Origin of the sequence: Nonomuraea sp. NPDC052129, from assembly GCF_040680095.1 — a bacterium.
In the GTDB taxonomy this organism is placed as follows: domain Bacteria; phylum Actinomycetota; class Actinomycetes; order Streptosporangiales; family Streptosporangiaceae; genus Nonomuraea.
Genome location: NZ_JBFAVX010000001.1, coordinates 681228 through 793619 on the forward strand (window position 1 = coordinate 681228; position 112392 = coordinate 793619).

115 protein-coding genes, 1 pseudogene and 1 riboswitch (2 of these 117 running past the window's edge) are annotated in these 112392 nt (G+C 69.0%); of the genes and pseudogenes, 53 read left to right on the top strand and 63 right to left on the bottom strand.

All coding sequences use genetic code 11. The features are described 5' to 3' along the window. The 3 genes in view from AB0L53_RS03130 to AB0L53_RS03140 are tightly spaced (at most 14 nt apart) and all read right to left on the bottom strand, a layout consistent with a single transcriptional unit that may run on beyond the window. Window positions 1-696, bottom strand: partial view of a Rieske 2Fe-2S domain-containing protein gene (locus tag AB0L53_RS03130; protein ID WP_363989469.1) — the 5' portion only. It extends 417 nt beyond the left edge of the window; the window shows 696 of its 1113 coding nt (coding positions 1-696); it begins with the start codon at window positions 694-696; the stop codon falls past the left edge of the window. After that, the gene (locus AB0L53_RS03135; protein WP_363989472.1) at window positions 693-1505 is read right to left on the bottom strand and encodes a c-type cytochrome; all 813 of its coding nucleotides are present in this window, start codon (window positions 1503-1505) and stop codon (window positions 693-695) included. The genes AB0L53_RS03130 and AB0L53_RS03135 overlap by 4 nt, the downstream gene beginning before the upstream one ends. Before the next feature lie 14 nt (window positions 1506-1519). Then, window positions 1520-2170 carry a heme-copper oxidase subunit III gene (locus AB0L53_RS03140; protein ID WP_225298440.1) on the bottom strand — a complete coding sequence of 217 codons (651 nt, stop codon included), beginning with the start codon at window positions 2168-2170 and terminating at the stop codon, window positions 1520-1522. A 197-nt stretch (window positions 2171-2367) separates the two neighbouring features. Between AB0L53_RS03140 and AB0L53_RS03145 the strand changes: the two genes are divergently transcribed. Both AB0L53_RS03145 and trpD read left to right on the top strand, forming a co-directional pair. Continuing rightward, window positions 2368-2766 (top strand): hypothetical protein, encoded by a 399-nt coding sequence (locus AB0L53_RS03145; protein WP_363990350.1) that lies wholly within the window; start codon window positions 2368-2370, stop codon window positions 2764-2766. 9 nt (window positions 2767-2775) lie between these two features. Continuing rightward, window positions 2776-3822, top strand: a complete 1047-nt coding sequence (gene trpD, locus AB0L53_RS03150; protein ID WP_358538615.1) for an anthranilate phosphoribosyltransferase — start codon at window positions 2776-2778, stop codon at window positions 3820-3822. Between the two features lie 172 nt (window positions 3823-3994). On the opposite strand, the gene AB0L53_RS03155 is transcribed toward trpD, so the two are convergent. From AB0L53_RS03155 to AB0L53_RS03170, 4 genes are all read right to left on the bottom strand, one after another. Then, complete coding sequence (locus tag AB0L53_RS03155) at window positions 3995-5278, bottom strand: Ig-like domain-containing protein (RefSeq protein ID WP_363989476.1); 1284 nt, start codon at window positions 5276-5278, stop codon at window positions 3995-3997. 141 nt (window positions 5279-5419) lie between these two features. Further along, a complete protein-coding gene (locus AB0L53_RS03160) occupies window positions 5420-5833 on the bottom strand; it encodes a cytochrome c oxidase subunit 4 (RefSeq protein WP_225298434.1) in 414 nt (137 codons plus the stop codon). Further along, entirely contained in the window at window positions 5833-7494 is a 1662-nt protein-coding gene (gene ctaD / locus AB0L53_RS03165; RefSeq protein ID WP_358188181.1) for a cytochrome c oxidase subunit I, read from the bottom strand. Before ctaD ends, AB0L53_RS03160 begins: the two co-directional genes overlap by 1 nt. Beyond that, the gene (locus AB0L53_RS03170) at window positions 7491-8285 is read right to left on the bottom strand and encodes a cytochrome c oxidase subunit II (protein WP_363989479.1); all 795 of its coding nucleotides are present in this window, start codon (window positions 8283-8285) and stop codon (window positions 7491-7493) included. Before AB0L53_RS03170 ends, ctaD begins: the two co-directional genes overlap by 4 nt. Before the next feature lie 174 nt (window positions 8286-8459). On the opposite strand from AB0L53_RS03170, the gene AB0L53_RS03175 reads away from it, so the two are divergent. From AB0L53_RS03175 to AB0L53_RS03185, 3 genes are all read left to right on the top strand, one after another. Next, a complete protein-coding gene (locus tag AB0L53_RS03175) occupies window positions 8460-9602 on the top strand; it encodes a cysteine desulfurase family protein (protein ID WP_363989482.1) in 1143 nt (380 codons plus the stop codon). Then, complete coding sequence (locus AB0L53_RS03180) at window positions 9599-9844, top strand: sulfurtransferase TusA family protein (protein WP_225298426.1); 246 nt, start codon at window positions 9599-9601, stop codon at window positions 9842-9844. The genes AB0L53_RS03175 and AB0L53_RS03180 overlap by 4 nt, the downstream gene beginning before the upstream one ends. Window positions 9845-9925: 81 nt before the next feature. Further along, window positions 9926-10357 carry a CBS domain-containing protein gene (locus AB0L53_RS03185; RefSeq protein WP_363989485.1) on the top strand — a complete coding sequence of 144 codons (432 nt, stop codon included), beginning with the start codon at window positions 9926-9928 and terminating at the stop codon, window positions 10355-10357. A 135-nt stretch (window positions 10358-10492) separates the two neighbouring features. Here the strand turns inward: AB0L53_RS03185 and AB0L53_RS03190 are convergent, their stop codons facing one another. Together AB0L53_RS03190 and erpA are read right to left on the bottom strand one after the other, a co-directional pair. Next, window positions 10493-11479 (bottom strand): carbohydrate kinase family protein, encoded by a 987-nt coding sequence (locus AB0L53_RS03190; protein WP_363989488.1) that lies wholly within the window; start codon window positions 11477-11479, stop codon window positions 10493-10495. A 113-nt stretch (window positions 11480-11592) separates the two neighbouring features. Then, window positions 11593-11946: an iron-sulfur cluster insertion protein ErpA gene (gene erpA / locus AB0L53_RS03195; protein WP_214637841.1), complete on the bottom strand. Its 354-nt coding sequence runs from the start codon at window positions 11944-11946 to the stop codon at window positions 11593-11595. 157 nt (window positions 11947-12103) lie between these two features. Here erpA and nadA point away from each other — a divergent pair, with 157 nt between their 5' ends. After that, a complete protein-coding gene (gene nadA, locus AB0L53_RS03200; RefSeq protein WP_363989492.1) occupies window positions 12104-13261 on the top strand; it encodes a quinolinate synthase NadA in 1158 nt (385 codons plus the stop codon). Between the two features lie 23 nt (window positions 13262-13284). On the opposite strand, the gene AB0L53_RS03205 is transcribed toward nadA, so the two are convergent. From AB0L53_RS03205 to AB0L53_RS03235, 7 genes are all read right to left on the bottom strand, one after another. Next, window positions 13285-13902, bottom strand: coding sequence for an SIMPL domain-containing protein (locus AB0L53_RS03205; protein WP_363989499.1), 618 nt, complete (start codon window positions 13900-13902; stop codon window positions 13285-13287). 36 nt (window positions 13903-13938) lie between these two features. Further along, window positions 13939-16110 carry a serine/threonine-protein kinase gene (locus AB0L53_RS03210; RefSeq protein WP_363989502.1) on the bottom strand — a complete coding sequence of 724 codons (2172 nt, stop codon included), beginning with the start codon at window positions 16108-16110 and terminating at the stop codon, window positions 13939-13941. Between the two features lie 164 nt (window positions 16111-16274). Further along, entirely contained in the window at window positions 16275-17657 is a 1383-nt protein-coding gene (locus tag AB0L53_RS03215) for an alpha/beta fold hydrolase (protein WP_363989505.1), read from the bottom strand. 25 nt (window positions 17658-17682) lie between these two features. Continuing rightward, complete coding sequence (locus AB0L53_RS03220) at window positions 17683-18240, bottom strand: hypothetical protein (RefSeq protein ID WP_357640042.1); 558 nt, start codon at window positions 18238-18240, stop codon at window positions 17683-17685. 4 nt (window positions 18241-18244) lie between these two features. Next, window positions 18245-19141: a zinc metalloprotease HtpX gene (gene htpX / locus AB0L53_RS03225; protein WP_363989508.1), complete on the bottom strand. Its 897-nt coding sequence runs from the start codon at window positions 19139-19141 to the stop codon at window positions 18245-18247. A gap of 2 nt (window positions 19142-19143) precedes the next feature. Next, window positions 19144-19422 carry a hypothetical protein gene (locus tag AB0L53_RS03230; RefSeq protein WP_225298409.1) on the bottom strand — a complete coding sequence of 93 codons (279 nt, stop codon included), beginning with the start codon at window positions 19420-19422 and terminating at the stop codon, window positions 19144-19146. Then, on the bottom strand, window positions 19419-20231 hold the full coding sequence (locus tag AB0L53_RS03235; RefSeq protein ID WP_363989511.1) for a PspA/IM30 family protein: 813 nt from the start codon (window positions 20229-20231) through the stop codon (window positions 19419-19421). The genes AB0L53_RS03230 and AB0L53_RS03235 overlap by 4 nt, the downstream gene beginning before the upstream one ends. A 126-nt stretch (window positions 20232-20357) precedes the next feature. On the opposite strand from AB0L53_RS03235, the gene AB0L53_RS03240 reads away from it, so the two are divergent. After that, window positions 20358-20969, top strand: a complete 612-nt coding sequence (locus tag AB0L53_RS03240; RefSeq protein WP_363989514.1) for a DUF3043 domain-containing protein — start codon at window positions 20358-20360, stop codon at window positions 20967-20969. A 28-nt stretch (window positions 20970-20997) separates the two neighbouring features. On the opposite strand, the gene AB0L53_RS03245 is transcribed toward AB0L53_RS03240, so the two are convergent. Beyond that, entirely contained in the window at window positions 20998-22062 is a 1065-nt protein-coding gene (locus AB0L53_RS03245) for an SMI1/KNR4 family protein (protein WP_363989516.1), read from the bottom strand. Between the two features lie 57 nt (window positions 22063-22119). Here AB0L53_RS03245 and AB0L53_RS03250 point away from each other — a divergent pair, with 57 nt between their 5' ends. Then, on the top strand, window positions 22120-23121 hold the full coding sequence (locus AB0L53_RS03250) for an aldo/keto reductase family protein (RefSeq protein WP_357944918.1): 1002 nt from the start codon (window positions 22120-22122) through the stop codon (window positions 23119-23121). 66 nt (window positions 23122-23187) lie between these two features. Here the strand turns inward: AB0L53_RS03250 and AB0L53_RS03255 are convergent, their stop codons facing one another. Both AB0L53_RS03255 and AB0L53_RS03260 read right to left on the bottom strand, forming a co-directional pair. Further along, on the bottom strand, window positions 23188-23394 hold the full coding sequence (locus AB0L53_RS03255; RefSeq protein ID WP_214637851.1) for a hypothetical protein: 207 nt from the start codon (window positions 23392-23394) through the stop codon (window positions 23188-23190). A gap of 56 nt (window positions 23395-23450) precedes the next feature. Continuing rightward, window positions 23451-23720, bottom strand: coding sequence for a hypothetical protein (locus AB0L53_RS03260; protein ID WP_357944915.1), 270 nt, complete (start codon window positions 23718-23720; stop codon window positions 23451-23453). Window positions 23721-23994: 274 nt separating this feature from the next. Between AB0L53_RS03260 and AB0L53_RS03265 the strand changes: the two genes are divergently transcribed. Both AB0L53_RS03265 and AB0L53_RS03270 read left to right on the top strand, forming a co-directional pair. Then, window positions 23995-25077, top strand: a complete 1083-nt coding sequence (locus tag AB0L53_RS03265; RefSeq protein WP_363989521.1) for a bifunctional adenosylcobinamide kinase/adenosylcobinamide-phosphate guanylyltransferase — start codon at window positions 23995-23997, stop codon at window positions 25075-25077. A 152-nt stretch (window positions 25078-25229) separates the two neighbouring features. Then, window positions 25230-25814 (top strand): hypothetical protein, encoded by a 585-nt coding sequence (locus tag AB0L53_RS03270; RefSeq protein WP_363989524.1) that lies wholly within the window; start codon window positions 25230-25232, stop codon window positions 25812-25814. 19 nt (window positions 25815-25833) lie between these two features. On the opposite strand, the pseudogene AB0L53_RS03275 reads toward AB0L53_RS03270, so the two are convergent. Both AB0L53_RS03275 and AB0L53_RS03280 read right to left on the bottom strand, forming a co-directional pair. Next, a pseudogene (locus AB0L53_RS03275) lies at window positions 25834-26732 on the bottom strand (IS5 family transposase); the annotation flags it as partial. 21 nt (window positions 26733-26753) lie between these two features. Beyond that, window positions 26754-27554 (bottom strand): ATP-binding cassette domain-containing protein, encoded by an 801-nt coding sequence (locus AB0L53_RS03280; RefSeq protein WP_363989527.1) that lies wholly within the window; start codon window positions 27552-27554, stop codon window positions 26754-26756. A 262-nt stretch (window positions 27555-27816) separates the two neighbouring features. Between AB0L53_RS03280 and AB0L53_RS03285 the strand changes: the two genes are divergently transcribed. Beyond that, window positions 27817-28647, top strand: coding sequence for an adenosylcobinamide-GDP ribazoletransferase (locus tag AB0L53_RS03285; RefSeq protein ID WP_363989529.1), 831 nt, complete (start codon window positions 27817-27819; stop codon window positions 28645-28647). 87 nt (window positions 28648-28734) lie between these two features. On the opposite strand, the gene AB0L53_RS03290 is transcribed toward AB0L53_RS03285, so the two are convergent. After that, entirely contained in the window at window positions 28735-29712 is a 978-nt protein-coding gene (locus tag AB0L53_RS03290) for a hypothetical protein (protein ID WP_363989532.1), read from the bottom strand. After that, window positions 29709-30056 carry a GntR family transcriptional regulator gene (locus AB0L53_RS03295; RefSeq protein WP_357944901.1) on the bottom strand — a complete coding sequence of 116 codons (348 nt, stop codon included), beginning with the start codon at window positions 30054-30056 and terminating at the stop codon, window positions 29709-29711. The genes AB0L53_RS03290 and AB0L53_RS03295 overlap by 4 nt, the downstream gene beginning before the upstream one ends. A 105-nt stretch (window positions 30057-30161) precedes the next feature. Between AB0L53_RS03295 and AB0L53_RS03300 the strand changes: the two genes are divergently transcribed. From AB0L53_RS03300 to AB0L53_RS03320, 5 genes are all read left to right on the top strand, one after another. Further along, window positions 30162-31643 carry a leucyl aminopeptidase gene (locus AB0L53_RS03300; protein ID WP_363989535.1) on the top strand — a complete coding sequence of 494 codons (1482 nt, stop codon included), beginning with the start codon at window positions 30162-30164 and terminating at the stop codon, window positions 31641-31643. A gap of 51 nt (window positions 31644-31694) precedes the next feature. After that, a complete protein-coding gene (lpdA, locus tag AB0L53_RS03305; RefSeq protein WP_363989538.1) occupies window positions 31695-33059 on the top strand; it encodes a dihydrolipoyl dehydrogenase in 1365 nt (454 codons plus the stop codon). A gap of 38 nt (window positions 33060-33097) precedes the next feature. Next, complete coding sequence (gene sucB, locus AB0L53_RS03310) at window positions 33098-34570, top strand: 2-oxoglutarate dehydrogenase, E2 component, dihydrolipoamide succinyltransferase (RefSeq protein WP_363989540.1); 1473 nt, start codon at window positions 33098-33100, stop codon at window positions 34568-34570. 736 nt (window positions 34571-35306) lie between these two features. Further along, entirely contained in the window at window positions 35307-36575 is a 1269-nt protein-coding gene (locus AB0L53_RS03315; protein WP_363989543.1) for an AAA family ATPase, read from the top strand. 77 nt (window positions 36576-36652) lie between these two features. After that, on the top strand, window positions 36653-38272 hold the full coding sequence (locus AB0L53_RS03320; RefSeq protein ID WP_363989546.1) for a tetratricopeptide repeat protein: 1620 nt from the start codon (window positions 36653-36655) through the stop codon (window positions 38270-38272). 40 nt (window positions 38273-38312) lie between these two features. On the opposite strand, the gene AB0L53_RS03325 is transcribed toward AB0L53_RS03320, so the two are convergent. Beyond that, window positions 38313-38519, bottom strand: a complete 207-nt coding sequence (locus AB0L53_RS03325; RefSeq protein WP_363989550.1) for a hypothetical protein — start codon at window positions 38517-38519, stop codon at window positions 38313-38315. Between the two features lie 305 nt (window positions 38520-38824). Beyond that, window positions 38825-38966, top strand: a riboswitch (cyclic di-AMP (ydaO/yuaA leader). 186 nt (window positions 38967-39152) lie between these two features. On the opposite strand from AB0L53_RS03325, the gene AB0L53_RS03330 reads away from it, so the two are divergent. Then, complete coding sequence (locus AB0L53_RS03330) at window positions 39153-39650, top strand: CHAP domain-containing protein (RefSeq protein ID WP_363989552.1); 498 nt, start codon at window positions 39153-39155, stop codon at window positions 39648-39650. Between the two features lie 187 nt (window positions 39651-39837). On the opposite strand, the gene AB0L53_RS03335 is transcribed toward AB0L53_RS03330, so the two are convergent. Then, entirely contained in the window at window positions 39838-40494 is a 657-nt protein-coding gene (locus tag AB0L53_RS03335; protein WP_363989555.1) for a GntR family transcriptional regulator, read from the bottom strand. 130 nt (window positions 40495-40624) lie between these two features. On the opposite strand from AB0L53_RS03335, the gene AB0L53_RS03340 reads away from it, so the two are divergent. Genes AB0L53_RS03340 through AB0L53_RS03365 form a run of 6 tightly spaced genes read left to right on the top strand, consistent with a single transcriptional unit; the run spans window position 40625 to window position 46243 of the window. Beyond that, window positions 40625-41917: an extracellular solute-binding protein gene (locus AB0L53_RS03340; RefSeq protein ID WP_363989558.1), complete on the top strand. Its 1293-nt coding sequence runs from the start codon at window positions 40625-40627 to the stop codon at window positions 41915-41917. After that, window positions 41904-42749 carry a sugar ABC transporter permease gene (locus AB0L53_RS03345; RefSeq protein ID WP_363989560.1) on the top strand — a complete coding sequence of 282 codons (846 nt, stop codon included), beginning with the start codon at window positions 41904-41906 and terminating at the stop codon, window positions 42747-42749. The genes AB0L53_RS03340 and AB0L53_RS03345 overlap by 14 nt, the downstream gene beginning before the upstream one ends. Next, window positions 42746-43630: a carbohydrate ABC transporter permease gene (locus AB0L53_RS03350; RefSeq protein WP_363989563.1), complete on the top strand. Its 885-nt coding sequence runs from the start codon at window positions 42746-42748 to the stop codon at window positions 43628-43630. The genes AB0L53_RS03345 and AB0L53_RS03350 overlap by 4 nt, the downstream gene beginning before the upstream one ends. Window positions 43631-43648: 18 nt before the next feature. Further along, a complete protein-coding gene (locus tag AB0L53_RS03355) occupies window positions 43649-44734 on the top strand; it encodes an enolase C-terminal domain-like protein (protein WP_363989565.1) in 1086 nt (361 codons plus the stop codon). Window positions 44735-44762: 28 nt separating this feature from the next. Then, window positions 44763-45941: a hypothetical protein gene (locus tag AB0L53_RS03360; protein WP_363989568.1), complete on the top strand. Its 1179-nt coding sequence runs from the start codon at window positions 44763-44765 to the stop codon at window positions 45939-45941. Between the two features lie 35 nt (window positions 45942-45976). Continuing rightward, window positions 45977-46243, top strand: coding sequence for a hypothetical protein (locus AB0L53_RS03365; protein ID WP_363989570.1), 267 nt, complete (start codon window positions 45977-45979; stop codon window positions 46241-46243). Here AB0L53_RS03365 and AB0L53_RS03370 read toward each other — a convergent pair. Both AB0L53_RS03370 and AB0L53_RS03375 read right to left on the bottom strand, forming a co-directional pair. Next, window positions 46240-46857, bottom strand: a complete 618-nt coding sequence (locus AB0L53_RS03370) for a dihydrofolate reductase family protein (RefSeq protein WP_363989573.1) — start codon at window positions 46855-46857, stop codon at window positions 46240-46242. The genes AB0L53_RS03365 and AB0L53_RS03370 overlap by 4 nt on opposite strands. 177 nt (window positions 46858-47034) lie before the next feature. Beyond that, complete coding sequence (locus AB0L53_RS03375; RefSeq protein ID WP_363989576.1) at window positions 47035-47454, bottom strand: MerR family transcriptional regulator; 420 nt, start codon at window positions 47452-47454, stop codon at window positions 47035-47037. 245 nt (window positions 47455-47699) lie between these two features. Between AB0L53_RS03375 and AB0L53_RS03380 the strand changes: the two genes are divergently transcribed. The 8 genes from AB0L53_RS03380 (at window position 47700) to AB0L53_RS03415 (ending at window position 54720) form a co-directional block, all read left to right on the top strand. Then, the gene (locus AB0L53_RS03380) at window positions 47700-48170 is read left to right on the top strand and encodes a hypothetical protein (protein WP_363989580.1); all 471 of its coding nucleotides are present in this window, start codon (window positions 47700-47702) and stop codon (window positions 48168-48170) included. 291 nt (window positions 48171-48461) lie between these two features. Beyond that, complete coding sequence (locus AB0L53_RS03385; protein ID WP_363989583.1) at window positions 48462-49355, top strand: TIGR01777 family oxidoreductase; 894 nt, start codon at window positions 48462-48464, stop codon at window positions 49353-49355. A 50-nt stretch (window positions 49356-49405) separates the two neighbouring features. After that, window positions 49406-50143 (top strand): peptidase E, encoded by a 738-nt coding sequence (locus AB0L53_RS03390; RefSeq protein ID WP_363989586.1) that lies wholly within the window; start codon window positions 49406-49408, stop codon window positions 50141-50143. Between the two features lie 38 nt (window positions 50144-50181). Continuing rightward, a complete protein-coding gene (gene lipB, locus AB0L53_RS03395; protein ID WP_363989588.1) occupies window positions 50182-50874 on the top strand; it encodes a lipoyl(octanoyl) transferase LipB in 693 nt (230 codons plus the stop codon). 59 nt (window positions 50875-50933) lie between these two features. After that, entirely contained in the window at window positions 50934-51968 is a 1035-nt protein-coding gene (locus tag AB0L53_RS03400) for a hypothetical protein (RefSeq protein WP_363989591.1), read from the top strand. A gap of 87 nt (window positions 51969-52055) precedes the next feature. Next, window positions 52056-52985 (top strand): lipoyl synthase, encoded by a 930-nt coding sequence (gene lipA / locus AB0L53_RS03405; RefSeq protein WP_358538733.1) that lies wholly within the window; start codon window positions 52056-52058, stop codon window positions 52983-52985. Window positions 52986-53260: 275 nt separating this feature from the next. Then, window positions 53261-53941: a DUF4191 domain-containing protein gene (locus AB0L53_RS03410; protein ID WP_357944837.1), complete on the top strand. Its 681-nt coding sequence runs from the start codon at window positions 53261-53263 to the stop codon at window positions 53939-53941. Continuing rightward, window positions 53941-54720, top strand: coding sequence for a methyltransferase domain-containing protein (locus tag AB0L53_RS03415; protein ID WP_363989595.1), 780 nt, complete (start codon window positions 53941-53943; stop codon window positions 54718-54720). The genes AB0L53_RS03410 and AB0L53_RS03415 overlap by 1 nt, the downstream gene beginning before the upstream one ends. A gap of 27 nt (window positions 54721-54747) precedes the next feature. On the opposite strand, the gene AB0L53_RS03420 is transcribed toward AB0L53_RS03415, so the two are convergent. The 4 genes from AB0L53_RS03420 to AB0L53_RS03435 all read right to left on the bottom strand — a co-directional run bounded on the left by AB0L53_RS03420 (window position 54748) and on the right by AB0L53_RS03435 (window position 61219). Beyond that, entirely contained in the window at window positions 54748-55686 is a 939-nt protein-coding gene (locus tag AB0L53_RS03420) for a hypothetical protein (RefSeq protein WP_363989598.1), read from the bottom strand. A gap of 11 nt (window positions 55687-55697) precedes the next feature. After that, on the bottom strand, window positions 55698-56318 hold the full coding sequence (locus AB0L53_RS03425; RefSeq protein ID WP_363989601.1) for a TetR family transcriptional regulator: 621 nt from the start codon (window positions 56316-56318) through the stop codon (window positions 55698-55700). Window positions 56319-56377: 59 nt separating this feature from the next. Continuing rightward, window positions 56378-60694, bottom strand: coding sequence for a GH92 family glycosyl hydrolase (locus AB0L53_RS03430; protein WP_363989604.1), 4317 nt, complete (start codon window positions 60692-60694; stop codon window positions 56378-56380). 63 nt (window positions 60695-60757) lie between these two features. After that, entirely contained in the window at window positions 60758-61219 is a 462-nt protein-coding gene (locus AB0L53_RS03435; RefSeq protein ID WP_358188393.1) for an RDD family protein, read from the bottom strand. An 87-nt stretch (window positions 61220-61306) separates the two neighbouring features. On the opposite strand from AB0L53_RS03435, the gene AB0L53_RS03440 reads away from it, so the two are divergent. From AB0L53_RS03440 to AB0L53_RS03470, 7 genes are all read left to right on the top strand, one after another. After that, window positions 61307-62290, top strand: a complete 984-nt coding sequence (locus tag AB0L53_RS03440; protein ID WP_363989608.1) for a hypothetical protein — start codon at window positions 61307-61309, stop codon at window positions 62288-62290. Window positions 62291-62385: 95 nt separating this feature from the next. Then, window positions 62386-63810, top strand: a complete 1425-nt coding sequence (gene glnA, locus AB0L53_RS03445; RefSeq protein ID WP_225298326.1) for a type I glutamate--ammonia ligase — start codon at window positions 62386-62388, stop codon at window positions 63808-63810. Window positions 63811-63955: 145 nt separating this feature from the next. Next, the gene (gene sigJ / locus AB0L53_RS03450; protein ID WP_363989611.1) at window positions 63956-64846 is read left to right on the top strand and encodes an RNA polymerase sigma factor SigJ; all 891 of its coding nucleotides are present in this window, start codon (window positions 63956-63958) and stop codon (window positions 64844-64846) included. A 63-nt stretch (window positions 64847-64909) separates the two neighbouring features. Next, window positions 64910-65656, top strand: a complete 747-nt coding sequence (locus tag AB0L53_RS03455) for an SDR family oxidoreductase (RefSeq protein ID WP_363989614.1) — start codon at window positions 64910-64912, stop codon at window positions 65654-65656. After that, entirely contained in the window at window positions 65653-66072 is a 420-nt protein-coding gene (locus AB0L53_RS03460) for a hypothetical protein (protein WP_363989617.1), read from the top strand. The genes AB0L53_RS03455 and AB0L53_RS03460 overlap by 4 nt, the downstream gene beginning before the upstream one ends. Before the next feature lie 31 nt (window positions 66073-66103). Further along, complete coding sequence (locus AB0L53_RS03465) at window positions 66104-67087, top strand: hypothetical protein (protein ID WP_363989620.1); 984 nt, start codon at window positions 66104-66106, stop codon at window positions 67085-67087. 242 nt (window positions 67088-67329) lie between these two features. After that, the gene (locus AB0L53_RS03470) at window positions 67330-67665 is read left to right on the top strand and encodes a hypothetical protein (RefSeq protein WP_363989623.1); all 336 of its coding nucleotides are present in this window, start codon (window positions 67330-67332) and stop codon (window positions 67663-67665) included. Between the two features lie 1292 nt (window positions 67666-68957). Here the strand turns inward: AB0L53_RS03470 and AB0L53_RS03475 are convergent. Together AB0L53_RS03475 and AB0L53_RS03480 are read right to left on the bottom strand one after the other, a co-directional pair. Beyond that, complete coding sequence (locus AB0L53_RS03475; protein ID WP_363989626.1) at window positions 68958-69263, bottom strand: hypothetical protein; 306 nt, start codon at window positions 69261-69263, stop codon at window positions 68958-68960. Next, window positions 69263-69580 (bottom strand): AbrB/MazE/SpoVT family DNA-binding domain-containing protein, encoded by a 318-nt coding sequence (locus AB0L53_RS03480; RefSeq protein WP_363989629.1) that lies wholly within the window; start codon window positions 69578-69580, stop codon window positions 69263-69265. The genes AB0L53_RS03475 and AB0L53_RS03480 overlap by 1 nt, the downstream gene beginning before the upstream one ends. A 239-nt stretch (window positions 69581-69819) precedes the next feature. Between AB0L53_RS03480 and AB0L53_RS03485 the strand changes: the two genes are divergently transcribed. Together AB0L53_RS03485 and AB0L53_RS03490 are read left to right on the top strand one after the other, a co-directional pair. Beyond that, the gene (locus AB0L53_RS03485) at window positions 69820-70080 is read left to right on the top strand and encodes a type II toxin-antitoxin system prevent-host-death family antitoxin (protein WP_363989631.1); all 261 of its coding nucleotides are present in this window, start codon (window positions 69820-69822) and stop codon (window positions 70078-70080) included. Beyond that, on the top strand, window positions 70077-70478 hold the full coding sequence (locus tag AB0L53_RS03490) for a PIN domain-containing protein (protein ID WP_363989633.1): 402 nt from the start codon (window positions 70077-70079) through the stop codon (window positions 70476-70478). Before AB0L53_RS03485 ends, AB0L53_RS03490 begins: the two co-directional genes overlap by 4 nt. Before the next feature lie 95 nt (window positions 70479-70573). On the opposite strand, the gene AB0L53_RS03495 is transcribed toward AB0L53_RS03490, so the two are convergent. Beyond that, window positions 70574-71935 (bottom strand): MFS transporter, encoded by a 1362-nt coding sequence (locus AB0L53_RS03495; protein WP_363989637.1) that lies wholly within the window; start codon window positions 71933-71935, stop codon window positions 70574-70576. Window positions 71936-72019: 84 nt separating this feature from the next. On the opposite strand from AB0L53_RS03495, the gene AB0L53_RS03500 reads away from it, so the two are divergent. Next, the gene (locus tag AB0L53_RS03500) at window positions 72020-72943 is read left to right on the top strand and encodes a LysR family transcriptional regulator (RefSeq protein WP_363989640.1); all 924 of its coding nucleotides are present in this window, start codon (window positions 72020-72022) and stop codon (window positions 72941-72943) included. A gap of 26 nt (window positions 72944-72969) precedes the next feature. Here AB0L53_RS03500 and AB0L53_RS03505 read toward each other — a convergent pair whose 3' ends face one another. The 3 genes from AB0L53_RS03505 to tnpA all read right to left on the bottom strand — a co-directional run bounded on the left by AB0L53_RS03505 (window position 72970) and on the right by tnpA (window position 75159). Beyond that, window positions 72970-73512, bottom strand: coding sequence for a GNAT family N-acetyltransferase (locus tag AB0L53_RS03505; protein ID WP_363989642.1), 543 nt, complete (start codon window positions 73510-73512; stop codon window positions 72970-72972). Window positions 73513-73533: 21 nt separating this feature from the next. Further along, window positions 73534-74568: a hypothetical protein gene (locus AB0L53_RS03510; protein ID WP_363989644.1), complete on the bottom strand. Its 1035-nt coding sequence runs from the start codon at window positions 74566-74568 to the stop codon at window positions 73534-73536. A gap of 174 nt (window positions 74569-74742) precedes the next feature. Then, window positions 74743-75159 carry an IS200/IS605 family transposase gene (gene tnpA / locus AB0L53_RS03515; RefSeq protein ID WP_363989647.1) on the bottom strand — a complete coding sequence of 139 codons (417 nt, stop codon included), beginning with the start codon at window positions 75157-75159 and terminating at the stop codon, window positions 74743-74745. A 27-nt stretch (window positions 75160-75186) separates the two neighbouring features. Here tnpA and AB0L53_RS03520 point away from each other — a divergent pair, with 27 nt between their 5' ends. Then, window positions 75187-76572 (top strand): transposase, encoded by a 1386-nt coding sequence (locus tag AB0L53_RS03520; protein WP_363989649.1) that lies wholly within the window; start codon window positions 75187-75189, stop codon window positions 76570-76572. A 39-nt stretch (window positions 76573-76611) separates the two neighbouring features. On the opposite strand, the gene AB0L53_RS03525 is transcribed toward AB0L53_RS03520, so the two are convergent. The 12 genes from AB0L53_RS03525 to AB0L53_RS03580 form a co-directional block, all read right to left on the bottom strand. Beyond that, on the bottom strand, window positions 76612-77964 hold the full coding sequence (locus tag AB0L53_RS03525; RefSeq protein WP_363989652.1) for a hypothetical protein: 1353 nt from the start codon (window positions 77962-77964) through the stop codon (window positions 76612-76614). A 74-nt stretch (window positions 77965-78038) separates the two neighbouring features. Further along, window positions 78039-79715 carry a hypothetical protein gene (locus AB0L53_RS03530; RefSeq protein ID WP_363989656.1) on the bottom strand — a complete coding sequence of 559 codons (1677 nt, stop codon included), beginning with the start codon at window positions 79713-79715 and terminating at the stop codon, window positions 78039-78041. A gap of 64 nt (window positions 79716-79779) precedes the next feature. Beyond that, complete coding sequence (locus AB0L53_RS03535; RefSeq protein WP_363989659.1) at window positions 79780-80172, bottom strand: NUDIX domain-containing protein; 393 nt, start codon at window positions 80170-80172, stop codon at window positions 79780-79782. Between the two features lie 42 nt (window positions 80173-80214). Beyond that, entirely contained in the window at window positions 80215-81315 is a 1101-nt protein-coding gene (locus tag AB0L53_RS03540) for a bifunctional lytic transglycosylase/C40 family peptidase (protein WP_363989662.1), read from the bottom strand. Continuing rightward, window positions 81312-81941, bottom strand: coding sequence for a hypothetical protein (locus AB0L53_RS03545; RefSeq protein ID WP_363989665.1), 630 nt, complete (start codon window positions 81939-81941; stop codon window positions 81312-81314). Before AB0L53_RS03545 ends, AB0L53_RS03540 begins: the two co-directional genes overlap by 4 nt. A gap of 2 nt (window positions 81942-81943) precedes the next feature. Continuing rightward, window positions 81944-84241, bottom strand: coding sequence for a type IV secretion system protein (locus AB0L53_RS03550; protein WP_363989668.1), 2298 nt, complete (start codon window positions 84239-84241; stop codon window positions 81944-81946). Then, window positions 84238-86718 carry an ATP-binding protein gene (locus tag AB0L53_RS03555; RefSeq protein ID WP_358446224.1) on the bottom strand — a complete coding sequence of 827 codons (2481 nt, stop codon included), beginning with the start codon at window positions 86716-86718 and terminating at the stop codon, window positions 84238-84240. The genes AB0L53_RS03550 and AB0L53_RS03555 overlap by 4 nt, the downstream gene beginning before the upstream one ends. A gap of 47 nt (window positions 86719-86765) precedes the next feature. Further along, entirely contained in the window at window positions 86766-89441 is a 2676-nt protein-coding gene (locus AB0L53_RS03560; RefSeq protein WP_363989672.1) for a TcpE family conjugal transfer membrane protein, read from the bottom strand. Between the two features lie 56 nt (window positions 89442-89497). Further along, window positions 89498-89743 (bottom strand): hypothetical protein, encoded by a 246-nt coding sequence (locus AB0L53_RS03565; protein ID WP_357652102.1) that lies wholly within the window; start codon window positions 89741-89743, stop codon window positions 89498-89500. 81 nt (window positions 89744-89824) lie between these two features. Then, window positions 89825-90574 (bottom strand): conjugal transfer protein, encoded by a 750-nt coding sequence (locus tag AB0L53_RS03570; protein WP_363989675.1) that lies wholly within the window; start codon window positions 90572-90574, stop codon window positions 89825-89827. 629 nt (window positions 90575-91203) lie between these two features. Continuing rightward, window positions 91204-91503 carry a hypothetical protein gene (locus tag AB0L53_RS03575; protein WP_225296516.1) on the bottom strand — a complete coding sequence of 100 codons (300 nt, stop codon included), beginning with the start codon at window positions 91501-91503 and terminating at the stop codon, window positions 91204-91206. Between the two features lie 166 nt (window positions 91504-91669). Further along, complete coding sequence (locus tag AB0L53_RS03580) at window positions 91670-92992, bottom strand: helix-turn-helix transcriptional regulator (RefSeq protein WP_363989678.1); 1323 nt, start codon at window positions 92990-92992, stop codon at window positions 91670-91672. A 57-nt stretch (window positions 92993-93049) separates the two neighbouring features. Here AB0L53_RS03580 and AB0L53_RS03585 point away from each other — a divergent pair, with 57 nt between their 5' ends. Together AB0L53_RS03585 and AB0L53_RS03590 are read left to right on the top strand one after the other, a co-directional pair. Next, window positions 93050-93379 carry a hypothetical protein gene (locus AB0L53_RS03585; RefSeq protein ID WP_363989681.1) on the top strand — a complete coding sequence of 110 codons (330 nt, stop codon included), beginning with the start codon at window positions 93050-93052 and terminating at the stop codon, window positions 93377-93379. Beyond that, window positions 93376-93726: a hypothetical protein gene (locus AB0L53_RS03590; RefSeq protein ID WP_363989684.1), complete on the top strand. Its 351-nt coding sequence runs from the start codon at window positions 93376-93378 to the stop codon at window positions 93724-93726. The genes AB0L53_RS03585 and AB0L53_RS03590 overlap by 4 nt, the downstream gene beginning before the upstream one ends. On the opposite strand, the gene AB0L53_RS03595 is transcribed toward AB0L53_RS03590, so the two are convergent. The 6 genes from AB0L53_RS03595 to AB0L53_RS03620 form a co-directional block, all read right to left on the bottom strand. Further along, entirely contained in the window at window positions 93707-95212 is a 1506-nt protein-coding gene (locus AB0L53_RS03595; protein ID WP_363989687.1) for an ATP-binding protein, read from the bottom strand. The genes AB0L53_RS03590 and AB0L53_RS03595 overlap by 20 nt on opposite strands. 279 nt (window positions 95213-95491) lie before the next feature. Then, on the bottom strand, window positions 95492-95911 hold the full coding sequence (locus tag AB0L53_RS03600; RefSeq protein ID WP_357944108.1) for a type II toxin-antitoxin system VapC family toxin: 420 nt from the start codon (window positions 95909-95911) through the stop codon (window positions 95492-95494). Further along, window positions 95908-96141 (bottom strand): toxin-antitoxin system, encoded by a 234-nt coding sequence (locus AB0L53_RS03605; RefSeq protein WP_357944107.1) that lies wholly within the window; start codon window positions 96139-96141, stop codon window positions 95908-95910. Before AB0L53_RS03605 ends, AB0L53_RS03600 begins: the two co-directional genes overlap by 4 nt. A 90-nt stretch (window positions 96142-96231) precedes the next feature. Further along, window positions 96232-96453 (bottom strand): hypothetical protein, encoded by a 222-nt coding sequence (locus tag AB0L53_RS03610; RefSeq protein WP_363989691.1) that lies wholly within the window; start codon window positions 96451-96453, stop codon window positions 96232-96234. Window positions 96454-96732: 279 nt separating this feature from the next. Further along, a complete protein-coding gene (ychF, locus tag AB0L53_RS03615) occupies window positions 96733-97809 on the bottom strand; it encodes a redox-regulated ATPase YchF (protein ID WP_363989693.1) in 1077 nt (358 codons plus the stop codon). Window positions 97810-97820: 11 nt separating this feature from the next. Further along, the gene (locus AB0L53_RS03620) at window positions 97821-98594 is read right to left on the bottom strand and encodes a hypothetical protein (protein ID WP_363989696.1); all 774 of its coding nucleotides are present in this window, start codon (window positions 98592-98594) and stop codon (window positions 97821-97823) included. Between the two features lie 95 nt (window positions 98595-98689). On the opposite strand from AB0L53_RS03620, the gene AB0L53_RS03625 reads away from it, so the two are divergent. Both AB0L53_RS03625 and AB0L53_RS03630 read left to right on the top strand, forming a co-directional pair. Next, complete coding sequence (locus AB0L53_RS03625; protein ID WP_363989699.1) at window positions 98690-99961, top strand: DNA recombination protein RmuC; 1272 nt, start codon at window positions 98690-98692, stop codon at window positions 99959-99961. A 14-nt stretch (window positions 99962-99975) separates the two neighbouring features. After that, entirely contained in the window at window positions 99976-100485 is a 510-nt protein-coding gene (locus AB0L53_RS03630; protein ID WP_357944099.1) for a DUF6542 domain-containing protein, read from the top strand. Window positions 100486-100636: 151 nt separating this feature from the next. Here AB0L53_RS03630 and AB0L53_RS03635 read toward each other — a convergent pair whose 3' ends face one another. Beyond that, on the bottom strand, window positions 100637-101602 hold the full coding sequence (locus AB0L53_RS03635) for a 4-hydroxy-3-methylbut-2-enyl diphosphate reductase (RefSeq protein ID WP_358541493.1): 966 nt from the start codon (window positions 101600-101602) through the stop codon (window positions 100637-100639). 98 nt (window positions 101603-101700) lie between these two features. Here AB0L53_RS03635 and AB0L53_RS03640 point away from each other — a divergent pair, with 98 nt between their 5' ends. Together AB0L53_RS03640 and xseA are read left to right on the top strand one after the other, a co-directional pair. Continuing rightward, complete coding sequence (locus AB0L53_RS03640; RefSeq protein ID WP_363989703.1) at window positions 101701-102813, top strand: hypothetical protein; 1113 nt, start codon at window positions 101701-101703, stop codon at window positions 102811-102813. 27 nt (window positions 102814-102840) lie between these two features. After that, window positions 102841-104091 (top strand): exodeoxyribonuclease VII large subunit, encoded by a 1251-nt coding sequence (gene xseA / locus AB0L53_RS03645; RefSeq protein WP_363989706.1) that lies wholly within the window; start codon window positions 102841-102843, stop codon window positions 104089-104091. A gap of 11 nt (window positions 104092-104102) precedes the next feature. On the opposite strand, the gene AB0L53_RS03650 is transcribed toward xseA, so the two are convergent. Then, a complete protein-coding gene (locus tag AB0L53_RS03650) occupies window positions 104103-104693 on the bottom strand; it encodes a helix-turn-helix domain-containing protein (RefSeq protein ID WP_363989708.1) in 591 nt (196 codons plus the stop codon). An 88-nt stretch (window positions 104694-104781) separates the two neighbouring features. Between AB0L53_RS03650 and AB0L53_RS03655 the strand changes: the two genes are divergently transcribed. Next, window positions 104782-105192 carry a nitroreductase family deazaflavin-dependent oxidoreductase gene (locus AB0L53_RS03655; protein ID WP_363989711.1) on the top strand — a complete coding sequence of 137 codons (411 nt, stop codon included), beginning with the start codon at window positions 104782-104784 and terminating at the stop codon, window positions 105190-105192. Window positions 105193-105355: 163 nt separating this feature from the next. On the opposite strand, the gene AB0L53_RS03660 is transcribed toward AB0L53_RS03655, so the two are convergent. From AB0L53_RS03660 to AB0L53_RS03670, 3 genes are all read right to left on the bottom strand, one after another. Beyond that, window positions 105356-105622: an exodeoxyribonuclease VII small subunit gene (locus tag AB0L53_RS03660; RefSeq protein WP_225296495.1), complete on the bottom strand. Its 267-nt coding sequence runs from the start codon at window positions 105620-105622 to the stop codon at window positions 105356-105358. A gap of 157 nt (window positions 105623-105779) precedes the next feature. Beyond that, entirely contained in the window at window positions 105780-106316 is a 537-nt protein-coding gene (locus AB0L53_RS03665) for a DUF4245 domain-containing protein (RefSeq protein WP_363989714.1), read from the bottom strand. A gap of 86 nt (window positions 106317-106402) precedes the next feature. Next, window positions 106403-107002 carry a TetR/AcrR family transcriptional regulator gene (locus tag AB0L53_RS03670; protein WP_363989717.1) on the bottom strand — a complete coding sequence of 200 codons (600 nt, stop codon included), beginning with the start codon at window positions 107000-107002 and terminating at the stop codon, window positions 106403-106405. An 82-nt stretch (window positions 107003-107084) separates the two neighbouring features. Between AB0L53_RS03670 and glpX the strand changes: the two genes are divergently transcribed. After that, a complete protein-coding gene (gene glpX, locus AB0L53_RS03675; protein ID WP_358541520.1) occupies window positions 107085-108119 on the top strand; it encodes a class II fructose-bisphosphatase in 1035 nt (344 codons plus the stop codon). 36 nt (window positions 108120-108155) lie between these two features. On the opposite strand, the gene AB0L53_RS03680 is transcribed toward glpX, so the two are convergent. Then, window positions 108156-108806, bottom strand: a complete 651-nt coding sequence (locus AB0L53_RS03680) for a DUF1707 domain-containing protein (RefSeq protein ID WP_363989721.1) — start codon at window positions 108804-108806, stop codon at window positions 108156-108158. Between the two features lie 75 nt (window positions 108807-108881). After that, a complete protein-coding gene (locus AB0L53_RS03685; protein WP_363989723.1) occupies window positions 108882-109433 on the bottom strand; it encodes a TetR/AcrR family transcriptional regulator in 552 nt (183 codons plus the stop codon). A gap of 73 nt (window positions 109434-109506) precedes the next feature. On the opposite strand from AB0L53_RS03685, the gene AB0L53_RS03690 reads away from it, so the two are divergent. From AB0L53_RS03690 to AB0L53_RS03700, 3 genes are all read left to right on the top strand, one after another. Next, on the top strand, window positions 109507-110214 hold the full coding sequence (locus tag AB0L53_RS03690; RefSeq protein ID WP_363989726.1) for an SDR family oxidoreductase: 708 nt from the start codon (window positions 109507-109509) through the stop codon (window positions 110212-110214). Next, on the top strand, window positions 110211-111041 hold the full coding sequence (locus tag AB0L53_RS03695; RefSeq protein ID WP_363989729.1) for an SDR family NAD(P)-dependent oxidoreductase: 831 nt from the start codon (window positions 110211-110213) through the stop codon (window positions 111039-111041). Before AB0L53_RS03690 ends, AB0L53_RS03695 begins: the two co-directional genes overlap by 4 nt. Window positions 111042-111144: 103 nt before the next feature. Continuing rightward, window positions 111145-112305: an MFS transporter gene (locus tag AB0L53_RS03700; RefSeq protein ID WP_363989731.1), complete on the top strand. Its 1161-nt coding sequence runs from the start codon at window positions 111145-111147 to the stop codon at window positions 112303-112305. A 3-nt stretch (window positions 112306-112308) separates the two neighbouring features. Here the strand turns inward: AB0L53_RS03700 and AB0L53_RS03705 are convergent, their stop codons facing one another. Continuing rightward, window positions 112309-112392, bottom strand: partial view of a TIM barrel protein gene (locus tag AB0L53_RS03705; RefSeq protein WP_363989734.1) — the end only. The gene runs 717 nt beyond the window's last position; 84 of the gene's 801 nt are visible here — the last part of the coding sequence; the start codon falls outside the window, past its right edge; the stop codon is at window positions 112309-112311.

A 112392-nucleotide genomic window follows, 5' to 3' on the forward strand; every position in this document is an offset into this window, starting at 1 on the left:
GCCGCCCGGCGAGTTGAAGTCGGCCGCGCGGATCGGCTGGCCGGTGCCCTCGACGACGAGCCTGCGCGGCTTGCCGTCCTTGGTCTTCTCACCCCAGACCGTGTGCCGCAGCGTCTTGTTGAAGGCGGCGCCGGGCATCTTGGAGTTGTCGAGGTCGCGCAGCAGCACCACCGGGAGCAGGCCCAGCGGCGCGGCCGCGAGCAGCAGCGTGCGGCGCAGCAGCTTGCGCTTGACGAACCCGCTCTCGTTGGCGCCCTGAATGAAGGTCTCGGCGACGACCCCCCGCTCCTCCTCGCCGGAGACCATGGGGTGGCGCTCCTGGACCAGGGAGTATTTCGGCATGATCATGCGGACCCAGATCACGATGCCGGAGGCCAGCCCCAGCAGCGCGATCGTCAGTGTGCCGCCGAGCGCCAGGTTGGACACGCCGGTGCTCTCCGGACTGCCGACCTGGAAGTAGACGTACGAGATGATGAACGCGATGGCCGCGAGGAACGTGATCGTGAAGCAGAGCGCCACGATCTTCTCGGCCTTGCGCGCCTTCTGCTCGTCCTGCAGCGTGACGCCCGGGATCTCTACCTCGACGTCCTCGCGTTCGGGGGCGCCGAGCATCGAGGTGCCCGGTGCGGGGGTGCCGATGACGCGCCGTGGAACGCGCTCGTCCGGCTGCTCGATCTCGTGCTCGTTGTCTGTCATGACTTCTGTCGCTTCTTCGCGGTGATCCAGATGGCGGCGAGGGCGAGGGCGCTGAGGCCCGCTATCCAAGCTACGAGACCTTCGGTGACCGGGCCAATACGCCCGAGGCCAAAACCTCCCGGGTCCTTCTGCTCGCGAACACTGGTGATGTAGGCGATCATGCTGCGCTTCTCTTCAGGCGTGATCGTCGAGTCGTTGAAGACCGGCATCGCCTGCGGGCCGGTGATCATGGCCTCGTAGATCTGCGTGGGAGACGCCTGGTTCAGGTTGGGGGCGTATTTACCCTGCGTCAGCGCGCCGCCCGCGCCGGCCCAGTTGTGGCACTGGATGCAGTTGGCGCGGAACAGCTCACCGCCCTTGCCCGCGTCGCCGAGCTTGGCGTCGACCTGCTCCTTGCCGGGCACCTGCGGACCGCCGCCGAGCGACTGCACGTAGGCACCGAGCTTGCGGATCGAGTCCGGGTTGACCCAGCTGTGCTCCGGCTTGCGCGGCGCCTGGGCGCCGGAGTCGGCCGCGGGCATGCGGCCCGTGCTCACCTGGAAGTCGACGGCCGCGGCCCCGACGCCGATGAGCGTGGGAGCCTTCCCGCTGATGCCCTGCGCGTTGAGCCCGTGGCAGCTGGAGCAGTGCAGCTCGAACAGGGCCTTGCCCTCGGCCACGTCGTCGACCCTGCCTGACGCGAGGGCCGCGTCAGCAGGCTTACCCACCTGAACAAAGGCGGTGTATGCCATCCCGACCAGCGCCAACGCGAAAATCAGGACGGCGTATCTCGCGAGGGGATGCCGCCGCCAAGCGGTGATCCTAGTCACAGAGATCCCGTTCCTTAACGAATAATGTAGATGGTCGCGAAAAGACCGATCCAGACGACGTCGACGAAGTGCCAGTAGTAGGACACGACGATGGCGCTGGTGGCCTGCTCATGCGTGAAGCGCTTCGCGGCGTACGTCCGTCCCAGCATGAAGAGGAACGCGATCAGGCCACCCGTGACGTGCAGACCGTGGAAGCCCGTCGTCAGGTAGAACACCGAGGTGAAGGCGTTCGCGGAAAGGGTCGCGCCCTCCTTCGCCAGCTCGCCGTACTCGTACAGCTGACCGGCGACGAAGACCGCGCCCATCAGGAAGCTCACGAGGTACCAGAAGCGGAGCTTGCCGACCTGCCCCTTCTCCGCGGCCCATACGCCCAGCTGGCACGTCACACTCGACAGGACCAGGATGATCGTGTTGACCGTCGCGAACGGGATGTTCAGGTGAGCGCCTTCGGCTTCCACGCCCTTCTGCAGGAGCGCGGGGCCCCACTCGAGGCCGTTGCCCTCGCTCACCGACCGGATGGTGAAGTACATCGCGAACAGCGCCGCGAAGAACATGAGCTCAGAGGACAGCCAGACGATCGTACCGACGCTGACCAGATTGGGTCTGCGGTACGGCTGTGCTGTCGTCGTCGAAGTTATTGCGGATGCTGTCGCCACGGGCAGCATTATTGCGGCTTCTGTGGGCGGTCCCGCGCACGACCCCCCCGTAAGCAGGAACAAACATGCCCGTAACCTCAAAAAATGAGGACAAAACGCCCGCCAGAGACGGCGGCCTGGGATTGCGGGCCGGGGCACCGGTACGATCCCAGGTGACCATACAGCTACGACCGATAGTGAGCGCGACCGTGAGCACCGACGACACGATGAGGGTCCTCGTCTACAGCGACGACGCCGCCACCCGTGAAGAGGTTCGGCTGGCGATCGGCCGGCGACCCGCCGCCGATGTCCCCCTCGTGGAGATCGTGGAGTGCGCCACCGAGCCCAAGGTTCACCAGTGGCTGGGCTCCGGCGAGATCGACGTGGCCATCCTCGACGGCGAGACCCAGCCCGCCGGCGGCATGGGCGTCTCGCGCCAGGCCAAGGACGAGGTCTACGACTGCCCGCCCGTCTGCCTGATCATCGCCCGGCGCGACGACCGCTGGCTGGCCGAGTGGTCCAAGGCCGACGCCGTGGTCCCGCAGCCGCTGGAGCCCATGGTCCTGGCCGACACCGTCGCCGACCTGATGCGCCGCCGCGCCTCGACCCGACTCAACGCGAAGTAGGTGCCTGCCGTGGATGCCCGGACGACCTGGCCCGCCCTGCTCTCGGCTCTCCTGTCGGGTGAGCATCTGACCGCCGATGAGACCTCCTGGGCGATGCGGGAGATCATGTCCGGCTCCGCGACGTCGGCCCAGATCGCCGGGTTCGCGGTCGCGCTGCGGGCCAAGGGCGAGACGGTGGCGGAGGTCGTGGGCCTGGCCCGCACCATGCTGGAGCTGGCCACCCCGCTCGACGTCGAGGGCCCGGTCGTCGACGTCGTCGGCACCGGCGGCGACCGCGCCCACACGGTCAACGTCTCGACGATGGCCGCCATCGTGGCCGCCGGCGCGGGCGCCCGCGTGGTCAAGCACGGCAACCGCGCCGCCTCCTCCTCGTGCGGCGCCGCCGACGTGCTGGAGCACCTGGGCATCCGCCTCGACCTGACGCCCGAGCAGACGGCCCTCGTCGCCCGCGAGGCGGGCATCGCCTTCTGCTTCGCCCCGGTCTACCACCCCGCGCTGCGCTTCGCCGGGCCGCCGCGCAAGGAGATCGGCGTCCCGACGGTCTTCAACTTCCTCGGCCCGCTCACCAACCCGGCCCGCCCCGCGGCCCAGGCCATCGGCGTCTTCGACAAGAACATGCTGCCGGTCCTCGCGGGCGTCTTCGCCGAGCGCGGCGTCTCCGCCCTGGTCTTCCGCGGCGACGACGGACTCGACGAGCTCACGATCGCCACGACCTCCACGGTCTGGATCGTCAAGGAGGGCGTCGCCACCCAGACCGTCTTCGACCCCTCCGTCCTCGGCATCCCCCGGGCCGACGCGGGCGCCCTCAAGGGCGGCGACGTCGACTTCAACGCCCAGGCGGTCCACGACCTCCTGCGCGGCAAGACGGGCCCGGTGCGCGACGCCGTGCTGCTCAACGCGGCGGCGGCCCTGGTGGCGCTGGACGGACCCGGCGACGACCTCGACGCGGCGATGATCGACGGCTACGCGCGCGCCGTCCAGGCCGTCGACTCCGGCCGCGCCGCCGCCACGCTGGACCGCTGGATAGAGACCAGCCGCTCCCTCCGCCCGGCGTAACCCCATCGGGACCCAACCGACCGCCGAACCCTCAAGAGGGCCGCAACGAGGGCTACAGGGACGTACAGAGGGCCTCAGCGGTAGAGCCCTTCCACGGGCCTTCAGGCGATAAGAGCTCTCAGCGGTTCAGGAGCGTTCAGCGGTTAAGGAGCGTTCAGCGGTTAAGGAGCGTTCAGCGGTTAAGGAGCATGGTGGGGGCGGCCTTGAGCGAGCTCCACTTGAGCCACTCCCGCCAGCTCTCCTGCCAGTGCCCCCACCCGTTGGTCGGCTCCAGCACCCGGGGCGAGCCCGTGATGATGATCGGGTCCCCGATCAGCGTGTTCTTGATGAACCAGGCCGCGTTCTCTGGGCTGACGTTCACGCACCCGTGGCTCACGTTCGCGTAGCCCTGCGAGCCGACCGACCACGGCGCGCTGTGCACGTACTCGCCGCTGTTGGAGATGCGCACGGTGTTGTAGACGGTCAGCTGGTAGTAGCCCGCCGAGCCGGGCCCGATGCCGGGTGAGGTCATGACGGTCACCGGCTCCCTGGACATGGCCAGGTGGATGCCGGAGGTCGTGTAGTACTTCCAGTCCCCGCCCTGGCCGGCGCTCATCGGCATGGTGCGGATCGTCTTGCCGTCGCGGCGGACCGTGAGCACGTGGACGTCGGTGCTGCCTTTGGTGATCTGCGAACGGCCGATCTTGAAGTCGAAGGCGAAGTCGCGCTTGCCGTACACGCCTTCGGCCCCCCGTACACCGGCCAGGTGGGCCTCCATGCGGACGTTGGTGTGAGCCGGCCAGTAGTGCAGCGGCCGGAAGTCCACGTGCCGGTCGTCGAACCAGTGCCAGGCGCCCTCGACCGGCTTCGAGCTGTGGATGACGAGATTGCGCTCGACCGCCACCCGGTCGGTGATCGGCTGGTCGAAGGTGATCATGACCGGCATGCCGATGCCGACCGTCAGGCCGGTGTCGTAGCGGTTCGGCGTCACCGTCTCGATGTCGAAGGTCTTGGTCGCCTTGACCGTCGAGAACGTGCTGGTGCTCTCGATCGGCTTGCCGTCGGCGCCGGCGGCGAGCGTGGTGATCGTGTACGTGGTGCCCGGCCTGGCGGTACGGGTGCTGCGCCAGGCGGTGCCATCGGCGCTGAGCACGCCCGGCAGTTCGCCCGCCTTGCCGCCGCCCTGGATCCGGACGCTCTTGAGGGTGCCGGACTGCGCGGTGACGACCACGGTCTGGTCCGTCGGGATATTTCCGGCTTTGTTGAGTGGATTCACCACCACGGTGGCCGCCACAGGCGGCTTCGCGACCCCCTCACCGACCGCGGCGGTCTGACCGGCCGCAGCCCCGGCGGCCGGACCACCGGTGGCGGCACCGGTCGCCCCGGCGCTTCCGGAAGGGTCGGTCTGGGTCCCAGAACACGATGTCAGCAGGGCCAGGGCCAGCAGCCCGGCGGATCCATGAGCCAAGCGCCCCACGTGCACTCCCCCGTCCGAGATCGATCCATTCCCCTCACTTGTTACCCTGAGTGCTTGATTCGTCACATCCGTGTACCGGTAAAGAACAACAAAAAGCGGGCGTCCTCTCCCAGAAGAGGACACCCGCCGAAAGTCTCGCGGTCAGTGCGAGAAGTTACCCCGGTAGTACTGGAACACGAACCCGATCATGGCCATGATGATCAGGAACACGCCGATCAGGAACATCCAGAACCCGATCACGAACCCGGCGAACGCGAACGCCGCCGCCAGGCAGAGGAACAGCGGCCACCAGCTGCTCGGGCTGAAGAACCCGATCTCACCGGCGCCGTCGCTGATCTCGGCCTGCTTGTTGTCCTCGGGCTGGTCGCCGATGCGCCGCGCCGTGAACATCAGGTAGTAGCCGATCATGAACGCGAAGCCGACCGAGATGGCCATGGCCGTGGTGCCGACCGGCTCCCCGTGCCCGGTGTCCGCCTTGGTCCAGAACCAGTAAGCGACGTCCACGCCGGCGAAGAACAGGCCGCACAGCAGGAACAGCCAACCCTGTACCTTCATCAGGCCTCGACCTCCTGGGGCGTCTTGGCGGACACGTGCGGGTAGTGCAGGTCGAACGCGGGACGCTCGGACCGGATCCGCGGCAGCATGGTGAAGTTGTGCCGCGGCGGCGGGCAGGAGGTCGCCCATTCGAGCGAGTTGCCGTAGCCCCACGGGTCGTCGACCGTGACCTTCGGCGCGCTGCGCGCGGTCTTCCAGACGTTGTAGAAGAACGGCAGCACCGACAGGCCGAGCACGAAGGCGCCGACCGACGAGATGAGGTTCAGGTCGGTGAAGCCGTCGGCGGGGCTGTAGTCGGCGTAGCGGCGCGGGAAGCCGACGACGCCGAGCCAGTGCTGGATCAGGAACGTCGCGTGGAAGCCGATGAACAGCAGCCAGAACTGCAGCTTGCCGAGCTTGTCGTCGAGCATCTTGCCGGTGAACTTGGGCCACCAGAAGTAGAAGCCGGCGAACATCGCGAACACCACCGTGCCGAACACCACGTAGTGGAAGTGGGCCACGACGAAGTAGGTGTCACTGATCTGGAAGTCGAGCGGCGGCGAGGCCAGGATGACGCCGGTCAGGCCGCCCAGCAGGAAGGTGATCAGGAAGCCGATCGAGAACAGCATCGGCGACTCGAACGTGAGATGACCACGCCACATCGTGCCGATCCAGTTGAAGAACTTCACGCCCGTCGGCACCGCGATGAGGAACGTCATGAACGAGAAGAACGGCAGCAACACCTGCCCGGTCGGGAACATGTGGTGCGCCCAGACCGTGATCGACAGGCCGGCGATCGAGATCGTCGCGGCCACGAGGCTGATGTAGCCGAAGATCGGCTTGCGGCTGAACACCGGGAAGATCTCACTCACGATGCCGAAGAACGGCAGCGCGATGATGTAGACCTCCGGATGGCCGAAGAACCAGAACAGGTGCTGCCACAACAGCGCCCCGCCGTTCTCCGGGGTGAAGATGTGGGTACCGAGCTTGCGGTCGGCCTCCAGGGCCAGCAGCGCGGCGGCCAGCACCGGGAAGGCCATCAGCACGAGCATGCTGGTCAGCAGGATGTTCCAGGTGAAGATCGGCATGCGGAACATCGTCATGCCCGGCGCGCGCATGCAGATGATCGTGGTGATGAAGTTGACCGAGCCGAGGATCGTACCCAGGCCCGACAGCGCCAGACCCATGATCCACAGGTCACCGCCCATGCCCGGCGAGCTGATCGCGGTCGACAGCGGCGTGTAGGCGAACCACCCGAAGGAGGCGGCGCCGTTGGGCGTGAAGAAGCCCGACACCGCGATGATGCTACCGAACAGGTAGAGCCAGTAGCTCACCATGTTCAGCCGGGGGAAGGCCACGTCCGGCGCGCCGATCTGCAGCGGCATCAGCTCGTTGGCGAACCCGGCGAACAGCGGCGTCGCGAACATCAGCAGCATGATCGTGCCGTGCATGGTGAACAGCTGGTTGAACTGCTCGTTGCTGACGAACTGCAGCGCCGGCTGCGCCAGCTCGGCCCGCATGATCAGCGCCATGACGCCGCCGATCAGGAAGAAGGCGAACGACGTGATCAGATAAAGGTGACCGATGATCTTGTGGTCGGTGCTGGACAGCCACTTCACGACCACCGCGCCCTTGCTGGCACGCCTCGGGGTCGTCGAGATTGGCTCTTGGATGGCGGTCACTGAGCGCTCCCAGCCTGAGTCGCGATGTACTGGTCGTACTCAGCCTGCTTGACGAGCTTCACCGAGAAGAGCATGCGACTGTGGTCGACGCCGCACAGCTCGGCGCAACGACCCGCGTAGACGCCGGGCTTGTCCAGCGTCTTGATCTCGAAGAAGCGGCCCTTGTTCTCCTTGGGCAGCCCCGGGATGACGTCACGCTTGAACAGGAACGCCGGCACCCAGAAGGAGTGGATGACGTCGGGCGACTCCAGCTCGAACTCCACCGTCTTGCCCACGGGCAGCACGAGCTGCGGGCCCGACTTGTAGTCGCTCACGGGCTGGCCCACGACCGGCTTCAACGTCTTGCCGTTGATCGTCGAGGTGAACCGCCAGCTCCACTGGAACGCCTCCACCTTGACCTTGACGTCAGGGTGGCCGGAGAGCACCTGCAGATCCCGGCTGTCGCGCGCGGTGAAGAAGAAGAACACCGACACCATCACCAGCGGGATCAAGGTGTAGAGCATCTCGATCGGCAGGTTGTAACGGACCTGCGGCGGGAGCTCGGCCTTGGCCTTGCGCTTCACATGGAACACACACGCCCAGATGATCAGGACGATGACCACGGCGCCCGTGGCGAGTGCGGCGACCCAGGCCCCGTTCCAAAGATTCTGGACGATGTCGCCCTGGCTGGTGATGTGCTCAGGAAGCAGCCCCTTGGACCAATCGGCCTCGGGAACGTCATTAGCACATGCCGTAGCGGAGGCCAGCAGCAACGCCAAAGCGGCGGCTCGCGGCACTCTGCGCCGGGCCAACGAACGCCGTGTCGAACGGCGAGTCGGACTCACGGATCGCCTACCCCACAGATGAAGCCCAGGAGTCCTCCTGGGCGCTCGTATGTCTAAAAGCACAGCTGATTGCAGACACATTAGCGTGCAAGAGCCCCGCCCTCCCGCGCGCCCCCTCGAAGGCGTACGGCAAGTGGGACGATGGGTCTCGTGGCGTACTTTGACGCGGCCTCGACCGAGCCGCTCCACCCCCAGGCCCGCGAGGCGCTCCTGGCGGCGATCGATGTCGGCTGGGCCGACCCCGCGAGGTTGTACGGCCAGGCCCGCCGTGCGCACCTGCTGCTGGAGCAGGCCCGTACGGAAGTGGCCGAGGCGCTCGGCGCACGCCCGGACGAGGTGTCGTTCACCTCTTCGGGCACGCAGGCCGTGCATCTCGGCGTGCTCGGCACCCTACACGGCAGGCGGAGGGCGGGGCGGCATCTGGTGACGAGCGCGGTCGAGCACTCCAGCGTGCTGCACGCCGCCAGCCTGCACGAACGCGGCGGCGGTACGGTGGAGATCGTGGGGGTGGATCTGCGCGGACGCGTCGACCCGGCCGCCTTCAAGGCCGCCGTCGCCAGGCCCGACACGGGCCTGGCCTGCCTGCAGACGGCCAACCACGAGGTCGGCACGCTTCAGCCGGTGGCGGAGGTGGCCGCGGCCTGCCGGGAGCACGGCGTCCCGCTGCTGGTCGACGCCGCGCAGACGGCCGGGCGGCTGCCGATTCCGGAGGGCTGGTCGGTGCTGACGGCCAGCGCCCACAAGTGGGGCGGTCCCGCCGGGGTGGGCGTGCTGGTGGTGCGCAAGGGCACGCGGTTCAGGTCGTTCCTGCCCGAGGATGAGCGCGAGCGCCGCCGCGTCCCTGGGTTCGAGAACGTACCGGGCATCGTCGCCGCCGCGGCCGCGCTGCGCGCGATGACCGCCGAGGCGGCGCGCGAACGTTCCCGGCTCTCCGCGCTCGTCGACAAGATCAGGCGGACCGTGCCGGAGATCGTGCCCGACGTGGAGGTGATCGGCGATCCGGTCGAGCGGGCGCCCCACATCGTGACCTTCTCCTGCCTCTACGTCGACGGGGAGGTCCTGCTCACCGAGCTGGACAAGGCCGGATTCGCAGTATCGTCCGGGAGTTCGTGCACCGCTAGTACGCTTCGTCCATCGCACGTTCTGGAAGCCATGGGCGTGCTCACGCATGGCAATGTCCGGGTGTCGCTGCCCAGGGGCGCTTCCGCGGCCGAGGTCGACAGGTTCCTCGCCGTGCTGCCCGATGTGGTGCACCGAATCCGGCAGGACGCAGGAGTCGCATGACCGAGGTTATTCAGCCGGCGTTGACGATCGACGCACTCGGGAAGAAGTGCCCGATCCCGATCATCATGCTCGCCGAGCAGATCAACTACGTCCCGCTCAACGCCGTGATAGCCGTCCTGGCCGACGATCCGGCCGCGTTCACGGACGTCCCCGCGTGGTGCCGCCTGAAGTCCCACCGCCACGTGGGCTCCTACGAGCTGCCGCAGGGCGGCTGGTCCATCCACGTACGCCGCAATTACTGATATTTCGTACGTACGGCGCAGAACATCCCAAAGTGGGTAGGAAGCCCCTCGGGTCAGACCATCGACTTCCGGGGGGAAGACATGACGGATGGACATTCACATCGGACCGCGCGCGACCTGATGAGCCAGGGCGCGGAGTGCATCCCCGCCCACGAGACGCTCGACCGGGCCGCGCAGATGATGCGTGACAGCCACGTCGGGGCACTGCCGGTCTGCGTGGACGACCGCGTGACCGGGATCATCACCGACCGCGACATCGTGATCAAGTGCGTGGCCGAGGGCCGCGCCCCGTCGGCCATGCGGGCGGGCGACCTGGTGGTCGGGCTGGTCTCGGTACCGGTCGACGCCACGGTCGAGGAGGCCCTCCAGCTCATGGAGGAGCACCAGATCAAACGGCTGCCGGTGATGGCGGACATGCGGATCGTCGGCATGATCACCGAGGCCGACCTGGCCAGGCACCTGCCCGACGACCAGCTGGTCGAGTTCGTCCACCGGGTGTACATGGACGCCTGACCACCTGCCGCATCGCGGGCCACGCACGCCCTGCGATGTCGCGGGCCGCGTACAGGCCGCATCGTCACGGAAAACACACCACCCCGCCGCACTGACCGTGCGGCGGGGCGCTCCGCGTGGGGAGGCGGTGGCGGGTCAGGCGTGGTGGCAGCGGACGAGGTCCGCGATCTCCTCGGCGGCCCCGGCTCCGTAGGCGGCGCCGAAGCGCTCCAGGAAGGCCTTCTGCCCGAGCTCGTACTCCTGGCCGCCGACCCGCTCCAGCACGTGCGTGGCGGTCAGGTTGCCGAGCTGGCCGCAGCGCTCCAGCGGCAGGCCCCAGGCCAAGCCCGACAGGAAGCCCGCGCGGAAGGCGTCGCCGACGCCGGTCGGGTCGGCCTTGCCCTGCTCCGGCGCGGGAGCGACCTGGATGGACGGCTCACCCGCGCGGTCGATGACGGCACCCTTGGGGCCGAGCGTGGTGACGCGGACGCCCACCCGGTCCAGGATCTCGGCGTCGGACCAGCCGGTCTTCTGCTCGATGAGCCCCTTCTCGTAGTCGTTGGAGAACAGGTAGGCGGCGCCGTCGACGAGGTCACGGATCTGCTCGTCGGCCATGCGCGCGAGCTGCTGCGAGGGGTCGGCGGCGAACGGGATGCCACGCTGGCGGCACTCGTCGGTGTGGCGCAGCATGGCGTCGGGGTCGTTCGGGCTGATGAGCACCAGGTCGAGACCGCCCACGCGATCGGAGACGGGCCGCAGCTCGATGAGCCGCGCCTCGGCCATCGCGCCGGTGTAGAACGAGGCGATCTGGTTGTGATGCTCGTCCGTGGTGCACAGGAAGCGGGCCGTGTGATGGTTCTCGGAGACGTGCACGGAATCGCAGTCCACGCCGTGGCGCTCCAGCCAGGAGCGGTAGTCGGCGAAGTCCGAGCCGACCGCGCCCACGAGAATCGGGGTGAGCCCCAGGCAGCCCATGCCGAAGGCGATGTTCGCCGCGCACCCGCCGCGACGTATCTGCAGGTCGTCCACCAAGAAGGAGAGCGACACCCGATCGAGCTGCTCGGCGATGAGCTGCTCGCCGAAGCTTCCTGGGAAGGTCATCAGGTGGTCGGTCGCGATGGAGCCGGTGACGGCGATGCGCACGGGATTCTTCTTCCTCGTTGTCGGCAAGCCAATGAACCAAACGAGGATACGCGAGTAAGGATACGCGAAGGTCCCGCGTCGCACGGATGCGAGCGGGACCTTGGCGGCATCGACTAGTTGAACGAGTCGCCACAGGCACAGGAGCCGGTGGCGTTGGGGTTGTCGATGGTGAAGCCCTGCTTCTCGATCGTGTCGACGAAGTCGATGGAGGCGCCCAGCAGGTAAGGGGCGCTCATCCTGTCGGTGACCACGCTCACGCCGCCGAAGTCGGTAACGACATCGCCGTCCATCGAGCGGTCGTCGAAGAAGAGCTGGTAGCGCAGACCCGAGCAGCCACCCGGCTGCACGGCCACGCGCAGCTGCAGGCCCTCTTCGCCCTGCTGCTCAAGCAGGGCCTTGACCTTGGCGGCGGCCGCGTCAGTCAGGATCAGGCCCTGCGTCGTGGTCTCGCTGCTCTCAACCGTCATCTGCTGACTCCCTAACCCGGCTGTCTGTTTACGACGTCCTACTTAGACGCTACCAACACATCCCCTGTGCTACACATTCCCAGCCCTCCGGACCCCCGGAATAAGCGCTACGGGCGATATGTCATGATGAGTATCGTCAGTTCGACGATAAGGGGGTATGGCCATGGCCACCCAGACTGGGCTACCGCTCTTCGTACTCGGCCGGGACGCCGATCCGCACAGTGAGAAGGGGGTCGACTGTCCTGGTGAGCTGCCACCCGCCTCCGATCCGGACCTGGTGGAGCGGGCGCGCAAGGCCAAGGAGGCGCTCGGTGACCGTTTGTTCGTGCTGGGCCACCACTATCAGCGTGACGAGGTCATCCAGTTCGCCGACGTCACCGGCGACTCCTTCAAACTCGCGCAGCAGGCCGCGGCCAGGCCGGAGGCGGAGTTCATCGTCTTCTGCGGCGTGCACTTCATGGCCGAGTCCGCCGACATCCTGACCGGCCAGGAGCAGAAGGTGATCCTGCCCGACCTGGCGGCGGGCTGCTCGATGGCGGACATGGCCACCTTCGACCAGGTCGAGGAGTGCTGGGAGTCGCTGGAGGACGCCGGTCTCGCCGACCAGGTGATTCCCGTCACGTACATGAACTCCAGCGCCGACATCAAGGCCTTCTGCGGCCGCAACGGCGGCGCGGTCTGCACCTCCTCCAACGCCAAGCGGGCCCTTGACTGGGCCTTTGAGCAGGGAGAGAAGGTGTTGTTCCTGCCCGACCAGCATCTGGGCCGTAACACCGCGGTGCTGGAGATGGGCATGTCGCTGGACGACTGCGTCGTCTGGAACCCCCACCGCCCGAACGGCGGCCTCACCCGCGAACAGCTCGACCGCGCCAAGATGATCCTGTGGAAGGGCCACTGCTCGGTGCACGGCCGTTTCACGGCCGAGTCAGTCGATGACGTACGGCGGCGCATCCCGGGCGTCAACGTGCTCGTGCACCCGGAGTGCAAGCACGAGGTCGTGCTCAAGGCCGACCACGTCGGCTCGACCGAGCACATCATCAAGACGCTGGAGGCGGCTCCGGCGGGTTCGAGCTGGGCTATCGGCACCGAGCTGAACCTGGTCAAGCGGCTCGCCACGCAGTTCCCCGACAAGAACGTCTCGTTCCTGGACAAGACGGTCTGCTATTGCTCGACGATGAACCGGATCGACCTGCCGCACCTCGTGTGGGCGCTGGAGTCACTGGCGCTCGGGGAGGTCGTCAACCAGATCACGGTCGACCCCGACACCACCCACTGGGCCAAGGTCGCCCTGGACCGCATGCTGGCCCTCCCCTAACACCTCACGACCGCACCATCGCGCTAATCGCCGAAGGCGTAGACGACCCGGACGCCGATCGACAAGGTCTGGCGTCCGGGGCTGATCGACGCCTTCTCCTCCGCCGCCAGCGCGGCGAACGCCATCGGCTGCGGCCCGCCCACCGGCTCCTCGGTCACCGAGACGACCCCGCCCAGCGGGCGCCCGGCGAGTTCGGCGTACTGGGCGGCCTTGGCGGCGGCGTCACGGAACGCCCGTGTCCTCGCCTCCGCCAGGGCCCCGCTGGGGTCGGACAGCTCGAACGACACCCCGTTCAGCCGCGCCTCCTCCCCCACCGCCGCCACGGTGTCGATCACCCGGTCGGCCCGCGGCAGGTCGCGGACCAGCGCCTCGACGCCCTGCGCGGCTCTGTAGGCGGCCACCTTGGGATAGACCTCGTACTCGGGGCCGAGGGACAACTCGCTGGTACGCAGGTCCTCCGGGGCGATGCCGGCCCCCGTCAGCGCCTCCGTGAGCCGGACGGCGGCGGCCCTGACGGCGGCGAAGGCTTCGGCGGCCGAGGTCCTGCGCACCTCAACGCCCGCGTTCAGGCGCATGACATCCGGCGCGGCCGAGACCGCACCTTCACCGGCGACGGCGATCTGCTCGTGCTCCGTTTCCACGCGCACCCCCTTGGGTCTATAGGATCGACGGGTTCGTCAGGGCGTACCGCGGCTGAAGCGCATGCCCATCTTGTCGAACTCGGCCCGCTTGGCCGCGGTGGCCAGCACTCTGATGACCTGCCCCTTCAGATCGATCACAACCGCCTCGTATCCGGCGCCCTTGACCCGCCACACGGCCAGGTGCTGGTCATCCCACCAGCCGATGAGCCGGTTGGTGGCGAACGGGATGGTCACGGGCGTGCTCCCGCCGCCCGTCGTGGACCTGGCGCAGACCGCGCCACCCGCCGCGGTGCAGTGCGACAGGAACAGCCCGCCCGACGGGGAGACGTCGTCGCCTTCCACCCAGACGGGCGAGCCCGCGCTGGACAACGTACGCAGCGCGTTGCCGTCCAGGTCGTAGAACTTCATCCGGCCGCCCACCCACGTACCGACGGCCTGCCCGCCGGCGTCCCAGAAGAAGCGCCACTCGCCCGCGCCCTTCTCCTTGACCTGGTAGACCTTGCCCGTGCCCCGCGCGACGTCGATGACGCCGTAGCCGTACTCGACGCTTTTCCCGCCTGTGTCCTTGAAGAGCGTGACCAGGCCGAGCTTGCCGTCCGGCGACCAGCGCGGCGTCGTCGGGAACACCGGCCTGGTGCTGAGTTTCACCGTGCGCTTGGCGCCGGTCCGGTGGTCGATGATCGACACGAGGGAGTAGCCGTCGCCGCTGTAGTCGACGTCGGTGGCGAGCGCGCGGGCGCCGTCGGCGTCCAGGGCGTACTCGAAGTAGTGGTTGTCGAGGGTGAAGTCGTCGGAGGCGGCCCGCCGGATGTAGACGCCCTTGCCGCCGTTCAGGCTGTAGGAGGCCAGCTTGATCGGGTCGGAGCCGTTCTCCCGGATCTCGACGGAGGTGCCGGGGAGCGCGATCGTCCGGGTGCTCTGGTCCGGGCTCGGCGTGGGGGTGGGGGTCGGAGTCAGGGTCGGGGTGTACGAGGCGTCCGTGCTGTTCGTGTCCTCCGGTGTCGGCGAGGAGGTGCCGATCGGGCCGGGCAGGGACGCGAGCCGTACCGCGACGATGCCGCCGACCGTGGCCAGCGCCAGCGTGCACGCGACCGCCGTGGCGACGATCCACCCGATGCCCCGCCTGCCGCCCGTCCGGGCGGGCGGCTGGGTCAGCGGGAGCTGCTGTTGGTACAACGGCCGCGCGTACGGGGGCGGCGGAGGCTGCTGGTACGGCATGTGCGTCGACGGCACCGGCCCCGAGCCGCCCGGCGCCCGAGGCGTGGAGCCCATCGCCGGGATGGGACTCGAGGTCACCGGCGGGACCGGGCCCGAGGCGGCCACGGCGGTCCCCTGGTGCAGGAGGCTGGGTGGGGCGCCGCCGGACTGGTGTTGGAGGCCGGGTGCGGCACCGCCGGGCCCGTGGCCGAGCAGCCGCATCAGCGCCTCACCCGCCGTCGGCCGCCGCCCGGGATCCTTGGCCAAGCAGTCCGTCACCAGCGAGCGCAGCGCCGGATCCTGAATCGGCGTGACGTCGGCGTCGGTATGGATGATCCGGTTCACCACCGCCGGCAGGCTGTCCTGCCCGAACGGCGGCTGCCCGGAAGCGGCGAACAGCAGCGTGCACGCCCACGCGAACATGTCCGCCTGAGGCCCGGGAGCCGCCTCCGTGAGCTGCTCGGGCGCCATGAACGACGGCGTGCCGATGGCGCTGGCCGTCAGCGACGAGGTCAGGTCGAGCGCCCTGGCGATGCCGAAGTCGATCACCCGGGGGCCGTCGGAGGCCAGCACGACGTTCGACGGCTTGAAGTCGCGGTGCACGATGCCCGCCTGGTGGATGGCGACGAGGGCGGTCACCGTACCGATCGCCAGGCGGTGCAGGGACGTCCCCGAGCGCGGACCGTCCGTACGCACCACGTCATCGAGCGTCGGCCCGTCGATGTACTCGCTGACGATGTACGGCAGGCCGCCGAACAACCCCGTCTCGATGACCTGAGCGGTGCAGAAGGGGGCGACCCGCCGGGCCATCGCCACCTCACGGACGAACCGTTCCGACGCCTCATGGTCCCCGGCCAGGTCCGCGCGGAGCAGCTTCACCGCGACCTGCGCGCCGTTGGCGGCGGTCGCGAGATAGACGGTCCCCTGCCCGCCCTCGCCCAGCCGCCCCGACAGGGTGTACGCCCCCACCGACGCGGGATCCCCTGGCCTGAGGGCCACGAGGTCCGGCATTACAACCCCCATAATGGCGTCTTTTCCGCCATTCTGGTGGGTTCAGCGCCTCCGCGTCAGCCCATCGGCCCACACACCAGCCAGAACACGCCGGTCGCGTCGGTCCGCGGTCCGCCGCCGAGGCCGGGCGCGCCGTCGCGTCACAGGCCGCGGACGGCGTCGCGTCACAGGCCGCGGACGGCGTCGATGATCGCGCCAGAGGCGGCGAGGTGGACGCGGCGGGTCGAGGAGGTCAGGCGGACGTGGTCAGCGTTCAGGTCCCCCGCCAGCCGCTCCTGACGTCGCGCCCTCCCGCCGGCGCTGATCACGGTCACCGGGCTGATCACCGTCACCGGTACGTCGGGAAAGGCGTGCCGCGCCCGGACGAGGCGCAGGTCGGCCGCCATGTCCCGCCGGGCCAGAAACTCCCCAACGGCCGCGGCGAGCACCCGGCCGGTACGGCACCCGCGCCCCCGGTCCGGCAATCCACTGACCAGCCGATGGACGACCGGCCCGGCCAGGAAGGCGAGCGCGGCGGCACCCCAGGCACCGCCCAGCGCGGGCAGCCATCGGCCGACGGACCGGCCGAGCGACGAGGCGCGCCGGTCACGGTCGGCCCGGCTCGGGTCGACGAGCACCAGCCGGGACACGCACATCGGATGCAGCCTGACGAACGCCTCCGCGTGCCAGGCGGCCACCGAGTGGGCCACCACGGTGACCTGTTCGGGATGGGCGGGGGCCAGGGCGGCCAGGCGGGCCGCTTCCCCGTACAGAGTGGGTGGAGCCGGCGAGGCGGGACTGCGGCCGAGACCGGGCCGGTCGAAGCGGATCACCTGGTGGCTCCGGGCCAGTTCGGCGGCCACCCCGTCCCAGTGGGACGACGCACCGCCCAGCCCCGCGCTGATGAGCACGACGGGCCCCGCGCCCTGAACGACCACATGCGGCCCCTCACCAAGCGACAGCGGAGGGTCGTCGGCCTCCAGCAGCCGCAGCGCGACGTACACCAGCCAAATCGCCACAAGCGTCGCCTGCCCGCGCTGCGCCAGCCCGGCCGGATACCCGCCCGCGATGGCCGCCAGAGTCAGTGCGGTGACGCCCAGGGCCGCCCCGGTGATCAGCCAGGCGAGGCAGGTGTCCCAGTAGTGGCTCAGCAGGGCCATCGCGGCCAGCACGGCGGCCGTGGCCAGCACGCCGGTCACGGCGTGGACGTGGTGCGAGAGCGACAGCGGGCCGAGCTCGCAGACGGGATCGCCCAGCGCGGCGCAATCGAGCGGGAACAGCCCACCGGCGAGTACGAGAACGCCGAAGGCCGCCAGCCCGAGCCAGGCGAACCGCTCCCGCCGCACCCGGGGCGTCAGCGCCACCCCGAGCACGATCGCCAGGCCCGCCAGCACGTCGGCGGTCCTGAACAGGCGCGTCGCGGGCTGGTCGCGCGCCGCCAGCTCGCCGACCAGGCCGTCGCTCCGGTCGACCAGCGGGCTGGTGAACTGGCCGGGCATCCAGGCGCTGTACAGCACGGCCGCCACGACGAAGGCCGTGGCCGCGAGCACCAGCAGTCGTCGCTCCACGTGATCATTAGATCACCCGGTGCGATCAGAGGCCGGGGGCGCCCCAGACCGGGAACCAGCGGCCGAGGTCCTGTTCCAGCGGTAGCTCGCCCTCCAGCGCGCCTCTGGCCTGGAGTTCGAGCGCGTTGTCGCGGTGCTGACCGGACAGCGGCGCGAAGGGGTAGAACGTGCCGCGCTTGTACAGGTAGACGACCGCGAGCCGCCGGCCGTTGGGATCGGTGAACGACACCAGCGAGCAGAGCAGCGAGGGACCGAATCCGGCGCCCTCCAGCGAGGCGTTGACCGCGTGCAGCTCGGTGACCAGGTCGCTGACGTCGTCGGGTGATCGGCGCACCAGGAGCCAGGTGTAGCCGTAACCGTCGGAGGACTTGTCCACGCGGTCGCCGAGCAGCGCCTGCACGTCGCTTTCGAGAGTGGCGAACGCGCCGCCCTCCGCCGCGCGGAAGGACACCGAGCCGAGACCGGTGGGAACGAGACCGGTGGCGGCCTGCAGTGTCACCGCCGCGGACGGCAGCGCGAACAGTGCGTCGAGGTTGGGTGGTGCGGGCTTCGACCGGCCTAGCAGGGTGTCGAGCCAGCCCATACGGTCAGCCCCTTCCGAGTTGGGCGGAGATCCTGGCCAGCTGCTCCAGGCGGCGCTCCAGCGGTGGGTGGGTGGAGAACAGGGTGGCGATGGAGGCGCCCTTGGCCAGCGCGGGGGCGAAGTAGAAGGCGTTGAACGGCGCCGCCTCACGCAGGTCTTGGCTCGGGATCCTGGCCATGTCGCCGGTGACCTTGGTCAGCGCACTGGCCAGGGCCGACGGCCGCTGGGTGAGCAGCGCGCCCGCCCGGTCCGCGGCCAGTTCGCGGTAGCGCGACAGAGCTCGGGTGAGCAGGAAGCTGATCGCGTACACGACGATCGAGACCAGCATGATGATCAGCCCGATCGGCACGCCGCCGTTGTTGTCGCGGCTGCGCCCCAGCCCGGTGTACAGGGCGAACCTGGTCATCAGACCGGCCACGATGCCGAGGAACGAGGCGATCGTCATGACCGCGACATCACGGTGGGCGACGTGCGACAGCTCGTGTGCCAGCACGCCCTCCAACTCCTGGGGCTCCAGGCGGCGCAGGATGCCGGTCGTCACGCAGAGGACGGAATTGTTCTGGTTGCGGCCGGTGGCGAAGGCGTTGGGGACGTCGGAATCCGCTATCGCCACCCGCGGCTTGGGCATGTCGGCCATCGCGCACAAGCGGTCGACCATGCCGTGGAGCTCGGGAGCCTCTTGCGGCGAGACCTCCCGGCCGTGCATCGCGAACAACGCGATGCGATCGGACAGGAAGTACTGCACGAGCAGCAGGCCCCCGGCGAGCACCAGCACGACCAGTCCTTGAACGCCCACGGCGATCAGGACACCCATGAAGGCCACGTAGAGCAGCCCCAGCAGGAACATCGTCACGACCATGCGGGTGGTCAGACCGCGGTCGGGCGCGAACCGCGTGTTCATGGCTAGCCCGGGATCAGACCCTGGTCGCCCAGCATCTCCCGGACCTCCTCGATCGAGGCGTCCGCGGGGGGAAGGATCAGCTCTGACGGCTCAAGGCTGTCGTCGGGAAGCGACTTGCCCACGTGGCGAACCTTGTCGAGCAGGGCGTGCAACTTGACCCGGAAGCTCGCCTCGTCGTCGGACTCGATGGCCGACTCGAGCTCGCTGTCGAGCTGGTTGAGCACGGAGATGTCGTCGGCCGAGATCTCGACCTGCCCTTCGCCCATGATTCTGACGATCATGCGCTCTCCCCAGGCTGGCGCAGCTGCTGCGTGTTCTGAGGCTGAGCCTGCTGAGGCGCGGCCTGCTGGCCGCCCTGGCCCGGCTCGATGGCGCTCTTGGGCGCCGGACCCTGGCCGAGCTCGGCCTTCATCCTGGCCAGCTCCAGCTCCACGTCCATGCCGCCGCCCATGCGGTCGAGCTCGGCCTGGATGTCGTCGCCGCGGGTGCCGCTGTAGTCATCGAGCGCGCCGCTGGCGAGCAGCTCGTCGATGGCGCCGGCGCGGGCCTGCATCTGCGCGGTCTTGTCCTCGGCGCGCTGGATCGCGAGACCGACGTCGCCCATCTCCTCGGAGATGCCGGAGAAGGCCTCGTTGATGCGCGTCTGCGCCTCGGCCGCGGTGTAGGTGGCCTTGATCGTCTCCTTCTTCGTACGGAAGGAGTCGACCTTCGCCTGCAGCCGCTGGGAAGCCGTGGTCAGCTTCTCCTCCTCGGCCTGCAGGTTCTCATGCTGGATCTTCAGGTCGGCCATCTGCCCCTGCAGATTGGACCGCCGCTGGAGGGCCTCACGGGCCAGGTCCTCGCGCCCGACGGACAGCGCCTTGCGGCCCTGCTCCTCATAGCGCCTGGCCTGCTGTTCGAGGCCGTTGACCTGCAATTCCACCCGCTTGCGCGAGGTGGCGACGTCCGCCACGCCCCGGCGTACCTTCTGCAGCAACTCCAGTTGCCGCTGGTAGGAATAGTCGAGGGTCTCGCGCGGATCCTCCATTTTGTCCAGGGCCTTGTTGGCCTTGGACTTGAAGATCATCGAAAGTCTCTTCATCACGCTCATGCGCGTCGGCCGTCCCCTTCTTAGGTCGTGCTGGTGTTCACCCAGTGCAGCGCAGCCGCCTTGGGATTACCCTACGCATAACGCACGGGGGCGTCACTAAGTTGCCATCCAGGTAGGGTTGACGTCGTGTTGCGACGCCGTTCCCAAACCTCCGTGGACGACACCCCCGTCCCCATTGACGATCCTAAGCCCCAGGGCAAGGGTCGTCCCACACCCAAGCGCCGGGACGCGGAAGGCAGACGGCGCCAGCCGGTCACCGCGCCCAAGGACCGCAAAGAGGCCTATCGACAGGCCCGCGCCAAGCAGACTGTCGAGCGCGAGCGGGCCCGCAAGGGCATGCTCGCGGGCGACGAACGCTATTTCCCGGCCCGCGACAAGGGCCCGGCGCGCAAGTTCGCGCGCGACTGGGTCGACTCGCGGCGGCTGCCGAGCCAATACTTCCTGCCGTTCTCGCTGGTGATCCTGCTGGCGACGTGGATCCCGTGGCCGGCCGACATCCGTCCGCTGGTGCTCGGCTACGTGATCACGATCGGCTGGCCGATCATGATGATCGGTGTGCTCTTCACCTCGATCTTCGTGGCCTGGCGGATCAAGAAGCTGGTGGCGGAGAAGTATCCCAAGGAGAACCTGCGCGGCGTCGGCTTCTACGCCGCGATGCGGGCTCTGCAGATCCGCAAGCTGCGCTTCCCGCCGCCCGCGGTCCTGCCGGGCGGCAAGCCGGTGCCACCCAAGAAGTAACGCGGTTCACCGCGGCTTCTCGCCGTTTTCACTCCGGCTTCTCCCAGCGCAGCACCCCTCGCGTGACCGTGGGCCGCCAGCCGTCGAACTCCGTACGGTTCTCCAGGCTGTCGGCGACGGTCCGCATCAGCGCGTAGTAGGAGGGCAGGCGCGGGCTCATGCCGGAGATCGTGTCGTCCCAGCCGACCTTGCCGCCGATGGAGTCGACCACGGCGTACTCGAGATCCGCTCCCTCACGCTGACCGAAGGAGAGGACGGGGATCGCCCGGCCGCGCCACCACCCGATCGCCGGGTCGGTGCCGTTGTTGGCGCAGAGAGCTCGCCAGGTGTCCCTGATGTCGCGGATGCCGAGGTTGACGGTGCCGTCGAACCAGGCGCCGAAGCCGAAGGCGCCGGCTCCCCTGGAGCCGTTGTGGCGCAGCAGCGAGGCGCGCAGGCTGTCGGGGAAATCCACGCCCATCTGCGACTCGGCCACAGCGATTGTCTTGGCGCGGCCCGGACGACCCAGCGTCGCGTACGTCTTGGGCGCGTTGGCCTTCAGCCACCGCTCGACACGCCGCCACTGGCGGTCGACCGCGCGCTTCACCTTGGGGTCCAGCGGCCGGACGGTGACCGGACGCGGCTTGGGGCGGCAGAACGGATCGGGTACGGCGGGCGAAGGCGTCGAGGACGCTTGGTCGGGAGTGGGCCCGGCGGGAACGGACTCGGCGGAAATGGGCTCGTCGGTGGCGGGCTGGGCGGGAGCGGGGTCAGCGGTGGCGGCCATGGCCGAGCGCCTCGCGGCGGCGCGGAACATCTCGCCGACAGGGTCTTCCTCCCGGTCGTGGATCGGCATGCCCATGAGGACGAACACCCCGAAGACCACCGCGGTCAGCGCGGCCACGCCGAGCAGCGCCATCACCGGCCGGGCCTTGCCGCGCACCCGGTAACGCGCCAGATCAGCCCTGCTGGGGCGGCCCAGGATCGGCTCGGGGCCGGTCGGCTCCGTCCCTTGCTCAGGCCCTTGCTTCAGGCTGCGGGCCCGGCGGCGCAGCCGTACCGCTATCGCGGTCAGGATGGCCGCGGTCAGCGCCAACCGTACGAGCTTCAGCACGTCGCGCACCCTATCCCGATTTAGATCACCTCATGAGACGGGCCTAAGGTCGGATCTATGGAATTCCGTACCCTCGGTCGCAGCGGTCTCAAGGTCAGCGAGATCAGCTACGGCAACTGGCTCACCCATGGCTCCCAGGTCGAGGAGGACGCCGCCAAGCAGTGCGTGCAGGCGGCGCTCGACGAGGGCATCACGACGTTCGACACCGCCGATGTCTATGCCGGCACCAAGGCCGAGTCGGTGCTCGGCCGGGCCCTGAAGGGCGTACGCAGGGAATCGCTGGAGATCTTCACCAAGGTCTACTGGCCGACGGGCCCCGGGCCGAACGACCGCGGCCTGTCCCGCAAGCACATCACCGAATCCATCCACGGGTCGCTGCGGCGTCTGCAGACCGACTACGTCGATCTGTACCAGGCGCACCGCTTCGACTTCGAGACGCCGCTGGAGGAGACGCTCAAGACCTTCGACGATCTCGTACGGCAGGGCAAGGTCCTCTACATCGGCGTCAGCGAGTGGACGGCCGACCAGATCGCCCAGGCGCTGAAGATCGCCGACGACATGGGCTTCGACCGGATCGTGTCCAGCCAGCCTCAGTACTCGATGCTCTGGCGCGTCATCGAGCCGGAGGTCGTGCCGCTCAGCGAGCGTGAGGGCATCGGCCAGATCGTCTGGTCGCCCATCGCGCAGGGCGTACTGACCGGCAAGTACCTGCCCGGCCAGGCCCCGCCGGCCGGCTCCAGGGCGACCGACACGGCCGGCGGCGCCGACATGATCGCCCGCTTCATGAACGACGACGTCCTCACCCGCGTACAGGAGCTCCAGCCGATCGCCGCCGACCTGGGCCTCACCATGGCGCAGCTCGCGGTCGCCTGGGTCCTGCAGAACCCGAACGTCTCCAGCGCCATCGTCGGCGCCTCCCGCCCCGAGCAGGTGCGCGACAACGTCAAGGCGGTCGGGGTCAAGCTCGACTCCGACGTACTGGAGCGGATCGACTCCGTGCTCGGCCCGGTGGTCGAGCGCGATCCCGCCAAGACGGCCAGCCCGCCGAAGCGCCCATAACATCCCCGGCAGCAAAAACCCCTTGAGCAACAATGACGCTCAAGGGGTTTTTCATTTCTCCTTGCTTCACTCCGGACGCAATGACAATCCCGTGTATTCGACCCGGTCCTCGTCGAGCAGCGCCACCTGCTCGACCCCGGATTCCAGCAGTTCACCCCAGTTCTCGCCAAGCCAGGACTCCGCGTCCGCCTGGCTCGGAAAAACTTCTCGCGGCAAAGGGCGATCCGTTACCTCACCACCATTTGCATTTTCATAACGCCACCGCCATGTCATGCCATACGCTCCTTTTCCGCGGGTTCGCCGACGCACCCACCGACGGCACTGGAACCTTACTCCCGAGCTTGGCGGTCAATCGATGCCGCGCGCGTATCGTGTGCCGGCGGGAGTCGCCTTCGGAGCGGCTCGTGTGGCGGCCTGCCGTCGTTCCAGACGGTGTGCGGCAAGGACCCCGCGGCCTCCGACAGGAAGGCGTCGGACTCGGGGTCGCCGAAGTCCACCCTGACCACGACCCGCTTGCTGGCCGGGTAGGCGTTGATCGTCACCACGTCCCCCTGAGCGTTGACACGGGCCTTGGCAGCCGAGACCAGTAGTTGGGCCATAGAGGCGGTCTCCGCGCCCGTCACGCACTTCGTCAGCCCCTCCGCGGGCGGTTGCTCGTCGGAGGGCCAGCACCGGCACCGACCTCGGCACCCCCGCCTTACCCGCCCCCGCCTCACCCGCCGACGCCTCGCTGGACGACGCCTCGTCGGAGGGGCCGCCACTCACCACCAGCAGTTCCACCGCAGGCCACCCCCAACCCCAAGACCCTCAGCCCGCCAAAAGCGGCATCTCCGCCGCAGGCCGGGATGCCGGGCTCTATGTACGCTCGGCCTGGTGAAACTCCTTCTCGCCGGCACCGCAGGCCCCACGGGCTGGCCGGAACCGGGTTGCCCGTGCGCCTCATGTGCTGGGCACCCCTCCTGCTACCGACGACCCTTCGAGCTCGTCGTCGACGGTGTGGCGCGCTTCCCGTTCGACGACGTGCCGCCCGGTTACCGGACCTTGGCCGACGGTCACGCCCTGGAGGGCCCCGATGGCACCCGCCTGCTGTACGCGCTCCCGGCCGCGACAGTAACCCCGAACGCAGCAACGCTCTCGGCCGCGACGGCGACCCCGGACGCCACGACGGTCCCGGAGGCGACAGCGACCCCGGAGGCGGCGGCCCCGGCTACCCCGTACGACATCGTGCTGGTCGATCCGCTCGACCGGCCCGAGCGGATCGGGCTCCTGCGCCGGGCGGGCCTGGTGGCCGACGGAACCCAGGTGGTGGCCGTCGGGATGGACCACCGGGTCAGGTCCGAGGAGGAGTTGTCGCGGCGGCTCGCTCTGTGGGGCGTACGAGCTGTGCCGGATGGGACGACGCTCGACACCGCGCTCGCCGCCCCACCGGCTCCAGCACAGCCGAGGAGAACTCTGCTGCTGGGCGGTTCCCGTTCGGGCAAGTCGGCGGAGGCTGAGCTACGACTGGCCGCCGACCCGTACGTCACCTATGTCGCCACCGGCTCGCGCGGCGAAGGCGACGGTGAGTGGGCCGCGCGGGTACGGGCCCACCGCGAGCGCAGGCCCGCGCACTGGGCGACGGTGGAGACCACCGACCTGGCGGGGACGATCCGCGCGGCGACGACGCCGCTGCTGGTCGACGGGCTGGGTACGTGGCTGGCGGCGGTGTTCGACGAGTACGGTGCCTGGGACGGCGATCGGGCGCCGGTCGCCGCGCGCTGCGATGAGCTGGTGGCGGCGTGGCGGGGTACGACCCAGCGGATCGTGGCCGTGTCGGACGAGGTGGGCATGGGAGTGGTGCCCGCCACGGCCAGCGGGCGGGCGTTCAGGGACGAGCTGGGGCGACTCAATGAGCACCTCGCCGACGAGTCCGAATATGTCGCCCTGGTGATCGCCGGCCGCCCAATGCGCCTGTGACACCGGGGATAACACGACGCCCGCGTGCGGTCCGGACCGGCCCGGCCCGGCGACGGACCGCTCCGGCGTACCGCCGGTCTAGGCCGTGTATCGAAAGTGGATCAGTAGGGTTGGGGCGCGATAGGTGTAGCGCCCGTGCTGGGGAGGTCGCCATGTTGGTGGGGTCGCGTGCCGGGTTCGGTTTGGAGTTCCACGTCGAGCAGGATCCGCAGCTCTTGTGTGTCGACGTCTTCGTCGGCGGGCTCCATGTGAACACGTGGGACAACGCGTTTTACCCGCCCCTACTGGTCAAGGAGCTCAAGGATGAGCTCGGTCGCTTTCGCACGCCAACCGCGCCGCCGGTGGGGTTCACCTCGTCGTCTGAGTTCTTTTGCCTTGCCGAGAGCTGGATGTACGACGACGCCGTTACCGGGATCGCGCCTGAGGCCGAGGCGGCACTCGCACGGTGCGAGTTCCTGGAGTGGGGGGAGTGCACCAATGAGGTGACAGCGCTCGCGTTCCCCGACGGGGACCGTGTGCACCTCACCTGTCGGGTGCACGAGCGAGGCGGTGCTGCCCGCGGCACCGAGGGCCGGCGTGGGCCGACGGTGGTGTCGGTGAGCCGGACGGTGCTCGTCGAGACGCTGGAACGTGGCCTCGTCGTCGCCGAACGCGAGTGGTCTGCCCGGCTCGCCGCCGTCAAGGGCCGCAGTGACACATGTGACGGCGGGGACGTGTCCAGCGTGTGTTCTCCTTAGGCGTGAATCGAATGGCTGGTCACAACCACTCGTTGATGGCTGCGACGAGGACGGTCGCCTCGTAGCGAACCGCGAGCTTGTCGTACCGGGTGGCCACGGCTCGGTGCCTTTTGAGGCGATTGATGCCGCATTCGACCGCGTGCCGAGCCTTGTAGTCCTGCGGGTCGAACTTCGGCGGCCGGCCACCGCGCGAACCGCGTTTCTTGCGGTTGTGGACTTGGTTGGCCTTGTCCGGGATGGTGCAGAGGATCCCGCGCTGGCGCAGGTAAGCGCGGTTCTTCCAGGAGGCATACGCCTTGTCGGCGCGTACGCGATCCGGCCGGGTGCGCGGTCTGCCCGGGCCCAGGCGTGGCACCCTGATGAGGCCCAGGGCGACCTCGAACTGCGGGGAGTCCCCGCACTGTCCTGCGGTGATCACGAGGGACATGGACTTCTGCCCCTGCTCGACGGCCAAGTGCAGCTTGGCGCTCAGTCCGCCGCGCGAGCGTCCGAGGCCGTGATCGGCCGGCTCGGTGGCCACGCCGCCGGGCGGTTCCTTCTGCAAGTCCCCCTTTTCCGCGCTCCGGCGGCGTGTTGGTGGGCCCGGCAGACGGTGGAATCGACGTTGATCTCCCAGGTGATCAGGTCTTTCGCATCTGCTTGGGCTTGGAGTTGGGTGAAGATGCGCTGCCAGGTGCCATTGCGCTGCCAGCGGCGGAACAGGTCGTACACCCGGCCCCACGGCCCGTACTTCTCGGGTATGTCCCGCTAAGGGATGCCGGTGCGGACTCGGAACCGTATGCCGTCGATCAGCTGTCGCCGAATCCAGATTGGTGGCCGACCGGGCTTTTGCCGGTTCGGCAGCAGCGACTCCAGCACTGCCCATTGTTCGTCCGTGAGATCTCCACGCGCCACGAACCAAGATCATCCCACGACCAAGATCTACTTTCGATACACGCCCTAGTGGCGGATCGCTCTGGCGTACCAGCGCCCCTCCATGCGGTCGACGTGCAGAGAACGGCCGAAACAGTCGGACAGGTTCGCGGGCGTGAGGACGTCCGCGACCGGCCCCGATGCCAGGACGCGCGCGTCGCGCATGAGCATGGCGTGCGTCGTCGTGGCAGGTACCTCCTCCAGGCGGTGGGTCACCGTCACCGTGGTGAGCACCGGCCTGGTCGTCGCCAGGTCCTCCACCGCCTCGATGAGGTCCTCGCGGGCCGGCAGGTCGAGGCCGGCGAACGGCTCGTCGAGCAGCAGCACCGCCGGGTCCGCCATGAGCGATCTGGCCACCCTGATCCTGGCCCGCTCACCCTGGGAGCACACCCGGAACAGGCGTTCGGACAGGTCCTTGCAGCCCACGTCCCCCAGCAGGCGCAGTGCGCGGTCCCGCTCAGCGTCGCCGTACCTGTCCCAGAGCGGGGCGCTCGTGCCCGTGTGCCCGGTGAGCACCACGGTGAGGGCGGTGGCGCCTTCCTCCTCCAGGAGTTCCTCGTCGATCAGCCGCTGGCTGGAGGCCACCAGGCCGATGTGGCGCCGCAGCGAGCGTACGTCGGCCCGGCCGAGCCGGTGGCCGAGGACACTGACCGTGCCCTCCGTCGGGTGCCGTACGGCCGCGGCCAGCGAGAGCAGCGTCGTCTTGCCGGCACCGTTGGGCCCGAGCACGGCCCAGTGCTCGCCGTACTCCACTCGCCAGTCGACCGCACTCAGCAGCGACTTGCCGGCGACCCGGACTCCTACGCCTTCGAGTTCAACAACGTGCATCCGGCCACCCTAGTGGCCGCCCACGGACTCCCTCAGCGTCCGATGGGTGGGTGTTATTGCTATTTTTACGGTCGGCCCGGTGAGCCCCACCCGCCATCTGCGGCTGAGGTCTGTCCAGGGGCACGCTCCTCCGGTTCACCGGGCTGGGCGCCGTGACGTGCGTCTACTTGACCCCGGTCCGTGGACGCGCCGACACCATAGGGAGGGTGTGCGTCTTCTTGGCCCGGTCCGTGAGCGCGTCGGCGACCGTAGGGAGAGCGTGATGGACGGGGTGCGGTTCGCGATCGGGACGTTGAGCGTGTTCCCGGTCCGGGTGACACGCGTCGATCGCCAGGTGGCGGGACGGGCGATGGTGCTGGCCCCGGCCGTCGGCCTGGTGCTGGGCGCCGTGGCCTGTCTGCCGTTGCTGCTCCCGGGGCCGCCGTTGCTGGGTGCGGCGCTCGCGGTCGGGCTGCTGGCCGTACTGACGCGGGGGCTGCATCTGGACGGCCTGGCCGATCTCGCGGACGGGCTGGGTAGCGGGAAGCCCGCCCCTCAAGCGCTCGACATCATGAAAAAGTCGGATATTGGGCCGTTCGGTGTGATCACCCTGGTGCTGACGCTGCTCATCCAGGTGACCGCCCTTTCCGGGCTCACGCCGACAACTCAGGCGACCGCGCTGTCCGGGCTCGGGCCAGCATCTCTGGCGGCCACGCTTTCCGGGCTCGAACCGCCCGCTCTGACCGGGCTCAGGCCGTCCGTCCTGGTGATCGCCTGCGTCACCGGCCGGTTGGCGCTCACCTGGGCCTGCCGGTCGACCGTTCCCGCCGCCCGCCCCGACGGGCTCGGCGCGCTGGTCGCGGGCACGGTACGGCCGGGCGCCGCCTGGGCGGCCACCGCCCTGGCCCTGGCGGCGGCAGCGGGCCTCGGCCTGGTGGCGGGACAAAGGATGGTGTACGTCCTTCCCCTCGGCGTGGCCGCCGGGCTCGCGGCGGCCTTGTTCCTGCTCCGCCATGCCAGGCGGCGCCTGGGCGGGGTCACGGGCGACGTGTTGGGGGCCCTCGTCGAGACGGCCACGGCCACCACGCTCACGGTCTGCGCCGTGCTCGGCTGACCGACGCCGCCCTTCACGGCCACCGCGCTCACGATCTGCGCCGTTCTCGGCTGACCGACGCCGCCCTTCGTACCTCTTGAGAGGGCGTCATGCCTGTACGGCGGGCCGCTCCGCGATGAAGGCGTTGATCAGGGCCGCGCCGCGCTCGGCGTCGTCGATGCTCACGGCCAGCTGCCCGCCGGAGCGGTAGCGGATGATCAGGCATTCGCCGCCCCGCAGCATGATGGTGGCGCTGCCCGGCAGCCCGCGCAGGCCCCAGCCCCCGACCTGGCTCGGATACCGCGACTCGGACCACGCCTTGTCGATCTGCGACAGCCGGATCCGCCGCACCGGCCAGCCCAGCGGCCCGAACCCGATCGCCAGCCCGTCCCGGGTGACCCGGGCGGTGAGCGACGAGGTGAGCAGTCCGGCGAACAGGACGATGCCCAGCCCGGGCACCGTACCCCCGATGTTCAGGCCCGCCAGGACTCCGGTGATCGCCAGCACGCCGGCCACGGCCAGGGCTACGGCCGCGGCCATGCTCATGGCGGTCAGCCAGGAGTTGGTGATGCGGCTGACCCATACCGAGCGCTGTCCCGGCTGGAGCCGCAACCGGGGCGGCTCCTCACCCGCGGGCGGGCGCTGGTCGAGGCCGCCCCTGCCGAGGTAGCCGGCCAGGAGCGCGGCGGCGAGCGCGACGCCGATGACGGCCAGCATGGTGCGGCCTTCCAGGTCCGCCTCCCGCCAGGTGGGCGCGTCGAGGTTGGCGAGCAGCGTCGCGCAGCTCATGCCGAGCGCGAACACCCCCATCCCGGCCAGAGATCCCCACCAGTACATCCGGCTGAGCCTGCGCTCCATCGCCTTCCCGTTCACCGCGACTCCGAACAGCACCGCCCAGGCCACGCCCCATGTCGCGACGCTCACGACCAGGAAGGCAGTGAACGAGTGCTCGCCATCGGGCACGAGACCCGATCTCCAGTGCACGGCCAGCGGGTCGGGCAGCCGGCCGCGCAGGGCGAGTGGGGCCGCGACCAGCGCGGCGGCGACGATCAGCCCCCAAGCGGCAACGGCGAATCGCGAGTTCATGGCAGCTCCTCCAGCATCGTGATGAGGTCTTCGCGGCGGTAGCCGAGTCTCGTGGCCTCTTCCAGCAGTTCGCGGGCCCGCTGCAGGAGCAGCGCCCGCCCGTCGGCGCGGCCCGCGACGCTGACGCCGCGCCCCCGCCTGAACTCCAGCAGCCCCTCGTCACGCAGGTCACGCAGGGCGCGCAGCACCGTGTTGGGGTTGATGCCGAGCGCCTCGGCCAGGTCGCGGGCGGGTGGCAGCCGGTCGCCCGGCGCGTACGAGCCCTCGCCGATGGCACGGCGGATCGCGCCGGCCACCTGCTCATGCAGGGGACGCGCGTCGTTGAGGTCCAGAGTCAGCAACATGGTGCTAATGACACTAGCACCAAGTCGTCATGTGTGCGGGGCGACGAATGGTAGGATGAACCCCTGTTTGTGAGTACCTCTAAACCCTGGATAGCATCGGTTTACGTGACCACTGTGCGGCTGAACTCAGCAGATCCAGTCTCTTTCGACACCGACGCGCTGATCGTCGGGTTCCGGTCCGGCCCCGAAGGCGCTCGCCCCGCCACGGGCGCCGAGTCCCTCGACGCGGCCTTCGGCGGCAGACTCGCCGCCACGCTCACCGCCGTCGGCTTCTCCGGCAAGCCCGGAGAGCTCGCCAAGGTGCCCGTGTTCGGCGCCATCACCGCTCCGCTGCTGGTCGCGGTCGGTCTCGGCGACTCCGCCGACGCCGAGACGCTACGCCGCGCCGCGGGGGCCGCCGTACGATCCCTCGCCGGCACCGCCCGCGCCGCGCTCCTCCTGCCCGCCGAATCGGCCGACCAGGCCGAGGCCGTGGCGCTGGGCGCGCTGCTGGGCGCCTACGGGTTCTCCCGCTACCGCACCAACGGCGAGGTGAAGGCGCCCGTGGGCGACCTCACCGTACTGTCGGCGAACGAAGCGGGTGGATCCGACGGGATCGCCGGCCGCGCCTCCGTGCTCGCCGAGTCGGTCACGCTCGTCCGCGACCTGGTCAACACCCCGCCCTCCGACCTGTGGCCGGCCAAGTTCGCCGAGATCGCCGAGCAGCGCGGCGGGGAGGCCGGGCTGAGCGTCGAGGTGCTCGACGAGAAGCAGCTCAAGGACGGCGGCTACGGCGGCCTCATCGGCGTCGGCCAGGGCTCGGCCAACCCGCCGCGCCTGGTCCGCCTCTCCTACACCCACCCCGAGGCCACCAAGACGCTGGCGTACGTGGGCAAGGGCATCACGTTCGACTCCGGCGGCCTGTCGCTCAAGCCGTCCGCCTCCATGGACTGGATGAAATCCGACATGGGCGGCGCGGGCGCGGTCCTGGGCGCCCTGATCGGCGTCGCCCGCCTCGCCCCGAAGGTCAACGTCGTCGGCTACCTCTGCCTGGCCGAGAACCTGCCCAGCGGCACCGCGCAGCGCCCCTCCGACGTCATCCACAGCTACAGCGGCAAGACCGTCGAGGTGCTCGACACCGACGCCGAAGGCCGCCTGGTCCTCATGGACGGCATCGCCCGCGCCGCCGAGGACTCCCCCGACCTGATCGTCGACGTGGCCACCCTCACCGGCGCGCAGATCGTCGCGCTCGGCTGGCGCACGGCCGGCGTCATGGCCAACGACGACGCCGTGCGCGAGCTGGTCGTCGAGGTGGCCGGTGCCGCGGGCGAGGGCGCCTGGGGCATGCCGCTGCCTGAGGAGCTGCGCAAGGGCCTCGACTCCCCGATCGCCGACATCGCCAACCTCCAGCCCGAACGCTGGGGCAGCATGCTGGCCGCGGGCATCTTCCTGAAGGAGTTCGTGCCCGACGGGGTGCGCTGGGCGCACATCGACATGGCCGGACCCGCGTTCAACAAGGGCGAGCCGCACGGCTACACGCCGAAGGGCGGCACCGGGGCCATCACCCGCACGCTCATCGGACTGGCCGAGCGGCACGCGAGCATCTGAAACAAATGAAAAGATGACGGCATCACGAACACCCCGACAAGGAGCCTGACTGTGGCCTACGACATCGTCGTCCTGGGAGGCGGCAGCGGCGGATACGCCTGCGCGCTACGGGCGGCTGAGCTGGGCAAGACGGTCGCCCTGATCGAGAAGGACAAGATCGGCGGCACCTGCCTGCACAGGGGATGCATCCCCACCAAGGCCCTGCTGCACTCGGCCGAGGTCGCCGACGAGACCCGCGAGAGCGAGACGTTCGGCGTCAAGGCCCGGTTCGACGGCATCGACGTGCCGGCCGTCCACGCGTTCAAGGACAAGATCGTCACCCGCGCCTGGAAGGGCGTGCAAGGCCTGCTCAAGGGCGCCGGCGTGACGATCGTCGAAGGCGAGGGCCGCCTGGTCGGATCGCACCGGATCCAGGTGGGCTCCGAGGTCTATGAGGGCCGCGACATCGTCCTGGCCACCGGCTCCGCGCCCAAGTCGCTGCCCGGCCTGGACATCGACGGCGAGCGCGTCATCACCAGCGAGCACACGCTGAGGATGGACCGCGTGCCCTCCTCGGTGATCGTGCTGGGCGGCGGCGTCATCGGCGTCGAGCTGGCCAGCGTCTACCGCTCCTTCGGCGCCGAGGTCACGATCGTCGAGGCGCTGCCCCACCTGCTGCCGACCGAGGAGGAGTCGAGCTCCAAGCTGCTGGAGCGCGCCTTCCGCCGCCGCGGCATCAAGTACGAGCTGGGCGTCTTCTTCGAGGGCGTCAAGACCACCGACACCGGTGTGGTCGTCACCCTCGCCAACGGCAAGACCCTCGACGCCGAGCTGCTGCTGGTCGCGGTCGGCCGCGGCGCCGTCTCGGCCGGGATGGGCTTCGAGGAGCAGGGCATCAGGGTCGAGCGCGGCGCGGTCGTGGTCGACGAGCATTGCCAGACCTCGGTCCCCGGCGTCTACGCCATCGGCGACCTGATCCCGACCCTCCAGCTGGCCCACGCCGGGTTCGCCGAGGGCATCATGGTGGCCGAGCACATCGCCGGGCTCAACCCGCCCGCCATCGACTACGCGGGCGTGCCGCGGATCACCTACTCCGACCCCGAGGTCGCCTCGGTGGGCATCACGTCCGCGCAGGCCGCCGAGCGCGGCATCGAGATCGTCGAACAGGTCTACGACCTCGCGGGCAACCCCAAGAGCCAGATCCTCGGCACCGCGGGTGCCGTCAAGGTCATCGCCCAGAAGGACGGCCCCGTCGTGGGCGTCCACATGGTGGGCCGCCGCATCGGCGAGCTCGTGACCGAGGGTCAGCTGATCTACAACTGGGAGGCGCTGCCCGCGGAGGTCGCCCAGCTCATCCACGCCCACCCGACCCAGTCCGAGGCCGTCGGTGAGGCGATGCTGGCCCTGGCCGGCAAGCCGTTGCACGTACACAACTAATTCAAGCCCTCGAAATAAGAACGCGAGAGAAGATAACGATGCCGGTCTCTGTACAGATGCCCCAGCTCGGCGAGAGCGTCACCGAGGGCACGGTGACCCGTTGGCTGAAGAAGGAGGGCGAGCGCGTCGAGGCCGACGAGCCGCTCCTCGAAGTGTCGACCGACAAGGTCGACACCGAGATCCCGTCGCCGTCCGCCGGCGTCCTCACCAAGATCGTCGTCGCTGAGGACGAGACCGTCGAGGTCGGCGCCGAGCTCGCCGTCATCGACGAGAACGGCCAGGCCGGCGGCGCCGCCACGCAGGAGGCCGCGCCGGCGCCCGCCGCGCAGCCCGAGCCGCAGCCGGAGCCCGAGCCGGCCCCGGCTCCCGCGCCGGTCTCCTCGATCCCGCAGCCCGCTCCTGCCCAGGCTCAGGCCCCGGCGCCCGCGCCCGCCCCGGCGCCCGCTCCGGTGCAGCAGGCTCCGGCCGCTCAGGCGCCCGCCCCGCAGGCTCCGGCCGCCGCCGAGCCGACCCCGCTGCCGTCCTCGGGTGACAGCCCCTACGTCACGCCGCTGGTGCGCAAGCTCGCCAACGAGCACGGTGTCGACCTCGAGTCGATCACCGGCACCGGCGTGGGCGGTCGCATCCGCAAGCAGGACGTTCTGGAGGCCGCCAAGTCGCAGCGCGAGCAGGCCGCCGCGCCGGCTCCCGCCGCCGCCCAGGCCGCTCCGGCTCCCGCCGCCGCGCCCGCTCAGGCCGCGCCGGCTCCGGTCGCCGCCGCTCCCGAGCCCGTCGAGGTCGACACCACGCTGCGCGGCCGTACGGAGAAGATGTCGCGACTGCGGCAGACCATGTCCAAGCGCCTGGTCGAGTCGCTGCAGACCGCGGCCCAGCTCACCACGGTCGTCGAGGTCGACGTCACCAAGATCGCCCGGCTGCGCGACCAGGCGAAGGCCGACTTTTTGCGCCGCGAAGGCGTCAAGCTGTCGTTCATGCCGTTCTTCGAGATGGCGGCCATCGAGGCACTCAAGCAGCACCCGAAGCTCAACGCCACGATCAACAACGAGACCATGGAGGTCACCTACTTCGACGTCGAGCACCTGGGCCTCGCGGTCGACACCGAGCGCGGCCTGATCGCGGCGGTCATCAAGAACGCCGGCGACCTCAACCTGGCCGGCCTCGCCCGCAAGACCGCCGACCTGGCCGAGCGCACCCGCGCCAACAAGGTGACGCCCGACGAGATCACCGGCGGCACGTTCACGCTGACCAACACGGGCAGCCGCGGCGCCCTGTTCGACACGCCGATCCTGAACCAGCCGCAGGTCGGCATGCTCGGCACCGGCGCCGTCGTGAAGCGTCCCGTCGTGATCGACACCGCTGAGGGCGAGGTCATCGCCGTTCGGTCGATGGTGTACCTGGCGCTGACGTACGACCACCGCCTCGTGGACGGCGCCGACGCGGCCCGCTTCCTGACCACCGTGAAGCGGCGCCTCGAAGAGGGCCGTTTCGAGGCCCAGCTGGGACTCGCGTAGTTCACGCGCGCCAGGGCCGGGGATCGTCTTTCCCCGGCCCTGGCCGCTGTCTGATGCCCGCCCCGCTGCAAAGGGCTTCGATCATTGCCCAGACCGATTGCCGTGATGGGATGACCGGAGGCGCCACTTTCACGCTGACTTCACGGCGGTCGCTCGGCAGGGGCGTGCGGCGCACGTAATCCGCCTGTTCCGGCCTGCCGATAGGTCAGGGGGTGGGTCCAGAGGTGAGTCCGGCGCGGTCGCCGCGCATCCTGTGCGACCACTCGTCCAGAGCGGCGTAGTCGGCGTCGCCGAGGCCCTGACCGGGATCGACACGATGGAGCAGGGCATGTCCTCGGTGGTGCGCGGATAGCCAGGTTCGATCGATGTCAGCCGGCCCGTCGTAGTTCACGGCCCGATGGATAAGTCGGATGCCGCTCCGGAGCCGCGCCGAAGGGAATGAGTGGTCCGTCGACATCGAGGAAGAGCAGCGGGCGCTGTGTGGGACCGGTCACGGCCGCACGATAGCGGCTCATCCTGACAGCCCGGCTCGATGAGGAAGCCCGTCAAACAGCGGGAGTGGCTTCAGGCCTGGCGAAAGCTCTGCCACTGTCAGCCCTCGCACTCCACGCTGCTTCGTCCGGCGTCGCGGCGGGAGTCAGGGGGCGTCCGACGATCAAGGTAAGGTGCTGTGCCCGGGCCCCCGCCAACCCGGCCGACTTTCGATTCACGACTGTGCACAGGACGGTTCTTCTCTATGGACGCTCACGACCGGTTGGTGACCAGCCTTCGCGCCGCCCTGGACGCACGGCCTGAGGACGTCACCCTCAGGCTGCATCTCGCGCAGATTCTCCTCGACTCTGGTGATCTTCCCGGCGCGATGAGTGAGGCCGCCGAGGCACTGCGGTACGACCCGTCCTGTGACCAGGCCAGGGACTTCATGGTCACCGCTCTCGAGAGACGGCCTTCCGGCGCTGAGACCGGCAACGCGGAGGCGGAGGCCGTGGCCGAACCGCGGCTACCCCGAACCGATGCCCCGCTGGAGGTGCCGCCGAAAGAGCGATTCGACTGGACGGCGGCGGAGAGCGACGTGGCCGGCCTGGTCGGGCCGCGCTTCGCCGACGAGCCCGCCGGCGCGAACCCGGATACCTACGAGACCGAGACTCCAGGACTGCGGCTGGCCGACATCGGGGGTATGGAGGACGTCAAGGATCGACTGGAGGTCGCGTTCCTGGCCCCGATGCGCAATCCTGAGCTGCGCGCACTGTATGGCACAAGCCTGCGCGGTGGCCTGCTGCTGTATGGGCCGCCCGGATGCGGCAAGACGTTCCTCGCCCGTGCGGTCGCTGGGGAGCTCGGGGCCTCGTTCATCGTGGTCGGCATCTCCGATGTCCTCGACCTGTATTTCGGCCAGTCCGAGCGGAACCTGCGCGAGCTGTTCGCCCAGGCCCGAAGGAAGGCGCCCTGCGTACTGTTCCTGGACGAGGTGGACGCCCTCGGCCAGAAGCGCAGCCAGTCTCGTGGCAGTGGGATGCGTACCGTCGTGAACCAGTTGCTGGAGGAGATGGACGGTGTGGCGGCCGACAACGAGGGTCTGTTCATCCTTGGGGCGACCAACCAGCCGTGGGACGTCGACACGGCTCTTCGCCGGCCGGGCAGGTTCGACCGTACGGTCCTCGTACTCCCGCCTGACCCGACCGCGCGGCGCTCGATCCTGGAGTTCCACCTGAGAAACCGGCCGGTGGAGAACATCGATCTGACTTCCCTCGTTGCTCGTACGGACGGATTCTCCGGCGCGGATCTCGGGCATCTGTGCGACACCGCAGCCGAACAGGCGCTCATCGCGTCATCGCGCAGCGGGACGGTCCGAATGATCGGCATGGCCGACTTTGAAACGGCCCTGAGGCAGGTGCGGCCCTCGACCGGCCCCTGGTTCGACGCGGCGAAAGGCGTCGCCATGTTCGCGAACGAGGGTGGTGCCTACGATGACCTGCTCAGCTACCTCAAGCAGCAGCGGATGATGTGACTTCGGGCTCGGCGGTGAGGCCGTCCGTCAAGACCGGATGCTGGTCGCCCTACGTATCACGAATGGCGGTATCTGACATGAACCACAGTGAGAAGGCTCTGGCAGCCGCCCGGAATCTCGTCGACCTGAGGCGCTGGCAGGACGCGCTCGATGCACTCGGCCCGGCGCTCGTCTCTGACGACACGGCGGCCGAGGCGCATCGCATGACCGCTCGATGCCTGTTAAGTCTGGGAAGGACGAAGGATGCCCACAACGCGGTCGTCTCCGCTCTCCGCATTGATCCGGGCAGCGAGTACGCGCATTACCTGCTCGCATCCGTTCTCCTCGGCCTCGGCCGGCGAGGGGCCGCCCTGCGGGCGGCGACAGAGGCTGCGAGGCTGGCGCCGGACTGGGTGCCGTCCCTGTACATCTTGGCGAAGTGCCGGCTGGAGGTGTTCGAACGCGACGAAGCTCAGCGAACCGCCGCGATGGCCGTCAGGGCCGATCCGCATGATCCGCTCGCCCATCTCGCGGTCGCCGAGGTAGCGGTCGGTCTGCTTCCGCTCGGCGAGGTGGAAGCGGACCGTGAGCGATGGGATGAGGCAGAACGCGCCTTCCGGACCGGCCTCGGGCTTGATCCGCATGATGAAGACCTCGCTCTCGGCCTCGCGCATCTCCTGTGCCTTCGCCACCGCTTCCTCGAAGCCGCGGAGATCTACCTGACGATTCTCCGGAGCAATCCGAGCAACGACTTGGCCCTGCGTGCGATCGGGCTTATCGGGGTGTCGTTCGGCCAACTTCGAAATGACTGGAACAATGCGGCTCCTGTGGGTGCGCGTTTCCAGATGGGTCTGGCAAATCTCGACTCACCGTCGATCGAGGCGCTCCTGGCCGACTTCATTTCGCTCGTGTCCGAGTCGCAGGAGACGGTGCGCGAATCATTGAGCCGGGCCACGAACCTGCTGTCGACTGTGAGCCGGTCTTTCGGTGGTGGTTCGCATCAAGCCGCGGAGCCGATGCCCGCTACGGACTTCGGCGTTCCCCTCTCCTCGGGATGGTCGGCCGTTGGGCTGCCCACGTTCACTTTTCCCTGGCACGCGCTGGATCTGACAGATGACCCCCTGCCGGCGAACCAGGTCGAGGTTGCGTCGCTTGCCGGACAGCTGCAAGATGCGGTGAAGCGGGTCGCGGAGTACGACGCCCGGATCAGGGCTCTGCTCTACACGAGCCGAGGCGTGTATGCGAAAGATGACGACGGCGCGAGGCTCCATGAGATTTTCGTGGAGATGAGTGCCCGGACCGGCAGGATCGCCGACATCTATCGTGACTGCGGAGACATTCTTCTCGAATTCTCACATGAAGCGTCGCTGGCCAGAGCCCAGGTAGTCAACGCGAGGCACTGGGCCGACCACGCGAACAAGGAACATGAGACGGCCGTCCAGATGTTCCTCTCTCTCCTGGCCGAGCCCCGGCCGCAGGGCGGCGGCGACTGGCGTGGGCTCGACGAATCTGCGGTGGAATCGTTTGCCGGGCGTCTTTCGGACTCATCCAGCATGGCCGCCGCTCGGCGCTTCGGCCGTGAAGCGCGTGAGTGGGAAGAGGAACGTCAAGGAGCCATATCCTCTGCCAGGAACGCGATGGAGGTGTACCGCGAGGCCGAAGCTGGATGCGTGCAGGCCCTTCGCCTCTTGATCGGCAAGTACCGGCCGGCTGCGTGACCCGGAGGTCATGGCGGCCGGGCGGGTCCGGTGTCTTCTGTCAGTGGCAGCGCAAGTCGAACCCGGTACGCCTCCTGAACGCACTCCTCGGCCAGGTCCAGATCTGCGCGACGCGCACGGTCGCGGCGAGCACGAAAGCCCACTCCCGCCGATGCGCGTCGGCCACCGCCTGACCCGCCTCCGCCCGTCCCACCTCCGTTTGGCCCGCGTCCGTTTGGCCCGCGTCCGCCGCGGCCGTCATCGCCATGAGGGTCTCCTTGGCTGTCTGTCCGGTCGGTACGCCTCTACATCGGACAGGCGAGGCGAATTCGACAGACCGTACGCGAACCTTTTCCAGATGCGCCCTGGCGCGACTTCACCAAGGTACCCCCGCTACTTGACGGATCGACGAGCCGGCCGTGCTGGGCGTGGCGATTTCATTGCCTGGAATTACCCAGGTCAGGGGTGCGTTAGACCCCTCTGTGCGCCTGGCCTAGACAGCGAGTATGCCTCTGGCCGCGCCGCCAATGTCCGAGTACGGACGTCATACCCATCACATGCATCACAGGCAATCACCTGTGACCGCTGAACCCGCCTGTGCGCGGGACCGGGGACCCATGTCTCGATCGGGGCTAATCGGCACGTCAACGTGCTGTAGGGCAGCTTCCACGCCCGAGCCCGTCAGCTAACCCGGTAAGCGGAATGGAAGCAAGGAGTAATCACCATTATCCGCACCCCCAAGATCAACTATGCCAAGATCGCGCTCGGCGCGACCATCGCCGCCGCCGCCCTCGGCGCCCACACCGCTGCGAACGCCGCCACGGCCCCCGCATGGCACACCCCCATCGCGGCTCAGGCCGCCCCCGCCTCCGCGCAGGGCGGCAGGAACGGCGAGGCCCAGGTGAACGTCACCGCCCAGCAGGTCCTGAACCTGGCCAAGGCCCAGGTCGGCACGTCCGAGGACGCCAACGGCGGCGGCACCAAGTTCCAGAAGTGGTACGTGAACTCACCCCGCGCCGCCGAAACCGTCCAGCGTGACGGCGGCAGCAGGCAGGACTACCTGAACGCCGCCTGGTGCTCGATGTTCGTCTCCTGGGTCGGCGAGGAGAGCGGCGCCCGCCCCCAGATCGGCTGGGACGCCTACACCGTCGCCCACGCCAAGTGGTTCGCCGCCAACCACCGCTGGGGCACCGTGGCCAAGCCCGGCGCCGTGGTCTTCTACTCCTGGAGCGGCAGCAAGGACTTGAGCTCCATCAGCCATGTCGGATTCGTGGTCAAGGACAACGGCGACGGCACGATCTCCACGATCGAGGGCAACACCGGCAACGGCAAGGTCGAGCAGCGTGTCCGTCCCACCTCTCAGGTCGTCGGTTACGGCTACCCGCACTACGCCGCCTGACCCGCACAGAACGCGTTCGCGGCCGCGAGCCTCAGCACCCGGCCGCGAGCCTCAGCACCCGGCCGCGAGCCTCAGCACCCGGCCGCGAGCCTCAGTACCCGGGCTCAGTACCCGGTCGCGAATCTCACGGCAGTGAGCCCGGCCGCGAACCTCAGGCGTCCGGCCGTGAGTTTCACGGCTGTGAGCCTCACGGCAGTGATGCGAGCATTCGCTGCCCCGCCGACCGCAGGTGGGCGGTCATCGCGTCCGCCGCGGCCGGGCCGTCGCCCGCCACGACCGCCCGCACGATGGCCTCGTGCTCGTCGCGCGTGAGCTCGGCGGCGCCTTCCCTGGCGTAGAAGATCCGGAAAGCGCGCGAACGGACGAACAACCGCTCCAGCGTCTCGGCCACGACCAGGTTTCCCGACATCTGGGCGAGTTTGCCGTGCAGGAGTTCGTCGGCCTTGGCCAGCACGGCGAGGTCGCCGCCCGGCACGTCGACCTGCCGGCGCAGGAACGCCCGGTCCTCCGTACGAAACTCCTCGGCGGCGCGGCGCGCGGTGGGAGGTTCGAGCAGCAGCCTGCACTCGTAGAGGTCGGAGATCGTCTTGCGGTCGGGCAGGTCGGCGGCGACGAAGCCGCGGTAGGGATGCTTGCTGACCAGCCCGTCCGCCTCCAGCCGCCCCAGAGCCTGGCGGATCGGCGTGTTGGAGATCTTGAGCTGCGTGGCCAGAGCATCGATCTTGACCCGGCTGCCGAGCGGAATGTGCCCGCTGAGCAGCATTTCTCGCAACACGTCGTAGACGTCGTCGGCGAGCACCTGCCGCCGTGGGAGCGCCAGTTCTGGCGATGGGGAGTCAGTCATCCAAGCCTCGGGGAGTCGGTCATCCAAGCCTCCTGGCGTTCCACCCTAGCGGCACATGGGGTTGACGTCGGCGTAACGTGCATGCAACATCTGACTTCAAACATCGTACACGATTATGTCGAGGCCAGCTGTGATCAGAGTTCGCATCCCCATAACGGCGTGCCTCGCAGGCGCCCTGCTCACCGCCTGTTCGTCCAGCACGCCCGCAGCCGTCGGCGGGGCCATCACCGAGGACCGCGACGCGACGCTACTGGTGTGGAGTGACCCCACCCGGCTGGCCGGATTCGAGCAGTTCAAGAAGACCCACCCGAACTTGAAGATGAAGGTCGAGACCTACGACGGGCAGAGCCTGCTGACGAAGATCCAGCTGTTCAACCGCACCGGCAAGGGCTGGCCGGACGTCGTCTTCGCGGGGCAGCCCAACGTGGTCTCCCAGTTCGCCGGGAAGCTGAACTACGCCCAGCCCCTCGACTCGCTGCTGCCCGGGCAGATCCGCAAGGACTTCGGCACGGCCAACGCGCCCTGCGAGGTCGGCGGCAAGCTGTACTGCCTGCGCAACGACCTGGCCCAAACCGTGCTGTGGTACAACAAGCCGCTCATGGAGCGCTTCGGCTACCAGCTCCCCAAGACGTGGACCGACTACCGGGCGCTGGGCGAGCGGGTGGCCAAGGAGCACCCCGGCTATGTCATCGGCAGCGCGGGCAGCTTCTTCACCTACTACGACTACTTCTGGTCCAGCGGCTGCCCGATCCAGCAGGTGACCGGGCCGGACAAGGTGCACATCAACCTGAAGGACGCCAAGTGCACCCGGGTCGCGGACGTGCTCGACCCCCTGATCAAGAACGGATCGGTCACCAAGGCGGGGCTCTTCGACCCGGAGATGGCCAAGCTGGGCAAGGAGGGCAAGGTCCTCATGCTGCCCGGCGCCTCCTGGCTCGGCGACTACCTGTTCAAGCCCAAGGACCTGTTCGCCACTCCCAACGGCCAGATCGCCGCGGCACCATACCCGTCCTGGGACGGCGAGACGACCAACTGGTCCGGCAGCGCGGGCGGCGGCGTCTACCTGGTCTCCCGCCACTCCAAGAACATGAAGGGCGCCGCCGAGATCATCCAGTGGATGACCACCGACGCCGGCTACCAGAAGAGCGCGCCGACCTACCCCGCCTACGGCCCCTCGGCCGACGCGTGGGCCAAGCGGCTGGCCGCTGACCCGTTCTACGCCGCCGACCCGTTCCCGGTCATGCGTGAGCAGGCGGCCAAGGTCAACCCGGTGCAGCAGCCCACCCGCTATGACGTGGAGGGGGCCTTCACCCAGACGGTTGTCCCCGCGATCCGCTCCGGCGGCACCGTCGGGGCCGGCTTGGACGCGCTGCAGACCGAGCTGGTGAACCTGGCGAAGGCCCAGGGCTATGACGTCGGGTAAGTTGTTCGGCTGGCTGTGCGTGGCCCCGTACCTGATCCTGCTGGTGGTTTTCGGGATCGGCCCCATCCTGTACGCGCTCTACGAGTCCCTGAGCGACCCACGGGCCTATGTCAACGCGACCGCCGACTTCCGGTTCCTGCCCGCGGTGGGCAACGTGTCGCTGTTCATGGCGCTGTACCTGCCGGTCATGGTGATCGGCGTGCTGCTGCTGGCCCTGTTCGTCCAGGACCAGCGTCCCCTGTACGGCACGACGTTGCGGCTGGTCTACATGTTGCCGGGCGCGGTCACCGGCTCGGCCAGTGTGCTGCTCTGGTACGTCATGCTCCAGCCCGCGCTCAGCCCCTTCGCGCCCCTGCTGAGCGGCATGGGCCTGCGGACCGGCAACGACGTGCTGAAACCGGCGCACCTGGTGGTGATCTTCGCGTTGATGGCCTTCGCCACCGGGTTCGGTCAGTGGGTGGTCATCATGTACGGCGCCCTGCAGGGAGTGCCGCAGGAGGTGCTGGAGGCCTCCAGGATGGACGGCTGCACCTGGTGGCAGACGGCCCTGCGGATCAAGCTGCCGCTCATCTCCAAGTACGTGGTCTACATGGTCATTCTGGCCTTCACCGCCGGGCTGCAGATCTTCATCGAGCCGCAACTGCTGTACGGCGTGGCCTTCACCGGCTCCAAGTCCTGGTCGCTGAACCAGCTGGGCCTGCTGTTCGCCTTCGACAACGGCGACTTCGCCGCGGCCGCCGCGCTGTGCCTGATGCTGCTGGCCCTCTGCACTGTGGCCGCCTGCTTCCTGGTGTTCAAGGCCAAGTTCTTCGAGACGGAGGTCGACCGATGACCGATCGGCTCGGCGGGGCGTGGGTGTGGCGGATGTCCTTGTCCGTCGTGCTCGGCCTGGTGGCCCTGGCCTGCGCGCTGCCGCTGGTGTGGCTGGTGCTGGCGCCGACCAAGTCCGACGCCCAGATCACCGGCGGGCATCCGCTGTCCTTCGGCTCGTTCGGCGGCTACCTGACCGCCTGGCGGAACCTGACCACCTTCAACGACGGCGTCATCTACCAGTGGATCGGCAACTCGGTGCTCTACACCGGCGGCGCGGTGCTGCTGTCGGTGACCACGTCCCTGCTGGCCGGGTACGCGCTGGCGGCGACGAAGATCGCCGGGCGGCGGGTCATCCTCCTCTCCACGCTGCTGGCGATGATCGTGCCACCCGCCGCGCTCGTGCTGCCGCTCTTCCTGGAGGTGAACGCGGTCCAGCTCACCGGCACCGCCTGGTCGGTGATCCTGCCCGCCGGTCTCTACCCGTTCGGGGTCTACCTCGCCTTCATCTACTTCTCCACCCTGCTGCCGCGCGAGGTGCTGGAGGCGGCCAGGATCGACGGCTGCTCGGAGGCCGCCCTGTTCGCCAGGGTCGCCCTGCCCCTGGGCAAGCCGCTGATCGCGCTGCTGACCTTCTTCGCCTTCATCGGCAACTGGAACAACTACTTCCTGCCGTTCGTGATGCTCGGCGACGACGAGACCTTCAACCTCCCGGTCGGGCTCGGCGTGCTCATCTCCGGCTCACCGGCGCTCAACCCCGCGCTGGGCGGTAGCGATCTGCCCATCCACCGGCCAGAAGCGGCGATCACGGGTGTGCTCACCGTGGTGCCCGTGGCGCTCGTCTTCCTGTTCGCCCAGCGCCACCTGGTGCGCGGGCTGCTCGACGGCGCCGTCAAGAACTGAAACCGCAACGGAGTGAATGTGAAGATCACCGCTGTCGACGTCGTTCTGTGCGCGCGGCCCGCCGTCACGCCGGCCTTCCGCTGGCGCGACGGTCTGCCGGGGTCCGAGCCCGCGCACACAGGTGGCTGGCTCGTGCTGTCCACCGACGACGGTTACGTCGGCTACGCCTACAGCCAGCGCGGCGTCATCCTGGCCGACATCGTCGACCGGCGGCTCCGCGCCGAACTGCTGGGCGCCGACGCCCTGCAGCGCGAGTGGCTGTGGCACCGCGTCTGGGAACTGGACCGCATCGAGGAGATGCCGCTCTACATCCACGGCCTGGTGGACGTGGCGCTGTGGGACATCGCGGGCAAGGCGGCCGGGCTGCCGGTGCACCGGCTGCTCGGCGGGTACCGCTCCGCCATCCCCGCGTACGCCTCCACCGCGACCTTCGCCACCATCAGCGAGTACCTGGACACCGCCGACCAATGCCTGGAGCTGGGCTATCCGGCCATCAAACTGCACGCCTGGGGCAACGTCGACCGCGACATCGCCCTGTGCGCCGCCCTGCGGGAGCACGTCGGCGACTCGGTGCCGCTGATGTACGACGGATCCGCCGGGTTCGACCTGCTCGACTCGATCAAGCTGGGCAGGGTCCTGTCCGAGGCCGGCTACCTCTGGTACGAGGAGCCGATGCGCGAGTTCAGCGCGACCGCCTACCAGCGCCTGGCCGAGAAGGTGGACGTACCGCTGATCGTCGCCGAGACCAGTGACGGCGCCCACATGAACACCGCCGACTTCATCGCCAACGGCTCCGCCACCGCGGTGCGCACCAGCGCGGGCCTGCGCGGCGGCATCACCGGGGCCATGCGCATCGCGCACCTGGCCGACGCCTACCGGATGCGCGCCGAGGTCCACGGCGGCGGCATCGTGCACACCCACCTGTGCATGGCCATCCCCAACACCACCTACTACGAGTCGTTCGTCCCCGCCAACCCCGTGACCAGGGAGGAAGCGGTCGACGCCAACGGGCTCGTCCACGCGGGAACCGCGCCCGGCATCGGCTACGAGGCCGAATGGGAGCGCACGTCCATACCAGCCGGGCTGGAGCCCTACACCTCCTGAAATCCCCCCAACAAAGGAGATCACCGACATGAGCGACAAGCGGATTACCAGCCCGAGCCGGCGTGCCGTCCTGACGAGCGCCGCGGCGTTGCCGCTGATCGCGGCGGTGGCGACGCCCGCCACCGCCGCGACCAGGGCCAAGGGCTGGTCGTGGAAGCTGTTCAAAGACGGCACCGACGTGTGGCAGCGCAACTACTGGAACGGCGGGGAGCAGTTCGACTTCCGGCTCGGCGGTGGCGGCTGCGTCCCGCAGATGCGGCACTGCCCCACCGGCTACCGGGCGCTGCTCTCGCCCACCTACGAGGGCGAGGAGACCGACCGGGTCATGCAGGCCGTCCTGTGGGGCCTGAACGTCGAAGCCGCGACCAACGTCCTCGACCGGCGCTGGAACGTCAACCAGGCGGGCACCCGCCCCGGCGCCTACCAGCGCACCGTACGCGTCGAGCGGACCAACTCCACCACCACCGACGTGTGGACCATCGCCGACCGGCAGTGGTACGCCGAACTCGTCGCCGACTTCGCGGGATCGGACGCCGTCCCGCAGCTCACCCGCTACACCAGGCTGTCCAGCGGAGCGCTGGAGATCCGCCGCGTCATCCGGCTGCCCAAGGTCGTCAACGCCGGTACGACGGTCGCCAACGTCGAGTTCTACCTGGAGAACTGGCTGCCGTTCCTGCGCTCCGCCGACACCTTCACCGCGCTGGCCCTGCGACTCGACGCCAACGGCGACCCGAGCGAGTGGTATCGGGCGGGCGAGAACATCCCCTACTACCCCTGGACGCCGACCGGCGGCACCAGCGGGTACGCCATGGTCTTCAAGGAAGGCGCGCACAGGACCACGCCCAACGTGGCCGTGGTCTTCTCCAAGAACCCGGGCACGAAGTACGCCACCTCGGCCGTGTTCGAGAACGTACGCAACTCGATGGACTGGGACACCGGCATCGGCGTCCTGCCCGGCGCCCACATCACCGGCGGGGAGGCCAACAGCATCCTGGACTACACGATCCGCATCGCGCCCAACGGCGGCACCACCGCCGGCCTGGTCACCGACCTCAACGCCCAGGTCGCCGCGATCCGGCCACCCGCCCTGTACGGTCCGACGTACGCGCTGTCCGGCGAACTGGGCGCCATCGCACGGCGGCTGCGCGGCTATCTGACCTCCGCCGAGGGAACGCGGACCAACCACCTCGCCCCGCTCCTCGCCTGACCCTGGCCCTGGCCCTGAATCTGAACCTGGCCATCGTGGCCGATGCCGTGCTGGTCGCCCGCCCGCGCGACCAGCACGGCGCCACGATCGGCCGGATGGAAGATCAACTCATCGGCGGGCTCGCGCTTCTGTACCTGCTCGCGGGCGCTCCCGGCGCGGGAAAGACGACCTTGCCGCCGTACCTGCTGCGGGCCGCGGGTGGGTTGGTCGTGATGGACATGGGCGCACTCCGGGACGACGACGGGCGGCGCGTGACCACCAGGCCGGCCCAGTTCGCCGCGAAAGGCGTCGTAGCTCGCTAGCGGCGGACTCGATAGCGCAGGTGCAACACCCGGTCGCCCTGGATCACCGTGTGCGGGTCCTCAAGCAGATGCTGGGCCTCGACCGACCCGAAGTAGCGCTTGCCTGAGCCGAAGACCACAGGCACGACGTCCATCGCCACCTCGTCCACCAGGCCGAGGGCGAGTGCCTGCCCGCCGACCTCGCCCGCCGCCACGGCGACGGTGCGCTCCCCCGCGAGTTCCCTGGCCTTCTCGATCGCCTGCGCCACGTCGTCGACGAAGTGGTACGACGCCTCGGGGTGCCACCCGTCGGGCTTGGGCCGGTGCGACACCACGACCACGTGGTCGCCCGCCGGCGGCGACCCCTCCCATCCGTTGGTGATGTCGAACAGGTGACGCCCGATCACCGTCGACCCGATGCTCGCCCACATCGGCTGGACGTACTCGGCCGAGACCTGGGAGATCTTCCCCGTGTCACCTTTTCCGAGTACGACGTCGCCGTTGGAGTACCAGTCGAACAGAGGGCCTACCTGATCCTGTGCGTCGGCGATGAAGCCGTCCACCGACACGACGTTGTGCATCACCACGGTGCTCATCACATCTCCCAGGTGTTTCGAGGGCTTGACCTTGCTCATGTCGTGCTCTTACCAACGCATCGAGCGAAGGGAGAGCGAATCGACATCCCGCGCGAAGAACTTTCGAGCGGTCCGGAAGTGCCTCGCACGGCGCCGGCCTCGGCAGGTCCTCGGCGGATCTACAGCCCGACGAACCCGGCGGCGTCCTGGGGATTCTCCAGCCTGACCAGCCTGCGTCTACGCAGAGGGTGTCGGCGACCAGAGTCCGGCCGCCGTTCCCTCCTCGACGTGCTTGCGGTAGGTGACGACCTTGCCGTGAATGATCTCCAGGCTGGCCGTCAGATCGGCGATTCTGCCCCGGACGGTTCGTTCATGCTCCTCCAGGAGCGCGAGCCGCTCCGCTTCGTTACCTGGACCGGATCGGACAAGCCAAGCGAACCTCTTCAATGTGGCGATGGGCATGCCGGACTCTCGCAGCCGGTTGCACAGCCGGAGCCACTCCACGTCCGCCGGTTCGTAGACGCGCTGCCCTCCGGCCGTCCGGGGAATCGGCCGGATGAAGAGCTCCTCACGTTCGAAGAACCGCAAGGCGTGCACGCCCAGGCCGGTCGCCTTCGCGACGTCGCCGATGGAAAGGCCACCCGCGTTACTCCTCATGCCGCACCACCGTAGCTTGACCTAGATTGCACTCTAGATTCTACGGTCGAGTGCATGGCAATCACGCAACACAAGATCGGCTCAGGATTCAACGCGCACAGCACGGCGGACGAAGTCCTGACCGGCATCGAGCTGTCCGGCAAGAACGTCCTGATCACCGGCGGCTACTCAGGTCTTGGTCTTGCGGCCACGAGCGCTCTGGCCCACTCCGGGCGCATGTCATTGTGCCCGCCCGCCGCCCTGCCGTGGCAACGCGGGCACTGCATGGCATCCCGCGGACGGAGGTCCGGGAACTCGATCTGGCGGACCCCGACAGCATCCGGACGTTCAGTGACCGATTCCTGGAGACCGGCCGGGCCCTCGACATCGTCATCAACAACGCGGGGGTCATGGCCTACCCGAACACGCTGATCGGTGCAGGTTGGGAAGCACACTTCGCCATCAACCACCTCGGGCACCACGCCACCTCGGAGGGCCGCCAGGCCGACGGCTTCAAAACCCCGGCACAGGGTGCGGCGACGGCCGTATGGGCGGCCACGTCACCCCTGCTCGACGAGTACGGCGGCGCCTACTGCCAGGACTGCGACATCGCCGAACCCGCGACCACCGACGACATGCTCGTCGGCGGCGTCAAGCCATGGGCGATCGATCCCGACTCCGCTTCCCGGCTCTGGGCCCTGTCCGGCGAACTCACCGGGCTGGATTGTTTCTCCTGACTCAGGGGGAAGATCACGCGCCGCGCCTCGCTCCGTGACCGGAGAGCATCTGCGGGTGAGCCCTCAACCGCGTGATCCGACCCCAGAACAGGACCTGGGACGACCGCCGCCGCGTCGATCAGCTTCTCTCCCGCAGGCGCGGCGGACCGCACCGCGGTAGAACTGGGCGCAACCCCCGAAAGCGCGAAGCGCCGATCCGCGAAGCCGTTGTGGCGGGGCGGGCATCAGACGGCCAACACTCCAGACGGGTAACGGGTGGTGGCGGGAGGCCCCCGGCGTAGTGTGGAGGGTATGACGATCATCGTTACGGGGGCGTCCGGGCTGCTCGGGGGGCCGTTGGTGGACGCGCTTCAAGGCCAGGGGCAGCGGGTGGTCAGGATGGTGCGGCGGCCTCCGGAGAGCGATGACGAGGCGTACTGGGAGCCTCGGGAGGATGTGATCGACCTTTCGGTGCTCGAAGGGGCCGAGGGAGTCGTACATCTGGCCGGAGCACCCATCGCCGACAAGCGCTGGAGTGAGGCGTACAAGCGCGAGCTGGTTCGGAGCCGGGTCGACGGGACCCGGGTGCTCGTCGACGCGTTGCGGCAGCTGTCCCGGCCGCCTGAGGTGCTCGTGTCGGCCTCTGGGGTGGACTTCTACGGTGATACCGGGGACCGGGTCATCGATGAGTCCCAGGGGAAGGGCACCGGGTTTCTGGCTGATCTGTGCGAGCTCTGGGAAGGTGCCGCCAGGGCCGCTGAGGAGGTCGGTGTCCGGACCGCGCAATTGCGTACCGGGCTTGTATTGAGTGGGCGGGGTGGGGCGCTTGGGCGGATGCTGCCTATCTTCAAGATGGGGCTCGGCGCGCCGCTCGGGAGTGGGAAGCAGTACTGGTCCTGGATATCCGAGGACGACTGGGTTCAGGCAGTACTACATATCCTGAAAAATCGGGAATTGGTGGGGGCGGTTAATCTGACTTCGCCCAATCCGGTCAGCAATGCGGAGTTCACCATCACGCTCGGGAAAGCCCTGCGTAAGGGCACCGTACCGATGCCTGTCCCGGCCTTCGCGCTGAGCATCGGCCTGGGAGAGTTCGCTCGGGAAGGGCTGTTGCCCAGCCACCGGATTCTGCCCGGGAAACTGTCCGGCAGCGGCTACGGATTCACCCATAGCCACCTCGACGAGGCCTTGAGCGACATAATCTAGCGCCGTAATCTAGGGTGCTGTTCATCCTTTACCACGCGGGAGATACCAACATGACCAGGTCGGGCCAGTCGCACATTCTTGCCATCGGCGGTGGATCGTTCCGTCCGACGGCGCGTTACGGTTTTCTGGAGGCGAGCCCGCTGCTGCGCTACGGCCTCGACCTGACCGGCCAGGACCGGCCGAAGCTGGGGCTGCTCGCCACCGCGATGGGCGACGACGCCGACTGGCTGCTGAAGATGTACAGCGCCTTCGCCGGATGGGACGTCGAGCTGAGCCATCTGACGGTGTTTCCGATGCCCAACGTCAAAGATCCCCGGGCGTGGATGCTCGAGCAGGACATGATCTATGTCAGCGGTGGCAGCGTGGCCAACCTGGCGGCCCTGTGGCGGCTGCACGGCTACGACGAGGCGTTCGAGGAGGCATGGCGGTCGGGCGTGGTGCTGTCCGGGCAGAGCGCGGGCGCGCTGTGCTGGCACGTCGGCGGCAACACCGACTCCTTCGGCCCCGAGCTCAACGTGTGGGCCGACGGCCTGGCCTTCCTGCCATACTCGTGCGGAGTCCACTACAACTCCGACCCGCAGCGCCGGCAGCTGCTGCACCAGTCGGTGGCCAGCGGCGAGCTGCCCGAGGGCTACGCCGCCGACGAGGGGGTGGCGCTGCACTACGTGGGCACCGATTTCATTCAGGCCGTAACCACCGATCCAACCGGATACGCCTACAAAGTCGAGCATGACGGGGCCGAGGGGGCAAAGGAGTTCCGGATCGAGCCTCGACTGCTGGCTTCCTGAATTACCCTGGATGGGTGAGGGAACGGCACAATGGACCCATGCGCCCCAAGCACGGGGTCGACCCCCACGCATTGGCCATCGTCCGTCTCGGTGTCGACGTCCCCTACGAGCAGGCTTGGCAGCTGCAACGCTGGGTGCACGGCAAACGGGTGGCCCGGGAGCTGACCGACACGGTCCTGCTCCTGGAGCACGCGCCCGTCTACACGGCGGGCAAGCGCACCGCCCCGCACGAACGCCCTTCCGACGGCACCCCCGTGATCGACGTCGACCGCGGGGGCCGCATCACTTGGCACGGTCCCGGCCAGCTCGTCGCCTACCCGATCGTCGAGATCGACGACGTGACGCGCTACATCTGCCGGCTCGAAGACACGATGATCCAGATCTGTGCGGACTTCGGCGTCACGGCCAGGCGGATACCGGGCTGGGCCGGAGTCTGGGCCGCGGGCGACACCAGCCTCGGCCTCCCCGACCGCCAACTCGGCGCCGTGGCCATCCGCGTCTCACGCGGCGTCACGATGCACGGCTTCGCGCTCAACTGCGCCAATGATCCGCGGTGGTTCAGCCGGATCGTCCCGTGCGGCATCCCGGACGTGGGCGTCTCCTCACTGTCCGCCGAGACGGGCAGGCGGATCGTGGTCGAGGAGGTCATGCCGATCGCCGAGAAACGGCTGGCCGAAGCGCTGGGCCTGGAGCCGTACGACCTGCACGAGGAAGACCTGATGCGCCGCTGACCCACGGCCGGTCGCCGAATCACGGTGAAATCTGGCATTCGCCTGTTTACGATCAGCCTGTGAAGCGGTCTGTACAGCAGTCTGCGACGTGGCTCGCGGCCCTGGTTCTCGCTCTCGTCGTGCACACCCTGACGCTGGCCTTCGTCGTGCTGGGCGGGTGGACGATCGTGGTCAACGCCCAGTTCGCCGCGGCGTGGGCGCTCGGTGCCCTGCTGATCGCCATCGGGTGGATGCTGCGGCCGCGCCTCGGCAGCCTGCCCGCCGACGCCGAGGTACTCGACCCCTCCTCGGCCCCGCAGGTGTACGGCATGGCGGAGCGGGTGGCCGACCGGATCGGCGTCAAGCGTCCCCAGAAGGTGGCGGTCAGGGATCTGGTCCTGGGCACCACGTACGCGCGCACCGGCCCCCTGCGGGTGCCCGTGCTGGTCATCGGGCTGCCCTCGTGGCTGGCCCTTTCGCCGCGGCAGCGGGTCGCGCTGCTGGCCAGGGCGTACGCGGAGCTGCCGACCGGCGGCGAGCTCATCGTGGACGGCGCGCTGGCGACGCTGGGCGCATGGCGGGAGGCGCTCATCGGAGCGGCACCGCTGCGTGCGCGCGAGGCGGCCCACACGCAGATGGCCACCTCGCTAGGCGTACTGAACTCCAACAGCACCGGCTACGAGGCGGTCAGTTTTCTGGGCCGGATCGTCGGGCGGGTGCTCGGCGGCCCGGTGCTGCTCACCGAGTACTGCCTGAAACGGCTGGCCCGCTCCGACGACGCCCGCAGGCATGAACGGCGGCAGGCGAGGGCCCTGCGCGTCCTGACGGCCGAGGAACTGGCCGAGATCGACGGACTGCTGGCCAGCGGCAGGTACGTCGCCCCCATGCAGGCGGCGGCCCTGCGCGGCGAGAGCGTGGCGTCGATCAGGCGGACCGCGCTGCTGGTCCCCAACAGCGCCCACGACGGCGTCCGCACCACCGCGCCTGGCTCAGCGCCGTCCGGTTCCGTGCTGTCCAGCTCAGAGCTGCTCGGCTCGGCCGAGTCGGACCGGATCGACGACGAACTGCTTCGCCATTACACCCGCGCCATCCGCAGCTTCGGCCTGGTCATCTGAGCCGGCCAAGCCATCTGAATCATCCGATGACCCTGTGAATGACGCCCCTGGGAGTGGGACAGGTTGGGCGAGACGTAAGCTGGGTCGGTGACCGTTGCTCCTGAAGGCCGAAAGCTCCTCCGCCTGGAGGTGCGCAACGCCGAAACCCCTATCGAGCGCAAGCCCCCGTGGATCAAGACCAAGCTGAAGACGGGCCCCGAATACACCGAGCTGAAATCGCTCGTGCGCCGGGAGGGCCTGCACACGGTCTGTGAAGAGGCGGGCTGCCCCAATATCTACGAGTGCTGGGAAGACCGCGAGGCGACGTTCCTCATCGGCGGCGACCAGTGCACACGCCGCTGCGACTTCTGCCAGATCGACACCGGCAAGCCCAAGGAGTACGACCGGGACGAGCCGCGCCGCGTGGCCGAGTCGGTCGAGCAGATGGGCCTGCGCTACGCCACGGTGACCGGCGTGGCCCGCGACGACCTGCCCGACGGCGGCGCCTGGCTCTACGCCGAGACCGCGCGGCAGATCCACGCGCTGCTGCCCGGCTGCGGGGTCGAGCTGCTGGTGCCCGACTTCAACGGCGACCGTGAGCAGCTGGAAGAGGTGTTCTCGGCCAAGCCCGAGGTGTTCGCGCACAATGTCGAGACCGTGCCGCGGATCTTCAAGCGCATCCGGCCCGCGTTCCGCTACGAGCGCTCGCTGGGCGTGATCACGACGGCCCGTGAGGCCGGGCTGGTCACCAAGTCCAACCTGATCCTGGGCATGGGCGAGACGCGCGAGGAGGTCGTGGAGGCGATGCGCGACCTGCACGCCGCCGGCACCGACCTGCTGACGATCACCCAATACCTGCGCCCGACGCCCCGCCACCACCCGGTCGAGCGCTGGGTCAAGCCGGAGGAGTTCGTCGAGCTCCAGGCGGAGGCCGAGGCGATCGGCTTCGCGGGCGTCCTGTCGGGCCCGCTCGTCCGCTCCTCCTACCGCGCGGGCAAGCTCTACAAGCAGGCCATCGAGGCCCGCCAGAGCGCCTGAAGTCCCCTGGGCCGCCTCCGCCATGGAGGCGGCCTGGCTGCGTGACATCGGCTCCGCTGAATGGACGTGCAATACCGGTTTGGTAACGCACGTAGGCCGGGGTCTCACCGTCACGTCAGGGCGCCCGGCCCCGCATCACCGGAGGAGCGTGCCCCTGGACAGGGCCCGGCCCCGTACGGCGGGTGGGGCCCACCGTGCTCTGCCGTAAAAGAAAAACCCCAGAACGACCAGAGGCGTTTTCGTATCCCGCTCGGTTGGTTTGTATTCTTCGGAGCATGGCAAAGTCCGAGGACCCAGAGAAGCCGGGACGCATCAAGCAGTTCCGCATGATCGCGCAGATCATCAAGCAGGCCAACCCCAAGGGGTTGCCGATCGTCTTCCTTTCGGCGGTCGGCACGCTGGCTGTGATCGTCGTGATCGGGCTGGTCACGGACTATCTGTGGTATTCGGTGTTCCTCGGCGTGCTCGCCGCGCTCACCGTCGGCCTCGTGGTGTTCGGGCAGCTGGCGCAGCGCGCCCAATATTCGATCCTGCACGGCCAGACCGGCGCCGCCGCCGCGGTGCTGCAGGGCATGCGGGGCAACTGGCAGGTCACCCCGGCCATCGCGGTCAACCGTGACCAGGACCTGATCCACCTCGTGATCGGGTTCCCGGGGGTCGTGCTGGTGTCCGAGGGGCCCGGCAACCGGGTGGCGAAGATGCTCGCGGCCGAGAAGAAGCGGGTCGCGCGGGTGGTGCTGGGCGTCGAGATCTACGACATCCAGTGCGGCGACGGCGAGGGGCAGGTGCCGCTGGGCAAGCTTCAGCGCCACATCATGAAGCTGCCGCGCAACCTCAAGAAGCCCTCGGTCAACGAGGTCAAGGACCGCCTGCGCTCGCTCCCCAAGAACATGCCGATGCCCAAGGGCCCGATGCCCAAGGGCGCCCGGGTTCCGCGCGGCCCCAAGATGCGCTAGTGCCTCCAGGGAACGCGCTGTCGGACTCCTCACGGGCCAACCGCGGCTGGTGGGACGGCAACGCCGACGACTACCAGGTCGAACACGGCGAGTTCCTGCGCGACACCGGCTTCGTCTGGTGCCCGGAGGGCGTCGACGAGGCCGAGGCGCACCTGCTGGGCGACGTACGCGGCCGGCGGGTGCTGGAGATGGGCTGTGGCGCGGCTCAGTGCGCGCGGTGGCTGGTCGGGCAGGGGGCCGAGGTCGCCGCGTTCGACCTGTCGCACCGGCAGTTGCGCCACTCGCAGCGGATCGACCTCGACACCGGCCTGCACGTCCCTGTGGTGCAGGCCGACGCCGAGGTGCTCCCGTTCGCCGGCGGGTCGTTCGATCTGGCGTGCTCGGCGTTCGGGGCGCTGCCGTTCGTGGCCGATCCGCTGGCGGTGTTCCGTGAGGTGGGCCGGGTGCTGAGGCCGGGCGGGCGGTTCGTGTTCTCGGTCAGCCATCCGATCCGGTGGGCGTTCCCCGACGATCCGGGGCCGCGCGGGCTGACCTCCGACCGGTCCTACTTCGACCGTTCGCCCTATGTCGAGACGGACGAGTACGGCACAACCACCTACGTCGAGCACCATCGGACGATGGGCGACTGGGTCGGCCTGATCGTCGCCTCAGGACTGACCGTGACGGGCCTGCTGGAGCCCGAATGGCCGGCGGGCCACGACCGGGTGTGGGGCGGCTGGAGCCCGCTGCGCGGCAACCACATACCGGGCACCGCCATCTTCACCTGCGCCCGCCACTGACCCACCGCGCCTCCGGCCGCGCGGGGTTCAGGCGCGCCCGTACCGGGCCGCCATCGCGTGGAAGGCCGCCTTGGGCTCCCAGCGGGTCTCATCCAGCATCCGGACCACGCCGTACGCGCCCAGGTCGTCGTCGCCGAGCCGGTTGTAGGAGGCGAAGGTGAACCACAGGGCCGTGTCGACCCCCTCCTGCTCGAAGACGTCGAGCAGCTCGTTCAGGTAGCGGACCTGCTCGCCCTCGTCGCGTTCCGACCCGTCGGGCACGTCCCAGGCCATACCCCCGCGCTCCCCCGCCCCCGTATAGGCGCAGGTGCCGAACTCGGTCACCACGACGGGCTTGCCGTGCTTGAAGTGCCCGCGCAGCTCCTCCACGAAGCTGCCGGCGTTGTACGCGGCCCGGTAGGCGTCCACCCCGACCAGGTCGAACGGCGTCCAGTCGACGAACTCCCACGGCCCGGAGGCGTACGTGATCCGGCCTCCGAACAGCGGCCGCACCGTCTCGGCGACCTCCCCCAGGAAGCCGTTGAAGCGCCCCATGATCGCGCCCAGCGACTGCCACCACTCCATGTCGGCCGACATCATCGCCCGCATGCGCTCCATGTAGTCGGTACCGGGCATGAACCCGTCGCAGAAGGCGCTGGTCTCGCAGCCGGTGACCAGCACCACCTCGGCACCGCCACGCCGGACGGCCTCGGCTCGTTCGGCGCAGTCGGCGTAGAGGGGGATCACCTGTTCCGGCGTCAGGTCGACGGGGAACGGCGCGAACCAGACCTCCAGCCCGGCCGCGGCGGCCTGCTCGGCCGCCACGCTCAGGCGCTCCGGGTCGCCGCCGGACACGCGTACGGCCGCGCAGTGCAGCTCGTCGGCGATCACCCGCATCTCGCGCCCGACCGTCTCGGCGTCGAACGCCGTCCGGGACAGGCTCTCGCCCGGCAGAAACCCGGTGTCATAGTTGATGCCTTTTTTCACGAAATATCCCCTTACCTTCCGGTGAAGCCGTGCTCTAGGAGGTCGAAGGCGAGCTCGACGTCGTCCGCCAGCCGGCCGCCCGCCTCGGCGATGGGCGTCCCCTCGACGAGCCGCTGGAAGAACCCCTCCTGCACCGTCGTGAGCACGGCCGTGATCTGCGCGGCCATGAGCTGGTCCCGCAGCTCGCACGCCCCGTCCGGCACTCCCCGCGCACTGGCCAGAGCGGCGGCCAGCTCGTACCGCTGCCCCGCCCGGGTCTGGTGCAGCCCCGCCATCAGCGCCGGGCTGGCCGAGATCACCCAGGCCCGGGTGAGCAGGCCCTCGACGTCGACCCCCTCCGTGCCCTCGGCGGCGAACGCCCGGTAGTGCTCACGCAGCGCCTCGAGCGGCGCCTGTCCCGGCCGCCGCTCGTTGACGATCTTCGCTGAGTCCTCCTTGACCACGTCGAGGACGAGGCTCTCCTTGGTCGGGAAGTAGGTGAACAACGTGACCTTCGCGACCCCGGCCGCCTCGGCGATCTCGTTGACCGTCACAGCCTCGTAGCCGCGCTTGGCGAACATCCGCAGCGCCACCTCGGCGATGCGCCGCCGGGTCTGCTCCTTCTTCTTCTCCCTGAGTCCAGCCATCATCATGGGGACAGCGTAAACCTTACCGGGTTCAATATCGAACCCGGTAAGGTTTTTTTATCGCGCTAGAGACCCTTGCACTGGCCGGCCGACGGTCCCAAGACCGTGTTGGACATACCGTTCGCGGTCGGTGCCGGGGAGTTGCCCGCGCAGGTCAGCGGCCCCTTGACCGTGCTGGCGGCGATCAGTGGCCCGCTGTCGCCGACCAGCGTCACCGGTCCGCCCACCACCGATTTCTCCACGGACAGCTCCTTCACCGAGGTCGCCGTGAGCGGGCCGCCCACGGAGGTGTCCACCAGGACCAGCCGATCGGCGCCCACTGCGGTGACCGGTCCGCCGACCGTGGCGGCCCGCGCGATCAGCGAGGCGCCCTGCCGGAGGACGACGGGGCCGGTCACGTTCGCGCCCGCCACCAGGCAGGTCACGCCGGAGCCGACCGTGAGGGGGCCGCTGTGGGTGCCGGTGACGGTTCGCGTGCAGGCCGGATCCGGTACTGCCAGCAGCTCCAGCTCGGCCAGCGTGCCGGAGACGGTGAGGCGGTACTGGGCGTACCGTCCGGGGCGGGCGATCTTGAACGGCCGGGTCTGCCTCGCCTGGTCGAACCTCTGGCCGTCCCGCTGGTCGATGACCGTCCAGGCCGTACCATCGTAAGAGCCCTCGAGCTTCCACGACGTGGGACCGGTGGCCGCCGAGGTGAGGGTATAGAAGCTCACCAGGTCCCGCGCTCCCGCCTGAAGAGTGATATTTCCGGAAATGGTGGCTGTTGTTGCCGAGGTGTCGTCCGACAGCGCCGCTGGGCCACCGGTGACCGGGATATCGCGCATCGGGCGCGGCATCTCGCCGTCGGGCGTGATCGACTCCGGCGGCTCGCCCCACGTGGACGGCTTGGACCCCATCGCGAAGTCCAGTGCGACCCCACCGGCCAGCACGTCGTGCGGCAGCGCGGTGGACGTCCACGCCTTGCCGTTCACCTTGAGGCCCTGGATGTAGACGTTCTCGGCGTTGTTGGCCGGGGCATTGATCACCAGGTCCTTGCCGCTGGGCAAGTGCACGGTGGCCTTGGTGAACAGCGGCGAGCCGATCGCGTAGTCCTGGCTGCCGGCCTGGAGCGGGTAGAAGCCGAGGGCGCTGAAGACGTACCAGGCGGACATCTCGCCGTTGTCCTCGTCGCCCGGATAGCCCTGGCCGATCTCGCTGCCCAGGTAGAGCCGCGACAGCGCCTCCCTGACCTTGGCCTGCGCCTTCCACGGCTGCCCCGCGTGGTCGTACATGTAAATGATGTGGTGCGAGGGCTGGTTGCTGTGGCCGTACTGGCCCATGCGGACGTCCCTGGCCTCGCGCATCTCGTGGATCACGCCGTTGTACGAACCGGGGAACGTGGCCGTCTCCTGGTCGGCGAAGAAGGCGTCGAGCTTCTTGGCCAGGCCCGCGCGCCCGCCGTACAGGGCGGCGAGTCCGGTGCCGTCCTGGGGCGCGTGGAAGGCCATGTTCCAGCCGTCGGTCTCGGTGTAGTCGTAGCCCCAGACGCGGGGGTCGTAGTCGGCCTTGGTACGGCGCCACTTGCCCGTGGAGTCGCGCCCCTGGAAGAAGCCCACCTCCGGGTCGAACATGTTGACGTAGTTCAGGGCCCTGTTACGGAAATATTCGGACTCCTCCAGGTAGCGGGCCTTCTCCGCGCCGGTGGCGTCCTTGGCCAGGGCAGCGGCCATGGTCGAGATGCCGAAGTCGTTGATATATCCGTCCATGGCCCAGGACAGGCCCTCGCCTACCTCGTTCAGGGCGGTGTACCCGCGGAAGATCGAGGTCTGCAGCCCCTTGCGCCCGACGGCCGGGTTCGTCGGCACCACGGTGGCGTTCTTCACCGCCGCCGCGTACGCCGACTTGGCGTCGAAGCCGCGCACGCCCTTGCTGTAGGCGTCGGCGAAGGCCACGTCCGAACTGGTGCCCACCATGAGGTCGGCGTAGCCGGGCGAGGACCACCGGGCGATCCAGCCGGCGTCGCGATACTGCTGGACGAACCCGTCGATCAGCTCGCCCGCCTCGGGGGCCAGCAGCGAGTAAGCGGGCCAGGTCGTCCGGTAGGTGTCCCAGAAGCCGTTGTTGACGTAGATCTTGCCGTCCACGATCTTGGCCCCGGTCTGGGTGGGGGTGTCAGGCCCGCTCCTGGCCGATACCGGGCTGGCGTACTTGTAGGCGGGCGCGGCGGCCGTACCGGTGTTCTCGAAGCCCGAGTTCGGATAGAGGAACAGCCGGTACAGGTTCGAGTACAGCGTCGTGAGCTGGTCGGACGTGGCGCCCTCGACCTCGACCGTGCCCAGCTTGTCCTCCCAGGCGCGCTGGGCGCGTGCCTTGACCTCCTCGAACGTGCCGTTCTCCAGCTCCAGGTTGCGCTTGGCCTGCGCCACGCCGAGGAAGGAGGTGGCGATGTGCATCGTGACCTGCTTGGCGGAGAAGGCGACATAGCCTGTCACGTTGTCGCGGCCGGCGCCGGTCAGCTTGCCGCCGCCGGTGGGCTGCTGGTCGAAGACCGCGTAGACGTACATCCGGGTGGCGCCCGCCGACAGGCCGCTGCGCGTGTCGGTGAAGCCGGTGACGACGCCCTGGTCGATGGTCAGCCCGCCGTCGTTGTTGTAGTTGTCGAAGATCAGGCTGCCGCCGTCGCCGGGGAAGGTGAAGCGGAACACGGCCGCATGGTCGGCGGGCGCGATCTCCGTACGGATGCCGTTGAGCAGGTCGACCCCGTAGTAGTACGGCCTGGCGGTCTCGCCCGAGTGCAGGAACGGTGTGGCCCTGGCGACCCGGTCGGGGTTCGGCTTGGCCAGCAGCGACGGCATGACCTGGAAGGACTGCCGGTCCCCCATCCAGGGGCTCGGCTCGTGGCTGGCGGCGAACGCCTGGAGGGTCGGGACGTTGTCGGCGTTGCCGTTGCGGTGATACTCGTACAGCCAGGAGTTCGACCCGGAGCCCGTCATCGGCGTCCAGAAGTTGAACCCGTGCGGCACAGCCGTGGCCGGGAAGTCGTTGCCCCGCGAGAAGCCGCCGGTCGACTGGGTGCCGCGCGTCGTCACCACGTGGTCGGCCAGGCTCTTGACCTGCTCCGGCTTGGCGTTGACGAGCGTGATGTCGTCCACCCAGCCCTTGAACGGCAGCGGCCCGGCCGGCGCGTCGAAGGCGATCAGGATGCGCTTGATCCGCTTGCCCTTGGCGACGTCGCCGATGCGGGAGCGCTGGAAGTTCCACTGGTCGGCGTAGAGGGTCTTGGACTCGCCCTGCGCCCGCGGCGTCAGCCTGATCCCGTGCTGATCCTCGGCCTTGAGGTCGCTCAGGTAGGTGCCGTCGGCGAAGGCCAGGTCCACACTCGCGTACGTGCTGGGGTAACTCAGCGCGGCACCGGTGAACTCGGGGAACAGCACGTACGACAGCTCGGTGTCGGCCGTGACCTCGATGTCGGTCTCGAACACCTTGTTGGCCGAGTGGCCGCCGCCGCTGGTGGTCGTGCTGCCGGAGTAGCGCAGCGCCTTGAGGCCCGTGTAGCCGGCGCGGGGCTTGGCGGTGTAGCCGCTGCCGGGGCCGGGGCCGATCAGGCTGCGCATGTCGGAGGGCGGCTTCGGGGCGGTGTCGCCGTCCGAGAGCTGCAGCTCGGCGAGCTGGACGATCGTGCCCGAGCCGATCCGCGTGACGTTGAGCCGGTAGTAAAGGTAGGAGGCCGGGTGCGCGACGTCGAACTCGCGGGTCTTCAGCCGGGCGTCGAACACCTCTCCCGCCCGCGTGTCCACGGCCGTCCAGCTCTGCCCGTCCGCCGACCCCTCAAGGGCCCAGTCGCGCGGGTCGCGCTGGGCGGCGTCGTTGGCGGAGGCCATGGCGTACCGGGTGACCGCGATGGGCTTGGACAGCTTCACCGACACCCAGCCCGTGCCGGTGAACGCCAGCCACTTGGTGTTGACGTCCCCGTCGAACAGGTTCTCCTTCACCTCGCCCGAGGGGGTGTTCTCGCCGCTGGCCGCGATGTCGACGACCTCGTCGGTGATGTTGCCCGGGATGCCGCCGGTGGTGGCGCCGGTGATCCCCTCGGCCTTCCTGCCCTCGTCGACCGTGTTGAGCCAGGTCGGCTGCGGATCGCCGGTCTCAAGGGAGGAGTAGAAGAGCGCCCCTGGCGGGGCGGTCCGTACGGCGGCTTCCCGCTTGGCGCCCGGAGTCGGCGTCACCTCCTCGATGGGCGCCGGCTGCGTGGGCGCCGCCGAAGGCGCGTCCGACGGCAGCGGTGACGGAGCTGGATCGGTCACTGTTGGTGACGTCGGCGGATCGGCCGTCGCCACCCCGGATAACCCGGCGAATCCCAGTACAGCCGCGGTCGCCACGACCGCAAGACGTGCTCTCCGCATGTCGCCCTCCTGACAACGTTGTCAACAGCAGACTCCGCGAAGACAACGTTGTCAATGGACGTTTCACATACGCACGACGACCGTGTTGGAGGCGCGGTCGTGCAGCCCCCGGTGGTCGCGATCCCAGATGAGCGCGGGCACGGCCAGGCAGAGCAGCACCGTGCGTGCCAGCACGGGCACCAGACGGGGGCTGCCACCGTCCATCGCGGCCACCCTGATCCCCGCGAGCCGGTGCCCGAACGTCTGTCCCATGAACCCGACGAGCAGGATGTACTGGATCGCGAACACCACCACGGGCGCCCACGGCGACTCGGCCGGGTTCATCCGCAGCACGAGTTGGACGACGACCCAGGTGCAGATCATCCAGTCGATGACCAGTCCGGCGATGCGCCGCCCCCACCCGGCGACGGCGCCGCTCCCCTGCTCCGGCAGCCCCAGGCGCTCACCCGGATAGCCGAGATCGACACCCGCCGCCCTCACCCCGCCCAGCCAGGTCTGCGTCCACCGAGGCTCGTTCCCGCTCATACCTCAACGGTATCCGGCCGGGGGCTCGGTCGGGATCGTGACCCAACCGCGCCACAAAGATCACCTTTGTCCCTCATCATGTACGCCATGCCGAACGGGGATGACTTAGACGCGCGCTTCAACGAGCTCGTCGCGCAGATCGATGAGGACGAGCGGCGCAGGATGCGCGCGGCGGCCAGCAGGGGAGCCAGGGCGCCGCGCTCGGACAAGGCCACCCGGCCACGGCGAGCGGGGCGGGGCCTGCTCGCGGCCGGTCTGGTGGCCGCGGTGATCGGCGGCGCGACCGTGATCGTCGCCGCCCGTCCCGACCTGCTGACGCCACAGGTGGGGAGCCCGAGACCGGTCCCGGAGGAGACCCAACCGGTCATGGCGGCCCCGGAGGTGGCGGCCCTGGGAGAGGAGACCACGGCGGACCCGTTCAAGGGCTCCGCCGCCGAGAAGTACGCCACTGGCGTGGCCGGTCTGGTCATGCCGCCGGCCAAGGCGCTCGGCGGCATGAAGAAAGAGGACGTGGCCAAGGGCCTGGAGCGGACCCGTGACATGCTCGCCGCGAGCTTCTTCGACCGAAAGGCGCTCATGGGCGGCGAGCCGACAGCCCTCATGAAGCTGGTCGACCCTGAGCAGCGTGACGACCGCTGGAGGGCGTTCTGGTCACAGCGCTTCGCTCCGGGGACGGCTGAGCTCGTCACCGATGTGATCAAAGTCCACGGCGAGGCCACGCTGTCCGAGTCCAGGTTCTTTGGACGCCCCGGGGTCGCCGTCGCCTTCAATTACCTGGTCGTCTACGCCATTCGGCGGCCTGGTGAGCCCGCCACGACTATCAGGCTCGTCAGCCATTCCGATGGACGCATGCTGATCTATCGGGAGAAGGGACGCCTGGTCACGTGGGTGGACCGGTGGGACAGCGCCTACACTCCGGCGCGCTGTGACGCCAACGACGCCTTCATCCATCCCTACTACGACGATTCCGATCCTGGCAAGGTGAAGAGCACCGGCGCGCCGCTGGATCCTTACGATCTCAGCTGGAAGTCAAGCGGCGACGGCGGCTGCTTCAATACGGAGGGGACCTGAGCCCGCTTAACATGTGCGAAACAATCGAGACACCGATCGGAAACGGCCGCGACCTAACCTCGGCCTGATAGTCATGTCCTCAGGGAGGTTCGAGAGTGTTCAACTCCGCCGACGACGTCCTGAAGTTCATCAGTGACGAAGGGGTGCAGTTCGTCGATGTCAGGTTCACCGACCTGCCGGGGACGACGCACCACTTCACCTTCCCGGTAGAGAACTTCGGCGCCAGTGTCTTCACCGATGGGCTCATGTTCGACGGCTCGTCGATTCGCGGCTTCCAGGCCATCCACGAGTCGGACATGCTGCTGCTGCCCGACCCGTCCAGCGCCGTGCTCGACCCGTTCCGTCAGCACAAGACGCTCAACATAAACTTCTTCGTGCACGACCCGCTGACCGGCGAGGCCTACAGCCGCGACCCGCGCAACGTCGCCCGCAAGGCGGAGGAATACCTCAAGGGCACCGGCATCGCCGACACCGTCTACTTCGGGCCCGAGGCGGAGTTCTACATCTTCGACGACGTCCGCTTCGAGACGCGGCAGAACGCCGGCTATTACTACATCGACTCCATCGAGGGCGCCTGGAACACCGGCAAGGCCACCGAAGGCGGCAACCTCGGCTACAAGCCCCGTTACAAGGGCGGATACTTCCCGGTCCCGCCGATGGACCACTTCACGGACCTGCGCTCGGAGATGGTGCGCAACCTCATCGAGGCCGGCATCGACGTCGAGATGCAGCACCACGAGGTCGGCACGGCCGGCCAGGCGGAGATCGACTTCAGGTTCGGCACGCTGCTCAAGACGGCCGACAACCTGATGCTCTACAAGTACGTCATCAAGAGCACGGCCCTTGAATACGGCCACACGGTCACGTTCATGCCCAAGCCGATCTTCGGCGACAACGGCTCCGGCATGCACTGCCACCAGTCGCTGTGGAAGGACGGCTCGCCGCTCTTCTACGACGAGGTCGGCTACGCGGGCCTGTCCGACACGGCCCGCTACTACATCGGCGGCCTGCTCAGGCACGCGCCGTCGCTGCTGGCGTTCACCAACCCGACGGTCAACTCCTACCACCGTCTGGTGCCCGGCTACGAGGCCCCGGTCAACCTGGTCTACTCCCAGCGCAACCGCTCGGCCTGCGTCCGCATCCCGATCACGGGGTCCAACCCGAAGGCCAAGCGCATCGAGTTCCGCGTGCCGGACCCGTCGTGCAACCCGTACTTCGCCTTCTCGGCCATGCTGATGGCCGGCCTCGACGGCATCCGCAACAAGATCGAGCCGCCGGAGCCCGTCGACAAGGACCTCTACGAGCTGCCTCCGGAGGAGGCCCGCCAGGTGCCGCAGGTGCCCGGCTCGCTCCCCGAGGTACTCGCCGCGCTGGAGGCCGACCACGACTACCTGTTGGAGGGCGGCGTCTTCACGCCTGACCTGATCGAGACGTGGGTGGCGTACAAGCGCGAGAACGAGGTCGACCCGATCCGGCTGCGCCCGCACCCGCACGAGTTCGAGCTCTACTACGACATCTAGCAGTCCGACCGGAACAGCCCGGAACCGACCACCGGTTCCGGGCTGTTCCGCGTCCACGCCCACTCAGCCGGGTGATCGTCTGGGCGCGAGCGGCGTACGGAGGTCGAATATCGGCCCGGCTCGGTGGCCTGGAAGGCTGGCGGGCGTGACGGGTGACGCGGTTGAGGAGTTCGAGCGGCACCGCTCGAGGCTGTTCGGGCTGGCCTATCGGATGCTGGGTTCGGCCGAGGAGGCCGAGGACGTGGTCCAGGACACCTTCCTTCGCTGGCACCACCGCTCGGCTGTCGAATCGCCCTGGGCGTGGCTGGCCAAGGTGGCGACCAACCTGTGCGTGAACCGGTTGACGTCGGCGCGCGCCCGCCGGGTGAGCTATGTCGGTCCGTGGCTGCCTGAGCCGGTGCTGACCGCGGACGGCGCTCTGGGACCGCTGGACAGTGCCGAACAGCGAGACTTCGTCTCACTGGCCTTCCTGACCTTGCTGGAACGGCTCAACCCCGTGGAGCGCGCGGTGTTCGTGCTCCGTGAGGCCTTCGACTACAGCCATCGCGAAGTGGCCGAGGTCATCGATTCCTCCGAGGCGAACTCCCGGCAGCTGTATCGGCGTGCTCGCCTGCGACTCACCGACGCTCCTGGGAGTGCCGAGCGCCCGATGGATCGGGCCCACCACCGTGACCTGGTGAAAGGTTTCCTGGCGGCCGCGGAGGAGGGCGATCTTCCAGGGCTGGAGAAGCTGCTGGCCCACGACGTGACCGTGTGGGTGGACAGCGGCGGCAGGATCAGCGCCGCCAGACGACCTGTCTCGGGCGCCAACCGGGTGGCGCGCTATCTGGTCGGCGCATCGCGGACCACAGGTCAGCGGATCCGGCTGTCGATCGCGGAGCTGAACGGCGCTCCCGGCCTGCTGGCCCTGGCCGGTGAGGAGCTGATCGGCGTGCTGGTGCCGGAGACGGCGGGCGGCCTGATCAGCGAGATTCGCATCATCGCCAATCCCGCCAAACTTCGGTTGTCACGTTGGGAAGGTCTGACCGGTTCTTAATGGGTGCACCTGACAGCCGCGCGCGGCCATCAGCCTCGCGCTCTTCCACGAGAGTTGCCACTCATGACAGATCCGATCCTGGTGACGGGCGGTACCGGCCGGCTCGGCCGTAGGTTGGTTCCACGGCTTCTGGCCGCCGGCCACGCCGTACGCGTGCTGAGCCGCAAGCCGCCGCGCGACGAGATGACGCACCGCGGCGACCTGATCACGGGTGAGGGGCTCGAGGATGCGGTCGCCGAGACCGGCACGATCATTCACTGCGCGACCGGTAACGGCCACGCGGACCAAGACGTCACTCGCAGTCTCGTCCGGGCGGCCATGCGAACCGGTCGCCCGCACCTGATCTACGTGTCCATCGTCGGCATCGATCGAGTTGATATCTCCTACTATCGGGCGAAGCTGGCGTGTGAGCGGCTCCTGGAAGAGTCCGGGCTGCCGTTGACGATCCAGCGCACCACCCAGTTCCACGAGCTCATCGTCTGGATGTGCGCGATCCAGCGGCGGCTGCCGGTGATCTTGATGCCCGCCGGGGTCAGCTTTCAGCCCGTCGACACCGGCGAGGTGGCCGCCCGCTTGACCGACCTGGCCGAGGCGCCACCGGCGGGCCGGGCACCGGACATGGGCGGGCCTGAGGTGCGTACCGCGGCCGATCTGGCCCGCGCCTATGCTCGGGCGCGGTCCAGCCGCCGGCCGGTGGTGTCGATGCCGCTGCCGGGAATCGGGGGAATGCGCGGCTTTCGGGAGGGGAGCCACCTGGCTCCCGACCATGCCGTCGGGCAGATCACCTTCGAGCGGTTCCTCACCGCATGAGCGCGCGCATCTGGCTCCGCGCGGGCCTGGCGTTCCTGGCCGCGACACAGTTCGCCGTGGGCTGCTGGGCGCTGTTCTTCCCCCGCTCGTTCTTCGACATCCCGTTCGTGGGGATGCGCATGCCGTACAACGCGCATCTGATGATGGATTACGGCGCGATGAGCCTGGCGACGGCAGTGCCGCTGGGAGTGAGCTTCTTCGTCGTACGGCGCGGCATGGTCCGCACGGCGCTCGCCGTGTACGTGGTGTTCGCGGTGCCGCACCTGGCGATCCACGTGCGACTGCTGCACCATCTGACGCCTGGAGAGCGCGTGCCGTTGCTGCTCGCGCTCTCGGCGGCGGCAGTGATCCCGCTGATCTTGTGGCCGCTCACCAATAGGCTCCAACCGGTGCGCGAAGCGCCGCGCTCGACTTGAACCGATCACCGTATGCGATCATCGAACACTTATGGGCAAACTGACATGGTTTCCACTGCCATTCGGGCTCGTCGTGATCGTCGTCAACTTCTTCGCCGTCCGCGATGTGAAGGGGCGCCTTCCCGCCGGCCCCGTCGAGGCGAACGAGCACATAGTGCCCCAAGCGATCGACGCCTTCATCCCCTTCGCTCAGGGGCGGATCGCCCTGCTCGGGGCCTTCTTCATCGCCGCCACCCTGCTGTTCGGCCTCGTCGAGTTCGGATTGAACCGCCGGCCCGCGGGCCTCATGCTCGGGACAGGCTTCCTAAGCGCTGCCTACATGGCCGCGATGCCAGTCCTCTACGTCCTCAACCCGGTCACCGGCTACGACGAGGAGTTTCTCGACCCGCCGGGCGGATACGCCACGATGCCCTTCGACATGGGCGCGCTGTCGCCGCCGTGGTACCTACCGCTGCTCGGCTTGATCCTCGCCGCCGCCGCGATCGCCCAACTCCTCGCGGTTCGCGGCGTCGTGCGCCGCGACACGGTCCTTCCACCTTCTTCCCCCTGGAATGTGTGGCTCCTCCTGCTCCCGTTGGCGTTCCTCCTGGCCTTCGCCGCGGCCAACCTCGTGTCCGACCAGATCGCCCGCAGCGCGGCCCATCCCGGGTCCTTCTGGGAGGCCGACTACGCGCTACGCCTCATGTTGCAGATGTGGGCCTTCGCCGTCGTGCCCGCCGTCGGTCTGGCCCTTCACGGGATCCTCCTGCGTAGGCACGGCGTTCGCCCGCGCTCCCTGCTGCTCGTCGGCGTCTTCACGGTCGTCTACCTGTTGACGCTGCCACTCGTGGCTTGGGGCAACCTGCTGATGTACGCGGACGAGCAGTCAGGCTTCTCCGAGCACCTCCCCGCCTGGCGGGAGGAGGTCACCAACGGCATCCTCGCCGCCGCCGCCCTCGTCCAACTCGCCACCGTCCCGCTGCTGGCCCGGCGCGGGAAAACCCAGATGACCGGCGCAGCCGCCGCCAGTAAGTGATCGCCGTGTTGCGACGACCCCTTTCTCCCCCATATCAGGGCCTGGTCTGGCATCCGGCGTACGGTGAGCGCGCGGCGAGCCGATCATGACGCGCGAAGAGCCGGCTGCGAGCGTCGACGCCTTGATTTGAGACCGTGCCCGGCAACCCCGAGATCTAGGGGGATGTGGATGACCGGGAAGCTGCCGACGATGGGAGTCAGCCGAACGAGTCGAACCCGACTCGTCGAGAGAAGGAGTCCCCCATGTCCCAAGAGACCGTCAGCGCCATCCCGACCATCGAAGCCGACGCCCACGCACCCGCCGACCAGACGGGTACCGCCGCCGACGAGGTTCACGGCCGCAACGAACACTTCAGCGCCGCAGGAGAGGTCATCCTCCGCGCGGCGCTGGCCGGTGTCACACCGTTCACCCCGGTCACCGTCTCTATCACCGAGGTCGACGCCAACGGTCACCCCTTCATCGGCGGCGCCCGCATGACCGTGCACAACGTCCGCGCCTTCGAGGACGGCGTCGACACTCGGGTCAGCATCGAGTTCGACCGGCCTCTGCAGGTCAGACTCAGCTACCTCTGGTCCTGACCGCACCCGCGGGGCACTCACAACTCTGGGAAAGGCCATCGGCTGCCCCCAACAGCCGATGGCCATGCGTTCGATCCCGGCCGGTACCCGCCTTCCGAGCAGGGCCTTCAGCCGGTCGAGTTCCTGTCCGTACCGCGTGATGATCGCCCGATGAGCGTCAGCGCGCACATCACGGTTCCGGTGACCGCGCCGACGATCAGCAGGATCACCAGCGGGTTGACGTATCCGGGTACCAGATCGGTCGTGGTTCCATCCCGCCAATGGCACAGATGCCTGAGCGGGAGCCACGTCCATGAGGTAGCCGGAAAGCCTAAAGGCTTGCTGACACAGTATTCGCTGTTGGGAGCCAGCTCGAGAAATCGCCCAGCCCAGAATCCGTGCGCGTAGACGATCAGCGCGCCGACAGTGGAGAGGAAGGCGACAGCGAACCAACGGGAAGCTCTCACAAATGCCCAACTTTATCCAACGCATCTCGCAGAACTACTGGAAACGGGATTTATGGTCCCAGCCGACCGACTTTCCCGGCGCCACTTCCCGCGCACCCCGTACTGTCAAGACATGGGCACGATAGACGACGATGACGAGCAGAAAGAACACAGGCGCCGCGGCGCCTGTTTCGGCGAGGGTGGTAACTGGGAAGACCCGAACGGGAAAAGCGACAAAGAGCACAAGTGGACCAAATGCCGCACTTGCGTGAGGAGTGGTTGGCAATGACCCACCCCCTCACCTGCCCCGAATGCCAAGGAACCGGCGCAGATCGGAGCATTCCTGGGTATGTGCTCAAATGCATATGCTGCTACGGGAGAGGCGTCGTAGGCGGTCCTGACGATCCAAAAGAGAACCCTCGACGCGCGCGGACGGCACCAATCCCCGCGTGGCTGCATCCGGCACTGGAAGGAACAGGGTTGTGCGGCTACTGTGTCGGCTCCGGCCTGGTCGCCCACGTCAACGAGGAGACCAGCCGTCTCACGGAAACACCCTGCCCAGTATGCGCGCCAGCCCCGCCGCCCATCACCTTCTGAGCCGGACCTCTCCGGCTCGGTGAGGGGGCCGTGGATCTCTTCACTGGCTCTGACGAGAGCGGCCCGGTTGTGACGATCGATCTGCGGTCGGACCGCTGCCTCCACATGAGGGGATACACCACGCCGGCGCACCGATTCGATCACGCCGGAGCGGAACGAGACCGAAAGAGAGACTGCGGGATCCGCCTCGGGCATCCCGATTCCCACCAGTGTTTTGCCAGAGACAGCGGCCATGACGAAGCAAGGGGCCGCCGAGAGTGGGTTCCGGCTCTACGGTCCGGGCGGCGGAGTGAAGATGTCGCGAGTGCCCATCCTGCGCCAGACGATGTGGACTTCACCGGGGATTCGCTCGTCACCGTAACCGAAGGTGGCTCGACCGTCCGGGGCCCACGTCATCTCGAACACGCCCGGATATGCGGTCACTCCCTTCACGCGAAGCCCTCCACGGAAAGGTCCGTCAGCGATGATGTCGGGGATGAACGCCTCGGTGATCACCTTACGGAATCGAGCCTGTTGCTCGGCGGTCAGCTTTCGCCAGTCCCGCTCGAAACGGCCGGCCGTTTCGAAGGTGGGCATCAGGTGTCGTCGCGCGGTTCGTCGTCGCCCGAGTCAAGGTGGGCGAACATGTCCTCGGCAGAGCGATGGAAGGTGGTACGGCCAGCAGTGATGTCAGCGGTCGCCTGCCCTTCGCCGGCTTGCCATTCAGGCGTCCAGAACCATGCCTGATCGGCGGGGATCGACACGAAGCCGCGAATTGTCACGGTGCCGTCGTCATGCACGGCGAACTCGACCTCGTCCCCCTCGCCGATGTGCAGCGCTCGGCGGATCTCCTCGGGGAGGGTGAGCTGCGCCTTAGGGCGCACCTTGGCACGGGCCACTGACGTGACAGACACGACGGCTCCTCCAACTGTCGGATTTTCCAACGCTCCTACTCTATGCGACAGGCGCCGACTCGCCAGAGGTCGCAGGTGCCCGGCTCCTCCCCGAGGTCCTCGCCGCCCTGGAGGCCGACCACGACTACCTGTTTGAGGGCGGCGTCTTCACGCCTGACCCGATCGAGACGTGGGTGGCGTACAAGCGCGAGCCACAACGCCCTGGGCGGTCATACATATGTGCATGTTATTGTATGTACATGATGGCCGACCGCCTGGAGCCCGAGGAGACCTCGGTCACCGTGTCCGAACTGGCCCGCAATGTCGCAGCCCTGATTCGGCGAGCCGAAGCGGGAGAAGAGATCATCATCACCCGTGACGGCTCGCCTGTAGCTGTGATCGCTCCTCATTTCAAGCCCAATGGAGCCGCTCTCATAGCATTGTTCGAAGAATATGGGCCGGACCCCCAATGGGCCGAGTTGATCGAGGAGAGCCGGGAGCTCATGTGGGGTGGCCGATGAAGGCCGCAAAGGTCCTTTTGGACACGAATATCCTCATATCCCTGGAAAAGGGATTGTCTCTGGCGAAGGTGATCGATCCGGACGACGACGTCGCCGTTTCGGTCGTGACCATCGGAGAACTCCAGCTTGGCGTGGAACGATCTGATGACGCACACCGACGACAGCGCAGTGCCTTCGTTCAGCCAATGATGCAACATCTGCCGTCGATCGACTACACCCTGCAGGTCGCCCTGGTTCACGCGAAGATCGCGGCCACGATGTCCGGGAAGGGACTTACCAGGTCACGCCCGGACCTCATGATCGCAGCAACAGCAATCGCCACCGGAAGAACCCTCGTGACAGCCGACGAAGGATTCTCCGCAATCAGCGGCCTCAAAGCACGTCACCCAATGCGCTGACCCGATAAACAGATGATCTCTGTGTAGAATATCCATCTCGGTGGCTTCATCCATGCACCGTCTCAAACAGAGGTTTGCCAGAGGCGGTGCCACGATTACTTCCCGGCTGGAAGTCCAGCCGTCCCTGGTGAGCCAACGGTGGGCATCGTCCGTCGGGCGCGGGCCATGACGCCATAGCAGGCGCAGGTCAGTGCGGTCAGGATGGCGGCCACCGGCAGAGGGTGGGACAGGCCGCCGAGTACGGCCACGCCGAGCGTCGCGCCGACCTGGCGGGAGGCGTTGAGGACGCCGCCTGCCGTGCCCGCCGTGCCGGTCGGCGCGCTGGTGAGGATGCCGGCCATCAGCGCGGGCAGTACGAACGACAGCCCGAAGCCCATCACGACCAGCCATGGCGCCAGGTAGTCGGTGAGCGAGACGCCGGCCAGGCCGGTCGCCAGCAGGGCGAGGCCGCCGAGGATCGGGGGGCGGGGGCCGTAGCGGGCCACCAGGCGGCCGGTGAGCAGCGGGTTCACCGTCATCGGGAGGGTGAGGGGCAAGAAGGCCAGGCCCGTGGCCAGCGGGGTCAGGTGGCGGGTGTCCTGCAGGAAGAGGGTCAGGACGAACAGGGCGCCGGAGAAGGCGAAGTTCGCCACCATGCCCGCGAGCAGTTCCGGCCAGGTCACGGCGAGCAAGCCGCCGGGCAGGACGGGGGGCAGGACGGGGGCGTGACTGCGGCGCCCTGCGAACAGCCCGCGCCGCCCCACGAAGGGTGGGCGGCGATCCGCGAGCGCCTTTCGTCGCTCCACGAACACCAGCACGACGAGGGTGACCAGGGCCGACACCCCGGCGACCGGTGACGAGTCGATCAGGGCTTCGGCGAGCAGGCCGAGCAGTACGCAGGCCAGCGCCTGCACCCACCAGTCGATGAGCCGGTGCCCCCGGGGCGAGCGCACCCTTCGCATGGCCAGCAGGCTGATCAGGGCGATGGGCGGGTTGAGCAGGAAGACGGCTCGCCAGCCGTACTGGTCGACCAGGAGGCCGCCCAGCAGCGGGCCCGCGGCCAGGGCGGTGCCGGTGATGGCGGCCCACAGGCCGGTGGCGCGGGCGCGGGCGGCCGGGTCGGGGAAGAGTTCGGGCAGGAGGGCGAGTGAGCCGCCCGTGCAGAGCGCTCCCGCCACGCCGAGCAGGGCGCGCGCCGCGACCAGCGCGCCGAGATGGGGCGCCGCGGCGCTCAGCAGTGAGATCACGCCGAAGGCCGCCACACCGATCTTGAAGATCCAGGCGGCGCCGTACCGGTCGGCGACCGCTCCCCCGGTGAGCAGTGACGCGGCGAAGGCGACGGTGTAGGCGTTCACCGCCCATTGCTGTCCGGCCAGCGAGCCGCCGAGGGAGGCACGGAGGTCGGGCAGGGCGATCGTGAGCACGGTCGTGTCGAGGATCACCAAGAAGTAGGCCAGGGAGAAACCGAACATCTTCATGCCCCGAAGCCTGCTAAAGCAGCATATTTACCCTCAACAGGCTCGGCCGCAGGGGGCGTTCGGGAAAACCGTATGCTTGGCCGAATGGATCTGCGTCAGTTGCGGGGGTTCGTGGCGGTAGCGGGGGCGGGCACCGTCACCGGCGCCGCGAACAACCTCGGTCTCGCCCCTGCCTCGGTGTCCGAACAGGTACGCAGGCTGGAGGACAGCCTCGGCGTCGCGCTCTTCGAGCGCACGCCCCAGGGCATGCGCCTGACCGGCCCGGGTGCCACTCTGCTCACGCGTGCGCAAGGCCTGCTCGACCACGCGGACGAGGTACGGCGGGCGGTGACCGGCGGGCGCCGCCAGGTCCGGATCGGGGCGCTGGAGATGCTGGCCGCGGCCAAGTTGGCCGCCGTGGTCCGCCGCCTGGCGGAGCGCCGTCCTGACCTGGAGGTGGAAGTACGCTCGCTCACCCGCCAGGCGCTGCTGTCAGAGGTGGCCCGCGGCGAGTTGGACGCGGCGCTGCTGCTCGACTCCGGTACGCGGATCGGCGGCCTGGGATTCACCCCGCCGCCCGACATGGACTTCCTGGACGTGGGCGAGGTCAGGCTGTACCTGGTCGCCGCGCCCGACGGTGACCGGGAGCCGCTGCTGGTCAGCGCGCCGGGCTGCTCGATCCGGCTGGCGGCCGACCAGTTGTTCGGCGCCGGGGTGCCGCGCAGGGAGATGACCAGCATCGCCACGGCCCGCGAATGGACCAGGCAGGGCTTCGGGCGGGCGCTCCTCCCCGACTTCGTGCTGGAAGCCGACCTGGCCTCCGGTGCGCTGGTCCCACTCGACTTCGCGACACAGACGGACCCCGCCTCCGGCACACTGACCCCGCTCGACTTCGCGCCGGAGACGGACCCCGCCTCCGGCGCGCTCATCCCGTTCGGCTCCGACGCGCCGACGCTGGCTCTGCGGCTGGTCTGGCTGCGCAGCCGCGAGGCAGCCCTGCGCGACGTGCTCTACGCGATGAGCGCCTGACCTGACCACCTTCAAGCCGGTACGTACTACGCCATGAGCACCTGACCGCGCCTGAGCCGGTACAGGACGTGCGGCCGTTGCGGGTTGTCCGCCGGGACCCGCGGATGATAGAAGTCGTCAGCTATGTCACGGGTCATGCCCAGGCGTTCCATGACCTTGCGCGAGCGGGTGTTCCCCACGGTCGTCATGGAGACGATCTCGTCCAGCCCCGCCACGTCGAACCCATACCGTACGGCCTCCCGGGCCGCCTCGATCGCGTACCCGTGCCCCCACGCCGCCTTGGCCAGCCGCCAGCCCACCTCGACCGCCGGGGTGAACGGCGCCTCGAACGTCTGCAGGACCAGCCCGGTGAACCCGATGAACTCGCCGCTCTTACGCACCTCCAGCGCCCAGAGCCCGTACCCGTGGGCCTCGAAGCCCGCCTCGATCCTGTCGACGAAGCCGTCGCTCTCCGACCTGGTCAGCAGGGCCGGGAAATGCTCCATGACCTCGGCGTCGGCGTTCATCGCCGCGAACGGTTCCCTGTCGTCGTCGCGCCATCTGCGCATGATGAGCCGTTCTGTCTCCATCGGCGCAACATTAGCCCAGATCTAACGACGGCCGCGGATGCCGGTGAGGCGGCGGAGCAGGTCCCACCAGAACGACGCGCCGAACAGCAGCGCCACGAACGTCAGCACATAGCCGGGCCAGTGGCTGAGTGTGGTGAGACGGTCCCACCAGGCGGCGCCGTTCCAGTGGATGCTCGGCTCGCCCTCGGCCGGGATCGCGATGTTGACGATCGCGTGGTCGAACACCATGACCAGCGCGGGCTGGCTCAGCGTCTCAGTGATGCACGGCATCGGGTTGGACTGCGCGCACCGCTCCTTGAGCTCGCTGTAGGCGTCGGGCCCCGCCTCGGCCACGGCCGTCACCGAGGCACGGAAGGCGTTGTCGCGCAGCAGGGACTTGGCGTACTCGAACCCGTCCATCGTGAACAGCAGCACCACCACCACACCGAGCAGGGCGACCACCCACTTGACGTAGCGCTTGTAGAGCATCGACAGCCGCTGCATCTCGCCGTCGAACCACGTCTCCACGCCCTGCCGGAAGCGGTCCATGTCGCGCTGCGCGGTCTCCCACACGCCCTTGAGATGGCCGTAGAGCGGGCTGCCCATCGTCTTGAGCTTGGCCAGCAGCCCCTCGACGCCGTCCTTCTCGCCGGCGGCCATCTCCATCAGGGCCACCGCGAAGCGTTCCGGCGGGATGTTGGCGATGCTGGTGCGGCCTCTCTTCGGGTGGTCGATCTCCTGGACCCGCTGGTAGAGCAGTTGCGTCACGGCGTCGTCGGCCTTGGTCTCCTGCTCGGGCGCCTGGGCCGCCTCCACCGGGGCCGGCTGGTCGCTGTGGGCGGGCCGTGGATCGCGGACGAACGGCAGCCGCGCGAACACGTCGGCCACCTTGGCCGGCAACCACGACTTCCCCTGCGCGTCGCTGCCGTCCATGGTGTCGCGGAGATAGGCCCACAGGAACTTGCTGCGGATGCCCAGCAGCCGTACGAAAGCCTCGTTCAGCCCGCTGACCAGCAGCGACAGCAGGAGGAACGCCAGCACCAGACCTAACGCGAGGTCGACGTAAATGGAAAGCAAAATGGATCACCCCGCGCCTTGATACACCCGCCGGGGCCGGCCCGCACGGCCCGCAACCAACCTGTTACCGAAGGTCCGCAGAAAGCCTCGGCCTTCGGGCCGGGGATGAATGCGGTCCCCCTGCGGGGCATGGCCCGCCGTAGGCGGGGCATCCCGGAGCGCGGATGTGGAACCTCAGGTGGGGCGGCGCTGCTGTTCGATATACGCCTTGATGATCGATAGTGGCGCTCCGCCACAGGAGGCGGCGAAGTAGCTGGGTGACCAGAAGGGGCCGTGCATGATGGCGCGGTTGACGCTGCCGGTGAACTCCTTGCGCGGGTAGTGCGAGGAGACGCCCTTCAACGAGTTGACGAGTTTGCTGATCGCGACCTTGGGCGGGTAGTGGATGAGCAGGTGGACGTGGTCGTGTTCGCCGTTGAACTCGCGCAGTTCGGCCTCGAAACTGTCGCACACCTCGATCATGATGTCTTCGCAGCGGCGCAGCATCGCGTCGTCGTAGGCGTTTCTGCGATATGTGGTGACAAAGACCAGATGGGCGTGCATCGCGGAAACCGCGTGTCTGCCTCGTCGATATTCGACTTCCTGGCTCATAGACCAGATGATAATGTGTTCGAGTCGATGGGACGTGAGCATCGCGTGGGAGAGGGGGTGTTGCGCATGCTGGCGGGCCGGAAGTACCGCCTGGAGTTCGACTCCGGGCAGGCCGCGTTCGCCGAAAGGCTGGGCGGAATCTGCCGGGCCGTGTGGAACACCGGTCTCGAACAGCGGCGGGATTACCGGCGGCGCGGAGGGTGGATCGACTATGCCGAGCAGTGCGGGCAGCTCGCCGAGGCGAAGAAGGACCCGTACTGCGAGTGGCTCGCCGATGCCCCCGCCCAGGTGATCCAGCAGACCCTCAAAGACCTGGACCAGGCGTGCCGCAAGCATGGCACGTGGAGAGTGCGCTGGAAGTCGAAGGCGAAGTGGCGGCCCTCGTTTCGGTTCCCCACCGCCAAACACCTGCCCGTCGAGCGGATCGCCCGCAGGCGGGGGCGGGTGTTGCTGCCCAAGTTCGGGTGGGCGCGGTTTCGGATGTCGCGCCCGCTCGGGGGAAGCGTCAAGTCCGCGACCGTGTCCCGGGACGGCGAACACTGGTTCATCAGCTTCCTGGTCGAGGATGGGATCGCCGAGCGTGAGGAACATGCCTGCCCTGGATGGGTGGGCGTGGACCGGGGGGTGGTCACGGCCGCCGTGACGTCGGACGGGGAGTTCTTCGACCGCCGCCACGCCGGAACCGGCGGGGTCTCCTCCCGGCAGCCGCCGCAGGAGACGAAACGGGAGACGAAACAGGACCGAAAAGACGACCTCGGGTATGTCACGCCCGGCGAAGCGGAACGGTATATGCGGCTGCAACGCCGACTCGCCCGCACGCAGAAGGGATCGAAGCGCCGCAAGACGGTCAGGGCCGCGATGAGTGAGGCCATGCGGCGAGTGCGGTGGCGGCGCGCTGACTTCAACGCCCAAGCCGCGCACCGGCTCACCCGCGCCTACGGGCACGTGGTCATCGAAGATTTGAACACCAAGGGCATGAGCACGGCCGTCAAGCCCAAGCCCGACCCCGACCAACCGGGCAGGTTCCTACGCAACGGCGCGGCAGCCAAATCCGGGCTCAACAAGGCGATTCTCGACAAGAGCTGGTACGGCCTGGAAGTCGCCCTCCGCTCCAAGGCCCGCTACACCGGCAGCGTCATCCATAAGATCAACCCCGCGTACACGTCCCAGACATGCCCGGAACCTGCGTGCGGGAAGGTAGACGAGAAGAGCCGCAAGAGCCAAGCGATCTTCTCCTGCACTTCCTGCGAGCACACCGAGCACGCCGACATCGTCGGGGCGAGGAACATCAAGAGCAAAGGACAGGCGGCCGGGCCGGCCGTCTCAGGGCGTGGAGACCCACCCGGGTCCGCGAAACGTCAAGCACCCCGTTCCACAGCACGGGCCGCGCAAGCGGCACGAGCTGCCGCATAGCGGCACGGGAATCCCCATCCCTTCAGGGCGGGGAGCAGGTCAAGAGCGACGTCCCCAGCGGCGCTTGGGCTTCTGCGGAGGCAGCGGCTGGATGGCGGTCACATCGGCGGGCGCCCCATCGGCGGCCAGCCCTTCGAGTGTGGGCCCTTCGAGGGTAGGCCCTCCGGCACCAGGCCCTTCGGTGCCAGGCCCTTCGGTGCCAGGTCGAGGCTGGCCAATGCTCTGCCACGGCTCGGCGTCGCCGGTCTCGGCGGCCGAGGCGGCGCCCAGCGGGCGCTCAGGCGAGTCTTCGTACGGACCGGCACCACCGGGTGGGATGTCCGCGGGCGGCTGCTCAGCCGGGACCAGAGCCTCGAACGGAGCCCGGTACGACTCCCCCTGGGGCTCGGGCCGGCTGAAGGCATCGAAGTCGGACTTGGCCGGCTCCTGGCTGAACGTGTCGAACTCGTCCGGATGCAGCACCACCGGCTCGCCCGCCGGGGGTGGCTGCGCGGGGCCGTAGCCGGGCTGGCCGTACATGTTCGGGTCCTGATAGACCGCGCCGTACTGGACTTGTCCCCCTGGATAGGTCTGTACGGGGACGAAGCTGATGATCGGCGCGTACGCCGTACCGCCCGGATAACCGGGCGCCGCGAAACCGGCAGTGGCATAGCCAGGGCCCGCCGGATAACCAGCCCCTCCGGGGGCTCCGGGGAAGCCGGGCTGACCCGGGCCGCCCTGCGGGCCCGCCTTGCGTACAGCCGCCGCGTGGGCCATCCGGCGCAGCCGCCCCTCGAAGATGAGCACCGCGAACAGCACCAGCAGCACCAGCACGAGCGCCGGGATGCTGAGCTGCTGCGTCAGCGTCCGCTGGTCGTACTCGGGGGCCGCGTTACGCAGTTCAAGCGGGACCGACTCCTCCGTCGAGCTCTCCGTCAAACTCGGCGACGGCGTCGTCGAAGGGGTCTCGACGGGCGCCACGGTGGGCAGGACGACGTCCGTGTCCGTGGGCTCGGGCGTGGACGAGGTGGTGGTCGTAGACGGCACCTCCACGCTCTGCGACGGCAACGGCTGCAGCTGCGAGGGCGTGGTCTTGGGCGTGCTGGGGGTCGAGCTCGGCGTCTTCGATTGCTTCGGGGTGCTCGTCTTCGTCGTCGTCTTCGTGGGCGCGGTGACGGTCTTGGTGATCGTCGTTTCCGGGTCCGGAGTGGGGGTGTTCATCGTCGTGGTGACCGTGACGGTGGTCTCCGGCGTGATGTCGCACACCTCGCCCGCTTCACAGGGCTCGACGGCGGGGTCGTAGGCGACCGCGGAGGCGCTCGCGCTCTGGAGGACGAAGGGAACCGCACCGGCACCCGTCAGGCCTAAGGCCAGGATCAGTGCGGACACGGCCGTCACTCGCGTACGTGCCACCTGTGCCCTCCGCGCAGTCCCGAAACCATGGTCAAGGGAATCCTAGCCGGGTAAAAGTAACAGTAAAGACGGAATTACAACACCTTTCGTCGCAATCGCGCCCGTTGTGCCCTGGCGACCAGCCACAGCGCACCGAGCAGCATCGCGATCCCGCCCGCGACCCATGGCAGTCCGCGTACGCCTGCCAGGGGATTCACCCGCTCGGCCGGTTGAAAGCGGTTACCGGTAATGGCGAATGGCAAGGGCGGCCCAACTTCTTCGGCCGATGTCATGGCCCCCCAACCGGTTCCCGCACCGGCACCGAAACCCGGAGCGCCAAGTCCGGGAGTGCCGCCTTGTGGGGCTTGTGGGGTGCCGCCTTGTGGGCTGCTCACTTCTGGAGCCCCGACTCTCGGTGTGCCACCGACGCCCGGAGTGCCACCGACGCCCGGAGTGCCGAGCCCCGATGTCGGCGGCGGGAGGACCTGGGGCAGGGTCAGCGCGGGCTCGCGCCGCAGCTCAGGCGCCGGGACCTGGACGGCCGTGCCGTTCGGTACGGGGCTGGACGCGTGCGCATGACCGGCTGAGACCATCCGCAGATGCGACTTCGCGGTATGCCCGTTTCTTGGGCGCACCCTTCCGGCGACCGATGTCCCGTCCGGACGAGCGTCCTCGGCGCCGCGTTGGACGCGCACCGCTCGGCCGCTCAGGGTGACGTCACCCCGTGGGATCTCGACGAACGTCCCCGTGCTGTCATCGGCGGACTCCCCGCGCACCGCCCCCTCTCCACGTGTCCCCTGCGAAAGCGTCTGAGCGGGTGTCTTCGTCCCCTTCGGCAGGGTCGCGACAGGTGTCGTCGGCCTGCCGCTCGTCCTGACAGGCGCGCTCACTGGGGCCTTGACAGAGGTCGTGGTCGAGCCGACGACGGTCGCGACACCGCCGCCCGCCGTGTCACGCGCTCGAGCCGCCGCCGTGAGTACGACCTCCTTCGGCCCGCGCGGCACGGTGAGCAGCACATCCACGAACCGATCCCCCGCCACATCACCCAACGCACACACCCGCGCCACGGGGACCACGCCCGGAGCCACCCCGCCCGCCGCGACTCCGCCCCCTGGGCGCGTCCCGCCGGGCGCGGTCACACCCGACGCGGCCAGCACCGACGATGGCCCGGACGCCAGGACGCCTCGCGACGTCGCCACCCCGGCGACCGGTCGCCCATCCACTGACGCCTGTCCGTCAGTCGCCTCACCAGCGGCGAGGGCGTTCAGCGCGGCGGTCCGAGCCGCCAGAGCACCGCCCGGGGTAGCCTGCCCGCCCGCAGCCCGGCCATCGCTTGCCAGTCCACCCGAAACCGCCTGTCCGCCCGGAATCGCCAGCCCACCCGGGGCTGCCTGCCCGCCCGGAGTCGCTCGCCCCTCAACCGCCTGATCCCCCGGCCCACCCACGATTCCCGGACCCGTGTCCAGCAACCCACCAGCAGGCAAGCTGGGGCACGTCATCGACGTCAGCGCGTTCGCCGGGCTGGTCGCCACCGCGAGCCGGGCGTCGCTGCCCATCCCCTCCAGGCTCACCCGAAACCGCAGCGCATCCCCCGTACGCACCCATCGCCCGATCTCGCCGGCATCGCCCAGCCGCTCGAAGACCAGCGCGATACCAGCCCCGCCAGCGGCCCTGAAGACCTCGGCCGCCACGGGCTCGCACTGGATGCCCGCCAAAACCGACGCCCCCGCGAAGGCCAGTGCCCCCGCCACGATCCAGCCATGTCTGACCACGTCGCCTCCCCTCAGGCCGCGTGACATTACGCTCAGTAATCGTTATGTCACCCAGAGGAGATGGTTAACCCTGTCGGAGCAGATCTTCCACGGCTTCCATGACCGGCAGATCGGCCCCGAGCCAGGCCACGTCGTAATACTCGCCAGGTCCGAGCCACCGCAGCGCCAGATGCTCCTTGGCCTCCAGCACGCCCGAGGCCAGGGAGGCCAGCCAGGCCCGCATGACGTACCCCTCGGACAGCGGCCAGTCGCCGCCCACCCGCGCGCCCACCGACACGGTCACGCCGAGCTCCTCGCGGCACTCCCGGATCAGTGCCTCGATCTCGCTCTCGCCGGGATCCACCTTGCCGCCCGGGAACTCCCACCCGCCGGCGAGAGCGGGCGGCTCGGCCCGCTGCGCGGCGAGTATGTGCCCGTCCGAGGAGACGATCACCGCCGCCACCACGATCACCGTCATACCGCCACCACGACCATCATCACGCCGTCACCACGATCACTGTCATAGTGCGGCATTCTGCAGCTTCTTAAGCTGTTCGAGCACGTCGGGGTTCTGTAACGGACGGGTGAAACCCATAATATTGCCGCGCGCTTGATACGTCGTCACCTTGATCGGCCCGCACAGCGTGCAGCGGGCCTCCACCATCTTGCCCTTCGACACGATCATTCCGACGTGCCCGGGGTTGTCCGGCCCCGTACCCGGCCCGGCATTGAAGAACACCAGGTCGCCCGCCTGCTCGTCACCCTGCGGGATCTTCACGCCGAACGGCCACTGCCCGAACGTGGTCCGCGGGATCGACAGCCCGGCCGCCCGGTAGGCGGCGTAGATGATGCCCGAGCAGTCGAAGGCGTCGGGCCCGGTCCCGCCCCACAGGTACGGCTTGCCGCGCTGGGCCAGCGCGAACTCCAGGATCTTGGCCACTACGTCACTCGGCGCGGCCTCGACCAGCGGATCGTCACAGGCCTCGTCGGCCTGCGGCGGCACCTCGACGTCACCGGACTTGGCGTAGCCCTTGGCGATCTGCTCGACCTGGTCGACGTACCACCAGGCGCGGTTGTAGATGAACAGCGCCTGCCGTACCTTCTCCGGAGCGCCGTTGCGCTTGAGCATCTTCGCGGCGCCCAGGATCGCGTCGGCGGGGTTGTAGATGTCAGCCACGCCGTCACCGTCGCCGTCGGAGGCGTACCCGTTGAACTTCGACGACATCGCGATCCGCGCCTTGCCGCCCCACGTGCCGATCAGGAACTGCATCGGCCCGGCCGCGCCCGCGTAGTTGGTGCCACTCTTGACGCCCGCCATGTTCGAGCGGCCGTGGTCGGTCTCGCGCTTGCCGACGGCGGCCAGGATGTTCCACTGGACACCGATCTTCGTGCCGAACTTCTTGTAGAGCTCCAGATAGTCGGCCGGGATGTCGGAGGCGCCGGTGTCGGACACCTCCTGTACGGGCGTGTCGCCGTTGACGCAGTCGGTACGGGCGGTGCTCCCGCTGCCGAGGAACGACGGGATCGAGGTCATGAGCATCGGCGACATGATGACGACGGCGAGAAGCAGCACCCCAGCGGCTCCGACCGCCAGGGCGACGCGAGCGCGGGAGGTGTTCACCCTTGGGTGTCTCCGTCCTGGCCCGCGTCGGCGGGTTGCAGGTCGAAGACCCGCCAGTCGGCGCCCATCTGACTCACGGTGACCGCGTAGTCGTCCACGACCTGCTTGTTGCCGCTCTTGGCGGTGATCTGCTGCGTGCCGGTCACCACGAAGATGACGGACGACTTCTCGACCTGCCTGATCTCCTTCATCTTGGCCGTCCCCGCCGCCACGAGTTCGTCGGCGCGGTCGCGCTCGACGGTGCCGGGCGAGGTGCGTGTCCTGGCGAGCACGTTGCCGAACTCGGCCGTGGTGAACACCTTGACCCGATCCACATAGGCCGAGGGCTCCTCGTCGTAGCGGAACGTTCCGTACGCGGCGGTGAACCGCTCGGCCAGGTCGGACGCCGCGGCGAGTTGCTCCTTGGTCATCGGCAGGTAGGAGTAGATGTCGAACGGCTTGCCGCTGGCGGTCGCCAGCGGCTTGCTCGGCGCGGCCGGTGAGACGGTCGTGGTGTGGCCGGCGGGCGCCTGCCCCGCGTCCGGTTCGCCGGAGTCCGGCCACATCGTCAGGTAGATGCCGACGGCGGCGATGACCACCACGATGGCGGCGAAGGCGACGCCCCGCCTGTCACCCGGCTGCGCCATGATCAGTCCCTGTCCGGATTGCTGGGCTTGAGCCAGAACGGCACGGACGGCTCGCCCTCACCGGAGCCGCCGCCACGGCGGCTGCTCGGCAGCCAGAGCGGCGGCGCCTCGGAGGAACGGCCCTTCGGCTCGTCGGCCGGGCGCCGACCACCTGAACCGCCACCCCCGAACATCCCGCCGCCCGACGACCCACGACTCGCCGACCGGGACCCGCCAGAACCGCCGGAACCCCCCGAACCGCCCGAGCCACCCGAACGACCGGAGCCACTCAGCCAGGATCCACCCGAGCCTGACCCGCCCGACCTGGAGCCGCCAGAACCGCCAGAACCGCCGAACCGCGTGCCACCCGACCTGGAGCCACCGGAGCCGCCCGCACCACGCCGTGACGCCCAGCCACCCCCGGAACCTCCACCGAACCAGCCGCCTCCACCGGCCCCGCCACTCCCCGCACCGGCGCTCCCGGCACCGGCACTCCCAGAACCGGCGGCGGACCCGCCAGACGGCCGCGCTCCACCAGGCGACGGAGTGCCACGAGTGCGGGTCGGCGTGCCGCTCAGATTGAGTGGCGGCGCGGCCCCGGCCCGCGGTGCGGGAACCTGCCGGCCCGCGGCCTTCCCGTCCTGCTTGTCGGTGTTCAGCGGCGCCGCCGTGGCGGGGACCCGGGTGCCGGACGCGGCCACGCCCTCCGCGCTCTCCTGCCCACGGGCCCGCCCCTGGGCCACCGTGGACGCCGCCGCCGCGGTGCCCGCCGACGCGCCCATCGCCGCCGCCTGGATGAGCGGCTCGGCCTTGCGCGCACCCCATCGGCCGATCCTGGCCGCCGCCACTGGCGGCAGCGCCGAGGACGACCGCTCGAGTACGGAGGAGGACGCGGCGTCGCCGAGCATGCGCGTGGTCAGGGTGTGCCCGTTCATCGAGGCGAACAGGTGCTGGAACGGCCGCCGGTAGAAGAACACCGCGATCGTCAGCAGCGCCATGAACAGGATCTGCAGCCCCCACGGCATGGCGGTCGAGATGATCAGCGCATAGCCGTACACCAGCACGCCGAGCACGAGCGCGAGCACGGCCTGCCGGAGCAGCGTGCCGATCAGCATCTCCACCCAGCGCATGGCGATGATCCGCCCGCTGCCCGGATGTACGCCGATCAGCAGGAACACCGGCCCGAGTATGAGCAGCAGCAGGAAGCCGACCTTCAGCACCAGCAGCGAGACCGCGACCAGGAAGATGAGCACCCCGGCGACCAGGGCGGCGATCAGCGCGCCGATGGCCACGCCGAGCCTGCTGGTCCAGTCACGGCCGGAGAAGATCATGTAGCGGGAGTCGTTCTTGAGCTTCTCGGCGATCTCGGCGTACTTGGCCTGATGCGCGCCGACGTCCGGCGCCGGTTGGTTGGCCGTCGCGGCGGGGATCGACTGGGTCTCCAGCATCGTACGGCCGAAGTCGCGCACGATCGGCTGGTTGGGGTCGGCGGTGCCGAACAGGCCCATCAGCCACGGCTTGCAGACCAGCGTGGACCACAGCGCCTCGGCGTTCTGGTCGACCCCTGGCGTGCCGGTCTGGCCGTAGCCGCCCGCCTTGACCTGCGGGTTGGTCTGGCCAGGGCCGGGCAGGCAGGAGGCGCCGCCCGCGCCGGGCAGGCCGGAGAAGGCGGAGTTGACGACCTCGCCGGTCTTGTCCGTGACGATCGTGCCGAGGCCGGTGAAGTCGCCGGGCCGGCTGAAGAACCAGGTCGCGACCGTGACCGCGAGCACCATCCAGATCACGCCTTCGGCGGTGGTGGTGGCCCGCTTGCGGATCAGCCCGTACCAGGCCAGCCAGATCGCGCCGAGGATGACGAGCGGCCGGAGCAGCGGCCAGTACATCGCGTTGGACAGGTTCGTCACGATGTCATCGACCACGTCCTTGATGGACTGCAGCGGCCCTTCCGTGGCCGCCGCCTGGTAGGTGGTGATGGTCACCCGGTCGATCGCCTTGGCCCACAGGAAGATCGTGTTGGCCCAGGTGTTGCCGAGCACCGCGGCGAAGTCGGAGCAGCCCAGGTCGTAGGTGTGCCAGAACTGGCCGCTCATGCCGAACTGGGCGTAGTTGGTGGTCGGCGCCGCCGCGGCGCCGCCCTCGGGCGCGGGCGGCTGCATCATGCCGTCGGAGCCGCTGCCGATCACCTCGGGAGCCAGCGCGCCGGACAGGTCGCAGGGGGCCGCGGCGGCGGGCGATAGCGAGCCCACCACGATCGGCACCACGAGGATGCCCACGAGCAGGGCCAGAGCTAGCGCGAGCCGCCTGGGTAGCCGGATCTTCATGACCGCACCTCCTGCGCTCTGCCGCCCACTCCCCCTTGAAGATCATGATGCCCGTTGTCGCTGGGTTTGTCGTGTGTCGGATTGGTGTCGAGCCAGCGGAGCAGGTCTTCGGAGATCAGGTCTACTCCGATGCGGCCCGCCCTGCCATCCAGATCACGGAAAATGCATTCGCCGTTGCCGAGCGATCTCAGCACCGCCTTGTGCTCTTCCGATGCCTCCACGCCCAGCAGGGACATCACGTGCTCGACCTCCACCCGCTCGGTGGACCTGAACGCGAAGACCGAGGACAGACAGTTGGTGACCTGCTCGTTCAGCAGGTCACCGGCATTCTGTGAGACGAGCACCAGCGCGGTGTTGCGAGAACGACCCATGCGGCTGACCTCCGGCACCAGCTTCGCACCCTCGGGCGTGGACGTGATCGCCCATGCCTCGTCCAAGAAGATCGCCTTGGGCGCGCGGCGGTCCAGGCTGTTCATCAGCCGCCGGGCGAACTGGGAGACCAGGTAGAGCAGCGCGACCGACAGCCGCTGCTCATAGGAGTAGTCGTCGCGGCCCGTCGCCACGTCGGGCAGCGTCAGGCCGCCGAGCGTGAACACGGTCGTCCAGCCCTCGGTGTCGACCTGGTCGCCTCCTGAGGGGTCGAAGCAGAGTTTGGCCAGCCGCATCTCCGACATGGAGCGGAGTACGGCGCCGAGGTTCTTGGAGGCGGCGTCCGTGGACTGCTCCAGGAACTCCACCACCTTGCCGAGCGACGGGTCCACGCCGTTGGACACGGCCGCGACGGCCTGGATCATGGCCGACTCGCGTTCCTCCGACATCCGGGGCAGGAGCAGGCGCAGCGTCTCGGTGGCCATGGTCTTCTTGGCCGCGATGTCGTCGCCGAACGAGAACGGGTCGAGCAGGCCGGGCGCCGCCGAGCCGAGCGGGATGACGCGGGCCTTGCGCTCGCGCTTCTGCAGCAGCTGCACCAGCGACTCGGCGTCGCCCTTGGGGTCGATCACGGCGACGGTGACGCCGCGCAGCGCCATCTGGTAGATCATCAGCAGCGCGAGCGTGGTCTTGCCGCCACCGGGCTCGCCGGTGATCGCGATGGCCGTCGGCCGGTTGCGGGTGGCCGCGACGAGCGGGTCGAAGTGCACGATGCTGCGGGCCCTGCCGACGGTCTCCCCGATGTACGGCCCGAGCCAGCCTTCGCTGCCGTCGCCCAGCCGGTCGCCCAGGTCCACGGTCGCCGTGGCCATGCCGCCGGCGATCGTCCGCAGCGGCTGCCGCTGGGCGTAGGCGTTGACCCTGACCTTCTCGCCCGGCAGAGCCTCGCAGAACAGCGAGAACTGGTCGCCGGTCGAGCTGACCACGTCGATGCCCATGTCACGGTAGTGCTCGACGACCGCTTCGACCCGCTGTACGCACAGGTCCTCGGTCGGGGCCGACACGATCAGCCGGTGCCAGCCGTACACGAAGGGCAGCCGCTCCTTCGTGATGCCGTGCTCCAGCATGCGGGCCGCGTCGATCTGCTCGGCGAGCGCGAGCGGTGCCTCCGCGCCGGCCTCGCGGATGTGGATGTCCATGTCGCGCGCGTGCGCGAGCTTGCGCGCGACGTCCTTCGACGCCTTGACCGGCGGGATCAGCCGCATCCTCGACGAGATCTCGACGGGGAAGGGCAACTGGTCGGCGAAGTGCAGCCACGGCTCGCCGTCCGGGAACGGCATGATGTCCGGGAAGCGGGCGAACGACAGCTGCGCGACATAGGAGTCGCCCTGCGGCTGCACGATGCGCAGCAGCGACCTGCCGTTGTGGATCTCTCCCTCGACCAGCGACTCGATCTCGCCCTTGCCCCAGCGCCGCTTCGGGCTCGCCGACGGCGGCGGATCGCCGAGCGCGCCCGCGGCCGAGTGCTGGAACAGCCACGCCACCTCCACGGAGGTGGCATGCCTGGCGTAGAGGGCGCTGGAGGCGAGCGCCCGGCCCAGCCGTTCGGCCTGCTCGGTCCATCTGCCGATCTCGCCGTCCGGCACATGGTCGTCCTCGAGCCCGAGTGCCTTCTCCGTACGCTGGTAGAAGCCGAACAGCTGCCCCAGCACGCCCGCGCCCACCTGCTTGCCCCGGGGACCGAGGCGGACACCGATGTAGACCTCCTTGGACCAGAAGTCCTTGGCCCAGACGTGCCGGTACATCTCCTCCAGATAATCGCGCCAGCCCGACCCCTCATCGGAGGTGGCGTTGAGCGCCATCGCCCATTCGGCCGCGGGATAGGTGCGGTGCGCGACCCTCAGGTGTACCTCTGCGTCGGGCATCCGGATCGTGGCCAGCGCGATCGTGATGTTGGTGGCCAGCGCCTCACGCTCTTCCGGCGTGACGAACTCGTAGCTGATCGTCGGAAGTCGGAAATACGCCCATGCGCAGGTGTTGGTGAGCAGGATGCGGTCGTCGAAATAACGGACCGCCAGGCGCTGATGCGCTCGGGACCCCCTGCTCATGCCGCCCCCTCGGCGCATGAACAAGTCAGACCTGCTCGCATGTTCACTTATCGCTCACCGATTCTCGTGCCCGGGGGGTCACTCGCCAACTCCTCTTCGCTCGGACGGACCGTCTGTGCCGCAAAGCCCGCGACCACGACCCCGGCGAGGGCGAGGTAGGCCCGCCGCCCGGCCGCGCGCAACTGCCCAGGATCGACCGCCCCGTCGCCGCCCGGCGCCAGGTCGTCCTCCCAGGGGACCCTGACGATGGCCCGGCACCTGCCGCTGGCCACCGACTCCGCCTGCTCGACATCGGCCATCGAACGCCTGCTCACGCCGTTGACCACCATGACCGCCCGCCTGCGCAGGTCCGCGCAGCCGTGCCCGTCGAGCCACTCGTACGTCATCGCCACCGCCTCGGGCGCCTCCTCACTCGCGGGGACCACCAGGACCAGCTGGTCGGCGTACGGGAGCACGCGAGCCGCGAGCGCGGCGGCCGGGTCCATGACGGCCAGCTTGTAGTGCCGGTCGAGCAGGTGCATGGCCTGGCCCAGCCGGTGGTCGGAGAACAGCGTCCGGTCGGACAGCCGCTGCTCGGCGTCCGCGTCGGTGTCGGCGCCGATCACCTCGAGCCCCGACCCGGTGCGGGTGGTGTAGCCCCGCATGGTCAGGTAGCCGCTGACCCGCTCGAGCCCCGCCAGCAGTGAGGCCAGCGTCTCGGGCGTCTCCGGGTCGATCCTGCTGGTCAGGGTGTTGCCACCGATGTTGGCGTCGATGGCCACGACCCGGTCGTCGCGATACTGGGCGAAGGTGTGCCCCAGCATCAGTGCGGTCGTGCTCTGCCCCGCGCCGCCCGTACAGCCGAGCACCACGACCCGGCGACTGCCGCTGAACACCGCCCGCGTCCGGGCCTCGTCGATCTCCGATCCGTCGGTCCGCACGCTGCCGCCGCCGACGACCACCTGCGCGATCCGCCGCCAGCCACCGGAGTCGCGGCCGACCACGGACTCGACCCGCCGCACCCGCTCGCCCGGCGTGGGCCCCTGGGTGATCTGCCTGGCCGCGGGCGGCCGCACGACCTGCTCGCTCTGCCCGCTCTGCCCGCTCTGCTCGCTTTCGAACGGCCCGATGCCCGCTGCCTCGTCCGCGTACGCCCTACTGACCGCTGCCTCGTCCGCATACGTCCCGCTGTCGCGGTCGCTTGGCGACGCGGCTCGCTCGCCCTTCGCGGAGCCGATCCCTTGAGGGCCTCGCTCGCTCTTCGCCGGGCCGTTCTCCTGACGGACCCGCTCGCTCTTGGCGGGGCCGATCTCGTGGACGGACGCGGTGGTCTCGGGCCCTTGGAGGGACGCGGTGGTCGCGGACTCGTCGCGTCCCACGGGAGCCGTCCCGGCCTTCTGGGCCTCATCGTCGCGCGTCATCGGCCGGATGAACCGCACCGGCTTGCTGTCGGGGCTGAGCGGCGGCCAGAGCCGTTGCACATCCGGGAACACCAGCGGCGGGCTCTGCCTGGGCGGCTTCCCTTTCCTGTGCTGGTCACGCGCCACCTCGTCCGCTCCGGCCGCACGCACCTCCTCGGGACCGGCGTCGTCGGAGGGGATCACGTCAGAGGGAGTCGCGTCGGCGCTCGCCGTCTCGGCGCTCGCCGTCTCAGAAGGGGCCGTCTCAGAAGGGGCCGTCTCAGAAGGGGCCGTCTCAACCCGCGCTGCCTCACGAGGGGCCGCCTCAGCGCGGGTCGCCTCGCTGGACGCCGTCGTGTCGGCGCTCGCCGCCAACCTGCGCAGCCGCCGCAGCGCCTCCGTGTCGATCGGCTTCCCGGCCGCCCGGACGACGCCGTCGCCGCCACCGTCGACCGGCTTCCCGGCCGCCTGAGCGGCGTCGTCGCCGCCAGCGTCGACCGGCCTCCCGACCGCCCGGACGACGTCTTCGCCGCCAGCGTCACCCTGCACGGCGATCAGCGGCGGCTCCGTAGGCCGTGAACCGCTCTCAGCGGTCCTGCCCACCCTCGGCCCCACACCCGATGTCTTGTCCGCCGACGAGCCCGCCTTGGCCGACCGTGAGCCCATCGCCAGTGCCTTGTCCGGGAGTACGGAGGACTCAGGCTGGAGTACCGGCGGCTGGACCGCGAGCTCGGTGCCCAGGGCGGGCGCGGTGCCGCGGCGCGTGACCGAACCCCAGCCGGGTCGGGCGGGCCTGGGCTCGGCGACCGGGGCCTGGGCGGCCGCCGCGGCGGCCGCCGCGACCGCGGGGCGGACCTGGCGCGGACCGGTAACCGGCTCGGCGCCGACAGCTCGCCTGGTCTCGGTGGCGAGCTCCAGCTCGGCGCGGCGCTTGCGCTGGGGCTGGCGCGCCTTGCGCGGCGCTTTGACCCTTTTGGGAGTGACCCGCCAGACGCGTCCCGCGAAGGTGACCGTCTCGGGCTCGGAAGTCGGCGCCATCCGGCACCAGGCCCGCGGCTCGCCCACGTAGCGCAGCTGCGACTGCAGGAGCTCGGTCAAACGCTTGCTCTCGATCACCGGGCGGGTGGACAGCCAGGTGACGACACCCGGAGGCACCAGGTAAAGCACGTGCCATGGTGCGGCGAAAGGGATGTGCAGGAGCATGAGGAGCAGGGACCATGGAGCCAGCACGCCGACGAACACGCCGATCCACACGATCGGGAGGGGCATCGGCAGCCGTAGGTCGTACAGCTTGTAGAGCCGCTTCTCAATTCGCCAAATATTGGTATACGTGGGCAGGTCCACGCGGTCCTCCTCTCCACCCGCTCGTACAATGACCGCCCTTGAGCGGTCTCAACCCTTTACTTGATGCCCAGTGCTCCCGCGATCGCCTTCGCCGTCACCTCAATGATGTTGGGCACGTAGAAGATCACGCCGATGGCGATGGCCAGGATGAGGAACTGCACGAACCTCGTGATCTCGCGCGTGAAGAGGAAGAAGAGCGCGACCACGGAGACGACGACAAGGAAGAGCGGGGCGAAGAAGGCCCGCAGGAAGTTGGCGAGCCCCTCGGAGTCGATGCCGGTGGGGGCGGGCGTTGGCGTCATTTCGATCAGGTTGAGCACTATCGTTTTCAAGATCACTTCTTTGTCCTCCCGGGGGTACCGATCAACAGGGCGTTCGTGCGTCTACCCAACGGCCCGACCGGCACCGCGGATGTCGTCGACGTACCATTTGTCGCCCTGCTTCTCGACGGTGAGGCGATATGCCTGCTCCAGGCGGGCGCCGACCGCGTTGGCGTCGGCGGCGTCCGGTTCGGCCGACGGCGTCGCGCCGCTCGGCACGCTCCACACCACGACCACCTGGATCTCTCGAGTGGCGCCCCCCACAGGCACCACGATGTCCTTGAGCTCGGCGAAGGTGAAGGCGCCGCCGAAACTCGTGATGCTCTTGCCCTGGGCGACATAGCGCTGCAATCCCGTCGTGTCGCCTGAGCCGTAGTTCTTGAAGAAGTCCTCCATCTGCGGCTTGAGCTCGGCGGCGACGGCGTCGTCGTTCTCGGGCTTGGCGAGCTGGGGCAGATCCGCCCGGCCGGGCGCGGGCAGTATGGCGGGCCGGCCGGAGACGACGAAGCTGCCGCCGTCGGCCGAGTAGTAGATCGGGACCGACAGCATCATCCTGCGGGAGCCCGACTGGAAGGCCACGGTGACGATCGCGTCGCTGGCGCTGGTGGCCTCGATGTCGTAGGGCTGGATCGCGACGGCGGCCAGCTTGCCGTTGCCATCCCAGCCCATCTGCTGATCCATGCCGTCCGCCAGGAACGCGGCCAGCTTGCCCGCCCTGCTCGGCGCGTCGGCGGGCGTGAAATTCAGATAGACGCCGGCGAACTGGGCCGCGAACGCCATGCCGCGGTCGGCCGGGAATCCGTGATTGGCCACGGGCGCCTCATTCGGAGCCGCCGCACCACTCTGGGTAAACCTCTCAAATGGGGCACGGACCCCATTAACCACGATAACTATGATAAGCGCCCAAAGAACGATTCGGCCGGTCCACACCAGCCATCTCCCGCCGGCGCCAGACCAGCCGCCACGGCGCGGCCTGCGGGCAGGCGACACGTCGAAGTCGGCCATGTCATGGCGAGCCGAAAGCTCGGGGTCGCCAGGGATCCGAGGACCCTGCTGGACGGTTGACCTACGAGCCATCACGCCTCCGCTCGCGCCGATCCCCCGGGCTGGCGCGGTGTCGTCCGTTGCCGATCCCCATCATCCGCGGTGAAGCAGTCACCTTACCGGTCTCCGCCATTGTTCCAGGAAAGCCACGCCCATGCTGCAGGCATCGCCGTCCATGGGCAAACCAGGTTGTGTATGCCACGCTGGAGTGCCAACTCTTGTCACTTCCCCTGCCAAATGGGCATTTGACCAGGCCAGAGGCCGGTAATGGCATAGCCCTGCGGCCATGGATTCCTGTCCAAACCAGCCATGGACTCTCTTTGACCTGCGGAATTGGTATAACACGCGAACGGCCGCATGCCCGCCAAGGGGCCTGCGGCCTGGTGCGTGGCGCGCCCTCAGGCAGGCTCTGGGTCCTGTCCCAAGTCGCGCCGTCTCCTGCTGCGCAGATCGACCACCGTGGGCGCCACCGACCGCTCCAGCGAACCACGCAGGCCTTCGAGCATGGTGGCGGCGTCCTGCCCACGCACCCGCATGGCGAGCTCTTCGCGCTCGTCCACTTTCCTGCGCAAGTACGCCTCGCGATTGACGCGCAGACCGTACATGAGCTCGACCCGCAACAGTGCGAGCTCCTCTTCGAGGCTGATGCCCGCCAGTGAAGGTGCGGGACGTCGTTTCCGGATGATGCGACGGATCATGAGGGCCCTCCCGAGTCAGCGTAAACGCTGTGACGATTCGACGCGTAGGGGCCCAAAGTGGTTGACAGCTCACTTATCTAAGAATCAGGCATTGAAGCAGATCTTTCGGCCGCGGTTGGTCTGTCCGCGGCCGGTTATCCACCAGCGGGGCATCGTCGGGTCCGGCTCAAGCCGACCGGGCGCCCACCGTCAGGGCGCGCAGTTCACGCGCCGAAGGCAGAGCGCGGGCCTTCTCCGGCAAGGCGTCGATGATCAGACGGGCCGCTGAGATCACTCGGGTATCGTGCCGCGTGGGGGGTAGTGCGTCGAGGAGTCGCAACGCCTGATGCGTGCCCTCGACGGGATCAGTTCGAGCGTGGAGCGCGGCACCGTGGAGCGCGAGCAGGGTCGCTGTGCGATGCCCCGCCGGATAGAGGCTCTCGGCCGTACGGCGGGCATCCTCGGCGCGCTTGGTGTTCCCCGCGAGAGTGTGGATCAGCGTTCGGTCGTACCACAGCGCACGGCCTTGATGTGGGTCGGCCGAGGAAGACAGCCGCTCGTATGTCTCCTCACTGCGGCGTAGCGCGGTGATCGCCTCAACGTGACGCCCGATCATTGAAAGGATCATGGCCTCGACTGCGAGAGCGGACACGAGTGGCGCGTTGGGGGCATCTCCCGCGAGACGACGTGCTTCGCGCGCCACGAGAAGCACACGGTCGAGATCCTCACTCGGATCATATAGCCGGTAACTCGCTTCCCAGCCTCTCAGCAATGACGCCAGGAGGTCATCACCGGACCGTTCGCTCAACTGCCGGGCTTGTGCCCACCAGCGCTGCGCCTCGCGGCGGTTGCCCAGGTCGAACCACTTGCCACCGATCAGGGCCGCGTGACGCGCGGCGGCATGGGAGAGGTCACGCTGCACGGCATCGGGTTGAGCACGGCCCAGATGCGGAGCCATGTCGGTGTAGTCGACCGCGAGCGCGGCGAGAACGGCGGCGGCCGGCTCGAAGCGTGCTCGCTGCGCGTGGACATCGGCTGCATGTTCCCAGTCGTCGATCATCCCCTGTGACACGCTCGCGCCCGGCACCGGCCGTTGCGCGACGGCCAATGCGTCAGTCAACGAGGTCAGCACAGGAGCCAGCACACCTACAGCGGCGATGGCAGCCGCGTCCCGCATCAGTCGTCTGCGCTCCACATCCTCACCCTCATCCCGTGTTGAGGCGTTTCCTTGGACGGTACCCCTGCGCAGCCGATCGGTATCGGCCATGGCCGCACGAAGCGCGTGGGTCACCAGTTCGCCCCCGGCGCCGAGTTCGGCGTCAAGGGCCGTGATCGCCTCGACGGGCGGGCGGTTCTTCCCCTGCTCCCACTTGGCGATCAATGAGTAGTCCCATCGAATCCGCCCGGCAAGGTCACGCAGGCTCAGTTCGCGCCGTTCGCGCCATGTCCGCAGAGCACTGCCGAACTCCTGCCAGGTCGTTGAAATCGTCGATGTCGATTGTCTGATCACGGCTGCCTCGCGATCCGTTGCACGCGTTGCACCGACCCCAGAGCAACGCTACGTGTCTTGTCCAACACGCTGAGTCGCTTCAACTATGGCATCAATCAGCGCTACGTAAAGCGGAACCCCGCAGGCGGGCAGGCCATACGGGGTTCCTTGATCGCACAGGAGCTGCGACCCATGGACGATGCTAAGACCGCTACGCCCGAACCGACGATTCCCGGTTGGCGGCTGATCCTCAGCGACAGGGGCCGCTTCTGGGCCGTCCGCCGCGAAGCGTTCCCTCCGGACGCGTTGCGCGCAGGGGCGGAACCCACTGTGGACGCCGACACCTTCGACGCGCTGAAGGTCGAGGTCGCCCGGCAGGAAGAGATCGCCGAACGGGTGGTCTCATGATCCGGCGACGCCCTGCCCGCGCCCCCGGCCGCCACCGTAAGGGCCAGGCTCACACGAAGGCGTACCGCCGCCTGTGGGATGGCCCGGCCCGCGCCGAGGCCGAACTACTCGATCAGGCATGGCCCGGCTGGAGCGTGCTCTACAGTCTCGGCAACCGCCGTTTCTACGCCATAGCGGCCTGGCCGGCACCGAGGCCGTTGGTCGTCGAAGACGACACTCCAGAGGGCTTGGAGGAACGGATGCGCGAGGCAGAGTCGGCCTTCACCTGGTACGCGCCCCCCATCCCTCCCCAGAGCAGGCACGTCCGAAGACCGGCCACTCTGGAGCTCAGCTGCCATAGAGGGTGAGCAGATCGACCAGGAGGAGGTCGTCACGGCGGTCGGCCAGTTCGACCAGGTCGGGGTGGAAGCCGTGCAGAGAGTACAGGGCCAGAGTGGTGGCAGCAGTGTCATGCCCCTGATCTGCGAGCAGGGCACGGATACGTTCCAGGCGCTCCAGGTCACCGGTCCCTCGGCGAGCGACTGTCGCCTTGGCCTCACCGAGGAGCGCGATCCTCGCCCGAGGGGCCTGCGGGCGCTCGCCGGCGGCCAAGGCGATGACATCGACCTCGTGCTTCGTACGGGCGGCCTGGTCGGCGACCTCGGTGGTGCCGACCGGGCCGGGCAGTCCACCGGGCAGCAGGGTGTGGGCGTAACGGCGGGTGAAGTCACGGGCCAGGTCCTCGAAGTGCGGTCCGAGGATCTTGGAGTTGAAGGTCGGAGCGGCCTGCTGCCACACCTGCTCGGCGAACCCCTGCTCGACGGCGGCGGCCTGCGGGAGGGTGATGAGCTGGTTGAAGCGGATAACGGGGTCGGCGAGGGTGATGACGGGGTGCCTGGAGCGGAGGATGTCCTGTTCGCGCCGGATGTAGCCGGTGGATTCCAGCACTCCGAGGGGGTAAGCGACGGCGTTGCGCGGGCGCTCCAGGGCAGCACCGATCTTGCTGGGGGTGCTGGCACCCCGCGCGATCGCAGTGAGGATGTCGTAGTACAGGGTGTGCTGCGTGATCCTCGGGTCCTCGCGCAGCAGGTACTCGGTCTCGGCGCGGGAGTACACCGCACGCCCCGGATCGAGCAGCGTCCGGGTCAGCCAGGCGTCGAAGCCGTCGTCCGGATGCGGACGGGCAGCCACCGGCCGGTAGCCCGGGGCTCCGCCGAGGACCGCGTGCACCTTCAGCGCAGTCAGCGGGTCATCGATCCGCCAGAAGTCCCGGCTGGCCCGGTAGCCGAAGGCACCCAGCCGTAGATCGACCACCGCACGGCCGCGCAGCGGCTTGGTCCCCGAGAGAAGTTCGTGCATGACGCTCATCGCGGAGCCGCACAGGATCAGCCGCGGGCCCGGCCCGGCACCGGGCCGGGCACCGCGCTGGCGCTCGTCGTAGAGCTGTTGCAGCAGTCCCGGGATTTCGGGCGAGTGCTGGAGCAGGTACGGCAATTCATCGATCACCAGGAGCGGGTGCGACGAACGGGCGGTCACATCAAGGGCATTGGACAGGACGTCACGCCAGTCGGTCAGGCGCAAACTCCCCGGCCGCAGGCCGGCGTGGGTGGCGACCGCGTCACTGAACCGCCGGATCGCGGGCAGCCGCCCTTCCTCCCGCACGGCTGTGACATACAGGCCGCCGACCTGCTCGGACAGTGCCTGCAGAAGGTACGACTTCCCATGCCGCCGCCGCCCGGACACGATGCCGAGCCGCATCGCCGGGTCCGGATCGGTGAGGAACTCCGCGAGTAGATCCCACTCCCGGTCCCGATCGACTACGTCGTCCGGCTTGGACGGCAGGCCCTTCGTCACTCACCCTCCCACACCTCGACTGCGACGGAATGCGTCTAACTCTACTTCGACGCAATCCGTCGTTGTGGGATTCACCCCTGAGCCGCGACAGCCCGGGGGCGGAGAATCCGGCGGGATGCCGCGACCGAGGAACCCCCGGGGTTCAGGGGCCCATCACACCCGCCGAGCCCACGCGCTTCGGGGGCGGGCTCGGGCAGCGGCGAAGGGGTTCCCGGGTGGAAAATCCGCCGCTCAAAGCGGCCAAGCGGCCAGCTCGTCGGGCGCAGCGAGGGAGCCAGCTCAGTCTGTCCATGGGTCGAGCAGTTCGATTCCCGTCTGCACGAAGTCCTTGATGTTGCGGGTCGCGCACGCGGCCTTGTGGGACCGGCAGATCGCAGCGATCTGGGCGTCTGCCGTGCTGATGGGCAGTCCGGCCTGTTCGCGCACAACGAGGACGTCGGCGTAGTGCGCTGCCGCCTCTTCGTCGAACGACAGCACTGCTCTGGTCTCCCGGTAGGGCTGCAGCGCGAATTCAATCGTCGCGCTTAGCGCCGACCTGCGCTTGCTGTCTGGGAGACGGCGCACGCCGGCCAGAAGCTCGGCGAGCGTGACGGAGGTGATGGCCACATCGCCGGCGAGAGACTCCAGCCATGCCACGACGCGGGCATCGGGCTTCGGTCGGAAGATCTCCGAGATGACATTCGTGTCGAGGACGATCACTCGAAGTCCACCGCTCGCGCGACGTCGCTGCGCTCAGGGATAACGAGATCGTCGATCCCGCCAGCCTCCTGCGCGGCCCGCATGAGCGCCAGGCCGATGTGGGGCCGGCGCGCGGCCTTCGTAAGGATGTCGCGGACCTCGGCTTCCATGGAGCGGCCATGCTCCTTCGCCTGAACGGCGAGCTGCTTCTTTACGGACTCCTCGAGCCCCCGGACGACGATGGATGACATCAGAACCACCTCCTCAGCTGATATCAGCCATGATAGCACTCGGGTCGTATCAACCAACAGTGAATCGGCTGACCCCCGCGCGGGCCCCTCTCAGTGGCGAGCGACCGGACTCAAGAGCCCAGCAACGTAGTCCGCGATACGCGGTGACGGCGGAAACTCTTCCTCCGTGTCGATGTAGCGGTCGTACAGCTGGGTGAAGACTCGGACCTTCGGGCCGACCACCCGGACTTCGACACCGAACGCGGCCGCCTTCTGCACGCCCTCGGGCTTGCCTCCATCTCCGAGGAGGAGGCTGGCGGTGGCTGCACGCACGGCCCCGGACTACGTCCCGCGCGTGCCGGACGACGATTACCTGCCTTACGAGCCTCTGTTTCCGAGCGACCCTGCATAGCGGAGCCAGCGCTTGACGTCAGTACCGGGCGATGACCTGTCGCAGGTCCGTGCCCAGGAGGTCCTCCAGCGCCTGAACGCTAGCCGGCGGTAACGGTGGCTAGCATTCTGACCGAAGTCAGCACGCTGCGGACTCTGCGCCGACCGCAAAGGCCGCCCAACCCACTCCGCCACAGGTCAGACGGACTTTCGCCACACGTATTAGACGTTGAAGCGGAACTCCACGACGTCGCCGTCACGCATGACGTAGTCCTTGCCCTCGATGCGGGCCTTGCCCACCGAGCGGGCGCTGGCGATGGAGCCCGCCTCGACCAGGTCGTCGAACGAGACGACCTCGGCCTTGATGAAGCCGCGCTGGAAGTCGGTGTGGATCACGCCGGCGGCCTCGGGCGCGGTGGCGCCCTTACGGATCGTCCAGGCCCTGGTCTCCTTGGGGCCGGCCGTCAGGTAGGTCTGCAGGCCGAGCGTCTCGAAGCCCACCCTGGCCAGCTGCGACAGGCCGGACTCCTCCTGACCCACCGACTGCAGCAGCTCCAGCGCCTCCTCGTCGTCGAGCTCCACCAGCTCCGATTCGATCTTGGCGTCGAGGAAGACCGCCTCGGCCGGGGCGACCAGGGTGGAGAGCTGCTCGCGGAGCGCGGAGTCGATCAGCTCGTCGGCGTCGAGGTTGAACACGTAGAGGAACGGCTTGGCCGTCAGCAGGTGGAGCTCGCGCAGCTCTTCGCGGTCGAGCCCGCTCTCGAAGATGGTCTTGCCGGTCTCGAGCACGGCCAGGGCGGCCTCGGTCGCCTCCAGCGCGACCTTCTTGTCCTTGTTGTGCCGCGCCTCCTTCTGCAGGCGCGGGATGGCCTTCTCGACCGTCTGCAGGTCGGCCATGATCAACTCGGTGTTGATGGTCTCGATGTCGCGCTTGGGGGAGATCTCGCCGTCGACGTGCGTGACGTCGGGGTCGGTGAAGACCCGGATCACCTGGCAGATCGCGTCGGTGTCGCGGATGTTGGCGAGGAACTGGTTGCCCCGCCCCTGCCCCTCCGAGGCGCCCTTGACCAGGCCGGCGATGTCGACGAACTCCACCTTGGCGGGCAGCACCTTCGCCGAGGAGAAGATCTCGGCCAGCTTGGGCAGCCGGTCGTCGGGCACGCCCACGATGCCCACGTTGGGCTCGATGGTGGCGAACGGGTAGTTCGCGGCTAGGGCGTTGCCGGTCTTGGTCAACGCGTTGAACAGCGTGGACTTGCCGACGTTGGGCAAACCGACAATGCCGATGGAGAGGCTCACGTTCGCCGAGTTTACTTGCTCACAAGACTCAGGCAGGTCACGGGCCGATAGGCGCCCCGAGCCTCCAGGTAGCGCTCGGAGCTGCCCGGGCAGCTCGCGGCGGACTCGGCGAAGGCGGTCACCCGCGCCCAGGCCCTCGGCGACGCGCAGGCGACCCGGTCGATCGCCGACCTGGTCACGGCGCCAGGGCCCGGCTCGGCCACGCACATCCCCCGGCCGAGCACCTTGCCGCCGCGGCCCAGGCAGATCACGGCGTCGCCGGACGGTGTGCCGGGTGCCGGACCGTCCAAAGTCAGCGTGTCGAGCGTGGTCGCGGGGCAACTCGACGGTGAACGGACGAGGGCGACGGCTCTGCCGTACCAGCCTGACCCCGAACACGGCCGCTCGCGGCCGTCGAGCGCGACGCAGTCGCCCGGCCTGAGCACTCCCCCGCCACCGCCCGGCGCGCCGGGGTGCGGTTCGAGGAAGTTGCGTACGCAGGCGGCGCGCCCTCCGTCGATGCGCAGGACGTCGTCGACGTCGTCGGGGCAGGCGCCCGGCCCCGGCGGGTCGGCGGACAAGGCGACCACCTCGGCGTCGCCGCCGTTGCAGGGCGTCAGGTCGTAGCGTTCGGCGGATCGGCGTACGCACGCGCCGGCCTCCCACCGCAGCGCCGGCCGGGGGTTCGGGGCGGTGACGGGGCGCGGGGAGCCGGCGCGGACGACCACCACCGCCAGCGCGACCACGCCGGCCGCCACGGCGAGCGCCGCCACGAGCGACAGCGTCGGCCGCCATCGAGTAACCATACAAGTACTCTGGGTGACTTATGGTGAGGCGCACAAGCGGAATGCCCAAGCGTGTCGGAGAGATCCGCGATCAATGACCTGCAATCATCGTTGGAGTGGATAGCGAAGGAGTGGATGTCGTCTCGCTTCTCATCGGCCTCGCCGTTGGGTTGGCCATCGGGTTCATGATCGCCCGCACCCGGGCGGCGGTGCGGCTGGCCGAGTCCGACGCCAAGGCCAGATCGGCCGCCGACAAGCTCGTCTACGTCGAGGAGCAGCTCGCCGAGCGCTTCCAGGCGCTGTCCACCCGCGCGCTCGACGTCAACAACCTCCGCTTCCTGGAGCTGGCCGAGACCCGGCTGGCCGCCAGCCGCGCCGAGGCCAGCGGCGACCTCGACCAGCGCAGGCAGGCGGTCGAGCACCTGGTCGAACCACTGAAGGACGCGCTCACGCGGGTGGAGGCCCAACTGCGCGACACCGAGTCGGCCCAGCGCGCCGGCCGGGCCGAGCTGGCCAAGCAGATGGAGTTCGTCCGGCAGAGCAGCGCGGAGCTGCGTTCGCAGACCACGGCGCTGGTCCGCGCGCTGCAACGGCCCGAGGCCCGTGGCCGGTGGGGCGAGCTGCAGCTGCGCAGGGTCGCCGAGATCGCCGGGATGCAGCGCTACTGCGACTTCGACGAGCAGGTCACCGAGGGCGCCATGCGGCCCGACATGATCGTGCGGCTGGCCGGCGGCAAGAACATCGTGATCGACTCCAAGGTGTCGCTGGCCGCCTATCTGGAGGCCGCGGAGGCGGCCGACGACTCGCTGGCCACCGTGCGGCTCGACGCGCACGCCAGACACGTACGCGAGCACGTCGACCGGCTGGCCGCCAAGACGTACTGGCAGGGGTTCAACCCGTCGCCGGAGTTCGTGGTGCTGTTCATCCCCGGCGAGGCGTTCCTGGCGCCCGCGCTGGAGCGGGATCCGGCGCTGCTGGAGTACGCGATGACGCGCCGCGTGCACATCGCGACCCCGACCACGCTGATCACGATGCTGCGCACCGCCCAGTACGCCTGGCAGCAGGCCGCGCTGAGCGAGAACGCGCGCGCGGTGTTCGAGCTGGGCAAGGAGTTGTACGAGCGGCTCTCGTCGCTGGGAAGGAATGTCGAGTCCCTGGGCAAGTCCCTGACCCGGGCCGTCGAGGCCTACAACAAGACTGTGGGATCGCTCGAAAGCCGCGTGCTGGTCAGCGCGCGCAAGCTGCACGATCTGGGCGTCGTCGACGGCGAACTCGAGGCTCCGGAGATGCTGGAGGGCCTGCCCAGGCCGCTGGCCTCGCCCGAACTGCTGGAAACCTCGTCTCTGATCTCGCACGCGAACGGTAAGTTGGCCAACGGGTCGCAGTAAGGGGGCGGGGGCCAATGAGTGAGAGAGGCAAGCGATCAGCCGTCAGGCTGACCGCTCGCGGTGCCATCGCGCTCGCCTTGATCGCCACGCTGGCGGCCTATGTCGTGGCCGCCGTGATCAACCTGCCGATCGTGGTCGGGCCGGTGTTCGTGGTGGCGAGCCTGCTCGGCGTGCTCCTGGTCAACCCGCGCGAGCTGTTGTCGCTGGTGGTGACGCCGCCGCTGGTGTTCTTCGTCGCGACGTTCTTCGTCGAGCTGGGCCGGGCGTTCGGCGCGCTGTCGATCATGCAGTCGCTCTTGGTCGGCCTGTTCAGCTCGTTGTCGCGTGGGGCGCCCTGGCTGTTCGCGGGCTCGGCGATCGTGCTGGTCGTCGCCTGGCGTCGCGGGCTGCGCGACAACGTACGGGACCTGCGCGAGGAGCTGCGGGCGGGCGCCGAAGCGCCGCGCCCGCGCCAGTCGTTCGTACCGGAGCCTGAGGGCTACTTCGAGCCCAAGGTGTACGGCACGGCGCGCACCGAGGAGTAACCCGGGCACCGGGGACTGACCAAGCCGCCGGGAACGCCGAGCGCCCGGCCAGGCCCGGACCCGCCGGACCCGCCGGACCCGCCGGACCCGCCGGACCCGCCGGACCCGCCGGACCCGCCGGACCCGCCGACGAGGTTACGCGCGTACGAGGTCAGGAGGCTCGGAGGTCCTTGCGGAGCTCGTGCGGCAGTGCGAAGCGCACGCTCTCGTGGACCGGCTCGACCTCCGCGACGTCGTCGAACCCGTGCTCGGCCAGCCGGGCCAGCACCTCGGCGACCAGCTCTTCCGGCACCGAGGCGCCACTGGTCACGCCGACCGTGGTCACGCCCTCGAGCCACTCGTCACGGATGAAGGTGGCGTTGTCGACCAGGTAGGAGGCGTCGGCGCCGTAGTCCTTGGCCACCTCGACCAGGCGCTTGGAGTTGGAGGAGTTTTCCGACCCGACCACGATGACCAGCTGCGACTCGGCGGCGATCTCCTTGACCGCGACCTGGCGGTTCTGCGTCGCGTAGCAGATGTCGTCGCTGGGCGGGTCGATCAGCGTGGGGAAGCGTTCCTTGAGCTTGGCCACAGTCTCGTTGGTCTCGTCGACCGAGAGCGTGGTCTGCGACAGCCAGACCAGCTTGGACGGGTCCTTGACCTGGATCCGGTCGACGGAGTCGAGGCCGTCGACGAGCTGGATGTGGTCGGGCGCCTCACCAGCGGTGCCCTCGACCTCTTCGTGCCCCTCGTGTCCGATCAGCAGGATGTCGTATTCCTGACCCGCGAACCTCTTTGCCTCGTTATGCACCTTGGTGACCAGCGGGCAGGTAGCGTCGATCGTGCGCAATCCGCGTTGCCTGGCCTCGTTGTGCACCGCGGGTGAGACACCGTGGGCCGAGAACACCACGATCTCGCCCTCGGGCACTTCTTCGGTCTCCTCGACGAAGATCGCGCCTCTGGCCTCCAGCGTCTTGACCACGTGCGTGTTGTGGACGATCTGCTTACGCACGTAGACGGGCGCACCGTACTGCTCCAGTGCTTTCTCGACCGCCACCACGGCTCGATCGACTCCGGCGCAGTAGCCGCGTGGCCGGGCAACGAGGACTCGGCGGGAAGTGGGGGTCTGGGGCTCCATACTTCTTATGCTACGTGGAGCGGCCAACAGGCCCGCGCGTGCGTGGTTGCCCGCCGTGCCAGACTGGCCGTCCAATACAGACCTCCCAGGGAGACGTCATGTCCCTCAGCGACGTGATACGCAACATCACGAAGACCATCACCAACAAGGACGAGCTGAAGGAGAAGGCCAAAGACCTTCCCCTCCTCGTGATCCAGACCACGTTGAGCGCGGCCGGTCAGGCGCTGCTGCTCGTCGACCGGATGAAGAACTCGATCAAGGGGATCGGCGGCAAGGAGGACAAGGAGGCGGACCACGACTCCCGCCCGTCCGCCGCCGACCAGGTGACGCCGCCCGTGACCGCGGACGAGGAGGTGGCGAAGCCCGCTCGCAAGGAGCCGGTCATCTTCGCGCCGCGCCCCACGCCGTCCGACACCCCCGCGTCCAACGGCTCCCCCAAGACCAAGCCGGACCCGGTCATCTTCGCCCCGGCGGCCAAGCCGAAGCCCGAGGCAACCACCACCGAGACCGCTGCTGCCGCGCCCGCCCCGGTGACCACTCCCGAGCCGACCGCCGTCCCCGAGCCGGTGGCCGCGGCAGAGGCCGCGACCGTTGAGCCCGCTGTCGAGCCCGAGCCCGTTGCCGTCCCTGAGCCCAAGATCGCGCCCGAGCCCGAGGCCGCCACCGTCGAGCCTGCCGTCGCCCCCGAGCCTGAAGTCGCGCCCGAGCCTGAAGTCGCCACCGTCGAGCCCGCTGTCGCCCCTGAGCCGGTGGCCGGGGCGGAGCCGGTCGGCGCGCCGGAGGCCGTCGAGGTCAAGCCCGCGCGGGCCACCAAGCCGCGTACCCCTGCCAAGCCCCGGGCCGCCGCCAAGCCGAAGGCCACCCCCAAGGCCAAGGCCGCCACGGAGACGGTGACCGCCGCCGAGGCAGAGGCGACCACCGAGGCGGAGGCAAGCCCCAAGGCAAAGGCCACCCCCAAGCCGAAGGCGACTCCCAAGGCGAAGGCCACCGCCGAGGCAGCGGCCGTCACCGAGACGAAGACCGCCACCGACCTGGCCGAGCCGCTGCCCGGCTACTCCGAGCTGACCGTCGCCTCCCTGCGCGCCAGGATGCGCGGCAAGTCGGCCGAGCAGATCACCGAGCTCATCGCGTACGAGCAGGCCACGAGCGGCCGGCCCGAGGTTGTCCGGATGTTCGAGAACCGCCTGGTCAAGCTGCAGGCCGGGGAATAAGTCGTCCTGGCACCGTAGTCTTCCGCCATGACCTCGAAGACCTCGCCCGAGTCTCCGCTGCCGATCCGCACCGTCCTGCAGATGGTGGGCGGCTGGATCGGCAAGCTGGGCACGGTCTGGGTCGAGGGCCAGATCACCGATCTGAGCGCGCGTGGCGGCACGGTGTTCATGACGCTGCGCGACCCGGTGGCCAACGTGTCGGCCCGGGTCACCGCCCCGCGCGGCGTCTACGAAGCGACCATGCCCCGCCCGGCCGACGGCGCGCGGGTCGTGGTGCACGTCAAGCCCGACTTCTGGGTCAACAAGGGCTCGTTCGCCTTCACCGCGCTGGAGATCAGGCCGATCGGCGTGGGCGAGCTGCTCGCGCGGCTCGAACGGCTGCGCCAGCTGCTGGCCGCCGAGGGCCTGTTCAACGCCGACAGGAAGCGGCGGCTGCCGTTCCTGCCCGGCACGGTCGGGCTGATCTGTGGCCGCGACTCGGCGGCGGAGCGTGACGTGCTGGAAAACTCCAGGCGCCGCTGGCCGGCCGTGCGGTTCAAGGTCGAGGAAGTGGCCGTACAGGGCCCGTACGCCGTGGGCGAGGTCACCGAGGCGCTGCGCAAGTTCGACGCGGACGCCGAGATCGAGGTGATCGTCATCGCCCGTGGCGGCGGCTCCCTGGAGGACCTCCTGCCGTTCTCCGACGAGACGCTGGTGCGCTCCGTGGCCGCCTGCCGCACTCCTGTCGTGAGCGCGATCGGCCACGAGCAGGACAGTCCGCTGCTCGACCTGGTGGCCGACGTGCGGGCCTCGACGCCGACTGACGCCGCCAAGAAGGTGGTGCCCGACGTGGGCGAGCAGCTCACGCTGGTGCGCCAGCTGCGCGACAGGGGTCGCAGGGTGCTCGGCGGCTGGCTCGACCGGGAGATGTCCTGGTTGACGTCGGCGCGTTCCCGGCCCTCGCTGGCCGACCCGGTGCGCGAGCTCGAACGCCGGGCCGAGCAGGTCGAGGCCCTCCGCGACCGGACCAGACGCTCGCTGGGCGGCTCGCTCGACCGCGCGGAGGACTCGCTGTCGCATCTCCGCGCCCGGCTCGTCGCCCTCTCACCCGCCGCCACGCTCGAACGCGGCTACGCCATCGTCCAGGATCCGTCCGGGGAGGTCGTCCGGCTGGCTAAGGACGTGGCCCCCGGCTCCCTACTGACGATCCGGCTCAGCGACGACCGCCTGACCGTCCGTACGGAAGACCCGGCCAAACCCCGCAAGCCCCGCAAGAAGGCCTCCGACGAAACCGCCTGAGACGGCTTGCCTCATGTCCTGATCGCCTGGGTCAGGGTGTCGAATCCGGCCTTGATCTCCTCGATCGACATGCCGCGTACGTCCCGCTGGTACTGGAGCAGATGGGCGTTGATCGGCGCCAGCAGCGCGTCGGCCAAGAAACTCGCGCCTTCCGGGCGTACCTGGGCCAGGAGCCCGGCCAGGTGGGTGTGATGCGCCCTGTACGCCCCGCTGAGCTGCGCGGTCGGCGGCCCGAGCAGCAGGAACAGGTCCATCTGCGCCACCACCCGATCGATCAGCGCGTGCAGGAACGCCCTGATCCGCTCGGCAGGAGGCGCGCCCGGCCCGACCGGCGGCGGGCCGCGCAGGAAGTCACTCTGGAAACGCCGCTCGCGATCGTCGATCAGCGCCAGCACCAGCCCCGCCCGATCCCCGAAGCGACGGTAGACGGTGCCGACCCCCACGCACGCTTCACGGGCGACCTCGTCGAGGGAGAGCCGGCCGATACACCCGTCGGCGACCATCTTGGCGGCCACCTCGATGATCTTCTGCCTGTTGCGCGCCGCGTCAGCCCGTTCGGGCTGGGGCTGTCCGATGATCGGCAGGGATCGACGCTCGCACACAGACTGAGCATAAACGTGGTAAACGGAAATTTCTCCGGCTAGGCTTTGGCTGCCATAAAGGGAGAAATTTCCGATTCGAGGAGCGATAATGGCGAACGAGTTCAACGAGCAGATCATCGCCGAGTTCCGTGCCAACAAGGGCAAGGTCGGGGGCATGTTCGAGGGTGCCAACCTGGTGCTTCTGACGACCACGGGCGCCAAGAGCGGCAAGCGCACGACCAGCCCGGTGATGTACTTCGAGGACGGTGACCGCTACATCGTCATCGCCTCGTACGCCGGTGCGGACCACCACCCGGCGTGGTACCACAACCTGGTCGCCAACCCCGAGGTGACCGCCGAGATCGGGACGGAGACGTACGAGCTCACGGCCGAGGTCGTGGGCGAGGAAGAGCGCGACAGGCTCTATGCCCACGTGGTCACGATCGCCCCGGGTTTCGCGGAGTATCAGGAGAAGACCACCCGCCGCATCCCGGTAGTGGCCCTCCACCGCTCCGCCTGACGGGCATCAGCGGCCAGAACGGGCGTCGTCCGACTGCCTGGGCGGCCAGAGGTTTCGTCCGGCTGCCCGGCAGTTAGAACGGTCCGGAGTTAGAACAGTCCGGCTGCCCGGCGGCTGGAACGGGGCGTCGTCCGGCCGTGGGACGTTGTCCGACTGCGGGCGACTAGAACGGGGCGTCGTCCGACTGGTTGGTGGTGGGGTCGGCGCGACGGGCCATGGCGGCGGCGAGCTTCACCCGGGCGCCCTGTAGCCACTCCTCGCAGATGGCGGCCAGCTTCTCGCCGCGCTCCCACAGCTCGATCGACTGCTCCAGGGTGAGCCCGCCCGTCTCCAGGCGGCGCACCACCTCGGTCAGCTCCTCGCGGGCCTGCTCGTATGAGGGTGCCTTCTCTTCTGCCACGGGCACCACCCTAGAGTCAGGCACCGACATCCCGCGCCCTGGCCCGCCGAGGAGCCCCGGCGAGGAGCGGCTCAGCCCCTCGCCTCCGGCCGCCGCCGCAGGTCAGCCCGCCGCCTCCCGGTCGGAGCCGCAGGTCGTCAGCCCATCGCCACGCGTCAGCCCGCCACCTCCGGGTCGGAGGCGCGGGTCAGCTCGTCGGCTTCGGTCGCTGCTGCAGGATGGCGGCCAGTTCGCCCAGTTCGGTCCAGTCGGCCGTGCCGGTGACGACCAGTGTGACCTCCGGCAGCACCCGGATCAGCGAGCGCTGTTTCTTGTCCTCGCGGAAGCGCTGCTCCCAGGGCTGCCCGGCCACCTGCTGGGTGCCCACGGCCCGGTTGGAGTTGGCCATCCGGTCGGCGAACCCGGCGGCCGGCTTCTCGTCACTCTGCACGAACATGGCGTGCTGCCTCTTGGCCGTCGCATAGCCCAGGTAGAGGACCTGAGCCCCGCCGGAGCCCTTGGCGATCTTGTTGCTGTTGGGGATCCAGCCCGCCGGGTCCTTCGCGGGCGCCCACACCTGGTAGGGCACGTCATGTGCGAAGTTGGCGACGGTGATGGAGTAGTTGAGCTTGGGGATGTGCTCCTCCCGGCTCTGCGGCGTGACCAGCAGGAACAGCCCTACCCCCACAAGACAGACGAGCAGGGCTACCGCGTAGCCGTAGAAACCTTCCGTGAACCGTCGCACAACTGGCGAGATTACCCGCTGGTGGTGCCGCCCGACGAAGCGGCCAGGCGGATCTACCCGCCGCCCGACCGAACGAGCGGGCGGATCTACCCGCCGCCCGACGAGGCGGCCGGGCGGATCTGGCCGATGATGGCGAGCACGTCCTCGGCCAGCGCGGGGTTGTCCGACAGCACCACCTCGGAGACGGCGGCCGCGAGCGCGCCGGTGAGGACGACCACCAGCGCCCCCTGGTCCTCGAAGAGCGCGGCGTTGCGCTCGGCCCATTTACGCAGGCGGGCGCGCATGACGAGCTCGAAGCCGGGCGGCCCGTCGCCGCGCAGGAACAGCGCGGCGAGCTCGCGTTCCTCGATGCACCCGTCGAGGTAGGCGCGGGCGGCGCGGATGAAGACCCGGATCGGGTCACTCTCTCCTTCGGCGCGAGCCTCGCGGGCGGCCTGCTTGGTCCGCTGGGCCTGCCTGCCCTGCCACTCCTCGAACAGCGTGAGGTAGAGGTCGGCCTTGCCGGAGAAGTGGTGGTAGAGGCTGCCCACGCTGGCATCGGCCTTGGCCACCACATCGGTCACTCCGGCCTCGGCGAAACCCTTGGAGACGAAGACGTCTCTGGCGGCCTTGAGTAGCGCGCTGCGCGTGGCCGCGCCTCGCCCGGAGGTGCGGGCTGTCGCCGGTTGTTCCACATCGCTGCTCATGGCAGGCACATTATCCTCCGGTGACCGGGGATACAGGGACAACTACGATCGAGACAGTTTGTCCACGAGGAGGCCCTTCATCATGTCCGATCAGACGTCCGTACCCGCAGCGCTGGCCACGGGAGAGCGCGCCCCTGATCGCAACCTGGCTCTGGAACTCGTACGCGTCACCGAGGCGGCCGCGATGGCGGCGGCCCGCTGGGTGGGCAGGGGCGACAAGAACGGCGCCGACGGCGCCGCGGTCAACGCGATGCGCCAGCTGATCAACACCGTGTCGATGAACGGGGTGGTGGTCATCGGGGAAGGCGAGAAGGACCACGCCCCGATGCTGTTCAACGGCGAGCGCGTCGGCGACGGCAGCGGCGCCGACTGCGACGTGGCCGTGGACCCGATCGACGGCACCCGGCTGACGGCGCTCGGCATGCCGGACGCGGTGTCGGTGATCGCGGTGAGCGAGCGCGGCTCGATGTACGACCCGTCGGCCGTGTTCTACATGGAGAAGCTGGTCACCGGCCCCGACGCCGCTGACGTGGTCGACATCGAGGCTCCGGTGGCCACGAACATCCAGGCGGTCGCCAGGGCCAAGGGCTGTTCGGCATCCGACGTGACGGTCGTCGTACTCGATCGCCCACGGCACGAGCAGATGGTCAAGGAGATCAGGGAGACCGGGGCGCGGATCAAGTTCATCGTCGACGGCGACGTGGCGGGCGCGATCATGGCGGCCCGCGCCGACACCGGCATCGACCTGATGCTGGGCATCGGCGGCACGCCCGAGGGCATCGTGGCCGCGTGCGCGCTCAAGTGCCTGGGCGGCGTCATCCAGGGCAAGCTGTGGCCGCGCGACGACGCCGAGCGGCGCAAGGCGCTCGACGCCGGGCACGACCTCGGCCAGGTGCTGACCACGAACGACCTGGTGCGTTCGGAGGATGTGTTCTTCGCGGCGACGGGCATCACGCAGGGCGAGCTCATGCAGGGCGTACGGTTCAGGGGCGGGGTGGCGCTGACGCACTCGCTGGTGATGCGCGGGCGTTCCGGCACCATCCGCAAGGTGGACAGCGAGCACCAGCTCACGAAGCTGCGCGCCTACAGCGCGATCAACTTCGACACGGCCGGATAGGGACCGGTTAGGGATAGGGCCGGATAGGGATAGGGATCAGCGGCGGCGCTTGCGGCGGGGCGGCTCTTTGACCTTGACGTCGCCCGCGAAGTTCGTGGTGCGTACCTCGACCACCGGTGCTTCGGGCTCGGTCGGCTGCTTGGTCAGCCGGACCGTGTTGCCCTTGGCGACGCGGATCACCTCAAGGCCCTCGGGCACGTGGATCTCCAGGCCGCCGAAGACCAGCGTCGCGTTGATGATGACGCGCCGGTTCTGCAGGATGGCTTCGCGGAGGTCCAGCTTGGTGGTGCCGAACATGGCGGTCACGCTCAGCTCGGCGGGCACCACCCAGCGTCCGCCGCGCTGCTCCTGCTTGAAGAACGCCGACACCGGCCTGCCGTCGAGGTTCAGCGGTTGCTGCTCCGCCGGCAGCAGGTCGGCCGTCACCGCGGCGAGCTCGCCCAGCGTCCGGGCCGCGTAGACGACGCCGAGCCGTTCCTCCAGCTCGTCGAGCATGAGGCGGCCGTCGGCGTGGGCGTCCTGGAGCACCTGGACGAACCGCTCGCGATCCTCGTCGGATGCGCGTAGTTCGTGCGGGCGCGGGGCACTGTCATCTTCTTTGGGACGGCGTGCCGAGACCCATTCCTCGGCCAGCCGTTCTCCGACTTCTTGCAGGCGCGGCAACCAGGATCCCGGGCGTTCATTCACACTTCTGACGATATCCGGCAGTCGGCCACTTCGCTCGCGCCTCCGGCGCCGCGCCAGCCGAAAGTGCCCCGAAAGTCAGCCGAGCCGCGCGACCAGGGCCGCGATCTCCTCCGCGAGCGCCTCGTCGACTTCGGCGTGGCGGTTGAACAGGCGGTACCACATGGCGCCGAAGATCAGATCGACCGCGAGCTCCACGTCCACGTCGGCCGGGAGCGCGCCGCGTTCCAGCACCGAGCGCAATGCCTGCCGGCGCGGGCCGATGAGCTTGTCCCGCAGTTCCGCGGCGAACCGGGGGTCGGCCTGGGCGTCGGCCATGAGACCCACGACCACCCGCCCGGCCACGCCATGGGCCACCGCGAACGTCTCCCGCAGGAACACGACCAGGTCCGCCCCCGCGTCCCCGCTGATGGGCGGGGGCCGCATCTCGGCCCCCACCAGGTCGGTCATCGCCTCCAGCAGCACCTCGCGCTTGGTCGGCCACCAGCGGTAGAGGGTCTGCCTGCCGACGCCCGCCGCGGCGGCGACGCCCTTCAGGGTGACGTTCGGGTATCCGTCGCGCTCGCACAGGTCGAGCGCGGCCTTGAGGATCGCCTTCCTGGCCACCTCGCTACGCGGTCTGCCTACCATGCCCGCCACTTTACAAGACACGATGCCTCGATATAGTTTCGAGGCAAGATGTCTTGAATTAGGAGGAAACACGATGCGAGTCGTGATCATTGGCGGCACCACGGGCATCGGGCTGGCTACGGCGGCCCGGCTGGCGGCCGACGGCGCCGAGGTGGTCATCACCGGCCGGTCCGCCGAGCGGGTGGCGGCCGCGGTGAAGCTGCTCGGCGACCGGGCCTCGGGCGAGGCCGTGGACGCCCGTGACACCGAGGCGATGCGCGATCTCTTCGCCCGCACCGGTGCCATCGACCACCTGATCATCACCGTGACCGGCCGCGGGCCCGCCGGGCCGCTGCGCTCACTGACGCGGGAGGCGCTGGTCGAGGCCGTACAGAACAAGCTGATCCCGCACCTGCTGGCCGCGCAGGCCGCTCTGGACGTACTCGATCCCGAGGGTTCGATCACGTTCGTGACCGCGGCGTCGGCGGGCTCGGCCTTCCCCGGCGTCTCCGCTCTGGCGGCGGTGAACGGCGCGATCGAGGCCGCGGTGCCCGGCCTGGCGGTCGAGCTCGGCCCGATCCGGGTGAACGCCGTCTCCCCCGGCGTGATCGACACCGAGTGGTGGTCCGGGCTCCCCGACGACGCGCGGGAGGCCCTGTTCGCCCACGCGGCGGGGAGCTCGCCGGTCGGCCGGGTGGGCCGGCCGGAGGACGTGGCGGCGACGATCGCCTACGTGGTGGGCAACTCCTTCGTCACCGGAACGGTGCTGACCGTCGACGGAGGGGGCAGGCTCAAGGCATGAGGACGATCCTGATCACCGGCGCGACGGATGGGCTTGGGCGGGAGCTGGCGCGACGGCTCGCCGCCGACGACCGGGTCATCGTGCATGGACGTGACCCGGAGCGGGTACGGCGGGCGCGGGCCGACGCAGAGCGGGCCGACCCGGAGCGGACGCGGGCCGACGTGGGCGGCACCACCGAAGGCGTGCTGGCCGACCTGGCCGACCTGCGCCAGGTGGATCGGCTGGCCGACGAGGTGCTCGATCGGTTCGACCGGCTCGACGTGCTGGTCAACAACGCCGGGATGGGCGGCGGTCCGCCCGGCTCCGGCCGCGCGGAGAGCCAGGACGGCATCGAGCTCCGCTTCGCGGTCAACTACCTGGCCGGATACCACCTGACCCGGCGGCTGCTCCCGCTGCTCGTCAAGTCGGCGCCGTCGAAGGTGGTGAACGTCGCCTCGGCCGGGCAACAGGCGATCGACTTCGCCGACCCGATGCTGACCCGCGGCTACGGGCGCCAGCGCGCGTACAGCCAGAGCAAGCTCGCGCAGATCATGTTCACCTTCGACCTGGCCGAGGAGCTGGCCGGGCAGGGCGTGACGGTCAACGCCCTGCACCCGGCCACGTACATGGACACCACGATGGTCCGTGAGGCGGGTGCGCCGGTGATGAGCACGGTCGACGAGGGCGTGGCGGCGACGCGGCAGTTGATCGACGGACTCGACGGCGTGAGCGGGCGTTACTTCAACGGGCTGCGGGAGAGCCTGGCCGACGCCCAGGCATACGATCTCGCGGCGCGGAAGCGGTTGCGCGAGCTCAGCGACGATCTCGTACGGCGAGCGCTGGGCTGATCCGCGAGCCACCACCGTCACAGGGCCGTGGGATGGTGGCGAAAGAGCTGGCCAAGCGGCTAACCTGACCCCGCCTCACGTTCCCCCCCATCAGGAGGCCGCCGTGCCGACTCCTCGTGATCGCCAGGCCCGCATAGCCACGTTCGTCGTGTACGCGGTGCAGGGCCTCTCGTTCATCACGCTGCTCGCCCAGGTCGCGAACCTGCAGACCAAACACCGGCTCGACGAGGGCGCCCTGACGATCCTGCTGCTCATCGTGCCGGTCTTCGCCGGGCTGGGCAGCGTGGGCGCCGGCTGGTTCGCCTCGCGCAAGGGGAGCAAGCCGCTGCTACGCCTCGCCCAGCCGGCCGTGGCCGTCGCCGTGGTGCTCATCAGCCTCGCGCCGAGCGTGCCGCTGCTGGTGCTCGCGTTGCTGCTGTTCGGCCTCGGGCTCGGCGCGGTCGACGCGGGCATCAACATGCAGGGCGTGGCGGTCGAACGTCGTTACGGGCGGGCCGTGCTGAACGGTTTCCACTGCATGTGGAGCGTGTTCAGCACGGCCGGGGCGCTGTGGGCATCGGTCGCGGCCGAGCTTCCCTTGATCGTCACGATGACGGTTCCGATGGTCGTGGCGGTGGCGGGCTCCCTGTACGCCGGGCCGCAGCTGTGCACCGTCGAGGAGGAGAAGGTCGAGGAGACCGCCGCGACGGCCGCCGGCAGGTTCCCGTGGAAGCCGATCATCCCGCTCTGCCTGGCGATGGCCTTCCTGTACGTCGGGGACGCCTCGGTCTCCAACTTCAGCACCGTCTACATGCAGCAGGTGCTGACCGCGACCCCCGCGGTCGTCCCGCTGGCCTACGCCGCCTACCAGGCCACCACGCTGCTGATCAGGCTCGGCGGCGACGTCGCCGTCAGGAAGTACGGACCGGCCGCGATCGTCAGGATCGGCGGCGGGATCGCCACCCTCGGTTTCCTGGGCATCGTCCTGGCGCCCAATCAGCCGCTGGCCATCCTGGCGTTCGGCCTGACCGGGGTGGGGCTGTCCGTGATCGCGCCGCAGTCGTTCTCGGCGGCGGGGCGGCTCGACCCGGCGGGGACGGGGGTGGCCATCGCGCGGGTCAACATGTTCAACTACGTCGGCTTCATCGTGGGCGCGGCCCTGGTCGGCGGCATCGCCAGCGCCAGCGACATGCAGGTGGCGTTCGCCGCGCCGCTGGTGCTGTCCGCCGTGATCATCGTCCTGGCCCGGGGCTTCGAGCCGCGACGGGTCAAAGAGGCCGCATGACAGTCAGCCAACCCCTAGATAGGCGAGGCTCCGCCGTACGTCGTGGATCGGCTCGTCCCCCGGCCCGGACAGGACCACGTCCTGCTC

Excerpts from the sequence above, each read along its gene's own strand:
- AB0L53_RS03140 (WP_225298440.1), bottom strand. The coding sequence starts at position 2,170 with ATGCTGCCCGTGGCGACAGCATCCGCAATAACTTCGACGACGACAGCA.
- AB0L53_RS03145 (WP_363990350.1), top strand. The coding sequence starts at position 2,368 with ATGAGGGTCCTCGTCTACAGCGACGACGCCGCCACCCGTGAAGAGGTT.
- AB0L53_RS03160 (WP_225298434.1), bottom strand. The coding sequence starts at position 5,833 with ATGAAGGTACAGGGTTGGCTGTTCCTGCTGTGCGGCCTGTTCTTCGCC.
- AB0L53_RS03175 (WP_363989482.1), top strand. The coding sequence starts at position 8,460 with ATGGGTCTCGTGGCGTACTTTGACGCGGCCTCGACCGAGCCGCTCCAC.
- AB0L53_RS03180 (WP_225298426.1), top strand. The coding sequence starts at position 9,599 with ATGACCGAGGTTATTCAGCCGGCGTTGACGATCGACGCACTCGGGAAG.
- AB0L53_RS03185 (WP_363989485.1), top strand. The coding sequence starts at position 9,926 with ATGACGGATGGACATTCACATCGGACCGCGCGCGACCTGATGAGCCAG.
- erpA (WP_214637841.1), bottom strand. The coding sequence starts at position 11,946 with ATGACGGTTGAGAGCAGCGAGACCACGACGCAGGGCCTGATCCTGACT.
- nadA (WP_363989492.1), top strand. The coding sequence starts at position 12,104 with ATGGCCATGGCCACCCAGACTGGGCTACCGCTCTTCGTACTCGGCCGG.
- AB0L53_RS03210 (WP_363989502.1), bottom strand. The coding sequence starts at position 16,110 with ATGCCGGACCTCGTGGCCCTCAGGCCAGGGGATCCCGCGTCGGTGGGG.
- AB0L53_RS03220 (WP_357640042.1), bottom strand. The coding sequence starts at position 18,240 with ATGGGCTGGCTCGACACCCTGCTAGGCCGGTCGAAGCCCGCACCACCC.
- htpX (WP_363989508.1), bottom strand. The coding sequence starts at position 19,141 with ATGAACACGCGGTTCGCGCCCGACCGCGGTCTGACCACCCGCATGGTC.
- AB0L53_RS03230 (WP_225298409.1), bottom strand. The coding sequence starts at position 19,422 with ATGATCGTCAGAATCATGGGCGAAGGGCAGGTCGAGATCTCGGCCGAC.
- AB0L53_RS03235 (WP_363989511.1), bottom strand. The coding sequence starts at position 20,231 with ATGAGCGTGATGAAGAGACTTTCGATGATCTTCAAGTCCAAGGCCAAC.
- AB0L53_RS03250 (WP_357944918.1), top strand. The coding sequence starts at position 22,120 with ATGGAATTCCGTACCCTCGGTCGCAGCGGTCTCAAGGTCAGCGAGATC.
- AB0L53_RS03255 (WP_214637851.1), bottom strand. The coding sequence starts at position 23,394 with ATGACATGGCGGTGGCGTTATGAAAATGCAAATGGTGGTGAGGTAACG.
- AB0L53_RS03260 (WP_357944915.1), bottom strand. The coding sequence starts at position 23,720 with ATGGCCCAACTACTGGTCTCGGCTGCCAAGGCCCGTGTCAACGCTCAG.
- AB0L53_RS03270 (WP_363989524.1), top strand. The coding sequence starts at position 25,230 with ATGTTGGTGGGGTCGCGTGCCGGGTTCGGTTTGGAGTTCCACGTCGAG.
- AB0L53_RS03280 (WP_363989527.1), bottom strand. The coding sequence starts at position 27,554 with ATGCACGTTGTTGAACTCGAAGGCGTAGGAGTCCGGGTCGCCGGCAAG.
- AB0L53_RS03285 (WP_363989529.1), top strand. The coding sequence starts at position 27,817 with ATGGACGGGGTGCGGTTCGCGATCGGGACGTTGAGCGTGTTCCCGGTC.
- AB0L53_RS03290 (WP_363989532.1), bottom strand. The coding sequence starts at position 29,712 with ATGAACTCGCGATTCGCCGTTGCCGCTTGGGGGCTGATCGTCGCCGCC.
- AB0L53_RS03295 (WP_357944901.1), bottom strand. The coding sequence starts at position 30,056 with ATGTTGCTGACTCTGGACCTCAACGACGCGCGTCCCCTGCATGAGCAG.
- sucB (WP_363989540.1), top strand. The coding sequence starts at position 33,098 with ATGCCGGTCTCTGTACAGATGCCCCAGCTCGGCGAGAGCGTCACCGAG.
- AB0L53_RS03315 (WP_363989543.1), top strand. The coding sequence starts at position 35,307 with ATGGACGCTCACGACCGGTTGGTGACCAGCCTTCGCGCCGCCCTGGAC.
- AB0L53_RS03320 (WP_363989546.1), top strand. The coding sequence starts at position 36,653 with ATGAACCACAGTGAGAAGGCTCTGGCAGCCGCCCGGAATCTCGTCGAC.
- AB0L53_RS03325 (WP_363989550.1), bottom strand. The coding sequence starts at position 38,519 with ATGGCGATGACGGCCGCGGCGGACGCGGGCCAAACGGACGCGGGCCAA.
- AB0L53_RS03335 (WP_363989555.1), bottom strand. The coding sequence starts at position 40,494 with ATGACTGACTCCCCATCGCCAGAACTGGCGCTCCCACGGCGGCAGGTG.
- AB0L53_RS03345 (WP_363989560.1), top strand. The coding sequence starts at position 41,904 with ATGACGTCGGGTAAGTTGTTCGGCTGGCTGTGCGTGGCCCCGTACCTG.
- AB0L53_RS03350 (WP_363989563.1), top strand. The coding sequence starts at position 42,746 with ATGACCGATCGGCTCGGCGGGGCGTGGGTGTGGCGGATGTCCTTGTCC.
- AB0L53_RS03360 (WP_363989568.1), top strand. The coding sequence starts at position 44,763 with ATGAGCGACAAGCGGATTACCAGCCCGAGCCGGCGTGCCGTCCTGACG.
- AB0L53_RS03370 (WP_363989573.1), bottom strand. The coding sequence starts at position 46,857 with ATGAGCAAGGTCAAGCCCTCGAAACACCTGGGAGATGTGATGAGCACC.
- AB0L53_RS03375 (WP_363989576.1), bottom strand. The coding sequence starts at position 47,454 with ATGAGGAGTAACGCGGGTGGCCTTTCCATCGGCGACGTCGCGAAGGCG.
- AB0L53_RS03385 (WP_363989583.1), top strand. The coding sequence starts at position 48,462 with ATGACGATCATCGTTACGGGGGCGTCCGGGCTGCTCGGGGGGCCGTTG.
- AB0L53_RS03390 (WP_363989586.1), top strand. The coding sequence starts at position 49,406 with ATGACCAGGTCGGGCCAGTCGCACATTCTTGCCATCGGCGGTGGATCG.
- lipB (WP_363989588.1), top strand. The coding sequence starts at position 50,182 with ATGCGCCCCAAGCACGGGGTCGACCCCCACGCATTGGCCATCGTCCGT.
- AB0L53_RS03410 (WP_357944837.1), top strand. The coding sequence starts at position 53,261 with ATGGCAAAGTCCGAGGACCCAGAGAAGCCGGGACGCATCAAGCAGTTC.
- AB0L53_RS03425 (WP_363989601.1), bottom strand. The coding sequence starts at position 56,318 with ATGATGATGGCTGGACTCAGGGAGAAGAAGAAGGAGCAGACCCGGCGG.
- AB0L53_RS03430 (WP_363989604.1), bottom strand. The coding sequence starts at position 60,694 with ATGCGGAGAGCACGTCTTGCGGTCGTGGCGACCGCGGCTGTACTGGGA.
- AB0L53_RS03435 (WP_358188393.1), bottom strand. The coding sequence starts at position 61,219 with ATGAGCGGGAACGAGCCTCGGTGGACGCAGACCTGGCTGGGCGGGGTG.
- AB0L53_RS03440 (WP_363989608.1), top strand. The coding sequence starts at position 61,307 with ATGCCGAACGGGGATGACTTAGACGCGCGCTTCAACGAGCTCGTCGCG.
- AB0L53_RS03455 (WP_363989614.1), top strand. The coding sequence starts at position 64,910 with ATGACAGATCCGATCCTGGTGACGGGCGGTACCGGCCGGCTCGGCCGT.
- AB0L53_RS03460 (WP_363989617.1), top strand. The coding sequence starts at position 65,653 with ATGAGCGCGCGCATCTGGCTCCGCGCGGGCCTGGCGTTCCTGGCCGCG.
- AB0L53_RS03465 (WP_363989620.1), top strand. The coding sequence starts at position 66,104 with ATGGGCAAACTGACATGGTTTCCACTGCCATTCGGGCTCGTCGTGATC.
- AB0L53_RS03470 (WP_363989623.1), top strand. The coding sequence starts at position 67,330 with ATGTCCCAAGAGACCGTCAGCGCCATCCCGACCATCGAAGCCGACGCC.
- AB0L53_RS03475 (WP_363989626.1), bottom strand. The coding sequence starts at position 69,263 with ATGCCCACCTTCGAAACGGCCGGCCGTTTCGAGCGGGACTGGCGAAAG.
- AB0L53_RS03485 (WP_363989631.1), top strand. The coding sequence starts at position 69,820 with ATGATGGCCGACCGCCTGGAGCCCGAGGAGACCTCGGTCACCGTGTCC.
- AB0L53_RS03490 (WP_363989633.1), top strand. The coding sequence starts at position 70,077 with ATGAAGGCCGCAAAGGTCCTTTTGGACACGAATATCCTCATATCCCTG.
- AB0L53_RS03495 (WP_363989637.1), bottom strand. The coding sequence starts at position 71,935 with ATGAAGATGTTCGGTTTCTCCCTGGCCTACTTCTTGGTGATCCTCGAC.
- AB0L53_RS03500 (WP_363989640.1), top strand. The coding sequence starts at position 72,020 with ATGGATCTGCGTCAGTTGCGGGGGTTCGTGGCGGTAGCGGGGGCGGGC.
- AB0L53_RS03505 (WP_363989642.1), bottom strand. The coding sequence starts at position 73,512 with ATGGAGACAGAACGGCTCATCATGCGCAGATGGCGCGACGACGACAGG.
- tnpA (WP_363989647.1), bottom strand. The coding sequence starts at position 75,159 with ATGAGCCAGGAAGTCGAATATCGACGAGGCAGACACGCGGTTTCCGCG.
- AB0L53_RS03520 (WP_363989649.1), top strand. The coding sequence starts at position 75,187 with ATGGGACGTGAGCATCGCGTGGGAGAGGGGGTGTTGCGCATGCTGGCG.
- AB0L53_RS03535 (WP_363989659.1), bottom strand. The coding sequence starts at position 80,172 with ATGACGGTGATCGTGGTGGCGGCGGTGATCGTCTCCTCGGACGGGCAC.
- AB0L53_RS03545 (WP_363989665.1), bottom strand. The coding sequence starts at position 81,941 with ATGGCGCAGCCGGGTGACAGGCGGGGCGTCGCCTTCGCCGCCATCGTG.
- AB0L53_RS03550 (WP_363989668.1), bottom strand. The coding sequence starts at position 84,241 with ATGAAGATCCGGCTACCCAGGCGGCTCGCGCTAGCTCTGGCCCTGCTC.
- AB0L53_RS03555 (WP_358446224.1), bottom strand. The coding sequence starts at position 86,718 with ATGAGCAGGGGGTCCCGAGCGCATCAGCGCCTGGCGGTCCGTTATTTC.
- AB0L53_RS03565 (WP_357652102.1), bottom strand. The coding sequence starts at position 89,743 with ATGACGCCAACGCCCGCCCCCACCGGCATCGACTCCGAGGGGCTCGCC.
- AB0L53_RS03575 (WP_225296516.1), bottom strand. The coding sequence starts at position 91,503 with ATGATCCGTCGCATCATCCGGAAACGACGTCCCGCACCTTCACTGGCG.
- AB0L53_RS03590 (WP_363989684.1), top strand. The coding sequence starts at position 93,376 with ATGATCCGGCGACGCCCTGCCCGCGCCCCCGGCCGCCACCGTAAGGGC.
- AB0L53_RS03605 (WP_357944107.1), bottom strand. The coding sequence starts at position 96,141 with ATGTCATCCATCGTCGTCCGGGGGCTCGAGGAGTCCGTAAAGAAGCAG.
- AB0L53_RS03620 (WP_363989696.1), bottom strand. The coding sequence starts at position 98,594 with ATGGTTACTCGATGGCGGCCGACGCTGTCGCTCGTGGCGGCGCTCGCC.
- AB0L53_RS03630 (WP_357944099.1), top strand. The coding sequence starts at position 99,976 with ATGAGTGAGAGAGGCAAGCGATCAGCCGTCAGGCTGACCGCTCGCGGT.
- AB0L53_RS03635 (WP_358541493.1), bottom strand. The coding sequence starts at position 101,602 with ATGGAGCCCCAGACCCCCACTTCCCGCCGAGTCCTCGTTGCCCGGCCA.
- AB0L53_RS03640 (WP_363989703.1), top strand. The coding sequence starts at position 101,701 with ATGTCCCTCAGCGACGTGATACGCAACATCACGAAGACCATCACCAAC.
- xseA (WP_363989706.1), top strand. The coding sequence starts at position 102,841 with ATGACCTCGAAGACCTCGCCCGAGTCTCCGCTGCCGATCCGCACCGTC.
- AB0L53_RS03655 (WP_363989711.1), top strand. The coding sequence starts at position 104,782 with ATGGCGAACGAGTTCAACGAGCAGATCATCGCCGAGTTCCGTGCCAAC.
- AB0L53_RS03660 (WP_225296495.1), bottom strand. The coding sequence starts at position 105,622 with ATGTCGGTGCCTGACTCTAGGGTGGTGCCCGTGGCAGAAGAGAAGGCA.
- AB0L53_RS03670 (WP_363989717.1), bottom strand. The coding sequence starts at position 107,002 with ATGAGCAGCGATGTGGAACAACCGGCGACAGCCCGCACCTCCGGGCGA.
- glpX (WP_358541520.1), top strand. The coding sequence starts at position 107,085 with ATGTCCGATCAGACGTCCGTACCCGCAGCGCTGGCCACGGGAGAGCGC.
- AB0L53_RS03685 (WP_363989723.1), bottom strand. The coding sequence starts at position 109,433 with ATGGTAGGCAGACCGCGTAGCGAGGTGGCCAGGAAGGCGATCCTCAAG.
- AB0L53_RS03690 (WP_363989726.1), top strand. The coding sequence starts at position 109,507 with ATGCGAGTCGTGATCATTGGCGGCACCACGGGCATCGGGCTGGCTACG.
- AB0L53_RS03695 (WP_363989729.1), top strand. The coding sequence starts at position 110,211 with ATGAGGACGATCCTGATCACCGGCGCGACGGATGGGCTTGGGCGGGAG.